Here is a 115,343-nt window from a genome sequence, read left to right on the forward strand (position 1 = left end):
GGCGGCTTTGGAAGCATAAGTAAAAACATACGAACAGAAAGGAGGCTGTCTCATAATTCGAGATAGCCTCTTTTTTTGTCAAAAATGCAAGTACCCTCCCACCGGAGCGTTTTCAAATATGCGATTCTCCGAGACTAGGTTTTACTTTTGAGACGGCCTCTTTTTTATTTAGGGGCCCCACGGCAAGCGTGGGCGCGCTGTCGGCAGTCGCTTTTTTTGCGAAGCCGCTTCGCTTTAGCTTGCAAAAAAGAGCTCCCACAACTGGCTTCGCCACTGCCTCCATCCCTGGCCCGTTAGCCCTTGCCAAAGTACGTGTGGTCATCAATCTGCAAGGAGGGGAGGCGACATTTTAGAGCAAAAAAAAGCCTCTCCGGAAATTCCGAAGAGGTTAAAAATTTTATTTTCAATCTGCTTATTTCGCGTATGCGACAGATCTCATTTCTCTGATTACCGTGACCTTGATCTGCCCCGGATACTGCATGTCTTTCTCGATTTTCTGAGAAATCTGGAAAGAAAGACCTCCAGCCTGCTCATCCGTAACCGACTCGGAATCTACCAATACACGCAACTCACGACCGGCTTGAATAGCAAAACATTTGTTGACACCTTCAAAGCTCATCGCTAATGCTTCCATATCCTTCAGGCGCTTGATGTAAGATTCCATCACTTCACGACGCGCGCCCGGTCTGGAACCGGAAACAGCATCACAAGCCTGAATGATTGGCGCGATCAAAGTAGTCATCTCCATTTCATCGTGGTGCGCTCCAATAGCATTTACCACGTCCGGATGTTCTTTGTATTTCTTAGCCAATTCCGCCCCTAAAATGGCGTGCGGTAATTCCGGCTCTTCCGGCCATACTTTACCAATATCGTGCAATAGACCTGCGCGCTTGGCCATCTTGGAATTTAATCCCAGCTCAGAGGCCAAAGTAGCACACAGTTTCGCTACTTCGCGAGAGTGCTGCAACAAGTTCTGTCCGTAAGAAGAACGGAATCGCATACGTCCCACCAATTTGATCAATTCCGGATGCAATCCGTGGATGCCCAAATCAATACAGGTACGCTCTCCAATCTCCACGATTTCCTCTTCAATGTTCTTCGTCGTTTTAGCAACCACTTCCTCAATGCGGGCAGGGTGAATACGACCGTCCGCAACCAAACGGTGTAAAGACAAACGTGCAACTTCACGACGAACAGGGTCAAATCCGGAAATGATAATCGCCTCAGGAGTATCATCCACGATGATTTCCACACCGGTAGCCGCTTCCAAAGTACGAATGTTACGTCCTTCACGACCGATAATTTTACCCTTGATATCATCAGACTCAATATTGAAAACCGATACACAGTTTTCAATCGCATGCTCAGTAGCCGTACGCTGAATCGTTTGGATGACGATTTTCTTCGCTTCCTTATTGGCGGTCATTTTCGCCTCGTCCACGATATCCTTTGCTCTTGCAGATGCGGCCGTTCTGGCTTCATCTTCAATCTGCTTCATTAATGCCGCTTTTGCGTCTTCGGCAGAAAGACTCGCAATTTGCTCCAATAGCTCAATCTGCTTGTTTCTCTCTGCTTCTACAACCGCTCTTTTCTCATCAATGGTCGCTAATTCACCATCCAGCTGCTTCTTGATACGATTTAACTCCGCATCTTTCTTCTTGGCGACTTCCAGTTGTTTATTCAGGTTCTGCTCTTTCTGCTTTGCCCGGTTCTCAACCGTATTCATTTGATTCTTGCGCTTGTTAATCTCCTTGTCACAATCCGCTTTCAATGAAAGGATCTTTTCCTTCGCCTCCAAAATTTTGGTATTCTTGATTGAATCTCCTTCAATCTTGGCGTCTTTTACGATGCGTTCTGCATTCTGATGCGCCTCACGCTCTTGCGCTTGGAACATTTTTAATAGCAAACTTCGCCCAACAAAAACACCGATACCTAGCGCCACAACCGCAGTGATTGCAACGTAAATGAATATTTCCATTTTCGTATCGTTTTAGCAGGAAACGATTCTCTAAGTGATGGACATTCGGCTTTGGTCTGAAAAAAATATATTTTAGGGTCTTCAGGTTATAGTTTCTACAGGCTGTTGTTCAATAAGTCATTTAGAAAGCTGACCTTTTGTTCAATAGCGTTTTCATGTTCATGGTTTTCTACCTGATTCACCATGGAATCAAAAAGAATCATGGCCAGTAGATCCTGACGATCATCACAACGATACCGCGAACGGTAATCCTTGATCTTATCATTGATCATTGCAGCTACTTGTCGGACTTTGTCCTCGTCCTCCATGGCGACCTTCATAGGGTACTCTCGGTCGGCAATTTTTAGTTTGATCGATAGGTCCCCCATAATTATTTGCTTAAATGCGTGACGCACTTATCAATTTCCGAAATATATTCATCTATCAGTACCTTAAGGCCACTGGTATCCAATACACCATCTTTAAGGTTACCTGCAATTGAACTTATATTTAACTGGTTTTTGAAATCGGAAATCTGCTCGTCTTTGGCTTGAAGGGCTTGTTGCAGCTGCTGATTTTCGGCACGCAAATTCTGCACCTCATGCTTGAGTTGTTGATGTTCTGCGAGAATGAGTCTCACCTTGCGTTCCAACGCATGTAAATCGTTATGGATTTGCTTGTTTTTCATAGGCTGATTGCCGATCAACACCTAGGACGGAAATTCCAGATCTAAATTTATTTATATGTAATAATCCAAAGATTAAATTTCTAATCTTCAAAATACAGAAACATATAAGCTAAATCAAAGCGGTAGGCTAAAAAAAACCTACCGCAATGGTTATTTTTATGCTTTTCTTACAATTATTGGCGGATCACCGCGCCTAATTGTTTCTCGAAACTCGACTGTAATTTGTTCATGGTTTTGTCGATCACCTTGTCATTCAGGGTTTTGTTTTTGTCCTGCAAGATGAATGATAGTGCATAGGCTTTTTTGCCCGCATCAATCTTATCTCCTTCATAAACGTCGAAACAGTTAATGTTGGTGATCAAATTATTGCTGCTTTTTTGGGCCACTTCCATGATTTGTGCAAAATCGATCGACTTATCGATAACCAAAGAAAGGTCGCGACGCACCTCAGGGAATTTTGATACCGCTTCAAATACGATGTCATTATTCACCAATGCCATGATGGCATCCCAATCCAAATCAGCAAAGAAGATTTCTTCTTTTAAGCCGAATTGTTTTGCCAATTCCGGTTGTACCAATCCTACATATCCGAGCTGTTGCTTTCTGGTACCAATCTGTAAGCCATAAGCGAAAATCTCATTGCTGATCTTCTCTGTTTTAAGCTTGCTGATTTTGAACACTTCGAAAACCTTCGAAAGCTGGGCGCTCAGGTCGTGGAAAGTTACCGGACGACTTGCGTTAATCCAGTTTTCTGCTTCAAAATTACCGGTGATGGCCATGGCCAGACGGCTGTTCTGGCGGTATCCGTTTTCTTCTTTGAAGTAAACATTTCCAAACTCATAAAGCTTCAGATCTCTCTGACGGCGGTTATGGTTGTGCGAAATTACCTCCAGGAAGTTGAATACCATTTGCTGGCGCATTACATCCAAATCTTCCGAAAGGAAGTTCAGGATTTTCACCTGCTCCTCTTCTTTCACCTCTGCCTTATAATTGGAGTTGGTGATGGAGTTGGTCATGATTTCATAGTAACCATTGGCAGTCAAAATTTCCGCTACCTTACGCTCATTGTTCTGAGGGTAGTTGGTAGGGAAGTCGGCCAAATAGTCGGTGCCAGATGCTTCCTCCAATGGAATGTTATCCAGTCCATAGATACGCAATACTTCTTCCACAATATCCGCCGGACGCGTAACATCTACTCGGTAAGGAGGAACAATGGCCGTGAAGCCTTCTTCTGAAATATCCTGAAGGGTGATGTCAAGATCTGTCAGAATCTGATTAATGCGCGCTTTTGGAATTTCGATACCGATCAACTTATTGATATAAGCGTAAGTCACCGGAATCACGAAATCTTCTACAGCAGTCGGGTAGATGTCGGTAATTTCCGAAGAAATCTGGCCACCCGCCACTGCCTGAATCAATAGGGCTGCACGTTTCAATGCATACACCGTAATGTTCGGATCTGTTCCTCTTTCAAAACGGAAAGAAGCATCTGTTTTTAAAGTATGGCGCTGAGAAGAACGTCGGATGCTGTCAGCGGAGAAATAAGCACTCTCCAAAAAGATTTTGGTGGTGCCTTCGGTAACTCCCGATTTTTCACCGCCGAAAACTCCTGCAATACACATTCCTTCTTCTGCATTACAGATCATTAAATCCTTATCCGAGAGTTTACGGGTCTCGCCATCCAAAGTGGTGAATGCTGTGCCTTCCGGCAATTGCTTCACGATGACTTGATTGCCAGTGATTTGGTCCGCATCGAAAGCGTGAAGTGGCTGTCCCAATTCATGTAAAACGAAGTTGGTTACATCCACTACATTATTAATAGGTGCCAGGCCAATAGATTTCAGGCGGTTCTGTAACCACTCCGGTGATTCTTTCACTTCTAAGCCGGAAATGGTCAGGCCACTGTATCTCGGACAGGCGGTCGTGTCTTCCACTGTTACCGCTATCGGCAAATCATGGTTATCTACTTTGAAGTCCTCTACGGAAGGCATTCTGAGCTTTTCACCCGTCAGCGCTACAATATCACGGGCAGTACCTACATGAGAAGCCGCATCAGCACGGTTCGGGGTCAGGCCAATTTCAAATACCTCCTCGTTTTTGATCTCGAAGTATTCGGCAGCCGGCGTACCGTTTGGCTTGTCGGTGTCCAATACCATGATGCCATCATGGGAAGTCCCCAGGCCTAATTCGTCCTCTGCGCAAATCATTCCCATGGAAACCTCTCCACGGATTTTTGCTTTTTTGATTTTGAAACCTTCGCCACCATCAGGGTAAAGCATGGTGCCCACCGTCGCGACCACCACTTTTTGTCCGGCTGCTACATTTGGCGCGCCACAAACAATCGGAACAATGTTGTCATTCCCCAAATCTACGGTAGTCTTGCTCAGCTTGTCGGCATCAGGGTGTTTTTCACAAGTCAAAACTTCCCCAATCACAACGCCTTCCAAACCTCCTTTGATGGACTCAATGGTTTCAAGACCTTCTACTTCCAAACCTCCAGCGGTTAGGGCATCCCCTAAAGCCTCTGTGGCCAGGTTTATATCAATATATTCTTTTAGCCAGTTAACTGAAATCTTCATAAGAAAATGCTATGCAAATCAATCTATTCTAAAAAACAAAATTAATAGATTCCCTCATTTAAAATAATGCAAATGCGCGTTTTTTATTGGATTGGAAAAAGATGTCTACCAATTTTTCTAAAAAGTTGAATGAGAGGCGATAATTCTGAGGGAATCTGTGCGGTGATTAGGTTAATGTGTTTTCTGGAAAGCCTTTTCTCCGGCAGTAACAGGAATGTTGAGATGGTTTTCCAAAGGAGGGATTGGACAGCTCCAGCCATCCGAATAGGCGCAGTAAGGGTTGAAAGCTTTGTTAAAATCCAAAGTAATCAGGTCCTCTTTCGGTAATGGAATTTCGATATAGCGTCCGGCACCATAGGTTTCATGTCCTGTGGTGTTGTCTGTGAAAGCAACCAAAAGCATATCGGGATGAGCGGTGGGCTGCAGGGCTAAAAGTTTAAAGGGTTGTTTTTGAATCTCAAACTCTAAGTGGGCATAGGGGAAGTAAGTCTTCGCTTTTCCGGAGGAAGTCTGTACCGCTATTGTTTCGTTAGAAAATGTGCGATTCACTTTTGCCTGTAGGCAGAAATCGGTCTGAGCAGGGAAATAATCTAAATGTTGGAATGATTTTTTCTGCTCCTCCGTTAGTGGGGATTGTTCGCTGTTTTTAAAAAAATCATTTTGCTTCGAGCGATGCTCACTGATGGAAGCAAGGTAGGTTTCCGGTTGGTTTTGCTTATCGTCGGTTTGAAAGGAGTAAACAATAATTCCAATGAAAATCACGGAAAATACAATCAAAGCTATTTTTTTGGCCATTATTTTAGAATATATGGTAAGATTTTTGTTGTTTAAATGTCAAATATAGTTCAACACTCATGAAACAAGGTAAACATATTGCTATAACTTTTCTATTGATTTTGCTCGCTGGTGTCGGTTTTGGGCAAGGGGTAGAGGAGTATCAGCGATATCACCAGGAGGGCCGTGAACTTGCCAAAGAAGAAAAATTTAAAGAGGCAATAGCGGCATTTTCCAAGGCGATTGACATTATGCCTTATTACTCCGCTATTCATCTTGATCGGGGAGCGACCAGGTTGCAAGTGGGTGATTTCGAGGGAGCTATTGAGGATTTGGATTATGTAGCAGAGCGCCAGCCTTATAAAAAAGAAGTGTTTTTTTTAAGAGGAATTGCTCATTATCACTTGGGAGATTATGGTTTGGCATCGGAGGATGTGGATCATTATTTGACAGAGTATCCCAATAACCAGGAGGCAAAATCCTATAAGAAAAAATTAGATACTATTAAGGCGGAAGAGCAGGCGGTTTTAGCGCAGCAGTTGCAGCAACAACAAAGCAAAAAAGCTCAAATGACAGCCCAAAGAAGGGCGAGAAATACTCAAATTGTTTTAGGGACGGTAGTGCCCCTGGCGATTTGGACGGCATTAGTGCTTTCCTGGTAAAAAAATAGTAATCGGGATAAAAAAAATCCGCAATGCTGATTCAGTATTGCGGATTTTTTTTGTGCTTTTTTTAGCCCGGGTTATTCATGATTTTGCGCCGTGCAAGTCCATAAGGTGGGGATTTGAAAGCGTATAGAAATAAAATGAAACACCTTTTAGTGTGCCTGCAGGTATTAAATCCTGCACGGAAAGGTTGGTCAGCCACCGTAAGCGAGTATTGCATAGTTGGTAGAAATGTCAGCATGAAGCGTATACAGCGAGTGCCAAAGGCGTATTTTTAGCCTCGAAATTTAATTCATCGTTGAAGCATTAACCTTATTCATAGTTGGTGCAACATCAATGTAGCAGTAATGACAAGTAGCATTGATTCGACCGGGGTCTTGGTTTACGTCAAAGGTACAATAGGCACGCATGGAAACACGGGAGAGCCTCCTGCCTCCACACGAAACAAGGGTCAATATGGAAATGCCCTACCGAAATATTTCCAAATCAGCATGGTCTATATGCTCACCATGTCTGATGCTAAGAATGAGAGCATATCGTAGTGGTATCAGTACCGAGGGAAACCGCAGGGAATGAGATGGGCAAAGGCAGTCTTAGCATCTCCATAGTACCGTTTGAAAGCTGGGAAATCTTTACCCAAGAAAGCCAGTAAGTAGGGAAGGGAAAACCTGGGCCTTGATTGGTCTGGGGGATGCCTTAAATTGGGGCGATAATTTAGAAACATTAAAACAAGCACCGGATGCAACTAAAAAGATGTCAACAGTAGAATTAGAGATAGCAGCACGAGCAAGAAAACACAAGAACACTGCATTGACGAATGTAAGTCAGTTCATAGACGAAAATATGCTAACAGATTGTTTTCACAGCCTGAACAAGAATAGTAGTCCGGGCGTGGATGGTAAATGTTGGTATCATTACAATCTTGAATCTGAAACTCGCATACCAGCACTATTAACCGAATTTAAAACGGGGAAGTATCGAGCTCCTTCTATACGCAGGGTTTATATCGACAAGGGGAAATCAGGGAAACGCCCATTGGGCATCCCGACCATTGAAGATAAGATACTTCAGGAAAGTGTGCGCCGCACCCTGAACCCCATCTATGAAGAGGAATTTAAGGCCTTTTCATTCGGATTCAGGAATGGATATTCTGCACATCAAGCGGTAGAATATATGTTTAGGGAAGTAAGCTTTAAAGGATTGCATTACATCATTGATGCTGACATAAAGAATTACTTTGGATGCATCAATCATGCACAACTTCGAGAGTTTCTTGACTTACGGGTCAAAGATGGCGTGATACGCAGAACGCTAAATAAATGGTTAAAAGCAGGTATACTGGAGGATGAGCAGTTGCAATATCCAACAGAGGGTACCCCTCAAGGAGGGATAGTATCTCCCTTGCTGAGTAATATTTATTTGCATCATGTGCTGGATGAATGGTTTTCCGAGCAAATACAGCCATTATTAAAGGGAAAAAGTACTATAGTCCGCTATGCCGATGATTTTGTATTGGGTTTTGATAATGCTTCGGACGCCGATCGGGTAATGAATGTCTTGCCAAAGCGATTTGAGAAATACAATCTTGAATTACACCCTGACAAGACAAAGATCATTAACCTAAAGAGCAAAAGAGGCGAAGGCGAAAGAGGTTTTGATTTTCTGGGATTTACACATTTTCTAAGCGCAGGTCGCAACGGAAAAATGATATTGAAAAGAAAAACAGCTAGCAAAAAGCTGAACCTCTCACTCGTTAAAATGCAAGACTGGATAAAGTCAAACCGGCATCGTAAGCTCGATGAAATCATCAATGAATTGAATTTGAAATTACGCGGATACTATAATTACTATGGAATCACCTTCAATAGCAGAAGTCTGCAGGGTTACTATCACCATGTTCGGCGTATGCTTCACAAATGGTTAAATCGCAGAGGTGGACGTCCTGCATGGAACTGGGAGCGGTACAATCGCTTAATTACAGAATGGAGGCCACTACTTAAACCAAAAATCTATCACAGCTTTCTGAAAGCGAAACCAATTTAGGAGGAACCGTATGCGGGAAATCCGCTCGTACGGGTCTGTGAGGGAGCGGGGAGGTAACAACCCGCTCTACTCGGAAAATCCTCGTTGAGCTGCAAGGCGGAGAAATAGAAGGAATAGCTTTCTATTTCGAGTTTTTCCAACGAAGCAGATGAATGAAGAGAAAGCAAGCTTATCGAAATTTGGATAATTATTAAATCAATGAATTTAACTGCAATGCCTTGATAGTGACCCTCTTGATGGGGCTTCCTGAATCTATCGGTGCATAATTTGCCTTAGAGCGTGTTAAAAAGCCAAAATTCGCAGCGAAAATTTGATTATGGCAGAAGCGATGCCCGATTATTTTGAGAGAATAGCATCACTATTGTTGAGAAATTATCCAAAATCGTTTTCAATAATTCGAATTTGCAACCGGATGGTGGGCTTTTAAACACGCTCTTATTCATCAGGCAAAAAAAAAGACCGTAACTGCTTTAGCCACGATCTTCTTAGTTATTCGCCTATTGATGTTCACTAATTCTAACGGGAACTATCAATTTCGGTTCCTTTTTTCATGAAAAATTAAAAGGGAAAGTAATCCGGTTTTAAATGTTACCATCGAATACCATCATCTTCTTCCACTTTGTTTCTATTCCAGCCTTTATTGTTTGGTCGATATATTTCAAACTCCACCCGACGGTTTAGCTCCCGGTCAGATTCCGTTTTTTCCTCTACCAGTGGCTGTTGAGCGCCATAACCAATAGCCTCAATACGGTCTTTACTAATTCCTCCAAAATACTCAATATAATCTTTAATGGCATCCGCCCGCTTTTGGGATAACTGAATATTGGCTTGTGGATTTCCTTTAGTATCGGTATGTCCCGAGATTTTGAGTTTAAAATCCGGATTATCGAGCAGGAAGTTCCCAATTTTGTCCAAATCGTAATACATGGCCGATTTTAATTCAAAGGAATTATTGTCAAATACCACAGATTCGAACTGCATTCGGGAGGAAATCGGACGCGTCTGATCATCGAAGTTAGTGTCTCCCTGCAGGGTGAAAATCTTCTCAATCCTGAAGAATTCATCTCCCTGAATCACCATTAAATATTGTCGGTTATCGATCAATTCAAATTGATAGGAACCATCTTCCCTCAAATACTTTGGCGCAATGGCAATCCCTTCTTCCATGTCAATGATGGAAACTATGCCGTCTGTAAAAGGGCTGTTGCTCAGGGAATCTGTCAGTGTACCGGTCAATTTCGTGGTCGCCAATGGCTGTGCGCCCATGGGCAGTGGGAAGGAATACAAATCCAGATTCTCCATATTGTTTTCTATGGATTTGGCATAGTATAGATTTTCAGACTCCTGGTCGATGGTAAAGTAGAACTCAGATCCCTTCCCATTGACCAGCGGGCCAATATTACTGGATTCGCCCCAGCGATTATTTTCTTCTAAATACGCTTTGTAAATATCAAATTCTCCAAAATTTATCAGCTGACCACTGGAGCTGAAATACAATACATTATGCTTTGGGTGAACGAAAGGGCTTACTTCACTTCCCCGGGTATTGATCACCGGCCCCATATTTTTTGCCGGGAGCCAGTTTCCGTTACGGTCTTTATGGGTGTAATAAAGATCCGACATCCCAAATCCTCCAATACGGTCAGAGGCAAAATAAAGCGTATCCTCTGAAGGAGAAAGACTGGGGTGAGAATCCCAGGCCGTAGAGTTTACGTTACGACCAAGGTTTTTGACCTCTCCCCAGGTGCTGTCCGCCTGAAGTTGTGCCACAAAAAGGTCACAATTACCGAAGGTCTCCGGGGTGTTGCAACGTGAGAAATAGATGGTGGTGCCATCTTTCGAAAGGTAAGGAGAGCCTTCATTGGCCTCGGTATTCAGTTCTTTTAAAGGAAGGGCCTCATCCCAATACCCGTCTCCCAAAGATTTAATAATGAATAGATCTTCATTGGGTACCGGATCAAAGTTGCGGCGAATACTATTGCGTTGGGAGGTGAAAATGATGGTGCTATTGTCCCAGCTGATAGAAGGGCCATAATCAGATTTATTGGAATTTACATAGAATCCCATATTCAGGTCAATCCCCTGCGGAGGCCTCAGCGTATCCAGTTTCTCTCTGAATTCCACCAGGTCATAATAATAATCTAAAGGAACGTAGTCTTCCGGTTTACGACCCGCCATTTTGTAATATTTGGATTGGACTTTCTGGAAATCCACCCCGGCATGATGATGTTTTAACACCAGTTTGTATAACCGTTGGGCATCATAAAATCGACCCTGTTCTTCTGTAATATTGGCCAATCGCCATAGCCAGTAGGTATCTCTTCTGAAATTATCAACACCAAATTTTGAAACGTAGTCCCATAGCAAAGGGTAAAGTGCATCGCTATCCTTGGCCTTGTCTAATTTGTTCAGCTTATTTAGTTCAGATTTATCGTAATAATACCTAATCTTATTTACATTGGGGAAAAGAAATAATTCCTGTAATTTATAATCATGGGGATTCTCAATAACATTTTTGTCTTTTTTTTGTCGTTTTTGTGCCAGCCCTTCTGAAAAAGGGTGTAAAATTGACATAAAAAAAAGCGCCCAAACCAAGGGGGTAAGCCTCAGGCTGACAATTTGTGTTTTATTTCTGCTCATAAAGTGCATATTGGCGCTCGAATAATACAATAATTAGCTATACTTTGCAAGATAGGGGTTTTGGCACATCCCTTGCCCAAATATAGTGACATCTTTATAATTTTTGCAGAATTTGCAATAACTGTCAATTTGACATATAAATATATCTATGGATTCAAAGAAAGACCTGTTCCAAAATGTGATTCTAGCGGAAATGCAGGAGACTGAAACCGGAGAATTCATTTCTATTAATGAGGAAATGGATGCCGCGGAGGTCAATAGTTCCGATATTCCGGATGAATTACCCATTCTTCCTATAAAAAATACTGTGCTCTTTCCGGGTGTGGTGATTCCGATCACCGTTGGACGCGCCAAATCCATTAAGTTGGTAAAAGAGGCTTATAAAGGCGACCGCATTATTGGTGTGGTGGCTCAAAAAAATAAAGACATTGAAGATCCTAAGGTACATGATTTTTATGCCATAGGAACCGTGGCCCGCATTGTGAAAATGCTGGTTTTGCCTGATGGAAACACCACCATCATCATTCAGGGGGTTCGTCGATTCCTTTTGCAGGACATCATTTCCGAGGACCCTTATTTTAAGGCCAGTATCCTGACCTTGGACGAGAGCTTCCCGGCGAAAGAATCGGAAGAAGCAGCGGCTTTGATTGAGACGCTGAAAGATTCCGCCAATAAAATTTTGAGGTTAAATCCGGATATGCCGCAAGAGGCACAATCTGCGATCGACAATATCGACTCCCCGGCATTTTTGACCCACTTTTTGGCTTCTAACCTTTCGGTGCCGCCAAAAGAAAAGCAAAGAATTTTGGAGACAGACTCCGGAGTGGAGCGTTCTACGCTGCTATTGGAGTATATGTTGAAGGAAATTCATATGCTGGAGCTGAAGAATGAAATCCAAAGCAAGGTGCATTCTGATTTGGATGCCCAGCAGCGTGATTATTTCCTCCGCCAGCAGATGAAGGTATTGCAGGATGAGTTGGGACAGGGTGGTCCTGAGTCTGAGGTCAGAACACTTCGCAAAAAAGGCGAAAAGAAAAAATGGCCTAAAGAAGTGAAAGATCACTTCCTGAAGGAGTTGGATAAATTGAGCCGGGTGAACCCTCAGGCGCCGGAATATGCGGTGAATTTGGGCTATGTAGAGTTCATGATAGACCTTCCATGGGAGGAGTTTACCGAGGATAATTTTGATCTGAAGCGAGCGCGTAAAATCCTGGATAAGGAGCATTACGGTTTGGAGAAGGTCAAAGAGCGGATCATTGAATACCTGGCGGTATTGAAGTTGAAGCGTGATTTGAAAGGCCCGATTTTGTGTTTATATGGCCCTCCGGGTGTGGGTAAAACTTCCCTGGGGCGTTCAATTGCCAACGCACTGGGGCGTGAATATGTACGGATGTCTTTGGGTGGATTGCATGATGAGTCGGAGATCCGAGGTCACCGTAAGACCTATATTGGCGCGATGGCGGGTAAGGTTTTACAGAACCTGAAGCGCTGTAAAACGGCCAATCCGGTATTTGTACTGGATGAAATTGATAAGGTAAGTTCTGATTTCCGTGGTGATCCATCTTCTGCATTATTGGAGGTATTGGATCCGGAGCAAAACAACAACTTCGTAGATAACTATTTGGAAATTGGCTTTGACCTTTCTAAAGTTCTTTTTATTGCCACTTCCAACTCATTGGAAACCATTCAGCCCGCTTTGCGTGACCGTATGGAGATTATTGAGCTGACTGGCTATACCCAGGAGGAAAAAGTAGAAATTTCTAAAAAGCACCTGATTCCTAAGCAACGCGAGGAGCATGGATTGAAGGCGGCGGATATTACCTTCAATAAAGCCGCCATTAAGTCGGTGATTGATGGCTACACCCGCGAATCCGGTGTTCGTAATCTGGAGCGTAAGCTTGGGGCAATTTGCCGTAATGTGGCTAAATCAGTGGCAATGGAGGAGGAGTACACCAAGTCCATTTCCAACGGCAGAGTGGAAGAGATTCTGGGGCCTCAGATTTTCGATAAGGAGCTGTATGAAAATAACCGTACCGCAGGTGTTGTGACTGGCCTGGCCTGGACACAAGCGGGTGGGGAGATCCTATTCATTGAGTCAGCTTTAAGTCGTGGTGCAGGTAAACTTACGCTTTCCGGCCAGTTGGGAGATGTCATGAAGGAATCCGCCATGGCAGCATTAACTTACCTGAAGGCCAATGCAGAAAGGTTGGGCATCGATTATCGTATATTTGACCGATATGATTTGCACATCCACGTACCGGCCGGGGCAGTGCCTAAAGATGGTCCTTCTGCCGGTATCACCATGCTGACCTCCCTGGCTTCGGTTTATACGCAGAAAAAAGTCCGCTCCAAACTGGCCATGACGGGAGAAATCACCCTTCGTGGACAAGTGTTGCCAGTTGGTGGGATTAAAGAGAAAATTTTGGCGGCGCGAAGAGCGGGAATCAAGGAGATTTTACTTTGTGAGAAAAACCGAAAAGATGTAGAGGAAATTGAGGCACAATACATCAGCGATCTGAACATTCAGTTCGTGAAAGATGCGCAAGAGGTATTGGATTTTGCCTTATTGAATGAGCAGGTCAGCGAGCCTGTGAACTTCATTTTGGAAGATAAAAAATCTGTAAAAGCATAATTAGAAAATTGGAGGAGCGAGCGCTTCTCCTCTTTTTTTGTTTTTTTGAATAATTCACGATCCTGATCGTCTATATGCTGCAAGGTTAAAAATAAAGGACGAGAAAGCCATTACTTCTAAAATTGGGACTATTCTTGTTTTAAGAAACGCCCTGGAGAGGGGCATTCGATATATTTTGAAACAAAAAAATATAGCAGTGAATTGTTCGGATTTAGGGAATTTTTACAAATTGACCCGATGCACCATTTATCCTTTAAATTGTTGAGAAATTTTTTTGGCTTACTGTTTATCATGCTGTTGTTTCAGCAACCTCTTCTGGCACAGTCCATCAAATCAAGTGCATTTGGTTTGTTGAACATGCCCTATTCAGCGCATTCCGCAGCAATGGGAGTAGTGATGCCAGCGGCTTATAAGCAGGATCCTTCAGTCTTTTTATCCAATCCGGCGGCGGCTCTGCCTGAATTTAATAATCATTTAGGTTTGCATTATGCAGGCCTGTATGCTGGCTTGAATCAAGGGGCGGTAAGCTATGTGTTGTCGAGTGAAAAGACGGGGAATTGGGGCTTCGGAGCCCAGTATTTGAACTATGGAGAAATGTTGGGCTATGATCCTTCCGGAAATCCGGAGGGGACTTTTACCGCCGCCGATTATGTAGTGTCAGTGACGAAGCAACATCAGGTGTCTCATTTTTCAGTAGGGCTGACTGCCAAATTCATTTCTTCCCGAATAGAAAGCTATGGTGCCAGTGCCATGCTGTTTGATGCCGGGATTTTGTTTATTCATCCCAAAACGGATTTTACAGCAGGTTTAGTGATTAAGAATTTTGGTTTTCGTACCAGTAATTTTGACAGCGAACCGGTCCCGATTCCTTTTGATGTGCAAATGGGGGTGAGCTTTAAGCCGGAACACATGCCTTTGCGCTTTTCAGCCTCGGCTTCCTATCTTCCCCATGATGCGGCTTACCTGGAGGAGGAAAGTGATCAGAATACGACCATACGGGATGTTTTTCGCTATTTCAATTTTGGAGCGGAACTCTTGTTTCATAAAAATGTAAACCTGCTGGTGGGCTATAATCAGCATATTCGGGCAGGTCTGGCGATGGAAGATAAAAAAGGTTTATCAGGCTTCGCCCTGGGCGGAAGAATTCTCGTAAAAAAACTGACAATGGAGTACACCTATGCTGCTTATCATGCGGCGGCGGGAGCCCATTATGTAACCCTCAGTACCAATCTATCCAACTGGAAAAAATAAAATCATAACCGTCTGTAGATTTTAATTACAGGTGTAAAGAAATAAAAATGCTAGAAGATAAAAATTATTTGACCCCACGCGAGATTGTCGTGGAACTGGATAAATATATTATCGGACAAGCGGATGCCAAACGTAATGTGGCGATCGCCCTGAGAAATCGTTGGCGTCGAATGAATGTCCGTTCTGAATTGCAGAGAGAGATTGTTCCGAATAATATTCTGATGATCGGGGCGACCGGGGTAGGGAAAACGGAAATTGCCCGCAGATTAGCTAAAATCGCCAAAGCCCCTTTCACCAAAGTGGAGGCTTCCAAATTTACCGAAGTGGGCTATGTTGGCCGCGATGTGGAAAGCATGGTGCGCGACCTGGTAGAGCAGTCCGTGAACCTGGTGAAAAAAGAGAAGGAAAAAGGCGTGAAAGAGCGTGCGACGGAAGCGGTGGAGAATATCATTTTGGATGCTTTGATTCCACCAGTAGCAGGTTCGCAAAGCGTATCTACTACCTCCGGAGAACCAAAATCAGATGCCGAGCTGAATCAGCAAACGCGTGAGCATTTCCGTCAGAAAATCCAGAGTGGAGAGATGGACGATCGCAAGATCGAGATCAATGTGAGTCAGCCTTCTACTTCCGGTATTGGTATGGTTGGTGGTGGAATGATGGATGAATCATCCATGATCAACCTGCAGGAAATGCTGGGCAATATGATGCCGAAGAAAAACAAGAAGCGTAAAGTCACGATCGGAGAAGCGAAGAAATTGCTTTTTGACGAAGAGGCCAGCAAGCTGATTGATATGGACGAGGTGAAAGAAGAGGCGATTCGTCGTGCCGAAAACACCGGTATGATCTTTATTGATGAGATTGATAAAATAGCTAAATCTTCCGGAAAAGGAGGGAGCGGTGGCCCAGATGTCAGCCGGGAAGGGGTGCAGCGTGATTTGTTACCTATAGTGGAGGGCTCTTCCGTCACTACCAAATATGGGGTCATCAATACCGAGCATATTCTTTTTATTGCTGCCGGAGCCTTTCATTTGTCCAAACCATCTGACCTTATCCCGGAATTGCAGGGGCGCTTCCCGATTCGCGTGGAGTTGCAGGATCTGACCAAAGAGGATTTCTATCAGATCATCAAAGAGCCCAAGAATGCATTGACCAAGCAGTATATGGCCTTGTTTGAGGCAGAGGAGGTGCGCCTGGAATTCAATGATGAGGCCTTGGATGAAATCGCACAAATCGCCTTTGACATCAACTCTGAAATTGAAAATATCGGAGCCCGCCGTTTACATACCGTGATGTCCCGCTTGTTGAATGATTTCTTATTCGATATTCCGGATGTGATCGGGCCAAATGCCCATGTGATGGTCACCCGTGAAATGGTAAAAGAGAAACTCGATGGAGCGGTAAAAAACAAAGACTTGAGTCAGTTTATTCTGTAAAACACCAAAATGAAATAAAAAAAAGAGGGTTTTTCGCCCTCTTTTTTTATTGCCTAAACGCTGAATTGCTTATCTTTTCAATGAATTCATTCACCAAATTTAAAGCAAATGCACTACTATATTATTACCGGAAGTAGCCGTGGGATTGGCCGCGCATTGGTAGAACAATTGATAAAGGAGGAGAATAATTTTGTGATCGGCATCTCCCGTAGCTATAGGGAAAGTAGCGATCGCTATCACCATATTGAATTTGACCTCGGTGATATTGCAGACTTGAAACAGCAGGTTTTTCATTTTTTTGAAAAAATTCAGGCGCCCCAAAAAGTGGTGCTCATCAATAATGCCGGTACCCTGGGGGAAATAGGTCACGTGGGTGGGCTTTCTTCAGATGGCCTGGAAAAAGTGATGAATTTAAATGTGACTGCGCCGACGATTCTGATGAATGAGTTTGTGAGACAGTTTGCCGGGATTTCCGCCGATAAAATCATCCTGAATATCAGTTCCGGAGCGGGTAAGTATCCGGTGGATGGCTGGTCGGCTTATTGTGCTTCAAAATCTGCACTGGACCTCTTTTCCAAAGTAGTGGCAGAAGAGTGCATTTTGAATGAAAATGGAATCAAGGTATTTTCGGTAGCGCCCGGAGTGGTGGATACGGAAATGCAATCTACCATTCGTAAGGCAGATCAGCAGGAGTTCAGAACACTGGGCAAATTCTTGAAATTGAAAGAGGATCAGCTCTTAAGTGCTCCGGAAGCGGTGGCGGATAAACTCCTTCAAATTATTAAAGAATCAGATAAATACGCAGAGGTATTATTGGATGTCCGGAAGCTCTAGTTCGGGGATCATGTCTTCTATCGCAGTTCTGGGGCTGGATAACCAACGAATTTTTCCTGTTCCTGCTTTTAGTGATTTCCAGTGGTCAACCGGAAGCTGAAGCCAGCAACTAGCTCCGGTGGGATAGTGCGATATGGAAATACCACTCAAGAGCTCTATGCAATGGGCAATTTCCGGATTGTGTCCGAAGACGATGAGCTTTTCAAATTGATCCGGTAGCATTTGAAACATTCGGATCATATCATGGGCATCACAGCCATAGAGTTCCTCTCTCAGGTCTGTCTTTAGCCACTGGAAGGGGAGGGGCTCAACCACTGCCAGGCAGGTGTCCATTGCGCGTGTGGCGGTGGAGCAAAGGATTTTGTCCGGATGATAAGGCAGTTGCTTCAGCTTTTGGCCGATCTCTAAGGCATTGGCTTTCCCTCTTTTATTCAGGGGGCGGAACTTATCGGATAATTCGGGGATTTTCCAGCTGGATTTGGCGTGACGGATGAACATGATGTTTTTCATAGGAAATAATTTCAAAAATAACTCACTGAATGTCAATCAGGAGGGCCTAAGAGTCAAAAATAATTTTCAAATTACCCAGAAAAAGGCCTGAATGGTTCGTTCAAATATTGCAGGCAAATTAACAAAGAACCAATTTTTACCCGGGGAAGAATCGTTATGACTATTCGTGATCTAAAGAAACTGGTGCGGCAGGGGGAAGGTCAGTTTGTGGAGTTTAAGAAAAAGGCAAACCATCCTGAAAAAATTGTTAAGGAAGTAGTGGCGTTTGCCAATGCTTCCGGTGGCAAGCTCATGATTGGAGTGGATGATTTCGGGGCTTTAGCGGGCTGTAAATATCCGGAAGAAGAGGCCTACGTTTTGGAGAAGGCTTTTAAGGAGATGATTTATCCCACCATTTCCATGGAAAAAGAGGAGGTGAAGCTCGATACCGGAAAAACCATATTGATTTATCATGTTCCGGAAGGTGATCGAAAGCCGTATCGCGTAAAATTTGAAGACAACAGCAAGGTTTATATTCGACGTGAAGACCGAAGTATTCAGGCCTCGGCACCGGTAAGGGAGATTATCCGACGTAGGCAAAACCCTAAAGATATTCGTTTTCAGGTAGGGGAGGTGGAGCAGAAGCTGCTGGCATATCTGGAGCAACATCGCTATATTACCGTAGCTCAACTCTCTCAGATGGTGAAGGTCAATAAAAAAATGGCTGCCAGGAAATTGATTATTTTGGTGTTGGCCAATGTGCTGGATATTCACCCTTTTGAAGAGGAAGATCGCTATTTTTTAAAAGCGCAATAATATGAAAATCATCGAGGTCACTGATCAGAATAAGGGAATCTACCTCCAGCTGTGCCAGGCTTATGAAGCAGAGTTTTCAGCCTTAACGGAAAAGCTGCCTGATGAATACGGGGTTTTTGCATTAGACACGCCCGTGGTTCCTCCTTATCTAGGCTTACTCTGGGTGCAGGAGGGAATTCCCATAGGCTTTGCTAATATCCGATTGGGAGCGGATTATAATAACAATACTCCGTAAAGAATTAGGCCGCAATACAGCCAAATCTCTCTATCTGGAGCATTTGCTCTGAATTATTGTACGGTTCGGGGGCAATCCCGAACCCTTTAAATATTCTTTGGATATAGTTTCGATTAAAATATAGCATCTTAATACTTGATAATGAGAAGGGTTCCTTTTCTTCGGTTTTATTATCAAAATAGTGAAGCGCCTTTGCCACGGACACCGCCGTTAGAGACATATTGATGTGATTATGTATCTTATTTTTACTCCTCGCCTGGCAGTGAGTCAGACCGGTGAATTGTTTGGCATCTCGAAATAGAAACTCAATTTGAAATCGAAGTCGATAACGCTCAATTATTGCGGAACCGCTTTGATTAATGTCTGTACTGAATAAAATTTCTCGTCTGGTTTTCCCATTGTCAAGCTCTGTAACGACGACCACACACTTGATCCATCGTTTAAGACTTTTACTATGAACCTCTGCTTCGAAAGCCTCCGTGTTTTCATTTTTGAAACATAGTGTAAAGTGTCTTTGGTCAAGATTATTAAATTTCACTTTTTCTCCATAGACCTTGGGTCGCCCTCTTTTTCCGGTAGGTGGTTCGGTATTTCTGTAACGAAGAAATGCGTTTTTAGCCAATTTACTAATGATAATAAACCCTTTTTCTACTATTGGATCGACGAATGGAAAGCGCGAAAAGTAAGCATCAACAACCACACTATCTGATACTTGCTTGTACAATTCAGCATTTGACAAAATCAAATTGGCATAAAAGGTCAGCAAATTAAATGACTCGTCCTCACTCTTAAAGGTTTGATGGGCCTCTAAATGCATTGCGGTTTTACTTTCGAGGCCAACACTTGCTATTCCTGTAATTTCCAGACCTCTTTTTGTTGAATTATCACAGCCTGACCAAAAGTACCCTAAACCTGGGGTGAGTTGACCACTTTTGGAAACATAACTTGGATCAAAGGCAATGATGCGCAATTCATCTTTAAGTGTCTTAATGAGCTCTATATTGAAGAAAAGGTAATTGAAATATTTCTCATACCATGATCTAATCGTGGCCTCATTGTACCGCAGATACCGACTCATGTTAGTGAAATTATTACGACCACGGAAAGACAGTAGTCCTTTTAAATTTTCTATCATGAAATCCCTCTCCCATTTGTTAATGTCTAACATTTTATGGAATATTTGCGCTAGGAGTGTTTCGATGCTCTTGATGGTGACTTAGTATGTTGGTGTTTGGCGATACAAATATACAGGTCACCATTTTTTTTACAATAGCTCAAAACTCTACGGAGTATTATAATAAAGTATGTGAGTTTTATGTAATTCCCGCAGTCAGGAAGAAAGGCTTTGGGAAAGCCTTGGCCTTTGAAATATTCCGGCGCTATCCGGGAAAGTGGGATGTCCGACAATTATTCGCAGCCAAGCGAGCGCAACTTTTTTGGAAGGCAACCATTGATGACTTTACCTCTGGAAATTATCAGGAGAGCCAGTTGAGTGATCCTGATTGGGGAGAGGTGATTTGTCAACGATTTCAATCCTGAATGGGGCATATAAAAACCGCAGAGCTTGAAAAACGCTGCGGTTATTATTTTGTCTGGTGCGGAGCATACTACCAGGTGGTAGATTTCACCAAAAGTGCTGCTTTCAGAATGTCTCGACGACTTACTAAACCCAACAACTTTCCGTTTTCCAGTACCGGGAATCGCTTGTATGGCGATCGGGTAAACATCTGGGCAACATCGAAAAGATCCATGTCCGAATTAACCGTGGTCAGGTCGGTAGTCATATAGTCTTTTACCAAATTGCCCCGAACGGGGTGGTTGTCGTAAGCTCTATCCAAAACCATTTTTAGAAAGTCTGATTCCGTGATGATTCCAATTAATTTGCCGGAATCATCCAGTACGGGAGCACCAGAAATTCGCTTTTCCAAAAGGAAGTCCATGGCATCAAAGGCATTCTCACTAGGGGAAATGGTGACCAACGATTTGTTCATGAATCGGGTAACCTTTTCATACTGATACCGATTAACCTCGGGCTCCTTTCTTGCAGGTTTAAAGTTCATAAGCGTAAAATTATAGTTTGGATCTTAAGAATATAATCAAAAACTTACTCAAAATCAAGTGGTTGAGGTGATGGGTGTGCTGTTTTGTTATGAAATTTGAAGGGAATTCCTGAAAAAAATGATGAATTTTATACTAAGGTAAGGTCCGGAGGTAAAGTGGCTTAAAATCCCGTGATTCTCAGACAAATTATAGCGCAGTTATTGAGTTTTTGAAGATTTTACTTACCTTTGCACGACTAAAACATGAGACGGCTACTAAGCCGTTTTTTGGTGTTTTGAGAATTTCATTACCCCTGCATGCAATTGGTTGACATTCGGGGGTTTTTCAGTTAATTGGCAACTCAATTAAAAGTATACTACTTTGGATATTACATTAGACAAAAGCTCGAACACGGAAGCTTCTATCAATATTAAATTGACCGAAGCTGACTACAGTGAGAAAGTTGAGAAAAAAATCAAGCAGTACGCTAAGCAGGCTGATATTAAAGGTTTCCGTAAAGGAAAAGTTCCTGCAGGTGTGATCCGTAGAATGTACGGTACTTCAATTTTGGTAGATGAAGTAAATCACATTTTGTCTCATGCAGTAGAGGACTACATCCGTGATAACAAATTGCAAATTATTGGTCAGCCGTTGCCGAACGTTGAGGAAAACGCCAACATTGACTGGGATAAGCAAAAAGAATTCGAGTTTTCGTACTCAGTAGGTTTGGTAGGTGATATCACTTACACTACGGATCTTACAATCGATTCTTATTCAATCAGCGTTGATGAGAAGCAATTGAATGAGACGATCGAGAACTTGTTGCAAAACGGTGGTGAGCAAACTTCTCCTGAAGTAGCGGAAGAAACTGATAAAGTAACAGGAGAATTGACCATCGAAGGTGAAGAGGAAGCGATTCATGTGATGGTTGATATTGCTGATTTGGCTACTAAAACAGGAAAAGAAATCTTTATCGGAGCTAAAGCAGAAGACGAAATTACTTTCGATATCCGCAAAGCTTACCGTTCAAATGAGAAAGTGGCGAATTTCTTGCACCGCGAGGAAGCGGATGTAAAAGAGATCAAAGGCGACGTTAAAATGGTCGTGAAGTCTATCTCTCGCATCGCTGAGGCAGAAATGAACCAAGAATTTTTCGATAAAATCTTAGGTCCGGGTAAAGCATCTAACGAAGATGAGTTCCGTGCTGAGGTTTCTAAAATCTTGGGTGAAAACTATGACAATCAGGTAGAGAACTACACTGCTCGTCAGATCCAGGATAAATTGGTAGATGGTACTGAAGTAGAATTGCCAGAAGCTTTCTTGAAGCGTTGGTTGGTTGCTACTCAGGAAGAATTGACTGCTGAGAAGGTTGAAGCTGAATTCGATAATTATAGAAAAGAATTCAAGTGGATGTTGTTGGCGGATAAAATCGCTGCTGATAACGAAATCAAAGTAGAAGATGCTGATATCAAGACAAAAGCTACTGAGATGTTCAAAGTTCAATTCGGTGCAATGACCGGTGGTGAGCAAAATGAGCAAATCGAGGAGATGTTGAAAGGTATCGTGGATAACTACCTGAAAGAGAACAACGGACAAAACTACATGAACTTGTACAATCAGGTTCGCTTCGATCGCATCATTAAATTGGTGGAAGAGAAAGCAACAGTAGTAGAGAAAGACGTTACTTTCGAAGAGTTTACTAAAGCAGTTTCTGCAGAGTAATATCCTTTGAATAATGATATTTTAGTCGGCATCTTTCAGGTGCCGACTTTTTTTATACTTTGGCAAACGTAAGCGGATCTCAATACGTATTTATAAAAGTATTATTCAAAACTAGGCGTATTTAACAAATTCCTGACAGGGAAAAGATCAAGTCCCCCTTTGTGATGGGTCTTTTTTTTTATCTTTGTTATTTACAACCTGAATTAACCTCCAACACCAATGATGTTTGACAAAGACGAATTCAGAAAATTTGCCACTAAACACCAGGGCATTTCCAGTAGCTTGTATGACAGCTACGCACACCATGTAGAAGGAATGACGCGTTCAGTGATTGAAGAGCGTCCGACTAATTTCCGTGAAATTGACGTGTTCAGCCGTTTGATGATGGACCGTATCATTTTCCTGGGTACACAGGTGGACGATCATATTGGAAATATCATTACGGCACAGTTGCTTTTCCTGGAGTCTGTAGACCCTAGCAAGGACATTTTGTTGTATGTGAACTCTCCTGGTGGTAGTGTTTATGCAGGTTTAGGTATTTATGACACCATGCAGTATGTGCGTCCTGATGTGGCGACCATCTGTACCGGTTTGGCTGCTTCTATGGGAGCCGTTTTACTTGCCGGTGGTGCTGAAAACAAGCGTTCTGCTTTACCTCATGCCCGCATCATGATTCACCAGCCTTTGGGTGGTGCACAAGGACAGGCTTCTGATATTGAAATCACAGCCCGTCAAATTTTAACATTGAAAAAGGAACTGTACGATATTTTGGTAAAACATTCCGGTAAATCCTTCGAAGAGGTGGAGCGCGATTCAGATCGTGATTACTGGATGAAGGCAGATGCCGCCAAAGAGTATGGCCTTATCGATGAAGTTTTAACGCGATAAGCATTTAAAGCATTCCGCAGCCAAGATGCGGAATGCTGTTAATTAAAATTAGTATGGCTCAAATTACTTGTTCGTTTTGCGGTAGACCTAAGAAGGATGTGGATTTGATGGTTTCGGGCATCAATGCGCACATTTGTAACTATTGTATCGATCAGGCATCTCAGATTTTACAGGAAGATGCCAAGTTACGTAAAGACAAAAAGGCGCCGCAATTCCAATTGAGTAAGCCGGCTGAAATTAAGGCTTATCTTGACCAGTATGTAGTGGGACAGGATGACGCCAAGAAAGTACTTTCAGTGGCAGTATATAACCATTACAAGCGTCTGATGCAAAAGACAGACCTGGATGATGGAATTAAGATTGAGAAATCCAATATCATTTTAGTAGGGGAAACCGGTACCGGTAAAACCTATTTGGCGCGTACTTTAGCGCAAATGTTGGAGGTTCCATTCTGTATTGCAGATGCGACGGTGCTGACCGAAGCCGGCTATGTAGGGGAAGATGTTGAAAGTATTTTAACCCGCCTGTTACAGGCTTCCAATTACGATGTGGAGGCTGCAGAAAGAGGAATCGTCTTCATTGACGAACTGGATAAAATTGCAAGAAAGTCGGATAATCCATCCATTACGCGTGATGTGAGTGGTGAAGGGGTGCAGCAGGCTTTGTTGAAATTATTGGAAGGTACCTCTGTAAATGTTCCGCCTCAGGGAGGTCGTAAGCACCCGGATCAAAAAATGATTCAGGTGAATACCGAGAATATTTTGTTTATCTGTGGTGGTGCTTTTGATGGCATCAAGAAGGATATTGCTAGAAGAATGGATACCCGTCCTTTGGGTTTTGCATCGAATGATGAGAACGTTCAGAAAGGGGAGGTAGACAAGGAAAATCTGTTGCAGTATATCACCGCGCAGGACTTGCGCAGTTTCGGATTGATTCCGGAGTTGATTGGTCGTTTGCCAGTATTGGCGCACCTGAATCCATTGGATGGTGAAACCCTGAAAATGATTTTGACGCAGCCTAAAAATGCCCTGACCAAACAGTATAAGAAGTTGTTCAAGATGGAAGAGATTGAATTGACCATCGAAAAAGAGGCTTTGGATTATATTGTGGAGAAGGCCGTTGAATTCAAGCTGGGCGCTCGTGGATTGCGTTCCATTTGTGAAGCCATCATGACGGATGCCATGTTTGAATTACCTGGTCAGGATATCAAAGAATTTGTGATTACCCGCGAATATGCACAAGAGAAGTTTGATAAGTCAAAAATCTCCCAATTGCGTGTAGCGTAATCAAAAAAATAAATGATTAAAAAAAGCCATCGATTGAATTGTCGATGGCTTTTTCTTTGAAGAAGTATTTTTAATCCGAATTATTCACTGCTAGTTTTAGGGTCTTCCACAAGAGCTTGTCTGTTAGTTTATTGTGGGTGGGTTTACTAAGTTTCTGATAGCTCAAATTTGGGTAAGCTTGCTTTCTCCTCCTTCATCTGTTTCCTTGGAAAAACTCGAAATAGAAAACTATTCCTTTATTTTTTCCGCCGGGCAGCCGAACGAGGATTTAAGTACGAATAACCCGGCTTCAGCATGAAAAATACGGGTTAATTGAGATAAGTCCACATTTTATCTGCCGCCCGGACAGAAGCCGGCTCCGTGCCCAGAATTTCTATATTCCTTTCATAGTCTGCCATAATCTCTTTTCGGCGGCTACTGTTTTCATCCAATAGCTGATCCAATTCCTGTGAAATATTTTCCACTGTCATTTTATCCTGAATCAATTCTTTGATTGCTTCTTTGTCCAGGATTAAGTTCATGAGGGCAATGTATTTGATCGTGGAGGAGATTTTAATGGCAAACTTCATGATATGGTAGGAAATCGGGTTAATGCGATAACATACCACCTGGGGAACCTTCCATAAAGCGGTTTCCAGCGTAGCGGTACCAGAAGTTACAAGGGCCGCTTTGGCATTTGCGTAAAGATCATAAGTTTGTCCGGTCACCAGCTTCACATTGGGTAAGGAAGAAATGGGCGTATATAATGCCGGATCCAGATTTTCCACAGCAGCCACCACAAACTGATGATTGTGGTATTTTTTGGCAATCTCGGCAAAGGTGGGCAGCATATTTTTTAACTCCATCTTCCGGCTGCCCGGCAGCAGGGCAATAATGTCCTGCTCCTCACTCAATCCGTTTTGTTTACGGAAGTCAGGGTTTACCTGATGTGCCTGCACCGCATCCACCACCGGATTTCCGACATAATCCACTTCCCAGTCAAATTTGGCGTAAAACTCCTTTTCAAAAGGCATTATGCAGAACATGCGATCCACATTTTTCTTCAGCTTCCAAGCACGTTTCGTATTCCAAGCCCAAACTTTCGGGGAGATATAATAATATACTTTTAGTCCCCTGCTTTTGGCAAATTCTGCGATTTTTAAATTGAAACCCGCGTAGTCAATCAGGATCAACACATCCGGCTGATATTCCATTACATCCGCCTTACATTTCTTTAAAAATCCCTGAATGGTCCGCAGATTGGCCAATACCTCGACCACGCCCATGAAAGCGGTGTCTCTATAGTGGGTTACCGGTTTTTCACCGGAAGCTTCTTCCATTTGGTCTCCGCCCCAAAAACGGAAAGTGGCATTGGCATCTTTATTTTTGATTGCCCGAATTAAATTTCCACCATGTAAGTCACCGGAACGCTCTCCGGCAATCAAATAGTATTTCATATGAATGGGTATTGGGTATAAAAAAAGCACCTGAAAAACAGGTGCCTGAAGTTATTTCTAATTTTACAGACCTAAAAGCATCCGTAAACATTATTCTCCATAGTATTCCGCAAAGCTGGTGCGGGTTTCATATAGCTTAAGCTTGTGCAATTGCGCATTACCCTCGCTGGCTTCCACAATTTTTGGAGCCAGTACTTCCCAGATGGCCTTGATGAAAACTTCTGCAGTAGTCATTTTTCCTTCCAGGAAATCAACATCGATATTCAGGTTTTTATGATCAACCTTCGCAATCAGTTCATCCTTAATGACTCTTTTAAGATCACGGAAATTCATCACCATACCGGTTTCCGGATGCGGCTCTCCCTTAACGGTAACCGTTAAATCATAATTATGGCCATGATAGTTTTCATGGGCGCATTTACCGAAGATTTCTTCGTTGACCTCTTTCGACCATTTGTCGTTGTAGAGTTTATGTGCAGAACAGAAGCTTACGTCTTTGCTTAAATATACCATATCACTTTTGAAAATAGCATGCGAATATAATTCATTATTGCGTGAAACAAAAACCATGTCAAAAAAGCTATCTGAATGATTTACAAGCCTTTTTTTGACAATGAAAGATCTTGGAATAATTAAAATTGAATCATATAAAGGAAGTTTTGATTTATCCTTTGATGCAGAAGTGAAAATTGAATGCCGATGTTTTCGCTTTTTTCATTTCAAATGGGATATTTGCAGCACAGAGAATAGTCGCATTTAAATTTACATCCTATGATCGTTGTTACGGGAGCTGCTGGATTTATCGCCAGTGCCTTAATTGCCAGATTGAATGAGTTGGGCTTCAAAGCCATAGTTGCAGTTGATGACTTTAAAAATGTCAATTCGGCAAAGGAGCGGAATCTTGAAGATAAGGCAATCCGGGAGCGGGTAGATTTAGAAGATTTCCATGCCTGGCTGGATGCCAATCAGGCAGAGGTGGAGTTTATTTTCCACAATGGCGCCTGTTCCGCTACCACGGTTTTTGATAAGTCGGTTTTCGATAAACTGAATTATAATTATACCAAAAAGCTTTGGGAGCAGTGTGTGGACTATCAGCTACCGCTGGTGTATGCTTCCTCCGCAGCGACTTATGGTGACGGCGCTCTGGGCTATGATGATGACCACAGCTTTCCTCCTAAATTAAAGCCGCTGAATTTATACGGGGAGTCCAAAAATAATTTTGATATCTGGGCTTTAGAGCAGGAAAAAGCTCCTTTCTTTTGGGCAGGTTTGAAGTATTTTAATGTGTATGGTCCGAATGAATATCATAAGGAAAGAATGGCCTCTGTGGTGCACCATGCCTATAATCAGATCAAAGAAAAAGGCGCGATGAAGTTGTTCCAAAGCCATCATCCGGATTTTGAAGATGGCGGGCAAATGCGTGACTTTGTCTATGTGAAAGATGTAGTGGAAGTGCAAATCTTCCTCATGAACAGCCGTAAGCATTCCGGTATTTACAATGTCGGGACGGGTAAGGCGCGTACGTTTAAAGATTTGGTGTTGGCCACCTTTGCAGCCATGGATAAGCCCGCAGACATTACTTACATTCCTACGCCGGAAGATATTCGAGATAAGTACCAATATTTTACCGAAGCGAAAATGGATAAGCTGAAGGCGGCCGGTTACAATAAAGCCTTCCATACGCTGGAAGAAGGGGTGAGCGATTATGTCAAAAATTATCTACTGAAGGAAAAGGCAATTTACTGATAAAGCAGATTTTTTTTCTTTTGGGGCAGCCCTCCTGACGTCGGTCGGGCTTTCGGGAGTCGCTTTTTTTGCGAGCCGCTACGCCTTAAGGCTGCAAAAAAGAGCTCCGACAATCCCTCTATCCCTCTGCCGGCAATGCTCGAGTACTACAGGAGCGAAGCTCCGCAGGGAAAGCGATGAAGCGGGTTTGTTTGAACCACAGGCGGGCGACAGGCCGAATGGGGTGAGCCGTGCGAGCGCGGTGCTGACGCCTGCGGCAGCATTCCCCCAAAAATATAACTTCCTATTTTAGGGTAAAAAGGACTTTCTGAGAGGGAAGTCCTTTTTTTATTCTCCGACACTGTTTAGTTTTAAAAGAAAAGCATGTCGATAAAAATAAGAAAGGCGGAGCGTGCGGATGCCCCATTGATATTTGATTTTATATATGGTTTGGCGGTATATGAAAAACTGGAGGATGAAATGGTGACTTCGGTCGCCGAGCTGGAAGAGAATATATTCGATAAGGGTTTTGCCGAAGTATTGATTGGCGAATATGAAGGTAAGCCAGCCGGTTTTGCCCTGTTTTTCCACAACTTTTCCACTTTTTTGGGTAAGCCAGGTATTTTTCTGGAGGATTTATTTGTGAAACCGGAGTTCAGAGGCAAAGGGGTGGGTAAAATGTTGATAACCGCTGTGGGAGAATTGGCCGTTGAGCGGAATTGTGGTCGCTTTGAGTGGTTTTGCCTGGACTGGAATCAGCCCTCCATTGAATTTTATGAAAGCCTTGGCGCACGCCCTCAGAAAGAATGGGTCCCATTTCGTTTAAGTGGGCGAGCGTTAGAGCAGATGGGAAAGGTTTAATCTTCCTTTACTTGCCAGCGGTAATTGCCAATTTTTTTACCGTTGGCAAAGCGTAAATCCATTTCCATGGCCACGGCTTTTTCCTGTAACATGATCTTCAGTCGATCAATATTGGTAATGGTGGATTTGTGTTTGTTTTCAAGCTTTTGGCGGATTTCTTCCCATTCTTCACAAGAGCCTTTGGCATTTTCTACATCGCAGAAGTTGTCCGGATCCACATTAACCATCTCAATGTTCATACGGCTTAATGCTTCCCCTAATTCGGCCATGGATTGGCCAAAGCCGGAAAAGAAATCCGCAATGCCCATATCTTCCGCATCTTCAAATCTTTTTCCGAAGCTTTCGCCCCACTCTTCAAAGAAGGCCTCTCCGTCAATTTCTTCCCCATTTTTATTGGTGATGGTAAAAGAAGTCAATGAATCGGCATCATTTATTTTAAGGTTTTGAGCCTGCACTTTTCCGCTCAGGAAATAGAGTAATACAATGGCAAAAAGTGTAATCTGATTTTTCATAGTGGTTCTGTTTGCCCTAGAAACTAGAAAGATTATGCCAAAAATAAAACTACTGTAAATGAGGGGTGTAGAGCATTTATAAATGCTTAAAGCTGTTCGCATTCGTACAACTTGTCCGTTAATGAACAAATATTGTCCGGATTTTAATAGCGACTTTTAGGCTGAAAACAAACCTTCAGGCAGAGCAGAAAAATCAGAAAAGTACCGATCAGTAAGGCGCCGGCTGAGGGGATAGCTAACCAATTTAAACTTTCCTTAGCAGCATGTGTGCTTCCTAAACCCGGTGCTTTCAGACCTGCCAATAGCCAAAAAATGGGATAAATCAGGGCCCCCAGACCAATGAGCCAACTGTTGAATAGCTTGGAGATATAGCTTACCGGCAAGGCGCCCAATAACAATAGAAGCGCAAGGGCTGCTGCTCCGATAGCTCCTGCATGTAGGTGAGCTCTTTTTAAATACGACCAGGATTTGGCGACAGTCTTGTTCATGGCGGCCTCATCGTTTTGATAGACGGTCGACAAAACTGCTTGTCCTTCGGTTTTAAGGTGATTTTTTAGTGCATCTTCATTGGCGCCAAATAAGCCTCCGATCAGGAACCCCAAAAAAATGGCCAATACGCTGAGGGTAAGTCCCCATCGACAAGGATAAAGCATTCGCTCAAAGAAATCCATAAGTAAAGGTTGAATTGATTAAAATATAAATCTATTGATTTTCATGAATAATGCATAAAAACTTACATGGCTAATTTGAGTGACCTAATCTCTTAAGTGCTTAAAAAGATAGAACATCTCGAGGCTGATTTGCTTGTTGAGTGCAAAATCATCCAACTCACCAAATTCGTTGTAGGGCAGGTAAACGGTGAGGTCGGAGCCTTTTAAAAGGGGGCTGCTTGCGTCCACAATAACAGTGCAGTAATCTTCCAGAGGAGTCCCTTTTTCCTGGGGGCGATAGGACTTCATTTTTAATGGTTGTTGTTGATAACCATAATGAAGCTGAAATTGGAGCCTTCCGTATTCATCATTGTAGGCGATGAAGCCCATTTTTTCCAAGGCCTTGATGGTGTTGGCTTGAATGGCTTCGCCACTACCACTAACTGCATAAAAGGAAACTTGATTCACTCCATAGTAAAAGGCTGCAACTGTGGCCCATGCCATGGTAAATTGGATGGTCTGAGCATTTTGATCCGCATAAAAAATGAAACGTGCAGGCTTTCCCGCTTTTTGTTGCGATCTGAAATAAAAAGCCATTTCCTTGAGCGCTTGAATTCTTGGGCTGCTTACAGTTGGGTATTCCTCTCTAAGTTCCTTGTATCGATTATAAATGATAGGATAAATTTTCTGCCCTTTCCTGTCGGTGAGTGAGAGGGTGTTATTGGCCTGCCCAAAAAGCTGGCCTGGCAAAAAGGTCAACATCAGCAGGAGCAGCATAAGGCCCGTCCCAAGCAAAGGATGTTTGGTCATGAATATGGGGTTGGAATGGTTGGGTGTCTAAAGACCTTCAATAAAGGATAAATTATTTAAATAAGAAATAACTGTTTTGACCATTTAGCTAAAATAATGACCGATTTAATACTTCAAGGCGGTGTTTTTTTGTAATAGGTCCTGAAATCTACGCCGAGATATTGAAGTGCGTCGTTTTCAGTGATATTGAATATTTCTTCTTTGAATCTTAAAAAAAGAAAGGATCACTCAACATTTTAAATTATTTCTAGTATTTAAAAATAGATATTATTTCTTATTAAACGATTTTTCCACTATGAACAAGGCAGGAACTGGAATATTTGCTTTTCTCACCGGCATCTCTTTGGGGATAGTAGCGGGCTTATTATTAGCACCGGAAGCCGGAAAAGACACGCAGGATAAGCTTAGTCAAAAAGCTAAAAAATGGGGAGGGGATTTAGAGCATCAGGCAGAAAGTGGCCGAAAGAAAATTAATGAAGTGGCAGAACAAATTGGTAAGAAAGCCAATGAGTTGATGTCTTAATTTCCCTATTAAGGATTTTGAAAAAACGACTGAGATCTATGACAGTCGTTTTTTTTTGCCCCATCCCCAAAGCTGATTGCCAAACCGAGGCATTTTCCATAAAATACGCGCAATTCAGTCTGTAAATAGGCTTGTGCTTTAGCCCAATTATTCACCACTAAATTCGGATAAGTGCGTCAAAGTTTTAAATATCAATCGTTTTGAGGGCTTTTAATAGTCCAGATTTCGGTTAGCTTGCTTTCTGCACAATCATCTGCTGCGCTCGGGAAATCTCGAAATGAGGAAACTATTTTTTCATTTTTCCGGCTTTACAGTTAAAGGAGGATAATTCAGGATAATAAAACGCCTTTGGATGAAATTATCGTTTTTTTTCAGTCCTCCATTTATATTTAGAAGGAAAGTATGAATAATCCGGGTTAGGTATTGAAAAGCCGAATGCTTATTTTTGTTGACAACATCAAATTATGAGGAAGTGATCAAAAATTGGGCTGCTCACAAGTGTCCGCAAGGGATTTTGTTTTTCCTGTTTTTATGCATCGGACTGTTTAGTCAGGTAAATGTAAGTGCTGAAACCGCACAAAATGAAAAGGCGAAGGTGAAATTTTCAACCAAAACGCCTAAGGCCACTATGGCTTCTCATTTGTATTTTTTGGAGAAAGCGCATTACCAACCATCGGTGGCTGCATACACCATTGCCGGGGATAGCTTGAGTTTACAAGTGAAAATAGGCATGGCACTGCAGTTGAAACAAATATTTGGTCGCTTGGGTGGAGTAGACTGGGATGAGGTGCCGGATAAGCGCAATTATAAGGATGGTTTGCTTGGTGGCGAAAAGAAATTTCAGCCCTTTGATGATTTCCCGGAAATCTATTTGGAAAAGATTGGGGCTAAATGGCTTTATTCTGAGCCAACGGCCAATGCTATTCCTATTCTTTATGACCGGCTTTTTCCATCATTAAACATACAGGATGAATTGGTGGTGCTACCGGATACGCTACCAGATGAGCCGGTGGAGGAATTTGTACCCGAGGATTCTTTAAATGTAAAACCCAGACCGGTAAAAAAGCCGGTGGTGGAAAATAAGGGGACGCCAAAAGAGTTTAGGTTAAAAACTCCACGGCAGACGCTTCAAACTATTTTCTATTTTTTAGCATCCGATCATTATCGACCTGATCTTTCAGCCCGAGCCATGGAAGGAGATGCAGAAACCGCAGAGAAAATTGAGGCGGCAATTAAGCTGAAAGAGATTTTTGATGGAATGGGAATAGCCATCAATTTTAGGGATTTATCAGATGATCCAAATTATACAGACACCCTGACTAATGAGCAACGCTTTGTGATTCACCGCAGGCTGCCGGAATTATATTTAGAGAAGGAAGGTAGTCAATGGCTCCTTTCCGAAGTAAGTGTGGCTATGTTGGATGATATTCATAGCGGAGTTTATTTATTTGGAAAAGAGCGGATAGATAATGTAGCTCAAAAAGTGCAACGCTGGGTGGGAGAAACCGCCCGGGATCCTATGTGGGGACTGGAACGCTGGCAGGTGGCCATGATTTTATTGACCATCATATTGGGAATTATCTTTTTTATTGTGCCAGTAACCGTATTCAATTTCTTGGTTCGGGCAATTTATGAGGATGAAGATGATAGGAAATATCCCATGATGATTTTCCCGCCATTGTTGGCTTCAGGAATATTTTTGGTGGTTTTTAATTTTATGCCAGCGGCGGAACTCCCGATTAATTTCTACTCCTATCTACGTTTCTTTACTAAAGTTTTCTTTCTGATTTTATTATCCTCCGGAGCTTTCAGAGTGCTGGACTGGTGGACGGACAGAAGTCATAAAAAGAAAACAGCTAAGAAGCGAGGTCTTTATCCCTTCCTGGCCATGGTGATGAAGATTGTCACTGTGATATTCGTAATTCTGATTCTGTTGTCAGAAGCCGGGGTGAATATGGGGAAATTGCTAACGGGGCTTTCAATAGGGGGTATTGCCCTGGCACTGGCGGCACAGGAAACGATCAAAAACTTCTTTGGTTCTGTCATGATTCTGTTAGACCAGCCTTTCACCGTTGGGCAGTGGATCAGCGTGGATAATTTTTCAGGATCGGTAGAGGAAATAGGATTGCGATCTACTCGCATTCGAACTTCGGATAATTCTGTGGTTTCCATTCCTAATAGTAAGATGGCCGATTTTACGGTCAACAATCTGGGGAGGAGGGAGTATCGTAAGTTTAGGACGGTATTACGAATTTCACAGAATTCTCCCTTACCCAAAATTAATGGTTATGTGAATGGCTTAAGAAAATATTTTGAGGAGCATGAACATATACGGGAGAATCCAAGGGTATATCTATATGACGTGACGGCCTATAGTTACGATGTGCTGGTGTATATTTACCTGAATGTGGCAGATTATAATGAGGAGCTGGCGCTAAGGCATGATTTGGTACATGAAATAATCCGATTAGCTGCAGAACTTGATATTCACCTGGCTTCCGGCAATAAGCTATCGCTTGCGGTGGATAACAACCCTCCGACAAACTTTATAGAGTAAATATTGATCCCTGGCTTTGGTCAGGGATTTTTTTTGAACGTTTGGTGAGGCAGGGAATCTCGGTTTGCTTTCAAACGCTTTTGGCATCTTAAGAAGATCATTTTTTTATTTTAGGGAAATTATTCAAGCCTGGCCTTCAAATTTGACCTTTTCTCGAATTGATACCCCTCAAATTCAATATCAATGCTTTTTTTTTGATAAATTCGCAAGCTAGATGTAATACTGTTTTTTTGCGAAATGCTTTGAGGCATTTAAAGGTGGAAATTTTGGCAATTCATTTTTCAACCATCTTTTTATCTTTTTGGGCTTAGGGGGCAATGAGCTGCAGAAAGCAGAGAACCAAACGAATTTTAGGAATCTTATAATTTTAAAAATGGAAAAAACAGTCGATAGGAGCTTCTTCGGGCATCCAATGGGATTGTCTACGCTGTTTGCGACAGAATTCTGGGAACGTTTCTCGTACTACGGGATGCGCGCAATTCTAACCTTATTTTTAACAGCGCAGCTGGTTGATGGTGGTTTTGGCTATACAGATGATCAGGCTCTGGCTTTGTACGGTATCTTTACCGCCTTGGTTTATGTAACTCCAATTATTGGCGGAATTTTGGCCGATAAAGTACTAGGCCAGCGCAAAACAATTTACATAGGTGGAATTGCTATGGCGATTGGTCAATTTATTTTGGCTTATTCAGCCATGCATGGCAATGATCCTACTGCACATCACCAATTCATGTTCAACCTTGGATTGGCGGTATTGATTTTGGGTAACGGTTTCTTCAAGCCGAATATCTCGACCATGGTTGGGAGCTTGTATGATGCCAATGATGATCGTCGTGACGGTGCCTTCACCCTTTTCTATATGGGGATTAATGCAGGTGCGTTCTTCGCACCATTGGTTGCCGGTGCTTTAGCGGAAGGTATTGCTTGGTACTATGGTTTCTTGTCTGCTGGTGTGGGCATGTTGATCGGTACGCTTTGGTTCTACTTCCGTGCCGAAACTTTGGGTAACGTTGGTTTGCCTCCAAAAGCGCCAAAAGACGCTTTGCGTATCGCCGCTTCAGATTGGAAAGACATCATTTTTTATGTAGCTGGAACCGTGCTTTTGGCTATTGGTGTAATGCTAGGTTGGGCTGCTTTGCCTGAAATCGGTCAGGATATTTTGGTTTACACCGTAGGTGGTGGTGGTATTCTTTACTTGTTATTCACAGTATTCAAAAATACGGAAGGTAAAACAGAGTGGAGCCGTGTAGGAGTTATCTTCCTTTTGACGATTTTCAACATCGTTTTCTGGTCAGGCTTTGAGCAAGCAGGGGGTACCTTTAACTTGTTTGCCCGTGATATGACAGAGCGTAGTCTTTTCGGAATGGAAATTCCTGCTTCTGCTTTCCAGGCGATCAACGCCATTGCTATCTTCATTTTTGCACCTGTATTTACCGTAATTTGGGATAAATTAAGCCGTGCCAAAGCAAATCCACGTACTCCGGTGAAGTTTGCAATAGGTTTATTCTTATTGTCAGCTGGTTTCTTTGTAATGGCCTTGGCTGATGAGGCTACAGGCGGTGGTTTAAACAAAGTTTCTCCACTTTGGTTGGTAATGGTTTATTTGCTACACACCTGGGGTGAGCTTTGTCTTTCACCAATTGGTCTGTCGATGATTACCAAGCTTTCTCCACCAAAAATCGTCTCTGTTATGATGGGGCTTTGGATGGGATCTATTGCCTTGGGTAACTTCCTGGCGGCTTCTATGAAAAGTATTGTGGAAAACTTTGACATTCCATTGTTCTATTTCATTGGTGCTGAAGCCGCGATTGCCGGGGTAATCCTTTTGGTATTGTCACCATTCATGATCAAAATGATGAAAGGTATTCACTAATCCTTTCTACATAAGAGCATGTTGAATCATGCTTTTACAAAACAAAAGGAGGTTGTCCACGGTGGATGACCTCCTTTTTTTTTGGAAATTATCCCGAATTATTCACCGCTATATTTTTAACCTTGCGCAAGTGGCTTATTTTCAATTCTTAAAACTTATTTTCTTTGAATTATAATAGCCCAAATTTGGGCAAGATTGCTTTCTCCTCATTCATCTTTTTCGTTGGAAAAAACTCGAAATAGGAGAAATTCCATCATTTTTTCCGCCTTACAGCTAAACGAGGATTTAAGTATAAATAATCCGGGTTATTGAACAATCACCTTTTGAGATTGAAGGCTGCCATGCTCCCGATATCGGAAAATGTAGAGTCCGGAAGGGATGTAGGCTTGCCCACTAGGGGCATTGGTTTTGAAAACGGTATTACCGTTCAGGTCGGTGATGTTGAGTAAGAAGTTGGGGTCAGAGCTGTCCCATTGGAGGTGTTGGGAGGAGGGGTTGGGGAAATGAAATGCAGAGGGAGTGGGGTTTTCGGAAATGGGCATTTGGCGGAGGTTGTTGTTCGGTTCTGAGGGGCTTACCAGATATTGCGGAATGACTTCTTTCGCAAAATCCGGGCCCTGCCAAGACAGGGTGGCATGCGCCCAGCTTCCGGAATTATAATATTCCACCTGAATCAGATGCGTGCCGGCACTCAGGTTGATCTGCGCCGTCCGCTCAGTTCTTTTTTGGTTGAACCAGGCATCCATGATTAAATTACCATCAATGAATATGCGACTTCCGTCATTGGCGTCCATGGTAAACAGGTAGTCGCCCTCCGTGCTAACTTCCACCGCTCCTGACCAGCGGGCGGAAAAAGCTTTTGGGGCAAAGCCTTCCGCAGGGGCGCTTTTTCTCCAATGGTTAAATATGGCACCGGAGATATCCACCTTAGGGGTTCCGCTGAAATCGCTGGTAGGAAATAATTCCAAATGCCATCCTTTTCCCTGATAATGATCTTCAGGAATAAAAGGGTTTAGGAATTCCATGCCAATGGGAAATTGTTGCTCGCCGTCCGGCAGGGTCCAGCCAATAGTAAGATGATCATTGGAGCCGGTCTCTTTTCTAAGGGCTTCGATATAGTATTTTTTTCCGGCTTCAAGGGAGACTGGCTCGGAGTTTTGTGCGGTTTGCTCATTAAAAGCATTATAGGTAGTTTTTTTGGTGAGATTGATAATTCGAACAGCATTATTCATCTGCTCATCGGTACTTAGCCAAAGCTCTACCTTATTGTCTGCGCTGGCATGGAAAGTATATAGCCCACTTTGGGGAGCCGTTAGCCAGCCCGAAATCCGATCTCCATAGTAATTTCCCTGATCCTGTGGTATGGTGAACTCACTGATTGCTTCCTGAAAAGTGGGGGCCTCCTCCAGTGGAATCTCGCTGATTTTGCCATTTGTCATATCGGTCCATACTTCCCGCCAAAGGCCTTGTGGCTGGCTGAGACGGGAACTTCCACCTTGATTCTCATAGGCGCCGGCATCGGCCATTGCGCCATAAATACGACTATTGCCTTCGAAATCAGTACTCACCGGGAACGGTAGATCAGTCCCCTTGTCGATGGCCGGGGAATCATCATTCAGGCGTAAGTCAAAAGCGGCGGAGTCCAAAAAAGAAGCAGTCAGGGCATATTCGTACCGTTCATTGGCCAGGGTGTCCATTGTAGGAGAAATGTGATCCGGCACCATGATGTAGGACTTAATTCTTTTTGCAAATTGGTATTCCTGTAATTTTCCCGGGCCTACGATGAGGTTGTTCCGAATGGAGGTCAATCCAATTTCGTAATTATAAGTGATGATGCCATGATGTCCGGGTTTGTATAAGGTGTTGTTGAAAATGTGAATGGCCCGATTGGCATCGGAGGTTCGGTTGGCAATGTAAATGGCGTCCTGAAACGCATTGATTACCACATTATTGTAAACTTGGGTGTCGTTGGCAGAAAAAAGGATAATGGAAACCCCGTAGCCATTTTCTACATAATTGTTCGAAATGACAGAGTTAATGGTGTTTTCTCCAAGAAAGATGCCTGAGGAATGATTTCGGATTTGTTCCTGAGAAAAGTCTTTCAGGCTATTGTGAGAAATGTTGACATCGCTAATGGCATTTACTACCTGTATGCCATCCCAGCCAGTGCGCTCGATTTGATTATGGGTGATGGTCACGTTTTGCATTTTCGCAGGACTGAGGCCTGTGCATGCTCCTTGGTTAACGGAGGTCCCAGTATGGCCTATGTATAAGGCCTCTCCCCCGGTATCATGAATAAATAGGTGACGCAGGCTAATATTTTGGATGGTGAAATTTTCCCCCCAGGTTTCCGGTTTATCACAAATGGGGTCACATTTGATCTGAACCCCGGCGAATCCGGTATTGGAAATTTCAATATGATCAAGCTGATAATCCGTCGATACGCCAGAAATCCCAAATCCTGTATTTTCCTGGTTGTTTATCCAGAAGCCATATTCAAAATTAGCATCTCCAGTACCGGTAAATATGAAATGCTTACTGTCTCTAAAGTTGATGCCATAATAATGCTGCAATTCACCAATTTTCACCTGACCGCCTTCATTAATGATGACCACAGGCTGTTCCGGGCTGCCGACAATCTCCACAAAACCAAGGAAGGGGTATTGCCCAGCCTGTACGGCCAAGGTGTCTCCGGGCTGAACCCCTAAATCAGGGCCTTTGACATAATTATTGGCAGGGCTAATGATATGCTTTTCTGCAAAAACCGAAAATGGCAAAATGAATAAAAGCAGGAGGAAAAGCAGGTTCGGGTGACTTTTAAGTGTAAAAATGCGAAACATTATTCTTTGGAGGTTTTATAGTTTTCTCCTCTCCTAACCTGCTTGAGTACCCCTCGTTTTTAAAGGTGAATAATTAGAGTTGTAAGTTTTTTAAGGAACCTGAATTATGTTTTTTATATCTCGTTAATCTAGATTAGAGTTTTATGATTAGTAATTAGTTTGTATTTATTTAAAGTACAATATATTAGTGGAATTATTAATGATTATTTTCGGTTGGGATTTTATGCCCCCCTTGTAGCCTTCGTCAGATGCGAAATACTCATGTAAGTTCCATCGGTTGATTTCGACAAACCGCCTCATTTTTTCGAAATCATTTAGGAATCGGCTGAACTTTAAAAATAAATGATGCAGCTTAATGGTATTATTTTTTGAGTCAAACTTTTATTTCCATTCCTATTTTTGGGGTGTACTCAAGTGAAATTTGATTGAAAATAAGTTTTAGTAGGGCTTTTTTAATAGATTTCTGCTAAGGGCTTATTTATTTTCTAATCCCTATTGTTTCTCAAATCAATTTTCGGATATTTAAACACGGAAAAAGTGTTTTCGTAATTCCCAATGACTTTCGAGGCCTTTAAAACGCTGGTACATAATGGTATATCAGCGCTTATTCGTGTGTCTAAGGTTTTGGAAGGGTTGGGCCAAATAATAAAAATATGAATATCAAAAAAGCGTATAGTTTCGATGATGTACTGATTGTACCAAAGTATAATACCATTAAGTCTCGTCGAGATGTATCCTTCCGCACGCGCGTAACCAAGAATCATTCTATCGATATTCCGATCCTGATTGCCAATATGGATACCGTATGTGAGGCAGATATGTGTATTGCTGTTGGAAAATTGGGTGGTTTGGGCGTATTGCACCGCTTTTTAACCATTGAAGAGCAGTCTTCAGAAGTCATGAAGATTAAGGCCGAAGGCTTGCTATGTGCTGCTGCTTTGGGGATTAAAGATTATGAGGAGCGTTTGGCCTCTTTGGCTGCTGCGGGGGTAGATATTATCGTTTTAGATATTGCTCACGGGCATTCGGAGATGGCTAAAGATACTTTATTGTTTATCAAGAAAGAATATCCAAACATTGATGTCATGGTAGGGAATATTGCCACTGCCGCTGCTGCTTTGGATTTTATGGAATGGGGAGCGGATGGCCTGAAAGTAGGGATTGGTCCCGGTTCCATGTGTACCACCCGCGTGATGACCGGTTGTGGTGTTCCGCAGCTTTCCGCCATTGATAATGTGTTTCAGGCTGTGGCAGGTAAAGTACCGATTTGTGGTGACGGTGGCATTAAGGTGCCTGGAGATGTGGTGAAGGCTATTGGTGCCGGATCGGATACGGTGATGGTGGGTTCTATTGTTTCCGGTACGGATGAAACCCCTGGTGAGGTAGTTTCCATGGACGGTAAGAAATACAAGACTTATCGTGGTATGGCCTCTTTCGATGCGGCGATCCAAAAATTGAAAAAGGACAATGTTAAATCCATGGAGGTAGTGTCTGTTGAGGGAGAAAAAACATTGGTAGATTATAAAGGTCCTGTAGAGCCGATCATTAAGAAATATTTGGGTGGATTGGCATCCGGTATGACTTATAATGGATCCAAGACCATTGGAGAAATGAAAGGTCAGGTAGAGTTCGTTGAAATATCTACACAGGGGATGAAAGAAAGCATTGCCCATGGGGTAAAGAAGATATAAGGATGTAAATCCTTTTTGATGGAGAGGAAGAGCGGCCAATGGCCGCTTTTTTTGTGCTTTTTGGTTTTTTTAAGCAATTTACTGGCTCATGTAAGGTGCATCGTAAAAAAGGTGATTCCTTATTCATGATTACCGGTAACATTCCATGTTAGAAAAGGAATGATTTTTTGTCGATTGCTCCAAAATTTTCGTAGAAGATTAAAGATTGTTTTGGCCCAAAAACCTATTGTATGAAAAAATATCTCCTGCCCCTGTTAATAGCCATGATCATCGGGGCCTGTCATGCTCCTCCGGAATTGCCTTCAATTCCTTTTATTGAATTTAAAAAAGTGGAGATTAAGTCTGGCGGAGAAACCACTGATTCTCTTAATATCTATCTTTATTTTGAAGACGGGGATGGGGATTTGGGCTTGGCCGTTTGGGATACCTTGCCGCCCTTCAATCCGATTAATTATCTGTTTGATGCGAGCGGAAACCCGATTACCTATGCGAATCGTCGTCCGGAAGATCCACCTTTTAACAGTCAAACCAATAATATTTACTGGCAAATATTGTCCTCAGGAAGCGGGGATAATTTTCGAGCGGACACTTTCCGGATTGAGTTAAACCCTAATCATAAAAATTTCTTTTTAAGAATTTATAGTAAACCCGCAGGAACAGATCAACCTTACGAAGAATTCGATCTTTTGGAAGAATTTGGTTTGTCACTGGATAGTCGTTTTCCTTACCTCAATACCACGGATAAAAATCGACCCTTACAAGGAGAGTTGAAATATGGGTTAAATACGAGAGGATTGAATAATACCGATTTAAGGTTTGATTCCGTTAAATTTGAAATCTGGATCCAGGATAGGGCTCTGAATGAAAGTAACAGAGTTTTTACACCACCATTTACCTTTAAAGATATAACAGTCGATTAAAGCATTACCAATCCTAAACTAAATTGATGATCAATGAGGAAAGTAATGTTATTTTTGGGGATACTGATTTACAGTAATGCCCTTTTCGCCCAAAACAACACCGCAATGAAAGAGCAGGATGATGCTTATTGGAAAGACAAACTCTCGGATCTGGAATATCATGTTTTGCGTGAGAAGGGAACAGAGCGTCCCTTTACAGGCGAGTATGATGACTTTTATGAGGTAGGTTTATATTCTTGTAAAGGTTGTGGGCAGGACTTATTCCTGTCGGATGCAAAATTTGCCTCTCATTGTGGATGGCCAAGTTTCTTTAAACCCATTAAGGAGGATGCGCTGACCGAGACCAGAGATGAGAGCCACGGCATGATTCGGACCGAGATTACCTGTTCTAATTGTGGCGGGCATTTGGGACACGTCTTCAAAGACGGGCCGCCGCCAACAGGCCTTCGGTATTGTATGAATTCGGTTTCTTTAAATTTTAAACCGCTATCAGAAGAAGAACAAAAATAATTTCAGGCTGCCTTTGGGTGGCCTTTTCTTTTAATATGATATCTAAACTATTTTTTATTGTGTAATTTACCGTTTTAAGAAACGCTATGAAAGTATATACCAAAACTGGAGACAAAGGAACGACCGCCCTGGTGAATGGAAAGCGTGTTCCCAAGTCGCATATTCGTCTGGAGGCTTACGGTACTACGGATGAGTTAAATTCCTATATCGGATTAATCCGTGATTTAACTACTGATGAGGAACGTCGTGCTTTATTTTTAGATATTCAGGATCGCCTGTTTACCATTGGCTCTCATCTGGCCTCAGAAGGAGATTCCAGAATCGTATTGCCGGCATTACATGAGTCGGATATTGAGCAATTGGAACAGGCGATTGATAAAATGCAGGAAACTGTTCCTCCCATGCGTTCGTTCGTGTTGCCGGGCGGACATCAGACCAGTTCATATTGTCATATCGCCAGATGTGTCTGTCGCAGGGCAGAAAGAAACGCTATTCGGGTGACGGAAGAAAGCGAAGTGCCTGAATTAGTGATTAAATATTTGAATCGCCTTTCGGATTATTTATTTGTCCTGGCCCGAATGGTTATTTATGAACAAAAGTTGGAAGAGATTCCATGGGTTCCAAAAAAATAAGCGAGAGGAAACTTTAATCTCTCAGAATTTCTCTACTTTTGAAGAGATTATAGACGAAATCGCTGTTTTTCGTTTTGAAACCAACAGAATTCGCCTTTATCACAATCATTTTGTTATCTTCAAGGCCGGTTTCTTATCAATTTGAGAATCCGTCTGGAATTTAATACCCTTTTTAAATATGGCAGAAACGCTCACAATCTCGGAAAATTTGGTGGCGGAGAGTCGCCTCCCACAAGTTGATTTTAATAACATTCCATTTGGTCGAGTCTATACCGATCATATGTTCGTCGCTGATTACGTCAATGGGGAGTGGACTGACTTGCGTATTGTGGAATACGGGAATATGTCGCTGAGCCCTGCTAATATGGCTTTGCATTACGGACAATCCATTTTTGAAGGAATGAAAGCTTTTAAAGATGCAGAAGGTAACGTGTTGATGTTCCGTCCGGAGGATAATGCGAAGCGTTTGAACCGTTCGGCGGTGAGAATGTGTATGCCGGAATTACCGGTGGATATTTTTATGTCCGGCCTGACCAGATTGTTGGAAATTGATCGTGGTTGGGTGCCGAATTTGCCCGGAACAGCTTTGTATATCCGTCCATACATGTTTGCGATGGATGAGTATGTAGGTTTGAAGCCTTCACAGAATTATCGCTTCATGATCTTTGCCTGCCCTGTGGGAGCTTATTATTCTGAACCAGTTTCAGTGAAAGTGGAGGAAGAATTTACCCGTGCGGCGGCTGGTGGAACCGGTGAGGCCAAAGCAGCAGGTAATTATGCTTCTTCATTGTATCCGGCGAAATTGGGTCAGCAGCAAGGATATGACCAGTTGATCTGGACGGATGGCATTGAGCATAAGTATATCGAAGAAGCAGGGACGATGAACCTGATGTTCGTCATCGATAATGAGCTTTATTCTCCAGCATTGTCCGGAACGATTCTTCCAGGAATTACGCGTGCATCGGTATTGCAAGTGGCGGAAGAATGGGGCGTAAAAGTTCATGTTGGTCGTTTGGCAGTAGAGACGGTGATCAATGCGCATCGAGAAGGTAAGCTTCAGGAGGTGTTTGGCGTCGGTACGGCTGTGACGGTGAGTTCTGTTTCTAAAATCGGATATCGCGGAGAGGATTTCGAGTTGGATATGGATAATCGTGCGTTGTCGCAGAAGATCGCGACTTATTTTGAAGAAATTCGTTATGGCAGAAAAGCAGATTCCCATGGTTGGGTGATCAAGCTTTGATGTTGAATTGATAATATTTAAAAGCCGTTTCATTTATTTGGAGCGGCTTTTTTTTGTGCCGTTGAATTGGGGATTGAGCCAGGGCATGCCCTGGCTGTACGGGAAGGGATTTTTCGTATGTGATATTTGAATGATGATTGCATTCATTTGCGGTAAAATTTGTCATTATTCCATTTTTCCGGGTTCCGGATGATGTAGTTGGAGATGTTTTCATAGGCGCGGCGGTCACGGATCACGATGTCGTAGTAGAGGCGTTGCCATTGGAATTCATAGTCGAGGCGGTTGCAGTGTTTGGTGACGGCGGATTTGTATCCGCCGATGATGGTGGAGATGGAGCTGGATCCGATATTTTGATAGCGGGATTGGGCAGGTTGTGGTGTATTGGGTAGAGACAGGGCATGCCCTGTCTGTACGGAATTGGAGTCCTCCTCCAGGATTTCGATGATGCCGTGGATGTGATTGGGCATCGCGATGAATTCGTGGAGTCGGGTGTTGGGGTTGTGATGCGGGATTTCGTGCCAGAGCACGTGTGCGATGGCGCCGATAGGGGAGAGGTGCATTTTTTTGGATTGGATGTATCCGAAGTAGTGGCGCATGTGCTGGGTGCAGATGGTGATAAAATACAGCGCAGGCCAACGGTAGTCCCAGGCAGGCCATCGGGCAGAGGGGATGCGGTATTTATTTTGGTATTTGAGGTTGGGCATGGGAGTTAGGATGGATGAGAGAAGAAAAGTGGGAGGAGGTTGTCTTTGTTTGCAGGGGCTGGAGTAGGTTTGTGGGGGAATTCCACTCCAACCGGCTTAGGGATGAAGGCATTGTGAGGCTCCTTTTTGCAGCCTTGACCCGAATTATGCACCGCTAAATTCAATTAATTGAAAGCACTCACTTTTAGGTTGTAATGTGTATTGTTCTTTGATTTATGATAGTCCGAATTAGGTCAAGCTTGCTTTCTCCTCATTCATCTGCTTCGTTGGAAAAAATTTGAAATAGGAAACTATTCCTTCATTTTTCCCGCCTTGCAGCTAAACGAGGATTTAAGCATGCATCATTCGGGTTAAGGCGTAGCGGCTCGCAAAAAGAGCGACTGCCGCGAGCCCGACCGACGTCAGGAGGGAAGCCCCTAAAAGTCATCGGAATAATTTTTTCGTATAGTTGGATAAAAAGCTTAGGTTTGTACTCAAATTGGAAACGGGTTGAATTCGTTTCTATTCAATAAATTATTTTCAACACAATATTTATCCATGACAGTAGATCAACTGAAGGATTTAAAGGCGCGCATCTCGGCCTTGAGGGGGTATCTTTGACTACGATCGTAAGGTAACTGAGATCGCAGAAGAGGAAACTATTACGGCACAACCGGAATTTTGGAATGATCCGAAGGAGGCTGAAAAGATTCTGAAGGGTATTCGCAATAAGAAGGTGTGGACGGATGCCTTTGCTATTTGCCAGACCGGTTTGGACGATTTGGAAACGCTCTATGAATTTTACCAGGAAGGTGAAGTGGAAATGGAGGAAGTGGACGTCGATTATGCCAAGGTGGTAAAGGATGTAGAGGAGCTGGAATTTAAAAAGATGTTGTCCGCTGAGGAGGATCAGTTGGGCGCGATGCTGGAAATTAACCCTGGAGCAGGGGGTACGGAGTCGCAGGATTGGTCTGAGATCCTGATGCGGATGTACATCATGTGGGGGGAGAAGAACGGCATGAAGGTAAAGCAGATTGACTATCAGGCGGGGGACGTGGCTGGACTGAAGCGCGCGACTTTGTCTTTTGAAGGAGAATTTGCTTACGGCTTGTTGAAATCGGAAAATGGGGTGCATCGTTTGGTGCGTATTTCTCCTTTTGATTCCGGTGGACGTCGCCACACTTCTTTCTCGTCGGTATATGTTTATCCGATGGTGGATGACACGATTGAGATTAATGTGAATCCGGCAGATATAAAATTTGATACTTTCCGTTCATCGGGTGCCGGTGGGCAGAACGTGAACAAGGTAGAGACGGCGGTTCGATTGCATCACGCGCCTTCGGGTATTGTGATTGAATGTCAGCAGGAGCGTTCGCAGTTGGGTAATAAGGAAATTGCGATGCAGATGCTGAAGTCGAAGCTATACCAAATTGAGGTGGACAAGCGTAATGCGGCACGTGCGGAGATTGAAGATTCCAAAATGGGCATTGATTTCGGTTCGCAGATCCGTAACTATGTTTTGCACCCTTACAAACTGATCAAGGATGCGCGTACCGGAGTGGAGCGTACGGATGTTCAGAATGTATTGGATGGCGATTTGGATGATTATATCAAAGCCTATCTGTTAGCCGCGCAAGGTGGAGGAGATAAGGAAGATTAATTCTTCCGGGAAGATTATAAAAATGAAAGGAAGCTTGATTAATTTCGGCTTCCTTTTTTTTATCACTATGGATATGGTTTCGAGAAATATGACTGCTCCGGCATTGGAAAATCAAAAAATATATAATACGCAGTTTTGGCTCTTGTGCATGAGTTCACTGCTGTTTTTTAGTAGTTTTAATATGCTGATTCCGGAGTTGCCTGCTTATTTGACGGCGATGGGTGGGGCGGATTACAAAGGCTTGATCATCGCATTATTTACTTTGACGGCAGGTTTGTCAAGACCATTTTCGGGGAAGTTGTCGGACCGGATTGGGCGGATTCCGGTGATGGTGTTTGGTGCCGTAGTCTGTTTTGTGATGGGCTTTTTGTACCCTTTGATGCATACAGTGGGAGGCTTTCTGACACTTCGCCTTTTTCATGGATTGTCTACAGGCTTTAAACCGACGGCGACTTCTGCTTATGTGGCGGATGTGGTGCCAGCGACGAGAAGGGGAGAGGCCATGGGGATCCATGGATTTTTCAGTTCTACCGGAATGGCCATCGGGCCTTATATGGGTTCTTTGATCGCGAATGAATTTGGGATAGATGCACTTTTCTATACTTCCTCTATGGTTTCCATTCTGTCGGTTTTGATTTTGTTGGGCATGCAGGAAACACTACCGAATAAAGAGCCTTTCCGTTGGAGCTTGTTGAATGTTGGGATGGAGGATTTCTTTGATCGTGGCGTGGTAGTGCCGGCCGTAGTGATGCTGTTTACGGTTTTTTCCTTCGGAGTGGTGCTCACGATTGTACCGGACTTGACGGTGCATTTAGGCTTTGAGAATAAGGGGATATTCTTCACCACCTTTACTTTGGCTTCCCTGAGTTGCCGGATATTTATGGGAAGGTTGTCGGATAAATACGGGCGTCGTCCGCTGTCGATTTTTGGTTTGGTGTTCCTGATTGCCGGGATGACTTATTTGGGCTTTGCGCATGATCTGTTTTCATTGCTTTCGGCAGCGCTTTTATTCGGCTTTGGCTTCGGAACGATGATCCCTTCCATTTATGCCTGGACAATTGATTTGGCAGAGGAAGGAAAGCGTGGAAGAGCCATTGCGACCATGTACATTTCCCTGGAATTGGGGATTGGTTTAGGAGCATTGATTTCGCAGTCGGTGTATCAGAATAAGGCGGCAAATTTTCCATTTACCTTTTGGTTGGCAGCGGCTTCCGGGGCTTGTGCGCTGGTTTATATTATGTGGGAGAGAGGAAAGTCGATAAAGGAGTAGGTATGTTGGGGGTGGTTTAATATACTTGTATAAATTTATTTTTTAATATTTATAAATCTATTTATGAAAGCCAATTGGTATGTAATTTTGTTATTTATCCCATTCTTAATTTCATGCGGAGAAGGAGAAGATGATTTGTCCTATGATAATCCTAATGATATTCCTGTAATTTGTGATTTGACAAAAATTACCTTAGAATATAATTATAATGAAAATCTATTTCAGTCTCAAACGATTTTCGATTATAAGCAGGGAAGAGTAGTCGCGATGTATGAACAGTATCAGGACAATGCAGTGGAACTCAGCATGCTTTATGATTATCTTCCTTCCGGGCAATTAGGCCGCCTTTATGATCAAAGTAATGAGATCTTATATAGTTACGACCCCTCAGGGAGATTGACCAGAATGGAGAGTTTATATTTGGGTTCAAGCTTAAGAAAGTCTTTTGGTGGAAAGATTAAGCGTAATTTTATGAATCGAAAGGCTAAAGCAGCAAGTAATTCATTGATTACCTGGGCCGATGAGCTGATTTACCCTGTGGCGAAGATGTATCCTTCTCAATGGGTGGAATACATCTATGATTTTGATGGCCAATTGGTGGATGAAATGACATATGACCTTCATTATGAAAATGGAAATATGGTTTCGGCCATTTCGAAAGTTACTTTGGTAGATGAGTATGGGTTTACTTTTGAGGAAAACGTTGAGGTTATTTTTGAATATGATCAGCAGCCATCTTTTGTTGCCTCATTGCCATTGGCGCAAGTTTGGCATGAAAACTTTTGGAGTAGGAATAATCCGACTAAGTTAATTTATAAAATAGGAAATCAGGTTCTTCAGGAGACATTAATCACCTATGTGTATGGTGAAAATGGCTTACCGGTAAGTAGCCTAGACAAATCGACCTATTGGGATGGAAATGGAGGAGAGGAATATGTCGAGGTGGATGAATATGAGATGGAGTATAATTGCCCCTGATTACAGGAAGTGGTATTTAATTTAAAGTCCAGAAGGCTACCTTATAGGGTAGCCTTTTTTTACGGGATTTATGCACAACTGGATTTTACCCGAATTATTCACCGTCGCACCCAGTAAACTACCCAAGTTATTTATTGTCGATTAGATGGTGGTGTTTTTTGCTGAGTTTTAATAGCCCAAATTGGGGTAAGTTTGAATCCTCTTATTCAATTGCCTCACTATTTCCGTCACGTAGCTAAACTGGCTTTGAAGCAAGTATAATACGGGTTAATTATTCAAGCATTGTTATTGATATTTTTCCTTCAATTTGACCGCCTTAATGGATCAAATTACCCGATGATTGAATTTCTAAAGGAGATTAGGGTATTGATGGAAAGAATGGGACGTAGAAGAAAATGAATGGCAGGCTTGTGCTCAAGGTTTGTCTTCCGTTAAATAAGCTTTCTTGTTAAAAGAAATTGCCGATTATTTTTTATTTTAATCTCCACTTTCTCAAAGGATTAATTTTTGACGATTATTTTCTTTAAAAAAAATGCGAGCAGCTATTTGCAAATATCATTTAGCTGCGTACTTTTGCAATCCCTTAAGGAAACAACAAGCCTACAGGCTTGGGACTTTCTGCGGAATCTTCAACGGAAGATCGGCAAGGGGCTTTTTAATGGATGAAGATATTCAACTGCGGGTGTGGCGAAATTGGTAGACGCACTAGATTTAGGATCTAGCGCCGCGAGGTGTGTGGGTTCGAGTCCCTCCACCCGCACACATTGGAATATCTTATCTGCGGATATGGCGAAATTGGTAGACGCACTAGACTTAGGATCTAGCGCCGCGAGGCGTGGGGGTTCGACTCCCTCTATCCGCACCAATCCATTAAAAAGGATTTATTTATAGCTTTTCGGAATACGACCTGCGGGCGTGGCGAAATTGGTAGACGCACTAGACTTAGGATCTAGCGCCGCGAGGTGTGTGGGTTCGAGTCCCTCCGCCCGCACAAAACCGAAAAGCAGCGGATATGGCGAAATTGGTAGACGCACTAGACTTAGGATCTAGCGCCGCGAGGCGTGGGGGTTCGACTCCCTCTATCCGCACTAGGAGTAGTTTTTGTACTCCTCACCAGGCCTTCGGGTATCAAATATATATCTTAAGCGGATGTGGCGAAATTGGTAGACGCACTAGACTTAGGATCTAGCGCCGCGAGGTGTGTGGGTTCGAGTCCCTCCATCCGCACAAGGGCAGTTCTTTTAGAGCTGTCCTTTTTGTTTTATAGCTGAATTATTTACCGCCGTATTTTTTGGGCCAACTTAAGTTGTTTACGCACGATTCATTACAGGAATTTTTTTGAGCATTAACCCGAATTATTCACCGCTAGATTTAGTTGGTCGATATAAAGGCTTAGTTACCAGATTGTTATTATTAATTTTATCAAATTATCAATAGCTCAAATTTGGGTATGCTTGCTTTCTCCTCATTCATCTGTTTCGTTGGAAAAAATTTAAAATAGGGAGCTATTCCCTCATTTTTCCCCTTTGCAGCTGAACGGGTGTTTAAGCATGGATAATTCGGGTTATTTCATAAGGAAGTGGGAGAGTGGTTGATCAGCTCCAAAAATCATCAATTGGATTTAGCATTACCGCTTCAATAAAAGTGGAGCATAGAAAAGCGCCCTGTTGAACAAGGCGCTTTTTGTTTTAGAGGAGATGGATTGCCCTTTTTCTTGCCGACAACAGGGCCGAAGGCCCGCAGGGGCAGGGATGAAGCGGGCTTGTTTGAACCACAGCGGCCCAAAAGGCCGATGAGGTGAGCCGCGCGAGCCCGGTGCTGACGTCTAAGCGGCAGCAGCCCCCCAAAACATCTCAACGGGCATATTACATTTTATACAGGCCGTCCATTTCTTCCAGCACTTTGCGGGAGATGACAATCCTCTGGATCTCGCTGGTGCCTTCATAGATCTGGGTGATTTTGGCGTCCCGCATCAGGCGTTCGACATGGTACTCCTTCACATAGCCATAGCCGCCGTGTACTTGTACGGCTTCGACGGAGGTTTTCATGGCGACTTCTGAAGCCATCAGCTTGCCCATGGCGGAGAATTTGGAGAAATCCCTTCCCTGATCTTTCTCAAAGGCAGATTTGAGTACCAATAACCTCGCTGCTTCGATCTCTGTGGCCATATCAGCCAGCTTGAAAGCGATGGCCTGGTGGCGGGCGATTTCCTTGCCAAAGGCTTTACGCTGCAGGCTGTAATTACGGGCTAATTCGAATGCACCCGAAGCAATGCCCAGGGCCTGTGCCGCGATGCCGATGCGTCCGCCATTGAGGGTATTCATGGCGAAGTTAAAGCCGAAGCCATCTTCCCCGATGCGGTTCTCCTTGGGGACTTTGACATCGGTAAAGCTCAACATATGGGTGTCGGAGCCACGGATGCCGAGTTTATCTTCTTTTTTACCGACCACGAATCCTTCCATGCCTTTTTCCACGATCAGGCAGTTGATGCCATGGTGGCCTTTTTCGCGGTTGGTTTGGGCAATGACGAGGTAAATGGAGGCATTGCCCCCATTGGTGATCCAGTTTTTGGTGCCGTTGAGCAGATAATGGTCGCCCATATCCAGGGCTTCGGTTTGCTGGCTGGTGGCATCACTTCCGGCTTCCGGTTCAGACAAGCAGAAGGCGCCGATGACTTCTCCTTTGGCGAGCGGAACGAGGTACTTTTGCTTCTGCTCTTCGGTGCCGTATTTTTCCAGTCCCCAGCAGACCAGGGAATTGTTTACGGACATGCATACCGAGGCGGAAGCATCCACTTTGGAGATTTCTTCCATGGCGAGCACGTAGGAGATCGTATCCATACCACCACCGCCGTATTGGGGGTCTACCATCATGCCCATAAAGCCCAGCTTGCCCATTTCTCGGATCTGGTCTTTGGGGAATCGTTGCTCGTTGTCTCGCTCAATAACGCCCGGCAAAAGTTCTGTTCGGGCAAACTCCCGGGCCGCGTCTCTGACGGCCAGTTGTTCTTCAGTTAAGTTAAAATTCATTTGGGTATTTATAGGGTTTAGTTGACAGGAATCATTAGGTACTATATAATTTAAAAATTATCAGATTGATTAAAAAGGAGAATGGAAGGAATGTCTGTTTGTTGATCAGGGTTTAGAAAGGCTATCAGAGTATCGAAATAAATCCTAAGCACCATTAAGGAAATTAATGTTGGAGATCATTTTTGTAAAATTTTAACCTTAAAGACAATATCATCTACCGAAAGCTTGATATTATAAGGGTTTGTTCTGTAGTCTTCTATATCCAATGTCGCTTTGTTTTATGTCAATATGGGTTGTAAATAAACGGAATGGGGTAGTTGAGTCTGGTTTTATGTTTGTAATTTTGAGGAAACATTTAGTTAACGTTAAAATAACATTCGGTTTGAAAAGATGGCTTGCCCTATGGGCCATGATTATATTAGGTTGGAATAACGCAAAAGCGCAAAGTTCAGATTTGGGTTCCTGGTATGTGTATAATGGCTTTTATGATTTAAGTCCGAAATTGGAATTGTTTTTAGAGAGTCAGGTTCGTACTTATTCAGTGATCACTGAACCGCAAAACTTTTTCTTCCGACCTTATATTTCCTACAATTTCAATTCTAATTTTCAGTTAGGTATAGGAAATGAATATCATTCAAGTTGGACTCAGGCGACAGATGAGTTTGAACCGGAGCAATCCTCAGAATATCGATTAACGGTACAGTCCATAATAAAGAATAAAATTGGCCGGGTTAATTTGCAACATCGACTTCGATATGAATTTCGCTTTTTTGAGGGGAGTAGCAGGGGGCAAAGAACACGCTACCGCCTGCAAGCTTCCATTCCCTTACAGGGAGAGCGTGTGGAGCAAGGTGAATTTTTCCTGACTGCTGGAAATGAGATTCTTTTAAATACGCAACCCTCTTTTGAGTTCAATCAAAATCGAATTTACGGAATGTTGGGCTATCAGCTGTCAAAAACCATTCACCTTCAGGCGGGCTATATGAATTTGCATTTTGGCAATAAGGTATCAGACCATCGTCTTCAATTCTTCTTTACCCACAAATTACCTTTCTACAAATAGAGGATGAGCGCGTTCCAAGAGCATGCAGCGCTCAGCATAGGAAAATTGCTGCTAATCAGAACATAATACTATTGGGCGTTGAGTTTTTCGATGCCCTTTTGTGTTTAGTAGGTGATGCATAGTCTTTTAACCCGAATGATTCACCGCTAAATGCATTGACCTACCACAATCCGGTCATTATCAAAAAAATACAGCTGTTTTTCTTTAATTTTTAATAGCCCAAATTTGGATAAGCTTGCTTTCTTCTCATTCATCTGCTCTTTTGGAAAAAACTCGAAATAGGGTACAATTCCTTTATTTTTCCGCTTTACAGCTAAACGAAGATTTAGGCAGGCATAATCCAGGTAATTTTTTACTTTTTGTTGAAGCTCATAAGTGAATCTCAACACATGGTAATATTAATGGAGATGTGTCGGGCGGAATATATGAGGATAACTCCCTAAGCTTAGAAGGCTATGGTTAGTTGCAATCCCAATAAACCCCTTTCACCGTGAGATCTGTTTCCGTGGGGGTAGTCAATAGATTCAGATTGTTGGCGCCATCACAAAGCTTCACATTTTCAAAGGAAATATGGATGGTCGGGCTTCCACTACCCGGTGCCATTTCAAAAAGTTTACTTATGCCGCCTACGTTAAAGGTGGTGTTTTTGATGGAGAAGTTACTGCATTCCATGCCATAAAAAACTAATAAACCATTATTGGGACCGGTAAAGGTTCCCCGACGATCTCAACATTTCGGATAGGATCTCTGAATTCAAAATAACGGTTACAAGACCCTCCGCCATCTACTATTGGGTTTTCAATATAAAGGTCATCTCCCCCAATGCCATCGAATTTATCCCATGTTCCTCCCTGTTGGGTATATTCTCCGATAAAGAAGGGCGCGTTGGTTCCTGTGCACGCTACAACAGGGTTAATAATCCGATTATTATCACTCCTGATTAGGAAACCCCCATTGCCATTTTTTACGGTGCAATTGATCCAGTCTATATCGGAGGCTGCTCCATGGGTACTAAATCCTGATCGCCAGTCCGTATCGGTTTCGCAGTTTTCAATTCTGATATTCCGACTTACAGGTACTTCATTATAACCGGATATCTCGAAGGAGTGCTTATTGTTATAACCCTTACAGTTTTTTATAAGACCGTCTTCAGCTCCGGAAATATAAAAGCCGTAACCGTGCGGATTGCTGGTAGAGCGCCCATGCAAAATTCCCTCGGCATAAAGGTCAGTATATTCAAAGCCGTAAACATTCATAATTCGGAAGCCCTGCCAACAGCCTTCCGTGGGGTCTATGAGGTTGATGTTTTTATAAAATACATTAGTGGCAAATTCCATGGACATGGCGATGGAATTGTTGGAAACCCGTAAGGTAAAGTCTTGCATACCTACATTGTCCACGAAATTATAGGTGGCAATTCTCGGTGTTGATTTATAGTCTAATTTGATTGGAGATTCGACGGTAATCGTCCCCCCACTGATGGACTTCACCACCGCTCCTTCGCCATTTTTGTAATAACCCCTCAGGCCGCAGTATAAATCCTGCGAGAAGATCAGGAATTTTTCTCCTACGGCTAATTCCGGATTTCCATTGACGGTAAAGGTGGTCGCACCTGCCGCAATGTTTCCACTAACATTAAAACGCCCCTGGTCTCCACGGCCTGTTTTTCGGCTACCTTTCAGGGTGATAGCTGTGCCCGTGGTGGAAATAATAGTGGTAGCATCTTTTCCTTTCCCCTGAAGGATATTGTTCCCTCCGGCGATGGTGCCATTGCAGCGGAAAGTACCAGAGGAAAGTTGCACCGTCTTACCTTGCTTAAATGCCTGGTTGATTTCATTTTGATCCGCATTTCCGTTACACTGAAAATCCGCTTCATTTTTTTCTGCCTGGGTAGCATCATTTGCCGCTACTTTGATTTGTGCAAAGAGAATGGAGGGGAGTAATAATAAGAATAATAAGCCGGTGAATTTCATTTGCATGATGGTTTTCTTTTTAAAACAGAATAAAAAGGAATTCCTCCCTCATTGGGGATAGAAAAAATGAAATAGGCCGATGTGAAAGGGTAAGTGGTGTTGATCAGGAATTTAGGAGCAACAAACCACAATGAAAACGGACAAGCTTCTTGAAAGTTGTGCCCCTATTGTAAAAGCAAAGCGGACTTTGGTCCGTATGGATAAAAGATATAATACGGGTTGAAAAATATGGAGATGGGGAAGATTTCATTATTAAGGGAAGGGAGCTTTTCTTTCTTGGGGAGGTGTTGTTTCCTTTTTTGTTTATAACCAGGGGTTTATGTTTTGGTGTTCATGCGTTGAGATAATTTTGTCTTGAATAAAAAAAGGATTATTCAGAGTGAAATTTTGCTGCTTTCGGTTGGTGAAGGTAGAGCTACTCTTAGGGTTATAATTTTTTTAGGGCAGTTTTTTTTCTTTGTTTATTAGTGACAAAAAAGCCACAGCTTCCCTAAGCTGATTTGTTGCTGCTTCAAAATCTGCATTAGCTGCAAGGCGGGAAAGCGGAAGGAATAGTTTCTTATTTTGAGTTTTTCCAGCGAAACAGCTGAATGCGGAGAGAGTAGCATTACTCAAATTCAGGCTGTAAATAAATCAGCCAAACCACTGACCAATACGCTGTTCTTTTAAGGTATCGGCTTGGTACCAGACAAATGGCTGTGAAATAGGAGTTAATCACAATTCCAATCTATTCCGCTGAATTGCAGATCTGTCGCTACGGGGGAAGTCAACAGGTCCTGAGGGGCACCGCCTCCGCAGAGCTGTACATTTTCAAAAGAGACCTGCAGGGTGGTGTTGTAAGTAGTTTCGCCTTTACCCGGCTGCATCTCGAATAGATGCTTTAACCCTTTTATATTGAAGTAACAGTTTTTGAGGGTGAAATTGCTGCATTCCATACCGTAGAAAATGAGTAGGCCATTCTTTGCCCCAGTAAAAGAGCCACCGACCACTTCCATATTCCGGATAGGGTCCCGGAATTCAAAGTAACAATTAGTGACGCCGGCGCCGTCTACGGTGGGGTTTTCGATATAGAGGTTGTCTCCCCCAATGCCATCAAATTTGTCCCAGGTGCCATTTTGCTGGGTGTACTCACCAATAAAAAAAGCGGAATTATAATCACGACATTCCACTACCGGGTTAATGATACGGTTATTGTCACTCCTAATCAGGAACCCACCATTGGCATTTTTGGCCGTGCAATTGATCCAGTCTATATCGCTGGCGGCACCGTGGGTACTAAATCCTGCCCGCCAGTCATTGTCGGTTTCACAATTCTCCAGGCGGATGTTACGGCTGACCGGTACTTCCAGATAGCCGGAAATTTCAAAGGAATGTTTGTTATTATACCCTTTGCAATTTTTGATGATGCCATCTTCGGCGCCGGAGATGTAAAAGCCATAGCCATGAGGTGTCGTGGTGGAACGTCCGTGTAGTATGCCTGAGGCGTACAGATTACTATATTCAAAGCCATAAACATTATTAACGCTGAAGCCCTGCCAACACTTCTCCGTAGGATCAATCAGGTCGATGTTTTTGTAAAAGGCATTGGTTGCATATTTGATCATCAGCGCAACTTCTCCATTTCTGGTTTCGAGCGTAAAGTTCTCCATCCCTACATTATCATGGAACTGGTAGGTCACGATGCGGGCATTCTTCTTGTAATCCAGTTTCAATGGTTGTTGTAGATTAATGGTTCCCCCGATGGCTGATTTCACCACAGCGCCTTCACCGTTCATATAATAGCCTCTCAGCCCGCAATACAGATCATCTGAGGCGATCAGAATAATATCTCCTGAACCGATATTGGGATTACCCCGGACATTGATGGCATTTGAGCCGGCATTTAACTCTCCTGTGGCATTAAATCGGGCAAGTAAACGACCTTCAAAATGAATTCCATTCTTAGCGGTGGTGATGATCTTGGTGGCGTTCTTTCCTTGTCCGCGAAGAATATTATTTCCTCCTTTGATTTCCCCATTGCAGTTAAAGGTTCCGGAGGAAAGCTCTACGATTTTACCCTGCTTGAGGGCGTCATTAATTTCTTTTTGATCAGCATTTCCATTGCACTTGAGATTTGCAGCATTGATTTCTGCGGCGGTGGCATCTTTGGCAGCAACTTTAATTTGGGCAATGGAAAGTAAAGGAAGGAAGCAAAGTGTCAATACGCTGATCAGTTGCATAAAAAGATTTTTCTTTTTTTAACCGATTTTAGAGCCAACCTTCCCGTAACATTGGAGAAAGTCCAGAATAGGTCAGATGAATAGCGGAATTATCTTATAGGAGGGCTAAAAAAAAAGAGGAAGCCTGCTAAGCTTCCTCTTCTTTTTTTATTCCTGAATAACTTTTTTCTGTTCTGCTTCCGGCCAATCCTTAAAGGGATAGTTTACCAATGAAGCATTATAGAATTTCGGATCTTCCGTTACTTCCTCAGCTATCCAGTCCGGTTTTTCAAATTCGGTATCTTCCGAAGGCAATTCAATCTCCGCTATGACCAGACCCTGGTTTTCGCCGTGAAATTCATCAATTTCCCAAATGAATCCCGCCCATGGAATTACATAGCGGTGCTTTTCAATGGTGGGACGAATGCAGAGCTCATTGAGCATTTCCTCGGCCTCATCCATCGGGATGTCATATTCAAACTCCGAACGGGTAGCGCCTTCTGTAATGCCTTTAATGGTCAGGAAGGCATCATCTCCTGCAATCCGTACTCTTACCGTCCGGTCTTTATCCGCATTCAAGTATCCCTGGTGGAAATAAGTACCGGAAGCCAGCGACTTATAAGCATCCGAGGACACTAAAAATTTGCGTTCAATTTCTTTAGCCATGTTGGTTCAAAAAGTGATTGGGCAACAAATTAAGTAAAAAACCCCTTCCGTCGCAAGGCGATTGTGCAAACATAAAAAAATCCCGCTGCCCTCCAGCCCGGGAGCGCATGCGGGATTAATTTTTTATTTCCGGTCTTGGATTATTCCGCGTCCATGAATGGGTAACGGTGATCTACCGGAGGAACAAAGGTCTCCTTGATGGTGCGTGGAGAAACCCAACGCAACAAGTTGATCATTGATCCCGCCTTATCGTTTGTACCGGAAGCACGGCCACCACCAAATGGTTGCTGTCCTACTACTGCACCGGTAGGCTTGTCATTGATATAGAAGTTACCTGCCGCATTACGCAAAGCTTTTGTAGCTAAAGAAGCTGCATAACGATCCTGAGAGAAGATCGCACCCGTCAAGGCGTAAGGTGAAGTTTGGTCTACAATTTCCAATGCCAAACCGAAGTCATTCGCATCGTAAACGTAAATGGTCAATACCGGACCAAAGATTTCCTCAACCATAGTGGTAGACTGAGGATCGTGTGACAACAATACGGTAGGCTCCACGAAATAACCTTTAGACTTGTCATAGTTACCACCAGCAATTACTTCCACCATATCGTTGGCTTTGGCACCATCGATATAACCTGCGATATTGTCGAAAGATTTCTCGTCGATTACTGCGTTCACGAAGTTGGTGAAATCCTCTACAGGGCCCATCTTCAATTCCGCAATCTTCGCGACCAACTTCTCTTTTACTTCCTCCCAAATGGTGTGTGGGATATAAGCGCGAGATGCAGCAGAACATTTCTGTCCCTGGAATTCGAATGCACCACGAACCATACCGATTACCAAGGCATCGATATTAGCCGATTCATGCGCTACAATGAAATCCTTACCACCTGTCTCGCCAACAATACGTGGGTATGATTTATATTTGTGGATGTTCTCGCCAATAGTTTTCCAGATGTGCTGGAATACACCAGTAGATCCGGTGAAGTGGATACCGGCAAATTCAGGGTGGTTGAAGATCACCTCACCAGCAACAGGACCGGAAACGTGTACCAGGTTAATTACCCCGTCAGGAACACCCGCCTCTTTGAATACTTCCATCAACACATTGGCAGAGTAAATCTGCGTGTTAGAAGCCTTCCAAACTACGGTGTTACCCATCATCGCAGCGGAAGTAGGCAAATTACCCGCAATAGCGGTGAAGTTGAATGGCGTTAAAGCAAATACGAAGCCTTCCAACGGACGCTGCTCCAAACGGTTCCAGATACCGTCTGCAGAGTTGGGCTGCTGCTCGTAAATCTCTTGCATATAAGCAACGTTGAAACGCAAGAAGTCGATGATCTCACAAGCAGAATCAATCTCTGCCTGATAAGCACTTTTCGACTGTCCCAACATCGTAGCTGCATTTAATTTAGCTCTGTATGGTCCGGCAATCAAATCTGCTGCTTTCAGGAAAATAGCCGCGCGGTGTTCCCAGCTCAAATCTTCCCAGTCTGCTTTTGCTGCCAGGGCTGCATCAATCGCTTGCTCTACGTGTGCTGCATCACCCTCATGGTAATGTCCAAGAATATGTTGATGATCGTGAGGAGGATTCATCGGCTTGGTGTTGCCGGTTCGTACTTCTTCACCACCGATAAACATCGGTACATCCACCGTAGTGGAACGTGCCGCCTCCAAAGCTGCTTTTAATGCCTCGCGCTCTTTAGATCCTGGTGCGTAATTCAACACAGGCTCGTTTTTAGGGGTCGGAACGTTAAATACTCCTTTTGCCATGATAGCAGTGTATTTTATTTGATTGATAATATTTATGCTTTCTGCTTCTCAGAAAAGCCAAGCCTTCAGAGAAGGCTCCTAAAGTTAAAAGAATCCGTGGAGAATAGAAAATTAAGATTCCCTCCAAATGCTATTCTCTAAAGCAGAATTAGAAGATGATTTAGTGCCAAAGTCAGGCCTGAGGCCAAATTTTCACCTGAAATTGTTTCCTTCTTCAAGGAGTGAAAAGAAAGGTGGCGGACTGACATTCTTTGTGAAAATGAAGTGATAGGCGTGTTTTTGGGGCAGTGCTTCGTATGCACTTCGCACCGGGCTATCAGCAGTCGCTCTTTTCCAGGGCCGCTACGCTTTTAGGCCGGGAAAAGGAGCTCCAACAATGCTTCTATCCCTCTGCCGGTTTGGGGCGGGTAGCTTTGCGGGCGATGAGCCCGCCCGGGGCAAGGATGAAGCGGGTTTGTTTAAACCACAGCGGCCCAAAAGGCCGATGGGGTGAGCCGCGCCAGCCTGATGCTGACGTCTAAGCGGCAGCAGCCCCCAAAAAAATACCGCTAGTGGTTAGCTGTTTTGATATTCCAATAGCGGTAAAATTTTAGGCCTTTAATTTGGGGTTGTTTTTATGCCGGTCGGCATCCCGGATATTTTTCTTTTCCAGGTTTTTACGAAGGGCATCGGTAAGGTCGATACCGGTCTGGTTGGCCAGGCAGATGAGCACCCACAGCACATCGGCCATTTCATCGCCCAGGTTTTTGGCCAGGTCCGATTTTTTAAACGACTGGTCGCCATAGGTGCGGGCCATGATGCGGGCCAGTTCACCCACTTCTTCGGTCAGTATGGCCATATTAGTGAGCTCACTGAAATAGCGAACGCCCACGGTTTTGATCCAGTGATCCACCATTTCCTGGGCTTGTCGGATGCTGATGTCTTCTTGTTTTTCCATGGTTTATGCTCTGTTTTTACTGTCGATCCAAATGGTCACCGGGCCATCATTGGTCAGGCTTACCTGCATGTCGGCACCAAATTCTCCGGTGAACACCGGCTTGCCCAGGGCTCCTTCCGTTTGCTTGATGAAAGTTTCATATAGGGGAATGGCCTGATCTGGCTTTGCCGCATTGATGAAGGAAGGACGGTTGCCTTTTTTAGTGGAAGCGTGCAGGGTGAACTGGCTCACCAGCATGATGTCGCCGCCTATATCCAAAACGCTGCGATTCATTTTTCCCTCTTCGTCTCCGAATATTCTCAGGTTGATGATTTTATTGACCAGCCATTGAATATCCTCTTGGCCGTCTTCATTCTCTATCCCTATGAAAACGACCAGCCCTTGTGCGAAGCCCCCTTTATCCACGCCATCAGCTGTGATGTGCGCATCTTTTGCTCTTTGAATTAATACCCGCATGATGATTATTTTATAGCCGTGAAATTACATTTTTCCGGCGAAGGAAAAAGCCGGAGCGGGATGCTTTATTTTTACTAAGCGTTTTTTCCGGATAGACTTATAGCAGGCCTGTACATCAAAATACCTGTAAAATTAAACCATTTCTTACGTCATTCGTTGTAATAAACATTGTTTTAAATGAATACTTTAAATACAAGATCAGGTGGAAGCAGAACCTTATAAAGTGCTTCATCATGACCTTGGTTATGTAGAGGCCGGATGTTCGGGATTTGTGGAGGAACAAAAGTTCAGGCAGTGGGGAGAGACAATTCTGAGGTTCGCTCAGCAGAAAGGGGTTAGCCGTTTGCTGATCGATCTACAGGATTTAAAAGTCCTTCGTCCAGGGAATCAAATTTTTATTAGGGAAGAATGGTTTCCGGAAGCGTTGGAGCGAGGCATTAGCCGCTTTGCGATTTTGGAGCCGACGAATTTTTTTGGTAACGCATCAGTGAAGCAAGCGGTGGATCTTGCGCCGGAATTATTCGAAAAAGTGGAATTTGAGTATTTTCTTCAGCGGGAGGCTGCTGAGGATTGGCTACTCGGAAAATAAATCAAAAGCCCGCTGATAATCGGCGGGCTTTTGTTATGAGCGAATTTTTCTGGTCCTCATTATGCTACCCAAAAGATCGGATGATTACACCATTTGGTCATTCAAAATAATGTTTTTCCCTTCTCCTGCTTCCTGAGCTTTTTGGTACATGGCCTGAGCGACTTGTAGCCCGGCTATGGGTTGGTATTTTTTTAATGGTCCCCGCAGGAGGAATTTCATAAGAGGGGCCAACGCTTTTCCAATATCCTCGGCTGTACGTTGCTCTTCTCTTTCCCCCATTAATAAGGAGGGGCGGAAGATGGAATAACGAGGAAAGTCGAGCTTCCCGATGGCTTGTTCCACTTCTCCCTTTACTTTGTTATAGAAGATAGAAGAATTGGCCTTTGCCCCCATGGCGGTTACTATTAAAAAGTGATGGGCTCCTTTTGCCTTGGCGGCCTTGGCAATGTCAATTGGAAACTGGTAATCCACCTGCCGGAAGGCGGCCTGACTACCGGCTTTTTTAATGGTGGTGCCGAGGCAACAGAAAACATCCCGCACATGGTCTGGTATCTCATGAGTCAAATGCAAAGGCGAAAAGTCGCTTCTGATGAAATGAATTTTCGGATGGCTGGAAGCCGGTGCCCGCCTTCCCAAAACGTACACCTGGTCATAATGAGGTGATTCCACCAGTAAATTCAGAAGATGCCCTCCGATCAGGCCGGTTGCCCCGACTAATACTGCAATTTTTGCCATGCTTATTGATTTAACAAAGCGATAAACTCTTCCTGAATAGTCTGCCCTTTATCCTTGGCGTACCATTTTTGAATAGCCACATTTTTTTCATCCGGATTGGTACTGCCGGAGGCTTTCCAGTCCAATACAATTTGCTGTGCCGGTGCCGGTCTTGGTCCCCAGGTGAAGAGTTCCGCTCCGCTTTCGGCATCTACTGCTATAAGTTTAGGAATGGACCTGCCACCATTGGTGAGGTATTTATCCATCACCTCAGGGTTTTCATCTCTTAAAAGAATTTTCAGTTTAATGTGATCATTCACTTCGGCCATTTTGGCGATGGCCGGAAGGTTGAGGGCGGCATCGCCACACCAGGCTTCAGAGAGTACCACCCAATAAATGGGGCGATCAATAGCCTGAAGGTGTTTTTCGGTCTCCTCATTGAGCTTAAAGACTTTTTCTGCTCGCTTCATGCGTTGTACATTAAGCTGCGTGTATTCGATCATGGCTTCGGACTGATTGTCTCCGGTGGTTTTACCTTCGGACAATAGTTGATCAGTGAGTGCACGGTATTCGGCATAGGAATAAGCCTGCTCTATTTTTTCAAAAGGAATGGCGATTGACATATTCTATAAAAATTATATTTCAGAAAAGCTAACGCAAAAAAAGGACTTCCCGCTCTGTTTATAAGGTCAGGTGGAAGACTTGCGGCTTATTCTATATGGTTTTTATCCGGTTCTTCCCGATCCAGTATGGTTTGTTCTTCATGCAGCTTCCAGTCTTTAAATTTGTCAATCTCATGTTTGAGGGAATTGTAAATCCACAAAATGACGGAAACATCATCGACCAATCCCGCTACCGGGATAAAGTCTGGTATGGCGTCTATCGGGCTAATGAAATAAACCAGTCCGGCAGTAATCATGGTGATGGAACTCCAGGGGATGCCGGTATATTTTCCTTTGGCATAGGCTACTACCATTTCTGCGAATAGTTTGATCTCCTCGGTTGCCTTACGTAATTGTCCATTCCGATTCGTTAAATGAAAATGGACATCCCCGTAGAGTTGGTCAATGCTTTTGTAATCAGCCAGCAGGGATGCGCCTCTTTGCAGGGCATAACGGAAAAAGCCGCTGTTAATCGCTCGGTTCAAAATTCTTTGTCTTTTGCTCATATCGAAAAAGAAAAATAAAAAAAGGCGAAGGAATTACCTCTCCTTCGCCTCATTCTTTTTTGTTTACGATTAAATCCCCTCGCTTGTTTGTCTTCCATAGCTCCTGTTTTGAGGTCACAGCTAACAGTTGTTTTGCTCTCAGGAGCTTAATGCCTGACATTCAAAAGAGAATGGGATGGAATGCTTCCTTATTATTTGATTCCGGCTTAAAACAAAGTCCGGATTTCTTTTTTGATTTCGGATAGTGCTCCGGAAATGAAATCTTCCTCCCTGCTCATGCGCTCAAAGATTACTTTCGCTAAATCCAATCCTTTGGCATCAGCGGGAAGCTTGCCTGCTTCCTCATTGATGAGGAGGATAAGGTTTTCTGAAGTGCCTTTGACCAGGTTCCAGGCATTATCACTCATATAGACCTGCTGGCTCAAGTTGTGATTCAGCTCTTCCCGGATTTCATGCGCCAATACGGACTTCAATTCTGTCGCACTCAGGCCCGGATGATTCACTCTTGGCAATAAATTATGCGGGGAAACGCGTTCCAGAAATAAGCATATGCGCTCATAAGCCTGCAGGCGGTTGGGAAGGATGACTTCTGAATTTTTGACCTTGAGCTCGATGAGTTTCTTTTCGAAATCTTTCTGTAAAAAGGACCGGATGGTTAAAAACATGGCGTACATCACCAGGGCCGCCGGTAAGATTAGTTTGGCGCTTTCCGCTAAAAATTCCATTTATTTGTTTTATCAATGTTGGCTTAAATCAATGCGATGGAGCCATTTATTAGAGAATAGCTCAAAAGCATTATATTTACGCAAATTTGGCTTAAAAATTGGAATTACAAATATATGGAACCGATAAAAATTACCGAGAAGGCGGTGGCCTTTATTAAGGAAGCTTTCGAGTCAAAAAAGGTACCCGAAGGTTATGTACTTCGAGTAGGAGCCAAAGGTGGTGGTTGTTCTGGCGTGAATACCTACCTGGGCTTTGATAAAATTAAAGAAGACGATAAGGAATTTGTCATTGAAGGGCTGCAGGTGGTGGTGCAGAAGAAGGAGATGATGTTCCTGATTGGCAAGAAGCTGGATTATGTGGAAGAAGGAGAAATGAAGGGTTTTGTTTTTGAATAAGGCCTTATCCGTTGAAGTAAGGCAAGAAAGCAGTCCGGTTGGGTTGCTTTTTTTTATGTCAATTTTTCAGCCTCAGTATTGTGAATTTTTAAGAATTAGGGAGCTGAATGTCATAGATTGCTGAGATAATAAGAAAATATGTCACATTTTGTGGGCATTGTATAAAGTTTGATTGGGGTGAAATAGACTGCATAGTTGAATTTTTTTGTTGAACCTTAAAAGAATCTCAGTTATGGAAACATCCTATTTAGATTATGCCAAAGAGGTGCTTTCAAAATTAACTTTCGATCCTTTACTGTTTGAAAAAGAGAAAATTAAAATGCAAGCTTGGTTGAGCCCTCAGGAGCGTCAGGCTCTTCAGGAGTGGCTGAGTGATTAACCTTAACCTTTGGCTTAATGATGAAGCAGTGGTTGTATAACCTATTATTATTGTTCCTTTCCTTTTTGTTAGCTCCTTATTTTGACTATGGCGAAAACGGATTCAGTTTGATGATCGTCACTTTGTTGATATTCTTTGTTCTGAAATCTTTATTTGTGTCTTTCCATAGTCTGTTGAAGGAGATTTTCTAGGTATTTTTTTAAGCCTGGATTCGGAGAGAGCGTCCGGGGTAACGGTAAATTTTGCAGCCTTATCGGCACCCTTTTAAATTGTGATTCACTTTCAAATTTTATTTTACTTAAAAAATGGAGGTAGTTATGATGACCAACGGAAAAATTTCCTCTTTACACGCTGATTTATTAAATCACCTGTTTTCTGAAGAGCAGAAAACCAATGATGAAGGCTATTCCTCGAAATTTCCACCAATGAATGTGGAAGAGGATGAGGACAGCTTTAAAGTGTACCTGGCAACGCCGGGATTGTCAAAAGATGATTTAAGAATCTCTCTGAAAGGGGATCTTTTAGTCATTAGTTCTGAAAAAAAGGAACATAAAGAACGAGAGAAAAAATCCCAATTTATTCATCGGGAATTCGGAATCCATCCCTTCGAGCGAAGCCTAAATCTGCCCAGAGAGGTAGACAAAGAGCAAACGACAGCTAGCTATGAACGAGGTATTCTAATGATATATTTGCCCAAGAGAGAGGATGCCAAAGCCAGATCCATTAAAATAATTGGGATAGCGTAATTTCCTTTTTTGTTTCCGGGGAGCGATTTTTTCCTGGTTGTTAAGCCGGGTTATTCATCCTTTAAGCCGGATTATTCATGCTAAAATCCTCGTTTAGCTGCTAGGCGGAAAAAATGAAGGAATAGTTTCCTGTTTCGAGTTTTTTCCAACGAAGCAGATAAATGAGGAGAAAGCAAGCCTAACTACCCAAATTGGGGCTACCAGAAATTTAGCGGATCCAATTATAATCAATTGATAAATAGGTTCTTTCGGTAGACTGTAAAACTAGCGGTGAATAATTCGGCTTAATCCCCGGTATCTTATCCGTGAAGAGCAATGGTTTCACCTAAAAATTGAATATCATGAAATATTTATTTGGAGTATTCGTTTTGAGTTTGTTGCTGATTGGTCTTGATTTAAAAAGATATCCTAATGGCCATATTTTATCAGTTTCGTCAGAGCAGGACAGTTTGTTGTACCAAGAAAGATCTTTCTCTGCTGAGGAAGGGCCTGCCGCTGAACCCTTGGATAGTATTATTCCATTAAAATCTCCGATTTCGGTGAATTCAAAAAAAAAATATCAATGGGATTACCTATTTCCGCCTTATAGGCAGCCGGAATCAAATCAGTAAGGAGAAATAGCCCGGATTATTCATGATTGAATGCTCGTTTAGCTGCAAGGGAGGAAAAATGAATGGTTTTCCTATTTCGAGTTTTTTTCCAAGGAAGCAGATGAACGAGGAGAAAGCAAGATTGCCCCATTTTGGGCTATCAAAAACCAAAGAAAACACACGTAAGAATTTAAGAGTAAGTGTCTTGATTTGGTTTTGTTAATTTAGCGGTGCATAATTCGGCTTAGGAAAACAAAAAAGGAGGCTGTTTGGCCTCCTTTTCAGTTAAGGGTGATTTCCCCTTATTTCAATTTCTTCAGAATGTCTTCAAACTCATGCAATGGCACCATATTCGGGCCATCCGAAAGTGCTTCTTCCGGCTTCTCATGCACTTCAAAGAAGAAGCCATCCACACCTACGGCCTTAGCCGCAGCAGCGATATAGGGGGCATACTCTCTGTTTCCTCCGGAAGCACCACCAAGTCCGCCGGGCTTTTGCGTAGAGTGGGTCACGTCCATCACGACCGGGAAGCCCAGGGCTTTCATATCTACCAGGTTGCGAATATCCACCACCAAATCACCATAGCCCATCAAAGTACCACGCTCAGTCAACATGACTTTTTTGTTGCCCGAATCAATGACTTTTTGTGCCGGATAAAGCATGTCTTTACCAGAAAGAAACTGTGCTTTTTTGATGTTTACAATCTTATCGGTCTTCGCACAAGCCACTAAAAGATCAGTCTGACGGCAAAGGAAGGCCGGGATTTGTAGGATATCACAAACCTCCGCTACCGGAGCAGCTTGGTTAGTCTCGTGAATATCAGTAGTGATGGGAAGGCTGAAATTATTTTTCACCTTTTCCAAAATGCGTAGGCCTTCTTCCAATCCCGGACCTCTGTATGAGGTGATGGAAGTACGGTTGGCTTTATCAAAAGAAGCCTTAAAGATATAGGTCAGTTCCTGACGCTCACACATGGCCGAAATGTTTTCTGCCAATCGCATGATCATGTCTTCGTTTTCAATCACACATGGTCCGGAAATGATAAACGAACCGGATTTAAGTTTATTATAAAGTTCCATTGAATGAAATACTATTGCGCTTTATTATAACAATACAAATTAATGAAATTGAAAGGAAATGTGGATAATCGCTGAAATTTATTCTGTTTCCGCTTCAATAATCGCCTTTACCTTTTCAAAATCCTCCAGCGTATCCACGCCAATAGGAGAGTGCTCGGTCTCAATCATTTTGATCTTGAACCCATTCTCCAGCGCGCGTAACTGCTCTAGCTTTTCCACCTGTTCCAGGTAGGAAGTGGGCATTTGCGCATATTGCAAAAGGAAATCCTTGCGGTACCCATAAATGCCCAGGTGCTTGAAATATTTTAGATCTTCGGGCACATAGCCGTTGGTTTGCATTTCTTCCACCCGGTCCCGGTAAAATGGAATCGGAGAGCGGGAGAAGTAAATGGCATGACCGCTATGGTCCGTAATCACCTTTACATTGTTGGGATTGTTCACCTCTTCGCAACGCTTGATTGGTGTTTTTACCGATGCCATTGGTAATGCTCCGTCCAATTTGAATTGGGCCGCCAACAGGCTGATGACTTCAGGATGGATTTGTGGTTCGTCTCCCTGCACATTAATGATCACGTCGGCCTCTAATTGAGCCGCTGCTTCTGCAATACGATCTGTTCCGGATTGGCAGGCCTCCGAGGTCATGAGAATGTTCTGAGTGAAGGTCTGGCATCGGTTACGGACTTCTTCTGCGTCGGTAGCAATGTAAACAGCATCAATGCCTTCAGCAGCGATTGCCTTTTCATAGACCCATTGCACGACCGGTTTTCCCTTAATCTCCAGTAAAACTTTTTCAGGCAGTCGGGTTGACTTTAATCGGGCGGGAATGACAACGATGGTTTTCAATGGGTTATTGGTTTAGGTCGTAAATCTGAATCACTCCCAGTAGCTGATCTTCTTCAGTCACTAAAAGAGAATTAATTTTATGCTGGTTCATCAGCTGGTCTGCTTCTCCTAATTTGGCATCTTTATGAATGCATTTGGGATGCGCACTCATCAGTTCCCGGGCTGTTTTCTCAAAGAAAGCGGCTTGCTGACTTTCCATTGCGCGGCGGATATCTCCATCGGTAATAATGCCTACAATTTTTTGCTCTTCCTGAACGATGGCAAGACCTAAACGACCTTCCGATACTTTTTGCACAACCAGCAAAGAGGAAGTGTCCGGTGCTACGATGGGTAATTGCTCCTTGCGCATCACCGTCTCTACATTGGTGAGCAGCATGCGTCCTAAACTTCCGCCAGGGTGGAAACGTGCAAAATCCTTTTCCTGAAAAGAACGCTTTTTCATTAAGGCCACTGCCAAAGCATCTCCCATGGCCAGAGTAGCTGTCGTGGAACTGGTGGGAGCCAGTTTCAATGCGCAGGCTTCCTTCTCTACGGCTACATTCAGGTGAAAATCTACATTTTTGGCCAAAATAGAATCCGGCTTGCCCGTCATTCCAATCAGCAAATTGCCATTGTCCTTGAAAAATGGAATCAGGTTCAGGACCTCATCGGTTTTGCCGGAATTACTGATCAGTAAAACGGAATCTTCCGGAGTTACCATGCCCAGGTCACCATGAAAAGCTTCTCCCGGATGTAGGAAAAAGCTGGGTGTTCCGGTGGAGGCCAAAGTGGCGGCAATTTTATTTCCAATATGGCCGGACTTGCCCATCCCGCAGACAATTAATTTTCCGGTACTTTTTAATACGGCTTCTATGGCTCCTACAAAATCTTCATCGATTTGCTGAGACAAATTTTTTACCGCTTGTGCTTCTATATCAAAAACTTCCTGCGCCAGTGCAAGAATTTCGTGTTTCCCCATGGGTTATGTTTCAAAAGGGTTTGAAATGCTGCAAAACTATAAAAATTCAATCAGGAATTCAGCTGATGTCCGGGATTTTGTCCGCATTAAAGAGAATAGAGGTCCGGGCTTTGGGGAAAATAAAAGGAATGAAGGGCGCTGGGAGTCCCCAGTAGAAATAGCATTCATTTGAATGTGTTGGAAACTGTAATTGGAGGAATTAAAGAAGATTGAGTGATGTGGGTAGTAAATGATGTAAGATAAGAAGGTTATAAATCTTTTTTTTGGAAACTTGAGTACTAAAGGTATAGCAAATCAATTTTTTACAGCGATGAAGGGAGGTTTACATGAAACAATTATTTACAGTTTTTATTTTTGTAGGGTTGATTGGTTGTACTTCTATCGCTGAAGAGGTTGATCCGGTTCCTGTTGCAGTGAACGCGCCCATCGAGCAATTTCCAAAATATTTTATTCAGCAGTTTGAGGAAGAACGAGACACGATCCTGTCTTTCAGGTACTCTTCTGCTAATCGCTACATTGAACTTGATTATTTAGGGCAATCTCAGTTTTTTTTCGCTTTTGATGAAAATGGTGAATTTTTGTCCTATACCTTACGTGCTCAGGGCGTGGATATTAAATCGCTAAAAGTTGTGGGGCGTGATCGACAAACGATTCGTTATGTGATGGAGCAAACGTCCTCTGAGACTCCTATTTACTTTTTTTACGGGCGAAAAAAATTATTGGATCCTGTTTTTGAAATAGAGGAACAGTTAAGCGGAAATGGACAGGTGGAGCGTGTTCAGTTTTATGAATTCGGTCAAGAAAAGATACTGACGGACGAAATCACTTTCTTACATGATGAAAAGGAAAATCTGAATCGACTGGAGTATTATCAATATACCGAGGCGGGAGGAAGTCCCCGGCTTTTTGTTGATTTTGAATATGATCAGCAGGCTTCTGTTTTTCATTTTTTGGAAGCGCTGCCTATGGTGGTAATCCTTGATATATTGGTGGAAACCCGCCTGAGTGCCTTCAGTGGTTTAAACAATGCCCGTAAAGTCTCCATTGAGGATTTTAATTTACTTAATACTTTTCGAGAGGAAAATGAGTATGTATATGCCTATAATAATTTGGGCTATCCAGGGCAAATAAGGTACATCACTAATCGCTTTGGAACTCAGGATAGTTTAAACTATTTAATAACCTATCGTTAGGAATCGGGGTAAAAAAATTATCGGCAGCAATCTAAAATGTTTAGCTGATTCAAACTAAAACCTTACCAATGAAACTATTTTCTAGAACATTAGCCTTATGCTTGTTGACTGTCGGTTTTTTCGCCTGTTCATCAGATGATGATGGGGTAGACCCCTCAATTGTTGCTACACCAACTGAGATTTCAGTGGATGATGATGGTGTACCTTTTACGTTTTACCGATTTGAGTATAATGATGACCAAAGTGTCAGCAATCTCTATATTGTGCCTATGGGACTTAGAGCTAATTTTACTTACAATTCAGAAGGGAAGTTAACCTCCTATATTTTTCAAAATGAGGATGGTAGTCAAAGTTATTGGGAATACCGGATAAGCTGGAACGATGGGCAGGTGGCGCAAATAGATTATTATCTGGACCTGGATCCGGTCCCTACAAGAGAGAGCCAGTCTAAGGGGGTAGATTTTGATGTCAAAATGCGACCCCCGGTATTTGGATTAGAAAATGCCCGTACAGGAGAATGGACTGTTGTGCAGACTTTTGTTCCCTTTAATGAAGATGGCCGGATGACAGAAGCAACGATTAATCAGGGCGAGTTCAATTTAGGAACTATGAGGTTCTCCTATGATGCTGCTGGTCAGATTGTCGCTATGGAAGAGGAATATAAATATAATGATGGGGGAGATGATGTTTATTTCAAAACCACCTATCAGTTTGCTTATGATGCACAGCCTTCTCCATTCAAAAGTTTCAATGGCTTTCCTGCTTTAATTAAGTATAAATTGACGGATTTATTATTTACAGGGCTTTTACAGTCCGGAGCATTTGACTTGTTACATTTTAGTAGTGTAAATAACCCGGTGTCCATTCAATATAATGTAACAAACGGGGAGGAGTCCGATGGCTTTACGCAACCCCTGAGTTATACCATAGGTGAAAATGGTTTTCCTGTACAATTAATTATCGATGGGGATACGCCGGAAAATAATTTTGTAAAGAATGTATCATATCCATAATACAGATCATTTTTGATGATCAAAACCGCTTCTCAGGAGGCGGTTTTTTTTTGCATTCTGAATCCTTAATTTTATTGCTTTATAAATTGAAACTACGATGGAATACAATATTAAAATGGTGGTGACCGATGTAGATGGCACCCTGACCGATGGCGGGATGTATTATACCGAAACTGGCGATGAATTCAAGAAGTTCAACGCCAAAGATGGCATGGGGATGAATATTTTGCGTAAGGCTGGTATTGAGGTGGGGATCATTAGTCATGGGAAGGCCCCCCATATGGTGTTGAACCGGGCGGAACGTTTGGGTTTAAAATATGTGTATGTGGGTTCGGAGCCTAAAATGCAGATTTTGGAGAAATGGTTGCAGGAGCTGGGCATTTCCAAATCCGAGGTCTGTTATATCGGAGATGATATTAATGATGAGGCTATTATGGAGGCCGTTGGACTTTCTGCCTGTCCCTCAGATGCGGTGAAGGTCATCCGGGAAACGGCCGATATAGTCCTGACGCGCGGAGGTGGGAATTGTGCTTTCCGGGAATTGGTGGATGAGCATTTAATCCCGGTGAAGAGCAAGCGGAAGGACAAGATTGGTTTTTAAATACCCCTTAGGGAAGGCTCTCGGATGTATTTCAACATTTGGATTAGAGCGTGTTTAAAAGCAGGGCATCCGGCTGCAAATTTGAATTATTGGAAGCGATTTTGGGTAATTTCTCAAAATTAGCGAAGCTATGCTCTCAAAATAATCGGGTATCACTTCAAGAATCATCTAATTTTCCCTGCGAATTTTGGCTGTTAAGCTCGCTCTTAGATAGGAGATCCTATAATCACATTATATGTCATTGTGATTATCATGAAAAAGGAAGAGATTGAATTAAACACAATATCTGTGCGTGGTTTTTGATTCTAAGGGGGATTGGTATTTTTGCATTCTGTAAGAAACAAAACGCTTTAAAGAAAGCTCATGAATATTAATAGTGCGATTAAAGAAGCCATCTCAAAGGCTTTTGAGGCTCAGTTCGGGGCCGCATTACCAGTAGAGGAAGTAAAATTGCAGCCATGCCGCAAAGATTTTGAAGGAACTCACACTTTTGTGACTTTCCCGTTTGCGCGCATCAGCAAGAAGAACCCTCAGGAGACCGCTCAGCTGATCGGGGAATATGTGAAGGAAAACAGTGAGGTAATCGCTGACTTCAATGTGGTAAAAGGCTTTTTGAATTTGGTATTGGATCGCACGGCATGGGTGAAAACTTTAGGCGCGATGGTAGCGGAAGAAAACTTCGGTTTTGCGGCGCCAAATGGCCAGAAGGTGATGGTAGAGTATTCTTCTCCTAACACCAACAAGCCATTGCACCTGGGCCACCTGAGAAATAACTTTCTGGGCTATTCGGTTTCTGAAATTTTGAAAGCTGCCGGATATGAAGTGCAGAAGGTGAACTTGGTGAATGACCGTGGTATCCACATTTGTAAGTCCATGTTGGCTTATGAAAAGTTTGGAGAAGGGGAGACACCGGAATCTGCGGGCATTAAAGGCGATAAGTTGGTAGGAAACTACTACGTGAAGTACGATCAGGAATATAAGAAGGAAATTGAAGCCTTGGTTGCTGATGGTATGGATGCGGAAGAAGCGAAGAAAGAAGCGCCATTGATGAAAGGTGCGCAAAAAATGTTGCGTGACTGGGAGCAGGGCGAGCCTGAAGTAGTAGCCCTTTGGGAGAAGATGAACGGCTGGGTGTATGATGGTTTCAATGCCACTTACAAGACGATGGGCGTGGACTTCGACCAGTTCTACTATGAATCCAATACTTATTTATTAGGTAAAGATATTGTAGATGAAGGCTTAGAGAAAGGTGTTTTCTTCAAGAAAGAGGATAATTCTGTCTGGGCGGATTTGAGTAAAGAAGGTCTTGATGAGAAATTAGTATTGCGCGGTGATGGTACTTCGGTTTACATTACGCAGGATATGGGTACTGCTGATTTGAAACATAAGGACTTTGCTTTTGATAAGTCAATTTATGTGGTAGGTAATGAGCAGGATTACCACTTTGATGTATTGTTCCGCATTTTGAAAAATGTTGGACGTGAGTACGCTGAGGGGATGTACCATTTGTCTTATGGAATGGTGGACTTACCTTCCGGTAAGATGAAATCTCGTGAAGGTACTGTAGTGGATGCGGATGATTTGATGCAGGAGATGTTTGATACTGCGGAATCACATACCAAGGAATTAGGTAAGATCGACGGCTTTACGCCAGAGCAGGCAACTGAGCTTTACCGTAAACTAGGCTTGGGAGCATTGAAATATTTCTTGCTAAAAGTAGATCCAAAGCGTCGCATGTTGTTTAATCCTGAGGAATCTATCCAGTTTCAGGGGAACACGGGGCCATTCATTCAGTACACGCATGCGCGTATTTCAGCCATTGCACGTAAGGCAGAGGAGCTTGGGATTGATACTTCTGCGGAGGTCATCAGTCAGGTGACAGCATTGGAGCCATCAGAAATTGAGGGGATCCGTTTGTTGACCACTTTCCCTGAGGTAGTTGCAGAAGCAGCAGCAAACTATTCGCCGGCAGTAATTGCCAACTACTGTTTTGAATTGGCAAAGGAGTACAACCGTTTCTACGCAGAGGTGTCGATCTTCAACGAGGAAGATGCCAATAAGCTGGCCTTCCGCGTGGCTTTCTCTCAGCAGGTAGCAGACGTGATTCGTCGTGCACTATTGTTGTTGGGTGTGGAAGCTCCGGAGCGTATGTAATAAAAAGATCTGATATAACATTTTTAAAAGTCCTTTCGTAATTACGGGAGGACTTTTGTTTTGGAAGCCTTTTTGGATTAATTTGCCCAATCCGGTATTTTTATACCAACCTTATTTTTTCGAAATCAAACCGAAATCAAACCGAAATCAATCAACGATAACCATACGACCATGAAAAATGTATTTATTGCCTTAGCGGCAGCGGCCATGATGGTCACGGCCTGTGGAGACGCAAAGGTAAAATCGAAACCCGTGACGGCGGCATCTGAAAAGGTAGAAACGGTGAAAGAAAACAAGAGTAAGCGTCCGGAAGGAGTTTCAGAGTTTTACACTTTTAAGATGAATGATATTGATGGGAATACCATTGATTTCGCTGAATTTAAAGGACAGAAAGTGCTATTGGTGAATGTAGCTTCCAAATGTGGTTATACGCCACAGTATGAAGGCTTACAAAAGCTACAGGAGAAATACGGAGACAAAGTAACTATATTAGGTTTTCCGGCGAATAATTTCGGTGGGCAGGAGCCGGGCTCCAATAAAGATATTAAATCCTTCTGTACCGGAAACTATGGCGTGACTTTCCAAATGTTTGAAAAAATTTCCGTAAAAGGAGATGATCAGCATCCACTTTACCAGTGGTTGTCAATGAAAGACAAAAATGGCTGGAATGATCAGGAACCTAACTGGAACTTTAATAAGTATCTGGTGAATGAAAATGGCGAGTTGGTTAAATACTTTGGGTCAAAAGTCAAACCAATGTCAGAGGAACTGGTAGCAGCTATTGTAGAATAATGTTATATTTGCATAAAGTATTAAAGTCAGGCTAAAGTCTGACTTTTGTTTTTTTCTGGCAGGTAATAGCATATAATGAAGGAGAATGATATGGTACTAGGAAAAGGGGCTAAAATTAAGGCCTGGATCACTGCATCCCGCTTGCGGACCTTACCGCTGGCTTTTTCCAGTATTTTTATGGGCAGTTTTATTGCGGCCTATTATGGGCATATGCGCTGGTCCGTGCTGGGCTTAGCAACGCTCACCACACTATTTTTACAGGTGCTTTCCAATCTGGCCAATGACTATGGGGATTCGGTGCATGGCGCCGACTCAGATCAGCGGCAAGGACCACAACGCGTGGTGCAGCAGGGTTTGATTAGTTTGCCTCAAATGAAAAGGGGAATGATTATCTGTGGACTGCTTTCGTTGTTGTCCGGCATTGCCCTGCTTTATGTGTCTTTTGGTGCTCAGTTAGAGCTCTTTCTCGCTTTCCTGTTATTAGGTTTGTTCGCCATTGGAGCCGCAGTGACCTACACCGCCGGCGTTCGGCCTTATGGCTATATGGGGCTGGGAGATATTTCGGTATTTTTATTTTTTGGGCCGGTAGGCGTATTGGGGGTATACTTTTTACATAGCGGAAATTTGGCGCCCGGCATTTGGTTGCCAGCGGCTGCATTGGGTTTTTTTAGTGCAGGGGTATTGAATGTAAATAATATCCGGGACATTGAGTCAGATCGTGAAGCCGGAAAATATTCGATACCTGTACGCCTGGGTCGTAAGAAAGCGGTAGTTTATCATGCCCTTTTATTGCTGGCCGGCTGGGCGGCTATTTTGGTTTATTCCATGTCAATAATAGACAAAAAATCCGTGTGGATTATTTTGTTAATGTTACCCTTGTTCCTGAAAAACTTTTGGGCGGTGAAAAATCGAACGCATCCCAGTGATTTAGACCCCTTTTTGAAGCAGTTGGCCATCAGTACGTTTTTGTTCGTTTTGGTGTATGGATTTGGGCTTTTAGTACCATTCTAAATAGTAGATTGTTTTCGTAATCTTGGGAAAATCATGTATTTAGCTGTATCTTTGACTAGTTGTTAATGGTCAAAATCCTGATGATTGTCATTGTATTTTTTCTGGATTCCTGACCTGTTTGGTTGTTTAAATTTAAGGCGGTAATTGTGGCAGTAAATAAAGTTCCAAAAAACACCTGTGATTCCTGTCCAAGGGTATCGCAGACACTTTTTGACGGCGTCAATTCTGAAGAATTGGTAAAAGTTTCAGAAAATAAATCCTGTATCCGATACAAAAAGGGACAGACTTTATATTATGAAGGGACACGTCCTTTGGGATTATTTTGTGTGAACGGCGGAAAAGTGAAAGTTTTTAAGATGAGTTCTGATGGTAAGGAGCATATTGTTCACTTAGCGAAGGATGGTGATTTTTTAGGGTATAAAGATTTGATCGGTGAGGAGTTTTATACAACTTCCGCTACGGTGCTGGAGGATTCTATCATCTGTTATATCCCGAAAACCAATTTCCTTTCCCTATTGCAGGGCAATCCGGTATTTTTTAATAAGGTCACCAAGGCGATCATCAAATCCCATGGTATCCTTGAAAATAAACTCTTGAACATTGCTCAGAAATCTGTGCGTGAGCGTTTGGCAGCAACTTTATTGATGCTGAAAGAAACTTACGGTATGGAAGGAAATGAGCAAGGAGTGTTACTGGACATTGCGCTTACTCGTGAGGACTTAGCCAATATTATTGGTACTGCAACCGAGACGGTAATCCGTTTATTATCCGAATTCAAATCGGAGGGAATGGTAGCCCTTCAAGGTAAGAAGATCCGAATTATTAATGAGGCGGCTTTAGTAAAAACAGCTGATTTTTACGAAGCGCTGAATTAACAATAAAGATTGACTTGAATAAGAAAAGTGAGTTTCGTTTCGGAGCTCACTTTTTCCATTTTTGTCCTATTACGATTTATTTTTTAAATAATTATAGGAGGTAGGGGTGAAATATTAATGATTTCACAGGTCTTGACTTTTTTCACGCCTCTTCATGATATTTGTCAGAATGGCTTTCTGTGAATTATGCTAATTTCATGTATACACTTGAATTTAGCCCCCCATGATCAAGAAAGTATTAGTTCCCACAGATTTTTCCCAACAGGCAAATTACGCCTTAACCCTCGCTATAGAGATTGCCAAGCGCGCAGATGCTGGCCTGACTTTAGTGCATGTAGTGGAGATGTCGGCTCCGAATGTTTCGGCATTAGGAGTCCCTTATATGGAATCCGGCGAACAAATAGAAGTCGCCCGCCAGCAGCATGATGCTGCTTTGGAAAAGATGAAAAAAATTGTGGAAAGCAAGCAGTCTGCAGATGTGGCCATTGAAATGGCGGTAGAGTATGGCAGTACTTTCTCCGATTTGTATACGCAGCTGGAAGGTTTCCATGCGGATATGATCGTAATGGGGAGTAAAGGCGCAGGCGGCTTGGAGGAAATCATCATTGGCTCAAATGCGGAGAAGGTGGTACGTAATGCAAAAGTACCGGTTTTGGTGGTGAAAAATGAAACACACCTCAGGGATATTCGCTCCATTATGCTGGCAAGAAAGTTCCATGACCATAAGGAAGATCATGCTATTGAAGCCTTAAAGGCGCTGCAGGAATTCACTGGGGCAGATTTACATCTGGTGAAGGTAAATACTCCAGCCAACTTTGAGGATGATCGAACCAATTATGCTCATATCAAGGCTTTTGCAGAGAAATATCAGTTGGAGCGTTACTATTCCAAGGTTTATAATGCCTTTACCGAAGAGGATGGTATTCTCTTTTATGCAAGAGACAATGAGATCGACCTGATCGCATTGGCAAGCAGCGGAGGCAGCATTATGCAGTCTATATTTGGGTCCGTAACCGGTGATGTAGTTAATCACGCTCAGCGACTGGTGTGGACTTGTAGGATTTAATCATAAGGAATTTTTTAGAGTTAGAATATAAATTAAAGCTATATGGCAAGAATTTTTGCAGCCTTGAAAGGGGATTTTTCCTCTCTGGATAATTTGAGAGAGATGGGAGCATCTATTGGGAATGATGAAGTGAGCTTTGATGTGGCCCTGTTAGGGATGGAAGGATGCGAGGACCAGCGAAAGAAGCAGGAGCGCGAAATTCAGGCTAAAGCTCAAGAGCTTAAAATCAATCTTCGGGTGCTCAAAACAGATCACCTTGGCGTGAAGGAAATTGTAGAGAAGACCCCTTTTTATGATATGGTGTTTTTCGATTATGCCTCTGCTTTCCATTTTGTGGATGGTGAGGACAATTCGGAGCAGCTGTTTAAAATATTGATCGGATCACGTTGTCCGGTGGTGATTATTCCATCCAATTACTCAGAAGTGAATAATCTGATTTTCACTTATGATGGAAAGGATGCCTCTATCTTTGCCATTAAAATGTTTGCTTTGCTTTTCGGAAAAAATTGCAAAGACATGGAGGTGACCATTTTGTCTGTGGTGCAGGAAGATGAGTCCATGTTTGGCTTTGAACGTCACCTCATGGATTTTGTGCAAAGTCATTTCAAAAATGTCGGGCTTAAGCACGTTTACGGAGAAGAGGTTTCTACCAATATCCATGATTTTTCACAGACATTAAGTGATTCTCTGGTCATCATGGGTGCTTATGATCGCGAAGCAGATACCTATAAGGAGCGTCCATCTGCCGCCAGAGGAATTATCTTCCAACAAGATACCCCGTTATTTATTGCGCATCACTAATAAGGCAAAAGGACGAGTTTCAGGAGTTAAAATAAAAGGATAATTAAAAAACCGCTGGAGGAAATCCCGCGGTTTTTTGCTTTAGGTAACTTTACTCTCAATAATTCGTGTGAATGGCTTTGGTAGTGGAGGAAAGCGGAACAAACCACTAAACGACATGAATACCCCCTAATTAGCGTTGCCGCTTTGAAGAGGTGATTTTTGCCACAGATTGCACAAATTATCACTGATTTTTGAAAGGGTCTGTTAGGGTGATTTTTGCCTTAAGCCGGATTATTCAAGCCTAAATCCTCGTTTAGCCGCATGGCGGAAAATGAAGGAGAAGTTCCCTGTTTCGAGTTGTTTCCAACGAAGCAGATGACTGAGAAGCAAGCAGGTTTGCTCAAATTTGGCTCATTAAAAATCAAAGAAAAGCGAATGCATCTAACTGGCTGTGAGTTGATTGAGTTGTGCTGGTAAATTCAGTGGTGAATCATGCGGCTTAAAAACCGCATGGAAATTCGTCTGAAACAATCTTGACTTAAAATAGTGGACCTTTATATTAACCCACACCATTCAGGCTGTAAAAGGCTCGCTTGGCAAAGGGTGCTCACCATCAAAAGCCTACATCCTATTTATCCTACGCCCACTGCTTCTTCAAAAACTTCTTCCATACCAGCTTAATGCTCGGGAAAGTGTTGCTCAGCGCCGCCTGTACTTCATAGTCGCTCATCCAGCGCACTTCATGAATATCTTCCTCTATCTGTGGACGCATATGTTTGTCCGAAAGGCAGGTCATTTCATACCAATACGTTTTCTTCAGCACATTTTTGCCCTTATACACATAGGTATGCCAGGTGTGACATATTTTATCTCCCAGCTTCGCCTTAATATTGCACTCTTCCTCTACTTCCCGCAAGCCCGCAGCAGCAGGCTTTTCTCCTTTATCCAGCTTGCCTTTAGGAAGATCCCATTTGCCCAAGCGGAAGATCATCAGCTTTTGGTCTTTGCCATTCGTCACCAGGCCACCCGCCGCTTCCACAATATTGAATTGCTCCTTAAAAAAGGTCTTGGCGCGCTCAAGGTCTTTGAACTGCATCGTCAGGGCCTTCCAGTTTCCCTGATCCTTCCTCCGGCTGATCTCAATACTTTGCGCCAAATGCACCAAATCCGCATTCTTAATCAGAACATTGCCCTCCAACTCTGGGCTAAGGTGCTCTTTCTTGCCATCCAGTCGGTGCTGATAACTACGATGGGAAACCTCTTTATCCCGATCTATCAGGCGGATCACCCGATCATTGATAAAAACTTTCATCTCAAATTATGGCCCTGTTAATTTTTTTCCAAAAGTGAACATTGAGATGCAAAATCACAATGCTTCCACCAAAATACTTTTTAAATTTGCGACATGAATATGGATCCTAAAGAAATTTCACAGAAAGTTGCTTCCCATTTGTTGGAAGTAGAAGCGATTAAATTAAGCCCGAGCAAGCCATTCACCTGGAGCTCAGGATGGAAATCACCGATCTATTGTGATAACCGCGTGGCACTGGCTTACCCTGCTGTTAGAACCTATATCAAAGAAGCTTTGGCAGCCATGATCAAGGCCAACTATCCTGAAGTGGAAGCGATCGCCGGTGTGGCTACTGCAGGTATTCCACAGGGCGCTTTGGTAGCAGATGCTTTAGGGGTACCATTTATGTATGTACGTTCTAAGCCTAAAGGTCACGGCATGGAAAACCTGATTGAAGGGGATCCAAAAGGGGGACAGAAGGTGGTCGTGTTGGAAGATTTGGTTTCAACCGGTGGAAGCTCATTAAAAGCAGTAGACGCATTGCGTCAGGCAGGTATTCAGGTATTGGGTATGGCTGCCATTTTTACTTACGGTTTCCAGATTGCGGATGATAATTTCGCTGCTTCCAATGTAGACTTGTCGGTATTATCAAACTATGCGGATATGATCGATACCGCTTTGGCTTCCGGTTATGTGAAAGAGGGAGAGGTAGAAGTATTGAAAGCCTGGAGAGTAGATCCATCTAACTGGGGAGGGTAATCTAATCCGGAAAAAAAATTGAAGGAAAGGGGGCGAAAGCCCCTTTTTTTGCTACTGTCCTTTTTCCTCAATACCAATGCCGAAGAGGGCAAAATCATATTTTACCGGATCCTCCGGATCAAAAGTTTTCAGGTTTTCCGTCAGTTCCAGGGCAGCCTGCCAGTCTGTTTGTTTTCGGCGCAAAAGGCCAAGCCTTCGGGCAATGCGATCCACATGCACATCACAAGGGCATATAAGTTGGGCAGGTTTAATTTTTTTCCATAAGCCAAAGTCCACACCGCCCTCCTCAGAGCGCACCATCCACCGCAAATACATATTCAGCCTTTTACAGGCTGATTTTCTCGCCGGCGTAGCGATATGTTTTTGCGTTCTGCGGGGAAAATGCTCCGCCGCACTGAAGTCCTTTTGAAAATACACCAGAGCCGATTCCATATCCCCATTTCCCAGCTCCATGCCCTTTACAAATACCTCTTCCAGACTTTCATGCCTCTGATACACCCTTTGCAGGTAGTCCACAAAATAAAGTAAATCCTCCTCATTAAAAGTACGGTGTTTAAAGCCCAGCAGCTTTTTCAAATCATCCGCCTGATGGTGGAGAATGAAATCATAAGGCGCATGATCCATCCGTTCCATCAGCTCCCGACATTTATTGATGATGGTCTTCCGCTGCCCCCAGGCCAGAATGCCCGCGAATAATCCCGCAATCTCAATGTCCTGCTTTTGGCTGAACATATGCGGAATCGTGATCGGGTCATGAGGAATGAAATCCGGTTGGTGAAATCTATGGTAATGCTGCTCCAGCAGTTCAAAAAGTGCTTGATTGTTTTGCATAGCCCAATTTAGGGAATCCACCATGGAATTTTGCTTTTAGCCTTATCGCAATTATTGATAGCCTGAAAAGAAGTTTTTTTTTGGGGACTGCTGCCGCTTAGACGTCAGCACCGGGCTGGCGCGGCTCACCCCATCGGCCTTTTGGGCCGCTGTGGTTTAAACAGACCCGCTTCATCCCTGTCCCGGCGGGCTCATCGCCCGCAAATGCCATCCGATTTAACAGCAGAAGCAAATGCCCCATTTTAGTAGTGACATTTACTTGCCTTCCAATCCTTTACAAAAATCAGTGATAATTGGTGAAATTTGTGGCAAAAAAAAATCACTTCAACTTTTCTCAAAAAATAGAGTTAAATCGTTCAATTAGTAGATTCACGCCCTCATATTTCAACCTCTTCCACTCCTTTATAAAATCAGAGATAATTTGTAAAATTTGTGGCAAAAAAATCCCCCTCAGCTTTTCTAATAAATTAGTGTAAATTCGTGCAATTAGTGGTTTCGCACCCTCATAGTTCAAGTCTTCTAGCCCACTACAAAAATAAGAGATATTTTGTGGCAAAAACACCTCCTCAACAGCATACCCCACAAAGCATAGGGCTACCCTAAAAGCTGTACTCAATAAATCTCCTTTGCGATTTTCTGATAGACCTTTAAATCATGATCGGAAAAACAGACGAAATAAATCTCCTCATAAACATGTGGATGCTTTGCCAGGTAAGCGTAGATCGTTTGCAAAGCAATCTTCGCCGCCCGCTCAAGGGGATAAGCGAAAGCTCCCGTGCTGATGGAGGGAAAAGCAATGCTTCGGGCAGCAATCTTCCGCCCCAGTCGGAGGCAGTTTTCATAACAAGAGCGTAATAGAGCCTCTTCGCCTTCCTGTCCGCCTTGCCAGACCGGCCCCACCGTATGGATAATATAATGGGCGGGGAGTCGGAAAGCTTGAGTGATCTTGGCCTGACCGGTGTCACATCCCCCAAGATTTCTGCAGACTTCCAGCAATTCCGGCCCGGCAGCATGATGTATTGCGCCGTCTACTCCGCCACCTCCTAGTAAAGTGTTGTTAGCCGCATTGACAATGGCATCCACCTTTAGGGTAGTGATGTCTCCTTTGATCATCTGGATTTCAGTCATAAGTCAGAGCTTGGTTAAGTACTTTTTGGTCTATATTTATAATACTTTATATGTCTGCTTTGGGTTAAGTTGAATTTTTTTCCTTTGATGCCGCCGATGGATATTAAGTGTAAGAAATCAAAGTGTTGTGATAAAAATCGAATTCAAAGTGAAGGCAGGGGAGTATCCCTTTAAAAAAGACTGTCCTTTATCCTGCTCTGTTTGAGTGGGTTGAGTTATTTTTGAAATCTTCTTCAAATCCGAAAAAGGCATAAATGAAGAGGTAGTGCTCAATAGCTTACTTAGGGCCGATGTAACATCCTTTCTGCAATCGTCTCAGACCGTTGAACACAGTCCTCTATGGAAAGTCCAAGGAAATAATTGCCAGTGAAATGCAGTCCATTCGCCTTGGATTGTTGGTCAATGGTTTTTACTAACTCATCTTGTCCCAGTCTTAGTGATGGCAGGATGTTCTCTTTTTTATATAATTTTTGAAAGTGGTCTTTTCGGATGCCAAGCACTTCGCAAATAATGTTTTCTTTCACCGCATCACTGCCTACATTGGGTTTGAAGTGAAAGACAAAGCCACGATAGCGCTCGTGTCCCACTACATCTCGTGATACCACTGAGAAGAAATCACTCCTGGGGGCAAAAATTCCCGCCACTTCAGGGAGCTTAAGATCTGATTTTTTCACTACCACGCCCATGGCTTCGCTATAGGCCACCGGGATCTTAGCCAACGCCATTGTCAGGTCTTCATTGATATCTTTCACCAGTCTTTGCGCCACATGTGGCGGAGTAGCGATGGCCAGTTGTTTGCCTTCAAAGGATTGTCCGTCGGTAAGGTGCGCCTTCTTGGCTTCTTCCAGCAATTCCACCTGATTTACCCTAGTATTGGTGATCACCTTAATATTGGGGTGGTGTGCCATCTTTTCAATCAGGGACTGAAGGCCGTTTTTCAGGGTGAAGCTCTTCAAAATATCTTTGCGTTTTTCCCGCTTTTTGAATAGCATGTCCGCCGGGAAATCATCTACTGACTGGCAGGGGACGGCGGCAAAAATATGTTTGAAGTAGCGCTCATAATTGTGGTTACCCAGTATTTTGGAATAATAGCTCTTCACCGTCTCTCCCTCTTTTTTCTGCCAGAATATTCGGGGAACAGAAAATAAGGCTTCCAGCTTATTTACCGGACTCACCACACTTTTCAGCTTTCCTTTTTTATAAATCTTATAGGGTACTTTTTCTCTTGGCATGAGCTCCTGTAGCCAGTCACAGGCTTCAATAAGCCGAATGAAAGCACCGTAAGAATTGTAGGTGGTGTGGGCGCCCATCTCAATCCAGAAATGATCCTGTGCTTCATCTTTGGCAGACTGAATGCATCCTCCAAGCTGTGGGGAAGCTTCCAGCACTAAAACTTTCTGATCTTTTTGGGCTAATTGGAAGGCAAGGCTAATGCCGCTGATTCCTGCGCCTACAATAATGGCATCGTACATAGGGGAAAATCTGTTATTGCTCCAAAAATAGCCGATGGGAAGGAATAAAAAAAATGCCCGCAATGGAGCAGGCTTGAACTGAATTATTCCTACTTAAACCGTCCTTTAACTACAATTTGAGCAAAATGAAGGGATAGTCCTTTATTTCAGGTTTTTTCCGATGCAGCAAATAAATGAGAAGCATGCAAACTCCTCTGAGTAGGAGTGAATAATATGTCAGGGAAGTTGTCTGTAAGGTGTTGAGCGTAGGGTTATTGACGAGGGGTATTGAATTTAGCAGGGCGAAATTCGGTTAATGTTTAATATCCGGACCAGCCATAAATATTTCCCTGGCGGTCGAGGGCGAAATAAGTAGACCCGTTTTCGTGTTCCAGCATGCCGGTAAATAATTGCCCCATCTCTAATTGCATGCTGATATGAGAAGAGTCCAACCACTGATGACAGTCTTTCTGGATGATTTCCTGTACCAAAGCATAGTCAACCGGCTTTAATTGCTCCTTGAGACGGATCAAATCCATATGCTGGTTAAGTCTGAACTGGAAGAATTCCCTGTTTTCTTTTGAGGTGTGCTTGGTAAAGTCCACTTTTTGAAGGGATAATATATTTTCTAGGGAATTTTGAGAGAGGGATTCTGCAAGTGTCTTGGTGGGCTCGGGCTGCTTTTCCACTTTTTTTTCTCCCTCAGCAAGGTACATCATGAAGGGAAATATCAATAATCCTAACGCCCAAATCTTCATTTTCTATTTTTAAGCTAACGATTTAAAAATAAGTTAATTGTAAAGGAGATGATTAACGGTTTAGCTTTGGGGAAAAAGTTCATTCCATTAAAAAATCTTACTCCTTAAATTTAAATTACAAATCCCTAAATGTAAAGGATTATTACTTGAAAAATCTTTAAAATTTTCGAATGTTTTTAAAATATAAAATAGAACCATGCTTAGATTGTAATTTTTGTAGTGGAAAATGCATGGTTTTTGGGTGGTTACATTGAATTTCCGGATTTATCCTACCTGCAATTTTGTATACTGTATTGGAAGGTTTTAAATTGGGGTGATCTAATAGAGATAGATGTTGATTTTTAATAGAACCAAATTCAAAAGTTTAAGATGAAGAACCGCGAGGTGAAAAGATCCCTTTTTTCAAAAGGATCCCGCTTATTGGTGTTTGCAGTTGCCTTTGGTGCTGCCGGCCTACAGTCTTGTAAGAAAAAACCTGCTACATCAGAACCTGTGGAAAGCGCCACAGAGGCAAATGAAAATATCAGTGCATTGCTGGAGCAAGCACAATATTTATTGGATAATGTAGAAAAAATGTCATCCAGCCATGTGAAGACAGAAATTGACCGATTACGTAAAGCTGCCGGCGGTAATGAAGAGGTGGAGGCGATCCTGAAACAGGTGGAAGCCAAGCTGGGTGCAAAGGAAAGTATTAATCAGGCCAAGATGTTGGTCGATAATTTTGAAAATTATGACCTGGACTATGTAAAGGAAGAAACGGAAAAATTACGTAACTCTTCTTATGCGGAGGTGCAGACTTATGTGAATCAGCTGGACAAAATGATCGCCGCCAGAGAGCAGCGTGCTGTGGATGCTCGTCCTCTAAAAGTACGTTTGAACGATTATATGCTGAGTATTGCCAATGCCGACTCTCCAGCAGCTGCAGATGGCTATGTAAATAAAGCCCTGGAGCTTTTTGCTTCTCCTTCCGTGGATGTGTTGATCATCATCGGCATTTTTGACGGGGAAAAAGATTTTGACAAACCTACGACGATCAGCCAGTATTTGGATTACCTGAAATTGCAAAAGAAAGCTCCTTACCGTATTGAAAATATTGAGCAGGATGCGAACGGGAAAATCCGCCTTTTGGAATTGAAAAAGTAAGTCGTTGATTTTTTAAATAAACAGAGATTCATGAAAAGATATATGTTAATGATGCTGTGCTTTTTTTTGGGAAGCATGGCCATGGCACAAAATAATGAACCGGATATCAGTCCGGAAAGAAAGCAGGCGATTGACTCTTTGGCCTTGGAGAAAGTTCGAGACCTGAGTAAATACATCACCATCATCGGGGATAAGAAAACCCGCGATGTGGATGCCAATGCCGCCATTGATCGCGCGGTGGAGCTTTTTGATGAGGGTGCCAAGATTGACGTTTCTTCCCTTAACCGACCGGATGATATTCGGGCCTATCCGGTGAAGGACTATTTGAAGCGGCTGAAGTTATTGAACTATGATCAAGTGAACATCGAATGGTTCCATATTCAATATATTTCGGATTTGGTGAAGCAGGCCGATGGTCGTTACGTCGGGGTGATCACCATTTATCAGCGATTCGAAGGAAAGCGAAAAGACGGGATGAAATATGTGGACACCACCAAGAAGGATATCACCGTGTATGTAGAGCGTAAGAAGACGGTCATTCAGGGTAGAACTATCGGCTTCTGGGATGTTTTACTGGGAGATATTCGGGTGACCAACACTTATAAATAATCTCAAACGAGACAGGCAGAATGATCAGCATTTTGCCTGTTTTTATATATTGACTATGCCACTGAAAAGAATTTTGTGTTTGCTCCCCTTTTGTTTGCTGGTTTTGCCGGTTTTCGGGCAGGTGGGCAATTATTTGGATGCGGAGGAATTTTATGCCCGTACCAAGCAGGTGAATCAGTTTATTCGTCGCTTCAATGGGGAGGAGGATCTGAAAGGAGTCCGAATCAACACCAAGGACAAGACCTACCGTTCTCAAAAGCTGCGAAAGAAATATTTACCTCAGCTGATAGATCAGCAGAATCAGGCGATAGTAGACCAATTGACTGCCTTCGGAGTCGAGGTGATCGAGGGGAAGCCGGCAGAATTTTTGGATTTTTACAGCCCTGATTGGTTTGCCGAAGTGCATGCGGACGTGCGCTTTGAAGGCAGGAACATGCCGATCACCTTTTTCCTGAAATTAGAAGAGGCCAATGGCGGCTGGAAGTGGGTGATTGATCATATTCAGTTTGCCCCATATCAGGGACTTTTTGATATGGAACGTACGCCAAAGGAATTTTTAAACCCGCTCAGCCATGAGCTGTACTTTATGCCTTTGAATGAAGCCATGCAGGATCCTGCCCGTTTGGAGGATTATGCCTCGAAAAATTATACGCCGGATGTATTGACCCTCTTTTTATATGATATGAAAAGGGGACGGCTGCAATTTAAGGGGGTGAACAATGTACACCTTCATTTCTTTCAATTAGAAGGCTGGTATTTTGAATTATCAGAATTTAATCGATCCGGAAAAAATGCCGGCTGGCTGATTTCTAATTTAGTGAAGGCCGAAACAGCGGATAAAGAAAAACTTAAAGCCTATATTTTGGCCCAATAGCAGGCCCCTGGACTACGAATAAGCTATGAAAATAATGAAATGGAATATCAAGAGCCTGTTGCTCCTGTTGCTGATAGTCGGACAGGGCGGATGGGCACATGCCCAGCAGGATCACTTTGAGGATTATAAAGAATCCGCAGAGCGACTGATTGGCTACTGGCAGATATATGTGAATATTCTCGGGGATTCCACAGAGATGATGGAGGATAAAGACCGCATCATTGAGGAGAGTTATCTACGGGTGGTGGACAACCCGAAAGTGCAGGTAGAAGATGATTTGGATGAAGAGCGCTTGGTCCCTTATTACAAAGATGTTCAGGCCTATCTGAAAGACATCACCTTTTTCTATCGGTTTGCGCAGTTCAATTATTCTATTGAAGCCGTCGAGCCTTTGGTAAATGAGGCCGGAGAGTACACCTTACTGGTGAAAACGCAGCGTAACCTGCAGGGTAAATTGATCAAAGGCGCCAAAATGGTGAACAACACCCAGGAGGTATTCTTTGAGATGTCCGTGAATGAGTCTGATAAATCGGTGAAGGTTATCAGTGTGTATGCGACCAAACTGAATGAGGACGAAGAATTGTATAAATGGTGGCTGGCTCTACCGGAAAACTGGAAAGGTATATTAGGGCAGGAAGTTTACCTGCCGGATTCCAGCACTTTGGCTTCCTGGGGGAAATGGGAACCGGCCCCGGTGGAAGCAACAGAAGAGACCGTAGCTGAGGAGGACAACCTGGCGCTTGCGGATAGCTTGGGAACCGATACGCTTTGGGTGATGAATAAAGCAGATTATATTCAGGCCATTAAGCAAGCGGTAGAGCTTGAAGAGCTGGATTTGTCGAATCGCATGGAGTTGTATGAGTTCGGTGCCCTGTCCAGACTGCGCAACCTGAAAGCGCTGGACATTTCCCATACTTTTATTGATACTTTAGGGGTTATTCGTAACCTGACTCATTTGGAAAAACTGAATTTGAGCTATACGCGCATTCGCGATTTGAATAACCTTCAGTTTTTATTGTCGCTGAAAGAATTATCGGTACAATTTACGCCCTTACATGAGGCCAGTACCCTGTCCCGATTGTCAGCCTTGCAGCGGCTGAATCTGAGCTATACACCATTTGATTCTTTGGCAATTCTCAAGTACAATAAGGCCCTGCAGGTGTTGGATATTTCCGGAACGGCGGTTCACGATCTGGATCCGATTAAACAAGTCACCGGGCTCAAGGAATTGCGCCTGGCAGAAGATTCTCTGGTGAACTATGACCTGCTATCCGAATTTTACCAGTTAGAAAAGCTGGACCTTACCGGTTCTACAATCAAGGATTTGAAACCTCTGGAAGAGTTGAGTAGCCTTCAGGTTGTGGTGGTGAAGAATACGCATGTAGAGGACTTAAGCCCTCTACAATATTTGTCTTCCCTGAAAACAGTTTACTGCGATAATTCTGGCGTTGGTATTGAGCAGGCGCAGGATTTCATGCGACAGAAGTCCGGCACGCTGGTAGTGGCAGATTCTGAAATGCTGCAGAAATGGTGGGAAACGCTGCCATCTGCCTGGTCGGAGTTGTTCTATGAAATGCTGCCCGATAGTCTGGAGGCACCAACCGGGGAATGGTTACACCAAACGGTTTTCGGGGTAGAAGAGCTGGATATGCATGGTCGGGACATTATGGACCTGGAACCTTTGCGAGTATTGCCGAATCTGAAGAAGCTGAATTTTTCTAATACAGGGGTTTATCGATTAGATCCGCTTGCGGATATGACCGGTTTGTTGAAGCTTGATTTTGCCAACACAAAAGTGAATGACCTTGCAGCCATCAAGCACCTGAGTCAGTTGGAGGAAATTGATTTTTCCGGTACGCAGGTGGGGCATTTAGATCAGTTTACAGGGCTGAAAAATCTGCACACCATTAAGGGTAATCAAACTGCAGTGGGGGATTTGAAAGCCCTGACAGATTTGCCCGAATTAAGAAGGGTGGAATTTGATAATAGTCGGGTGGAGGATGAGGACGTCCAATTATTTTTAGAAAATCACCCGGACTGTCTGGTGATCTATAAAGGAGAAGTTTTGGGCAAATGGTGGGCAGGCCTTTCCCGTTCCTGGAAACAAGCCTTGGAGAAGAATCTGCCTATGGGTACCGCTCCGGATGTCGATAAGTTGCATGAACTGATTTTGAGCAAAACCATTGATATTTCCAATCAGCCGGACGTGCAGCGTCTGGAGGCTTTGGATCCTTTTGTGAATTTACAAAAGCTGGTGGCTCGAAATATTCGACTAATGGATTTTAAACCTACACTCAAACACCAAAGCCTGAAATACCTGGATTTGTCCAACAACCCCTTAGAGGATATCGAAGGTATCGGCGAGTTGGCTAATCTGGAAGTCTTGTTGTTGGAAAATGCACAGATTCCATTGTTTGAGCCTATTCTGGATTTAAAGTCATTGAAAAAATTGAATATTTCCGGGACAAAGGTGAAGAGAATCAATGGGGTGGAAGATATGACTGCATTGGAAGATCTGGCCTTTTTCAATACCCGTATCAAAGGAATCAGCAGACTATCTGCGTGTAAGAATTTGAAGAAGCTTTCTTGTTACAACACTAAGGTGAAGGATTCCGATTTGAATAAATTGAAAGCAGCTTTACCGAAGCTGGAAGTGGATTTTTATTGATGTTGAAAATTTAAGTCCATCAAAATATCATCATTAGGGTAGTCATTTCGACTGCCCTTTTTTTTATGGAGATCAGCCGAATGTTGCAGTATTCAACAGACCTAATTAAAATTACCGATAAATTCATTGGTTCAATTCAAGCGGCTTGTTGGTAATCTATGGTGGGTGTTTTTTTTGATTATTAGCCCACATTTGGGGGAAGCTTGCTTTCTTCTCAATATCTGCTTCATTGGAAAAAATCCGAAAAAGGTAAAATTCCTTCATTTTTCCATTCATACCGCTAAACGAAGATTTATGCATACATAATTCGGGATAATTCATTTAACTTACCAGACATATAATTTTAAGATCAAATTTCAAGATAGTGGAAAAGGTTGTTTTGGTTACCGGCGGTTCTTCCGGTATTGGAAAAGCGATAGCAGTTCATTTAAAAGCAAATGGGTATCGGGTGTTTGGTGCCAGCCGAAGAGCAATTTCGGATGATCCTTCCGGATTGGAATACCTGCAGATGGATGTGAATGAGGAGGCTTCCGTTCAGTCGGGTATCAAGCAATTGCTGGAGATTACAGGTCGATTGGATGCGGTAGTGAATTCCGCAGGCTTAGGGACTATAGGCGCCGTGGAAGAAATGCCGGTGGATACTATTAAGGAAGTCTTTGAAACGAATTTTTACGGGGTATTGCGGGTATGTCAGGCCGTCTTACCTATTTTCAGAAAGCAACGCTCAGGTCATATCATCAATATTTCTTCCATTGCCGGAGAAGTGTCTCTGCCTTTCAGAGGGTTTTATTCCGCCAGTAAATTTGCCATGGAAGCTTTTACGGAGGCCATGCGAATGGAGGTGAAAGGCTTCGGGGTGAAAGTTGCTATTATTCAGCCGGGAGATTTCAATACCAATATTTCCAATTCCAGAAAGAATGCCGACTTAAAGTCAGATTCTCCCTATTCCAAGCTGATCAATGAAATGAATAAATTGATCGCCTCCGGAATGGATAGTGCTCCTACGCCGGAAGTGGTGGGAGAAGTGGCATTGAAGATTCTACAGGCGGATCAACCTAAACTCCGCTATCCGGTTGGGGCTTTTACGGAGAAGATTTCAACAAAATTGAGGAAGTTTTTACCGGTACGTCCTTTCGAACGCATTATTATGGGGCACTACAATATGTTGGATAAGGAAATGTATGAGGAGTAATTATTCCTCTTTGGCCCGGCTAAGTTGATGATGAATATATGCCTTAAGAGCGGGATTTTCGTTTAGTAAATCTTTCAGATGCTTAAGGCATTTACTCTTTTTATTTTTAAGCGATTGTTCGCTGGATAAGCCGCTGGAGCCCAGTAATTCGTCGTATTTTAATTGATGAAAGTAGTAATCTGTGAGTAATTCTTTACAGCCGGAGGGCAGTTGATCGAAGATTTTTTGAACTTCTTTTTTTCGGTCGATATTGAAAGTCAGGACCCGGTCTAATTCTTCTTCAATTTTTGGAGACTGATTAGCAATCATATGATCCCCGATTGCTTCATAATTCTTTATGCGACTATTTTTTTTGAGCGTTTGCAACCAGCGGTTTCTGGAAATGGCATACAAAATGGTGTTAAGGGTGGCGGCCTGCTTAAAGGTTTTTGCCTGAATCATGTCAATGAGAATCAGTACCGCATCCTGAAATATATCTTCCGCATCCTCTTCGATACCGTTATTGTAGCAAATCCATTTGCGAATAGCCGGATAGGAGCTTTTGTATAGGGCCAATACCGCCTTTCTCATATTTTTTCCACTCTGAATAATCTTAATGATTTCCTTATCTTGCATGCTTAGTCCAATTTTCACTGAAAGCATAACAAGAATAAGCAGAAAGAGTGATCTCAAAGTATGGAAGGGCCAGGTAGGGTTTTACTCAAATTTGATCCCAAATCACTGCTGTATCATTCTAAAGTTTGAAATAATAGCCCATAGTGAAGGTTACAGCACTATTCAGCAGGGCTTTGATGTTTTCGCGATTGCCGGTGACATCTGTAAGTCCAATGGTGTAATAGGAAGAAATAATGAAATTTGGTCTAAGCTCATACTCCAAGCCAATATTAGCAGAAATATCCAATGGATTAAGCAGGGAGGTAACATTTCGTTTTTTACCATCCTCTATTTCGGAAGCATGCATCAGCAAGCCAAACTGCGGCCCTCCGATCATGTTGAGATTCTTCTGGTTAATGGAGACCTTTCCCCAAATGGGAAGCTGTAGGTAGTGAATGTTCAGGTCAAATTCGCCTTCTTCCCCTTTAAAAGAGGCGCCATTTTGGGAATAAAAAAGGCCTACTTTTGAATGTACTTCATGGGTGAGTGGCATCACAAACATGGACCCAAAGCGAAATCCCATTAATCCTGAGCCGCCTTCCTGCCCAACACCGGACATGGAAGAATAATTCAGTCCCAATTGTGACTCCAAGCCAATATTGGAAAAGGTATCTTGAAATTTCCAGCCTCTGGCTTGTGCTGAAAAAGAAAAAAATAGCAAGGAAACAAAAAGGGCGATCTTATTGGTCATGGTAGCAAGCAAGAAAAATGCTGTAAGTTTTTATTTTGGCGGGGTAAAACTAAAAAATAATTAAAGCCTAATGAAGGAAATTTTTAAACATCCTTCATTAGTTGTTCAAAATCCTGACGGCTTCTGTCAATGGTGATTTTGGATCGGTAACAAACGCCACCTATCGGTGGGTTAAATTTGGAAATGTCCACCTTGCAATGGGTCACCGAAGGGATTTCTCGCATGATCTTCATCAAAATTCTTTGGGCAACATTTTCCAATAATTTGGCAGGAATGCCCATTTCTACCTTAATAATATTGTAAAGGTGTGTGTAGTCAACCGTTTTACTTAAATCATCATGAATGGCGGCATTGAGCAGGTTGGTTTTTACTTCTACATCCACGCCATATTTATTTCCTATTTTTTGCTCTTCCTTGTGGAATCCATGGTAAGCAAAAAATTCCATTCCCTCTAGCGTAACTTTCCCCATGGCTTATAAATCATCAAAAAATGAGGAATCCCCTCCCTGATTATGATCATCTTTCTTTGGAGCTTCCGGTTTTGTCTTCTTTTGTTCAATTTCAGGGACGCCGAAAGTGTCCGGTTGATCCGTAATTTTACTGTCCTCTTCCTTTTTTTCAGTAGCTTTCAGTTGCTCCATGGTAGGATCCTGCGCCAGTTTGCTTTGTATCTTTTCCATACCGGCAATAAGGAGTTCGTGCTTCTTTCGGATTTCCCGTTTTTTGAAGTCCATTTTTCCAATACGCAATTGAAGGTCTTCCAAATTGCCTTTGAGCTCACTTATAAAGTCTTCTCCCATTCCATCAATAGCACGGTAATGTTGCATCATGGATTTGATTTCTTCTTCCACATCTGTGCTGAACTGATGAGATTTCTGCTTCAGCTCATGGTTCATATTGGCTACCCTTTCCTCGGCCTCATTCACCATTCTAGAGGCTTCCATTTGTGCCTGACCGACAATTTTTCCCGCTTCCATCTGCGCTTCGCGAAGGATAATTTCGGCTTCTTTATTCGCCTGTTCTTTAATGTTGGCACCAGTATCTTCGGCCGTTTTCAAAGTCTTGAATAGCGAATTTTCTACCTCTCTAAGTTTTTCTACTTCCTTCTCCGCAGCAGCCAGCCTGAATTTTAGTTCTTTGCTTTCATCTATGACTTTTTCCCATTCCGAAGAAAGCGACCGCAAAAAGGCATCAACCTCTTCTTTGTCGTAACCACGAAAAACTTTTTCGAATGATTTTTGGCGAATTTCTAAGGGTGTTACTCTCATAGTTTTACTCAAAGGTGATGTTCCAAATGGAAATATTTCTATCGTCGCTGCCGGAAATTAGGAAGTTTTTTTCCGGTAACCAAGCTAATTTGTTCACAGAAGTGGCATGCCCGGCATGTCGGGATTTATCAACCACTTTTAATAGGCGAAAGTCCTGATATCGCCAAATTTTAATGGATTTGTCCATGCTGGCGGTGGCAAAATACTTGCCGGAAGGATCAAAGCAAATATGGTTAATGGCATACATATGCGCGATGATGTCTTCTTTCAATTGATAATCTTTCTCTACTTCCCATACTTTCAAATGGGCATCCCGACCAGCGGATAATAAATGCGTACCGGAAGGGCTGTATTGTAGGGTGAAAATAGAATTGGTGTGTGATGCTATGGTCTTCACCAGTGATTGATCCTCACTGTTGAAAATCCGAATTTTATGGTCGCTATAGCCAACGGCGAATTGCTTCCCGTCGGGAGAAAGAGCGATGGTTCGGGCGCTTTTTTCGGAAAGCTTAATTCTGTTCTTAACGATCAGCTGTTTCCGGTCCACCAGGGTGATATGACCATCAGACTCCGCCATAATGATCTGATCCCCTAAAACCTGTAAATCAAAAATACTGGCTTGTGTACATTTTAAGCTTGCGATTTCTTTTTTCTCTCCTACCCGAATAAAATGCAGACCCTCAAAGTTTTGCCCTACAATCAGTAAGTCTTCCTCCGGAATGTATTTTAACGCATAAATAGAATGGGGTACTTTAGCCAATAAGTCGCCCTGATCCGGTTGGTTCAGGTTCCAGGCTACCACCATGCCATCACCGGATCCACTAAAAAACTTATGACCTTCTTTTCCCTTTTCTAATGCATAGACGCAGTCGCGATGTCCTGAAAAGGTGAACTTTTTTTCTACTTTAACCAAAATCGTGATTTAAATTTCTCGATATAGCGCGGGATACTCCCAATATCCATGGATTTGTATAATTTTGACGGAAGAATCCATACAAAATCAAAAAATGCCAATCGCTAAGATAGAAAAATTAAAGGAAAACCTTTTTTATAGTTTGTGGGAAATTAGTGAGCAGGAGAGCCTGGATACCCGGCTATTTCCCGAACTGGAGCGCATCCGGCACGCTTCCCGTAGGCGGGAGTCTTTAGCGGCCAGAATGGCTCTATTGGCACTTTTGGAAGAAAAGAAAGTGGAATTCAGGGGGTTGGTCGTGAATGAAAACAGGAAGCCTTTCCTGAAAGGGGGGGCGGGCCACATCAGTTTGACGCATGGCGGACAATGGGCTGCATCTGCATTTTATAGCCAGGGACCTGTTGGGATGGATATTGAAAAAATTTCAGAAAAACCGGTTCGGGTGGCTGAAAGATTTTGTTCAGAGGCGGAATTGGAATACGCCGCCGGCAGGAAGGAGTATTTAACCACCCTTTGGACCATCAAAGAGGCGGTATATAAATGGTATGGTTTGGGTGGGGTGGATTTTCAAAAACACATTTTAGTCCCTGGCTTTCAATTTGAACCGACGGGTGGAGAATTAGATGTCATGTTGGACTTTAAGCAGCTCAAAATTCAATTGAAGATCTGCTACTTTCAGGTGGGAGATGCTATTTTAACCGTTTGCTATCAGGCATAAAAAAAGCGGATGATTGAGTTTCATCCGCTTTATTTTGCTTCAAGAGCTAGAAAAGATCCTGCCAGCTTCTTGTTCTGTTAATTTTCAGGTCTCTCAACAGAGAGGATTTGGCATTAATGGTAAGTACATAGGACTGGTAAGCGCCAAAAGGCACCCAGTTAAAAGACATTTGCCAGCAGTGCAAGTCCCGGTTAATACCAATATTGGTTTGGGTCAGGGCTCTGGCTTCAAAATCGAAACCGGAGCTGAAGTTAATTTTCCAGTGCTCGGTCAGGGTCAGGTCTCCGGAGAATCGCATGGCCTGGGTAATTCTCGGATCCTGAAATCCGGTTTTATTATAACCAAAGTCATAGTTAATTCTCAAACTCCATGGAATATCGAAGTCCACATAGGCCTGTGGGTTTCTGATTAACCATTCTTTATCTGCAATATCCAGATCAGAATCATCTACATCTTTCTGAAATTTACGGTCCTTTTCCCGTGCTTTCGGGTTAAGGTTGGTGCTCAGCGCCACTCTAAAGCTGGAAAGGTTTCCTATGCCATTGCCACTTTTCCAGGCGTATTCATTGATCCGGATCTGATCTACCGTTCGGTCTCCATTGGCATCTGTACCTTCATTCAGCAAAACATAGGTGTAGGGATCCACTGTGGCATTGACACTAATGTTCAGCTTTTTATTGAAAATGGCCGTACGCGCAGCAATATTGAAGTTCGATAAGTTAAAGGAGTCCGCTGCAAAATTGTAACTGGTACTGAAAGAGAAGTTGTCCAGTATGGGGACTTTCTTCGTTCCGACGCCCGTGGAATCCTTCTTGTCAAGGACTTTGGCCTCCAGGGTGTTGGATAGAGAGAAAGAGGCCGTGGCGGCATTACTCGCACTCGGCGTTCCGTAGGCAAATCCATCATATCGGGATAGTGTACGTTCCTCTCCGGGAGCTACCTGTACCGTTTGGTAGTAACCAAACTTGTCATCCGTAAAATCCGGAGAAGCACTAAAGCTCATAGAGGGCGTCATCACATGGCGAATGGCCTGAAGATTACCTCCCTTAAAGTATTTCGTACCGTACAAACGCGTGTTTACCGATACACTCATATTATAATCGTAAACATTATAAAAGCCCGGAATGGTGTCTACTTTTACGGCTTCCTCTTCAGGAATATAATTATAGTCCAATTGCTTGGTGTACTGTCGGATAGTAGAGTTAAAAGAAGGAGAAACCGTAAAGAACTTAAACAAATTGAAAGAAGTAGTCACCGGAATCTGGTGTCTGATACCAAACTGACCTCTGGCGATTAGATCCTCTAAACTGGCTGAGCTGATATCCAGAATGGAATCAGCCTGCACCGGTCTGTCCGAGACCTCATAGGAGGGATTGGAAAATGGCTTATTGGAAAGCTGATTAGTTAGCGTACCATTATAGTTCAGGTTAACCTTCTCGTACCACTTATCTCCACGAGAGTTTTTTCCACGAAAAGGGTAAATCCGGTTCATTAAGTTCCAGGACATATCCGGTAGGGTAATGTCCATTTGCCCGGTGTTTACATTCTGGTTGATCCTTCCCGAGGCACTGTAGTTAAAAACATTTCCCAGTGTTCCGCTGTACTGCACGCTGGAAGTAAAGTTCTGGCTCAGGTTGTTGTCCAGGCCACCTTGTCCGTAACCAGGGTTTATCTGGTTATAGTTGTTGGACATAAAGTTAACGTTAGCCGAGAAGCGTCCCTGACCCGGGCGGGATTTCGGCGCATGACGCCACTGTACCCGGAAGGTGTTGGAGCTACCGCTTTCATTTAAAATACTGTTCAGGCTGCTGTTGGACTGATATTCAATGTTAATACCCCCGTCATACTTGTAGCGGTCCCGGTAGGTGGACTCAGCGCGGAAGCCCCAGTCTCCGCGGGAGTAAACGGTACCATACAGGGTTAAATTGACATAGTCATTAATGTCAAAGAAATACCCTAAATCTCTTAAGAAAAAACCTCGGTTACGTTCTTCTCCAAAAGAGGGAATTAAAACCCCCGAAGAACGACGGTCGGGCATGGGGAACATTCCTAATGGGAAAATCGCCGGAACGGGAATATCCATTACGTACACCTGAAAAGGACCCGAAACTAATTTGTTATTCGGGATCATTTTGATCTTACTGGCTTCGATATGAAAGTGAGGATCCGGTAAGTCACAGGTAGTATAGCGGGCATGGTCTACCATTAACTCATCCTGTGGGTTTTTAACAATGGTGTCTCCATGAATATATCCATCCTGCTGCTGGGTGATTACTCCGGTAATCATGGCTTTTTTGGAATCAAAATTGTAAGCCATGTTTTCAGTTTGGTAGACTTGCCCATTATCACTGAATACCGGCTTTCCAATAACATTCCCCACGGTATCTTCCGTTCCCTCTGCCACCACCACATTGGTCGCATAGTTCAGCTGAATATGGTCCGCATCAAGCTCGATGGTACCATAAGTAACCTTGCCCTCTCCGTACATTTCAACATCCTGAGTGCGAAGGTTTAAGGTAAGGGAGTCTGCCGCCTGATAATCAATTTTAACTTTAATCGGGCCTTTAGGAACCCTTTTTAAGGAATCCTGAAGGGCTAATGAATCTAAAGCTAATGAGTCCAGCGCAAGAGAATCGGTTAATGTCGAGTCAACATCTGTTGAGTCACTACGTAAATATGGTACAGTAATCTGCTGGTTTTCTTTATGGTTTGCGGCGATATTTAGCCAGCCAATAAAAACCAGTAGACTTAGATATTGGATTTTATACACTCCTATTTTTCCGTTTTTAGAAAAATTCACAATTTTGTGTAAAGTTAATGTCTTTCTAGTATTCCAAGCATTAAAAAGGTGAAAAATCTTCCTATACTGTTACTATTGACCTTGGGCCTTTTGGTAATGTCCAATACCTCACTTGACAAGCACCGCTATCAGGTGAAAACTGTTGTAATTGATGCCGGCCATGGCGGAAAGGATAACGGTACTTCCGGTAATAAGTCCCGAGAAAAGGACGTTGCCTTAAAAATTGCCCTGAAATTGGGGGAAATCATCAACGAAAATATTCCGGATGTGAAGGTGATCTACACACGGAAGGAAGATAAATTTGTGGAATTGGCCGATCGGGCATTGATTGCCAATCAAAATCATGCAGATGTTTTCATCTCCATTCACTGTAATTCCACGCCTCATAGCCACAAAGTGAAAGGAACAGAAACCTACGTAATGGGTTTGCATACTAATGAAGGTAACCTGGATGTGGCCATGAGAGAAAACGAATCCTTGCTTATGGAGGACAACTATACGCAGACCTATGAAGGCTTTGATCCGAATTCTCCGGAATCTTATATTTTATTTAGCTTATATCAGAATGCATATTCCGACAATAGTCTTAATTTAGCTTCTAAAATTGAAAAGCAGTTTAAATCGAGGGTGGGGCGACATAGCCGAGGAGTGAAACAAGCAGGATTTGTAGTTTTGTGGAGAACCTCCATGCCAAGCGTATTAGTTGAAACCGGCTTTTTGAGTAATCAGGATGAGGAAAAGTTTTTATCCGATAAGTTAGGGCAAACCTATATTGCTTCCGGTATTTATCGGGCATTCAGAGATTATAAAAACGAGATAGAATCAATATAAACCATTTAGTTTTGAATACATTAAAAAGCAAGGAGCTTAAAGTGGGGGCCATGGTTTTGGTCGCCTTTTCTTTATTATATGTGGGATTAAGGTTTTTAAAAGGCATTAATTTCTTCTCCAGCTCCAATACTTATTATGCAGTCTACACGCATGTAGATGGGCTTATTCCTTCAAATCCCGTTTTGGTGAACGGACTGAATGTGGGAATGGTGACCGATATTGAAATCTTACAGGATCAGGGGAATCAATTAAAAGTAGAAATGCTGATTGATCGAAAGGTGAAGCTGGGACCTAAGACGGTGGCGGAATTAGCCAGTAATGGTTTGTTAGGGAGTAAGATTATTAAATTAAATGTAGAAACCAATATTAGCGAACCGCTGGAAAGTGGAGCCAAATTACTTTCTCAAGAGGAAAAGCCATTTACGGCAGTGGTGGCTGATCAGGCCGCACCTATAGTAGATAAGCTGGAAAAATTATTGACTGATTTTCAGGGAAGTGGGGCAGAAGCAAAGAATATGATGCATTCTTTAGCGCAGACTTCCGCCAGCGTGGATTCACTGGTATTGGCCAATCAGTATCGAATTGCATTGATGTTAAGTAATATTTCTCAAACTTCCGCTCAGTTGACTACCACCTTAGCGGCTTTGGATCCCACACTTAAAAATGTAGAGAAAATTACAGCGGATGTTGCTTCTACAGATCTCTCCGAAACCGTGGATCACTTAAATAATAACCTATTGGCTTTGCAGGATATTTTAGGCCAGGTCAATAATGGAGAAGGAAATATGGGGAAATTATTGAAGGATGAGGCACTGTATGAGAACATTAACCATACCGTGCAAAGCATGGACAGCCTGTTAATGGATCTTAAAGAACACCCAAAACGCTACGTTCATTTTTCTATGTTTGGTAAAAAGGATAAAGCCGAAAAAGAGAAAAAATAGCTTTTTTCTTACTTGTGTTAGTTCATTTGACAAAAAAAAGGTTTTTCATTACGAAAGACCTTTTTTTATTTCGCGGGAAATGGTCTTTGATGGAGAAGGTCTCTATCCGACTCAGGCGCAAAATATCTACTTGCCAATTTCATGATCAAAACTCGGGAGTTTAAAGCATTGGTGTCCTTATTGGATGATGAAGATCAAATGATTTCCAGTCATATCAATGAAAGAATCCTTTCTTTGGGGGTAAATGCGCTTCCGCTTTTGGAAAAGGCCTGGGAGGAATATACCTGGAATCCGGAGGTGCAGTTAAAGATAAGCGAGCTGATGCATCACCTTCAGTATCAAAAAGTGGTGGAAGGGCTTGAAAACTGGAGAGATGGTGATCAGAAAGATTTGATGGAAGCCCTGTATTGGATGGCCTGTTACAGCTATCCGGAGTTGCAAAGGGAGGAGTTGGACAATATGCTGGACGCGATTATTCGAAAGGTCAGACCAGGTTTTAACCCTGATGGGCATCCGGTGAAGCAGGTCAAGCATATTAATCAGGTGTTTTTTGATGAATTAGGCTTTGGACCTAATAGTCGCAATTTTCACAACCCGGCCAATTCGATGGTTAATCAGGTGATGTTGACCAAGAGAGGGAATCCAATATCCCTCTGTAGTGTATATTATTTAGTGGCCAAAAAGCTGGGCATGCCCATTACCGGGGTGAATTTGCCGAATTTATTCGTTTTAATGTATCCCCATGAGACGATGCCATTTTATATTAATGTCTTTAATAAAGGCCTCATTTTTTCAAGGGAAGATTTAAAAGAATACGTGCGCCATCTGCAACTCAAAATGGAGCCCGTATTTTTTGAGTCTTGTTCGCATTGGGATATTGTGGTGCGTTCTCTACGCAATTTACATTACTCTTTTGAACATCTGGGGGCTACAGACCGTGCCAAAGACATTCAGACGTTAATTGATATTTTCTCTAAATGAGGGGGTGTTTGTTGTTAATTACATATTGAATGCCTTTATTTTTTCAATTGTTAAAAAAATATTAGCTTCGGTTTGAATTTGGCTTCACTAGCTAATTCTTTGCATAAGATTGAATCGAAAAAGTTCCATAAACCAATAAAGGATATTCTTGTAGGAAATTTTAGACCTTTTTTGGCATATTTTATGCATAAGTGTGAAAGGAATCAACAAAAACCGATTATGAAGAATATCAATCCCACCTCGGCTAATCAAAGGGTAGCTGTTATTGATGCTTTGAGAGGCTTTGCCATTCTAGGTATTTTATTCGCTAATATTTTATCCTGGAGTGGTTATAAGTTTATCCCCTCTTCTACCTACGATAGCCTGCGCTGGTATGAGTTAGATTCCTACTTATCGACCTTTCTGAGTGTTTTTATTGACACAAAGTTCTATACTATTTTCTCCTTATTGTTTGGAGTAGGCTTTTATTTTCAGTTTAGAAAATACAAGGAAGATCAGGGGCCGTTTATCAAGACTTATAAGAGAAGATTATGGTTTCTTTTCTTATTTGGCTTTATCCATATGATCTTTTGGTCAGGTGATATCTTGATGCTGTATGCTTTGATGGGCTTTGTTTTTATTCAGTTTAGAAACTTATCCTCTGATAATATCCTGAAGTACAGTTTGATTTTACTCATGTCCTCTTTGGTAGTGGATGTGGTACTCTTATATGTGGCGCCAGGTTGGGGTGTTCCTGAAACACATCTGGCCAAAAAGACCTATATCGATATGAGCCCTGAAGCCGTGACGGCTGCTTTTCAGTCTGGAAGTTGGGTGGAGACCTTGAAAATGAACTGGCACAATGTGTTGTGGAGATGGTTTGATTTTATTCCTTCCGGTCGTCCAATGAAGGTGTTAGGTTTGTTTCTATTAGGATTCTTTTTAGCGGAGCAGAATTTCTTCACGACTTCTGCCTTAAAAATGAAGAATTTCTGGAAGTTCTTTATCCCGGGATTGGCTTTGACCCTTATTGGTAAATATGCGATTGGAGGAAGTATGGGAGAGGTTCCTTCACAGTGGAGTGATATTGCTTATAAAGCGGTGGAAGTGCCTGGTCAGGTGTTATTGTCCCTTTCATATGTTTGTATGATCTCGATTATTTTCGAATCTAAATTCGGACAGGCGGCGCTACAAGGATTAACAGATGTGGGAAGAATGTCATTTACGAATTATTTATCCCATACCATTTTTGGAATCATTTTCTTTTACGGCGTTGGTTTTGGTTATTTTGGAGCCTTTAGCTTGACAGAGATTTGGGTGATCGCGGTTATTTTCTACGTGGCCCAGATCGCTTTTAGTAAAATTTGGCAGAGAACGTTTGCCTTCGGTCCTTTGGAGTGGATTTGGAGATGTTTAACATACAAGAACATGTTCCCGATTAGAAGAAAGACCATTGCGGCACAAAAAGCAATGCGTGCGGCGCAAAAAGCCGCATAAAATTATCCTTTGATATATAAAAAAACCGCCTCCAAATCTATGGGGGCGGTTTTTTTTATTCAGCATTTTGTTGCAGCCATTCCAGGCGTCTTTCGTCCGGCAAGTGCTTTATTTTGAATGCTTCAAAAATTGCCTTGAAGCCATTCCCGTCAGGGCTGGCGGCCATCATGCCTACTTTTACGTCTTTATATTCCGGAAAATAGGCCGTATTGCTCATGGTGAATTTTTTACCATCCATGGAATAGAATATCTCAATAGCATCTCTTTTTCGGGTGGCCTTAATCCAGATGGAAGCAGGCTTTTCATTTAAGGGTACCACTGACCAGGAGCTTTTTTCAATTGTATGGACGGTGCTGAAATTGTATACTCCGTCTACGAACTCAATCCCTGTTTTAACCCAATGGTTTTCATCAATCTTGAACATTAGTCCCATTTGGTCGAAACGTGTTTCATATTCACCGGTAATTTTTAAGGTCACCTCGAACTCTCCGCCTCTTTCGGTGTAAAGAAAAGGACCGTCATTGACCATAAATCCATAGTGAGATTTGTTCCAGTAATCGCTTTGGCCTGTTACCTGCATGATCAGGCGACCATCTTCAATTTCCCATGTTTCAGGTTCATTCAGCCACTGCATGGACGTTAATTTTTGTGCCAGGCTCTCCAGAGGAGACAATAGTAGCAGACTCAAAATAATTGGAAGGTATTGCATAATAAATCGTTTGTTTTGATAAGGAAATTAATGCTTCGGATGGTGAAAAAAAAGGCCGTCTGATTAAAGACGACCTTTCGGTGATGGAAACTATAATTTTTTCAAGCCTTTAAGCGTACTGGTGTCAGTGACCTCCATAATGCTAATGGCGTATCCGCCTCCCGGGGCACAATATTGGTTAAGTTTGGATTTACTATTTACCTGATATTGCTTGATTTGGTAGGCTTTTGGGTTGTCCTTATAATGCGCATCTTTTTGGTCCGCATAAACGGTGGCAATGTATTTTTTGCCGGGTGTCAGGAAGTGGAAGTTGATTTTGGAGGTTCTTGCTTCTTCATCATTTGTTCTTCCCACGAACCAGTTTTCCGATGCTTTGTCTTTGCGGGCATAGGTGATGTAGTCTCCGGGTTCGGCCTCCAAAATGACTGTTTCCTGCCAGTCTACCGGAACGTCTTTGATGAACTGAAATGCGTCCATATACTTTTCGTAGGTCTGAGGGAGATCCGCCGCCATTTGTAAAGGACTGTACATCGTTACATATAGAGCCAGCTGACGCGCCAGCGTGCTGCGTACATAAGAAGTATTGTTCGGATTGTACTGGGAAATATCCGTTTCAAAAATTCCTGGGGTGTAATCCATTGGCCCACCAATTAATCGGGTGAAAGGCAGAATGGTAGTGTGGTCAGGATTGTTGCCACCAAAAGATTCATATTCCGTACCTCTGGCGGATTCATTCCCCACCAAATTGGGATACGTTCTGCTTAAACCTGTCGGGCGTACGGCCTCATGGGCATTGACCATGATTTTATAGTCCGCCGCTTTCGTTAAGGCATATTGATAATGATTGACCATCCATTGGCCGTAGTGTGTTTCTCCTCTTGGGATCATATTGCCTACATATCCACTTTTTACCGCATTATATCCATGGTCGACCATAAATTGATAGGCCTGATCCATATGGCGCTCATAATTTCTGGTTGAACCGGAGGTTTCATGGTGCATCATCAGTTTTACTCCTTTAGAATGGGCGTATTCATTCAGGGCTTCCACATCAAAGTCCGGGTATGGGGTAAGGAAGTCAAATACATAGTCTTTTGATTTCCCAAACCAGTCTTCCCAGCCTTCATTCCAGCCCTCTACCAGCACCTGATCAAAACCGTGTTCCGCCGCAAAGTCAATATAGCGTCTCACATTTTCATTGGTGGCACCATGAGTGCCATTAGGTTCCGTTTTATTGTAATCGGTTTCTCCCAACTTTACTGCAGGTAAATCGGTATAGGCCCAGGAGCTCATGCCGGAAATCATTTCCCACCAGACGCCAATGTATTTGACCGGTTTAATCCACTCCGTGTCCTCATAAGCGCAGGGCTCGTTCAAATTCAGGGTTAAGGTGGACTGTAAAATGTCCGCCGCCTGATCACTCGCGATTACGGTTCTCCATGGGCTTTGGGTGGGCGCTTGCATATAGGCCATATTGCCCAAAACATCCGGCGTTAGGTGAGATTGGAAAATGAAGTTTACATCATCCAGTTCTAAATGCATACAAGAGTAATCAATTAGTGCTGCTTCATGTAAATTAATGTAGAGATTGTTGTCCGTTTTCATCATCAGTGAAGTTTGCACACCCGTGGGGGAGAACTGGGTTTGTGAAGCATTGGGGGTAATGGCTTCTTGCATTAAACTTCTGATTTCAGAAAGCCTGGATTTATTGTAATTGTATTCCTGTGTATCAAAATCGCCCGGAATCCAGAAAGCAGTGTGGTCGCCAGCCATGGCGAATTGGGTGTTTTCAGATTGAATGATGAAGTATTGTAAGTTATCCTGTTGGGGGAATTCATAACGAAAGCCCAGTCCATCATCAAAAAGGCGAAATCGAATATTAATTTTTCTCTCTGTTCCTTTTTGGTTCAGGGCGACCAACAGCTCATTGTACTGATTTCGAATTTCACTTCGCTCCCCCCAGACTGGCTTCCAGCTTTCGTCAAAGGAATCGGTGGTTTCGGCAATCAACTCGAAGTTATCGAGTAAGTCCTGCGCTTTTACCAGTTCAAAACCCAGGGTAGAAGGTAAAATGATTGCTTGATTTTTATAGTCTAATTGATAAGTAGGCTTTCCATTTTCCAGGGAAAATTTAAGCTTAAAATTTCCATTTGGGGAATTTAGTTCGCCGGCTATGGCTTTATACGATAGCAGCAGGCATGTGAAAATATAAAGAAGCTTTCTCATGAATGTTTATTTTGGATGCTTGATGCTCAAATGTAGCATTCCCACCAAAACATTAATAGAGAAAGTAGATGGAAAGGAGGTGGTTAGTGGCTTAAATATGCATTCAGAGTTATATATAGGCATATTTAATAATTATAAAGTAGTAGAATAAGTAGTGGGTTACATTCAGGAAGTAATCATTTTTACCTGATTTTCGAATAAATCCCTTGGGCCGGCCGCTTTATTCCTGGCACTGGTGCGATAATTATAGATGGTAGTGGTGGAGTAACGAAGAAATTCTGCGATCTGTGGACTCTCATTTATGCCCAGACGGATCAAAGCAAAAATTCTTAATTCGGTATTGAGCAATTCTCCTTCTTTTAAATGCACCTGAGCATCCGGTTTAAGGAGGGCATTGAAATCCCGGACAAAGTTGGGGTAGAGATCCAGAAAAGCCTGATCAAAATCCCGGTAGAAAGCGAGTAATTCTTCCTCTATCCATTCTTTCGATTTTAATACTTTTAATAAGTCATCCATGCTCGAACTGCTCGCTTTGTTGCGAAGGCGATTTCTAAAATGATCCATCTTACCGATGTAGGAAGAGCATAGTTTGAGGTACTGGGCAATATAAGTTTCCCTTTGCTTGTTGGCGGCGGCTAATTGCTCATTTTTGGTTTGAATAAGCTGATTACTTTCTGCTAAACCCTTTACGGAAGACTTCAAACGAAGGTTAATTTCCTGATTTTCCTGATAAGCGGTTTGCAACTTTTTTCTTTGTCTGAGAAAGAAGAGAAAGGCGATTAAAATGAATAACATGAAGCCTCCTCCCAGCCAAAGGGACCAGAGGTAAATGCGCTTTCGGCGGTCACGGAGGTTAATATAGCTTTGATTGATCAATGGCAGAATTTGCCCGATTTCGAAAGTTCGTAATTTGGAGCCGCTGAAGGTGGCGTCTTCCAGGGCAATTTTGGTATAGTAAAAAGCGCTTTCGCTTTCGCCCTTTTTTTCCAGCAAAATAGCCAGCTCGCGCAGGGCGGCATGTTCCTTAATTCCATTTTCAATGTCAGACCGGGCCGATAGCGCCAAAGCCTGAATTTGCTTGTCTTCCTCACCCAAAAGGCCGTAGGCAGTAGCCAGCGTATAGGCAGTAAAAGCAAAGGGGCGGTCTGCGGGCTGAAATTTGGACAATGCCTCCTGCAGAATGGGGATGGTGGCGGCTATCTGCCCGTCAGCCATCATGTTTTCGGCAATAATCACGGGGTAAATCACATCAGTGGGCTTCAATTGACTAAGCAAGGAGTCCTGATATTGGTGATATAATTGCTGATAGTTGGCCAGTTGCGGAGACTTGCTAAGGTAAGCGCGTAAGTAATTGTATAAAGTGAGTCGGCTGGAATAATAAGCGGTTTTTTGCCCCTCATTCAGGGCTTGTTTTTCCAGCTGATCCAATAACAGCAGGGCCTCATGCGTCATACCGGCTAAAATATAGGCATGAGATAAGTTCAGGGCAGCATCCTTAAAATACCGATCATTTGGTAATTGGCTCCCAAGCGATTCATTTTGAAGGCAATAATATAATGCCGAATCAATGCGAAAGGTGCTGTATTCTTCCCATAGCTTTTGTTGCAAACGGAATCGCTCCTCTCCACCCGGGTTTTTATCCAATAATAAAGACCGGAGTGAGGAGATTTTACGATTTCTTTTTTGGGTAAATTCCGCTCTGCGCTGAAGCGTTTCTTCCAGTTGAATTAAAGCAGGATTGTCCGTATTCTCTGCCCGGGAGAAAAAGGGAAAACCTGCCAAAAGGGCGATCAACAAAAATTGGGGCATTGGTTTATGCTTTTTTTACTTTTAGCGTATTGCTTTCCTGGCTAATGACTTTAATTGCAGTGCCCGCATCAATAAAATCTCCACGGGTAAAAGCATCATGGATTTTTCCGTCAATCTCCACCTTGCCGCTCGGACGAAGCACGGTATAGGCGGCCCCTATTTTACCTACCAGCGATTCCTGATGGAAGTTTACCTGATAACCTTCACTGGATTCCTGGGTGGTGGTCAGGGCCAGGCGGTTGATGAAGGAGGATTTATGTAGTCGCATGGAGCCTACAATGACCAGAATTAAAGAAAGTGCAAATGAAATGGAGACTGCACCCATTGCGGAATAGATTTGATCCGTGGGTACACCGGAAAAGTCAAAGAAGTCATTGCCGAGCATAATCAGCGTTAGGGAGCCCAAAGTCAGGATTAATCCAGAGATACCTGCAATACCAAAGCCCGGAATTACGAATATTTCCAGGCCAATGAGCACCAGTCCGATAAAGAACAAAATGATTTCCCAATAGGCGGCCAGACCATGAAGGTAATGCGGAATCAGGTAAATGGTCAATGCGATTACCGCTGCTGCAATTGGAAAGCCTACTCCAGGCGTTTGAAGTTCAAAATAAATGCCGCCCAGGATAATCAGGATCAGAATGCCGCTAACAGCGGGATTTAGTACCAGGGCGATAATTTTTTCTAAGGCAGAGAGTTCAAATTCTGTTATCTCATAGTCATAAATCCCTGCATGTTCCAGCGCGTCCGTGACAGAAATTACCTCCGCGGTCGCAATTTCATATTTGATGGCCTCGGAAGTGGATAGCGTCAATACTTTTCCGGAATCTGAAATGCCCTCTATATAGATGCTTTCATCCACCATTGCTTCGGCGATTTCCGGATTACGTCCCTTGGCTTCGGCCGTGGATCTCATGATGGATCGCATATAAGATTGGTATTTATCCGGCGCGGCTTCTCCGGTTTGTACCACTACGGTGGCTGCCCCAATGCTTGCCCCGGGTGCCATATAAATGCTATCGCAGGCAAAAGAAATTAATGCACCGGCCGAGGCGGCGTCTTTATTGATGAAAACGTAGGTCGGGGTTTCTGTGTCCAGCAGAGCGGTGCGGATATCATCCGCATCATTTACGGCCCCGCCATAGGTGTCCATTTCAATCAGGATAATATCGGACTCCTGATTTTCGGCTTCCTCTAAGGCCAGTTTTACATAGCGATTCATTCGTGGGTCGATATTATCGTCTATGTGCATGTGAAAGACCCTGGTGCTTTGCGCCATCAATATAAATGGAAGGCAGATAAGCATCAAAGAGAGGCCCGGTTTCAGGAAAAATGGTTGATGACTTTGCATATTGAATTGATATTAAAAAAATCATTTCGAAATTGGCTTCGGACAAATGTCGGAAAGGCTACAGCAATTCACTTTTGATAATTTGCAGATCCATGCCGAAATCCTTCTATTTGTCCATCTGTATTTAATACGTCAAATTCGCCAATTTTGAACAAATTACAAACCATAGACCTGCCCGGAAGACTTTGGAAGCTGGAAATTGCAGAAAAAGGCAATGGACTGGGCTTTGAATTCCGCAATGAGGAAGAACTTCAAGCCACTTTTGCCTATTTGGATGACTCCCGGAAATTATGGGGTCCTTTTGAAATGCCTGAAAGCTGGTGGGTGACACTGGACGCAGTCGTGGAAGGTAAGCTATTGATTCGCTCCTATGAGGATCATACCAATCCCACTTCCCGTAAGCTTTGGTTATTGGAGGTCGTAAAAAATGAGATCTTATGGGAAGCGGAGAAATTTCTGCCCGCGGACATCATCGATGGGAAATTATATGGGGGATTTGTGGAGGATGGCGAGCGTAAGCCTGCCTTTATTGAGCTGGAAAGCGGAGAGGCCCAATGGCTGGGGGAGGAAATAAAAATTGACCCGAAGAATGGTGATAATCCCGTCAAAATTGCGCATTATGCGGAGGATTCGGAGTATTTTGAAAAAATCAGGGTTTTTATTGAAAAAAAAGCCGGAGATACCATCCAAAAAGGAGTGGATTATTTCCAATCTGATGCTCAAATAGTAATTTCTTACTATATTTACGAAGAAGAATGCTTGATCAATAAGCTTCATATTTATGATCGGAAAGGAGCGCTATTGCTAGAAAGTATTTTGGCGGAAAATTTGCCTAACATCACCCTGCAAAGCTTTTTTGTCGTTTCTGATCAGTTGATTTTTGTCAACCGTCATAACCAGTTATGTATCTATGACCTGTAAAAAAATCGCATTAGCCCTTACTGCATTGCTATTTTCATGGACTGTTGGAAATACCGATGTGGTAGCACAGTCGCATGCTTATCACACTATCGAAAAGGGACAAACCCTTTATTCGATTTCGAAGAAATATAAAACTACCGTGGCCAAATTGGAGGAAATGAATCCAGGGCTTTCGGAGAACCTCGGCGTGGGACAAAAAATTAAGGTGCCGGCCGCAGCAGGAGCAGTTGGTGAAAAAGCCACCAAATCTAAGTCCGGCTCAGAGATTGTTCACGTAGTCCAGGCGAAAGAAACCCTATATAGTATTTCTAAAAAATACAGTGTGAGCGCGAATCAGCTCATGCAGTACAATGGGATGTCCAATACTTCTCTTTCATTAGGGCAGAAAATTAAAATTCCTACAGATGGTACGGATGCGGTAAAATTTGCCAACCATATTGCAGATGCCAGTAACCTAAAGCATCAGGTAGCGAAAGGAGAAACCTTGTACGCTATTTCTTCTAAATATAAGGTGTCGGTAGACAATATTAAGAAATGGAATGGTTTGAACAGTAATAGCCTGAAAGAGGGCCAGTATCTGATTGTTGGCCTGGGTACGGGAAAACCGGAGAAGGAAGCCGAAGTTGTGAAAACATTGCCAGCCACCACAAATCCAAAACAGGTGAAGGAAGTGACGGCTAAAGCAGATAACCCAGAGGTGAAAGAAATTGCCTATTCCCGTGAGGAAATTGAAGATGGTACGGATTTCAAGAAAATTCGGGAAAGAGGAATGTCCGGCATCATGACGGGTTCGGAAGACACCAAGAAGTATCTGGCTTTACACCCTAGCGCTCCAGTTGGGACGATTATGCAAGTGAGGAATGATATGAATAACTATAGTGTGTTCGTTCGGGTGATTGGTAAATTGCCGCCAACCGGTGATAATGCCAATTTGGTGATTGCCTTAAGTAAGACGGCCTATGAGCGTTTGGGGGCTTTTGATCAGCGCTTCCCGGTGGAAGTGACCTATGTGCCTTAACCAGAATTATTCACCGCTAAATTTATCAGATTAGTGTAAGTAGTTTGTCTTCAGTTTATTAAACTTTAGTTTATAATAGTTCAAATTTGGGTAAGCTAGTTTTCTCCTCATTCATCTGTTTCGTTGGAAAAAACTCGAAATAGGAAAAATTCCTTCATTTTTTCCGCCTTACAGCTAAACGATGATTTAAGCATGAATAATCCGGGTTAAAAGTCTTCCTTCTAAATAGATAAAGAGCGTCTTGAGAAATCAGGACGCTTTTTTTGGGTTTGATGGTATTTTGCTACCTATTTCACCAATTATCACAGGTGACTGCTGAGAGGGTAAGGCAGATGATTATTGCTGCGACTGATTCAGCTGATATTTTTTAGGAAATTGGGATTAAGCCGAATTATGAATAATTAACTAAATTTGGGCTATTAAAATCCAAAGAGAAATATCTGTAATGGATTGAAAATAAATAATTTGTGGGCTGGTAAATCCAGCGGGGAATAATTTTCGCTGAATTAACGCGATTAGGAGTGGTTTGAAAATGAAATAAGCCTGAAATATCGGCTTACTGAATTTAGCGGCCTTTAGAAGCCAGAGCAAACAACAAAATGATTGAAAAATGGAAAATTCATTGGCGAAAATATTAATGATGGCCGGTGCAGGGCTATTTCTTATCGGGCTAATCATTTACCTTCTACAGGGAAAGGGATCCTGGTTTGGCCATCTTCCTGGTGACATCCGTGTGGAAAAAGAAAATTTCCAGCTTTACATTCCATGGGTCAGTATGATGCTGGTTTCGGTGATCCTTTCGGTGCTGTTTCATTTATTTAGAAGATTTTTTTAGAAAGGGAACTCCCGTTTTGATAGTTGGAAACTTAGTGTTTGCTTTAAGTTTTATTTTTTTATATTTTATTTAAACTGATTGAAAATCAAACATTCAATTTCATTTCTAATGAAGGAGTCTCAGCACTTGGTTTTAAATCATTTGTGAAAGCACTATCTTTGCAAAACTGGATATTATATTAATTAAATGAATCAAATGAACCCATTACGTTATTTTCTAATGGCCTTTGCATTATTGTTTTGCTTACAGGCCGAAGCGCAAAAAGAAGTTTCAGGAGTTAAATTAGCCGCTAATGTTACAGTTGAAGGGAAGAAACTGGACTTAGTTGGTGCAGGAACTCGTTCGAAATATTTTATGGATTTGTATGTGGGCGCATTGTACTTGGGGCAGGCATCAAATGATGGTATGGCCATTGTAAATGCTGACGAAATACAGTCCGTACAGTTAACCATTATCTCCGGAATGGTGACTCGTGATAAATTTACTTCCTCTACAATGGATGGCTTTAAAGCTTCTACGGGTGGGAATTTAGCCCCAATTCAGAAAGAGATTGACCAGTTCATGGGAGCATTCGCGGATGATATTGAAAAACAGGATACCTTCACTTTTAATTATGTTCCGGCAAAAGGAACCGAGGTACTGAAAAATGGTAAATTGATGACTACCATTGAGGGAGTAGCATTCAAAAAGGCATTGTACGGAATCTGGTTAGGGAATAAGCCAGCAGACAAAGCTTTGAAGGCGGGAATGTTAGGGAAATAAAAAAATCAGATAAAAGAAAAGGCTACTCATTTTGGGTAGCCTTTTTTTATATCGTATACCGTTTTACTCCCCATTGTCAAAGGGTTCATTCAGAAAAGCGTTTAAGGGAGCGATGCCTTCGAATATTTTTTTCGCTTTGGATACAATTTTGTCATCCATAAAATCTTCGTCCTTGAGGTAATGGATCGCCAGAAAGTCTTTCTTTCTTAAATACTCGATTAAAGGATCTGCCTTGTCATAACCTTTTGGGGCTGTTTTCAACTCATCCCCCTGTAGGTTTCCAAACATTTTTTTAAAGGCCGGAGCTTCTACGATGGATTTGAATTGCTCCCCATTATAACTGATTTCTTCCCGAATACTTTTTAATCTGGGGCTCTGCGGTTGCCAAACACCACCGGCAATCATGCATTTGCCCGGTTCCAAATGAATATAATATCCAGCACGATCTGATTTTGGGTTGCCACTTAACCAACCTCCAAAATGCTCCTTATAAGGTCGTTTGTCTTTGGAAAACCGAATATCCCGATAAATCCTGAAAACACTTTTCTTAGCTTCCTGCTGTCCGACAATTGGATCAAATTCAGAAGCAATGGCAATCATTTTCCCCATAAGGTCTACAAATTCCGCCAGCGCCTTTTGGTATTTGGGCTTATGTTCGTTGAACCACTCTCGGTTATTGTTGGTCTTTAGCTCATTTATAAAGTCAAAAGTACTTTGGCTTATCATTGCTTGGAGGTTTTAGAGTTGAAAAATGCTATTTAGGGATTGTAATTTAATATTTAATAGATTAATCGCCGGTGTTTTTTTTTGTTATTGATTTAAGCTGTTGGATGGTAGGTTTTTAGGGGGTTGATTTTGTTTCGCCTCTTTGGCTTTTGTATATAAATATTACAAGAGTTGCTGACTTTTTTTTAAACTTTTCTAATAAAAAATTTACATAATGTAGTTTTTATTACATCAAATTATTGCGGAAAGACCGAAACAGGGGTGTTAAAATTTGCGCTTAATTCACTTTCCGTTTGATTTTTAGAGAATTACCATGACAATAATTACATGATGCGCAATTTGGATAAAATATTAAATAAATTGGGAGTGTAATAATCAATTTAATTATGGTAATAATGATGTTTCTGTGGTCGGTATTGTTTCCTCCTCAAGAAACACTAACGGGTTTTTTGGTGGATCAAACGATTACGCCTCCCGGTCGTGAGTTTTTTTCTCAATTTGAAAAGCAATGGGTTTGGCCGAAATATTCTGAAGGCTTAACAGTAGAAGTGAAAGAGAAACGAGCGATGGGTAACTCCTCTGAAATCGTTATTACCGTCAATAATGAACAGGCCGGGGTTTTTATGATTAGTCCGCGTCCGGAAGTGATTGAAGCTTATTCTACTTATGCAGTAGGGCGGGTTCATGGCTTTATTCGGAATAATCAGGATTTACTGAAAGCATTTGATTTATTGGGAAACGGCATTTATTAATATGAAACAAAAAAGCTTAAAAATAGCCATGCTGATGGGGCTTTTATTCATGGTCACTTCCTGGGCCTCTGCGCAGGACTTCGTCTATCAGCCTATCAATACCTCCTTTGGGGGGTCTTATTTGAATTATTCCTCCATGCTCAATGCAGCTAATGCGCAAAATACCTACAAAGACCCCAAGGAGGATGCCATCAATAAATTGATAGAATCCGAGGATCCAAATCAAAAATGGAATGATTTACAGACCGGTTTGGAGAACCGATTGGTGGATGCCATAACAGAAAAAATCCTAAAAGAATACCTGGGCGAAGACGGTACCTTAAAGACCGGCAGTTTTTCCTTAGGTAATTTTGATGTGGATATTGAGGAAAGCCTTGGTGGTTTTAATATCAACATTGAAGATGTCAGGTCCGGTGGTTCCACACAAATAGATGTTCCTTTTTTCTGATGAAGCAATTTATTTTATTTTTTTTTGCGGCCTTGTTGCTCGCAGCCTGTAGTCCACACTATAATATGTTTCAGACTACTCCGGCGCGCCTGGGCACCAAGACACCTACTTCAAAAGCTTTTAATGAACTTCCTCCTCCGGAAAAGAAAATTATTGCTGCGGTATATAAATTCCGAGATCAGACTGGTCAATATAAGCCCTCCGCAGCAGGGACTTCCTGGTCTACGGCGGTTACGCAAGGGGCGACTTCAATTCTTCTTCGCTCTCTGGAGGAATCGGGTTGGTTTGTTCCTATTGAACGGGAAGGGCTTTCCAACTTATTAAATGAGCGGAAGATTATTCGTTCCAGTCAGGCGGCATATTTGGAGGATAATCAACAGTCAGAAGCAAAGCTCCCGCCACTATTGTTTGGGGATATTGTGTTGGAGGGAGGGATCATATCCTATGATGCCAATGTGGTCACCGGAGGTGCTGGTTTACAGTATTTTGGAACCGGAGGGAATGGGCAATACCGCGAGGATCGCGTGACCGTATATTTGCGTGCAGTATCCACGACCAATGGTAAAATATTGAAAACGGTCTATACCACGAAAACAGTGCTTTCGCAAATGATTGATTTTGGGGTTTTCCGATATGTGGCTTTTAAGCGGCTGCTAGAGGCTGAGGTGGGGACCACTTATAACGAACCCATGGAGTTGGCGGTGACGCAGGCGATAGAAAAGGCGGTACACACCATGGTGGTCGAAGGCATGCTGGAACAATTATGGTCTCCCGCACAGGGAACTGCGGAAGATCACCCCGCTGTGCAGGATTATTTAGTAGAAAAAGAATTGAATGCACAGCAAAACGATTGGGGGGAGTTGGATGAAAACCGCAGAGGGAAATTGAAGTTGGGATTAGGCGCTGGAGGAAGCTTATTTTACAGTGATATTTTAGAGGAAGGCGTTGGTCCATTTGGGCGGTTTACAGCCGGCTATATGATGCCCAAAGGCTTAGGTTTGAACTTAAATTTTGAGGCTGGAGGCCTTACCGCTACGGGTTTGGAAATGAATTATATGCAGTTGGGAGCAGATGTTCAATATTATCTCAGACCAAAGTCCATTTGGTCCCCATATTTTAAGTTTGGAGGGGGCTATGCACTCAGCAATGTCAATCTTGGTTTTCCTTATGAAAATACAGATTTAAGCAGTCATCAGAGTGCCTATTTTATGGCCGGAGCTGGGGTGGACGTTGCGCTTTCAAATCGGTTTTCCCTTTTTCTGGACATTGGCTGGCAATTATATGCCAATGACAAATTTGATGGCTTAAAGCGTGGCCGATATAATGATTATCATTTTAATGGCGCCCTGGGGGTTAGCTTCTATTTATTCTCCCATTAATTATTGAAACTATTCGTTGCTTAATCTACAATTATGAGCACAACATCAAGATATCGACTTTTACCTTTATTTCTTTTTTTTCTCTTTGTTTTAAATGCTTGCAGAGACGAGCCCGTTAGTCCTGATTTATTTGGGGATTTAGAAGGCGTTGTATTGGATGAGGAAATGAACCCTATTGCAGGGGTGAGTGTAAGTACAACTCCGGCAAGTTCGGCAACTATTACCGATGATTTGGGGATGTTTAGAATATCAAGCATTGCCGTTGGGGAATATGTGGTCTCTTTCTCCAAATCTGACCTGAAGGGCAGGGCCGTG

General features: G+C 42.8%; 109 protein-coding genes and 5 tRNA genes (2 of these 114 cut by a window edge). 67 read left to right on the plus strand and 47 right to left on the minus strand.

Annotation, left to right across the window (positions count from 1 at the left end):
* Positions 1-19 carry the end of a succinate--CoA ligase subunit alpha gene (sucD, locus tag NG22_RS00330; protein ID WP_053403886.1) on the plus strand. 866 nt of this gene lie to the left of the window's left edge, so only the last 19 of its 885 coding nucleotides appear in the window; the start codon falls outside the window, past its left edge; its stop codon occupies positions 17-19.
* Between the two features lie 393 nt (positions 20-412).
* On the opposite strand, the gene rny is transcribed toward sucD, so the two are convergent.
* The 5 genes from rny to NG22_RS00360 form a co-directional block, all read right to left on the minus strand.
* Positions 413-1,978 (minus strand): ribonuclease Y, encoded by a 1,566-nt coding sequence (rny, locus tag NG22_RS00340; protein ID WP_053403888.1) that lies wholly within the window; start codon positions 1,976-1,978, stop codon positions 413-415.
* 95 nt (positions 1,979-2,073) lie between these two features.
* Positions 2,074-2,346 carry a cell division protein ZapA gene (locus NG22_RS00345; protein ID WP_053403889.1) on the minus strand — a complete coding sequence of 91 codons (273 nt, stop codon included), beginning with the start codon at positions 2,344-2,346 and terminating at the stop codon, positions 2,074-2,076.
* A gap of 2 nt (positions 2,347-2,348) precedes the next feature.
* Positions 2,349-2,645 carry a hypothetical protein gene (locus NG22_RS00350; RefSeq protein WP_063790975.1) on the minus strand — a complete coding sequence of 99 codons (297 nt, stop codon included), beginning with the start codon at positions 2,643-2,645 and terminating at the stop codon, positions 2,349-2,351.
* Positions 2,646-2,818: 173 nt separating this feature from the next.
* Complete coding sequence (gene pheT, locus NG22_RS00355) at positions 2,819-5,224, minus strand: phenylalanine--tRNA ligase subunit beta (RefSeq protein ID WP_053403891.1); 2,406 nt, start codon at positions 5,222-5,224, stop codon at positions 2,819-2,821.
* Between the two features lie 171 nt (positions 5,225-5,395).
* Positions 5,396-6,019 (minus strand): DUF1684 domain-containing protein, encoded by a 624-nt coding sequence (locus tag NG22_RS00360; RefSeq protein WP_053403892.1) that lies wholly within the window; start codon positions 6,017-6,019, stop codon positions 5,396-5,398.
* Between the two features lie 59 nt (positions 6,020-6,078).
* Here NG22_RS00360 and NG22_RS00365 point away from each other — a divergent pair, with 59 nt between their 5' ends.
* The 3 genes from NG22_RS00365 (at position 6,079) to ltrA (ending at position 8,706) form a co-directional block, all read left to right on the plus strand.
* Entirely contained in the window at positions 6,079-6,660 is a 582-nt protein-coding gene (locus tag NG22_RS00365) for a tetratricopeptide repeat protein (RefSeq protein ID WP_053403893.1), read from the plus strand.
* Positions 6,661-7,010: 350 nt separating this feature from the next.
* Positions 7,011-7,205, plus strand: a complete 195-nt coding sequence (locus NG22_RS17690) for a hypothetical protein (RefSeq protein ID WP_157600787.1) — start codon at positions 7,011-7,013, stop codon at positions 7,203-7,205.
* Between the two features lie 133 nt (positions 7,206-7,338).
* Complete coding sequence (ltrA, locus tag NG22_RS00370; protein ID WP_216597577.1) at positions 7,339-8,706, plus strand: group II intron reverse transcriptase/maturase; 1,368 nt, start codon at positions 7,339-7,341, stop codon at positions 8,704-8,706.
* Between the two features lie 588 nt (positions 8,707-9,294).
* Here ltrA and NG22_RS00375 read toward each other — a convergent pair.
* Complete coding sequence (locus NG22_RS00375; RefSeq protein ID WP_253275633.1) at positions 9,295-11,346, minus strand: OmpA family protein; 2,052 nt, start codon at positions 11,344-11,346, stop codon at positions 9,295-9,297.
* Between the two features lie 148 nt (positions 11,347-11,494).
* Here NG22_RS00375 and lon point away from each other — a divergent pair, with 148 nt between their 5' ends.
* From lon to NG22_RS00395, 4 genes are all read left to right on the plus strand, one after another.
* Positions 11,495-13,978, plus strand: a complete 2,484-nt coding sequence (gene lon / locus NG22_RS00380; protein ID WP_053403895.1) for an endopeptidase La — start codon at positions 11,495-11,497, stop codon at positions 13,976-13,978.
* A gap of 261 nt (positions 13,979-14,239) precedes the next feature.
* Positions 14,240-15,229, plus strand: a complete 990-nt coding sequence (porQ, locus tag NG22_RS00385) for a type IX secretion system protein PorQ (protein ID WP_172674291.1) — start codon at positions 14,240-14,242, stop codon at positions 15,227-15,229.
* Positions 15,230-15,276: 47 nt separating this feature from the next.
* Positions 15,277-16,662: an ATP-dependent protease ATPase subunit HslU gene (gene hslU / locus NG22_RS00390; RefSeq protein ID WP_053403897.1), complete on the plus strand. Its 1,386-nt coding sequence runs from the start codon at positions 15,277-15,279 to the stop codon at positions 16,660-16,662.
* Positions 16,663-16,770: 108 nt separating this feature from the next.
* On the plus strand, positions 16,771-17,496 hold the full coding sequence (locus tag NG22_RS00395; RefSeq protein WP_053403898.1) for an SDR family NAD(P)-dependent oxidoreductase: 726 nt from the start codon (positions 16,771-16,773) through the stop codon (positions 17,494-17,496).
* Here NG22_RS00395 and NG22_RS00400 read toward each other — a convergent pair.
* Positions 17,473-18,006, minus strand: coding sequence for a histidine phosphatase family protein (locus NG22_RS00400; protein ID WP_053403899.1), 534 nt, complete (start codon positions 18,004-18,006; stop codon positions 17,473-17,475). The two genes, NG22_RS00395 and NG22_RS00400, sit on opposite strands and share 24 nt — an antisense overlap.
* Positions 18,007-18,162: 156 nt before the next feature.
* Here NG22_RS00400 and NG22_RS00405 point away from each other — a divergent pair, with 156 nt between their 5' ends.
* Both NG22_RS00405 and NG22_RS00410 read left to right on the plus strand, forming a co-directional pair.
* Positions 18,163-18,801 carry a helix-turn-helix domain-containing protein gene (locus NG22_RS00405; protein WP_053403900.1) on the plus strand — a complete coding sequence of 213 codons (639 nt, stop codon included), beginning with the start codon at positions 18,163-18,165 and terminating at the stop codon, positions 18,799-18,801.
* A gap of 1 nt (position 18,802) precedes the next feature.
* Entirely contained in the window at positions 18,803-19,036 is a 234-nt protein-coding gene (locus tag NG22_RS00410; protein ID WP_053403901.1) for a hypothetical protein, read from the plus strand.
* Positions 19,037-19,040: 4 nt separating this feature from the next.
* Here NG22_RS00410 and NG22_RS00415 read toward each other — a convergent pair whose 3' ends face one another.
* Positions 19,041-20,204, minus strand: a complete 1,164-nt coding sequence (locus NG22_RS00415; RefSeq protein WP_053403902.1) for a transposase — start codon at positions 20,202-20,204, stop codon at positions 19,041-19,043.
* A gap of 59 nt (positions 20,205-20,263) precedes the next feature.
* Between NG22_RS00415 and NG22_RS17960 the strand changes: the two genes are divergently transcribed.
* Complete coding sequence (locus NG22_RS17960; RefSeq protein WP_216597578.1) at positions 20,264-20,575, plus strand: hypothetical protein; 312 nt, start codon at positions 20,264-20,266, stop codon at positions 20,573-20,575.
* Positions 20,576-20,643: 68 nt separating this feature from the next.
* On the opposite strand, the gene NG22_RS00425 is transcribed toward NG22_RS17960, so the two are convergent.
* Entirely contained in the window at positions 20,644-21,096 is a 453-nt protein-coding gene (locus tag NG22_RS00425) for a CBS domain-containing protein (protein WP_053403904.1), read from the minus strand.
* A gap of 361 nt (positions 21,097-21,457) precedes the next feature.
* Between NG22_RS00425 and NG22_RS00430 the strand changes: the two genes are divergently transcribed.
* From NG22_RS00430 to clpX, 3 genes are all read left to right on the plus strand, one after another.
* A complete protein-coding gene (locus tag NG22_RS00430; RefSeq protein WP_053403905.1) occupies positions 21,458-22,798 on the plus strand; it encodes a trigger factor in 1,341 nt (446 codons plus the stop codon).
* A gap of 222 nt (positions 22,799-23,020) precedes the next feature.
* Positions 23,021-23,686 carry a ClpP family protease gene (locus NG22_RS00435; RefSeq protein ID WP_172674395.1) on the plus strand — a complete coding sequence of 222 codons (666 nt, stop codon included), beginning with the start codon at positions 23,021-23,023 and terminating at the stop codon, positions 23,684-23,686.
* 53 nt (positions 23,687-23,739) lie between these two features.
* Positions 23,740-24,972: an ATP-dependent Clp protease ATP-binding subunit ClpX gene (clpX, locus tag NG22_RS00440; protein WP_053406839.1), complete on the plus strand. Its 1,233-nt coding sequence runs from the start codon at positions 23,740-23,742 to the stop codon at positions 24,970-24,972.
* A gap of 308 nt (positions 24,973-25,280) precedes the next feature.
* On the opposite strand, the gene lpxB is transcribed toward clpX, so the two are convergent.
* Together lpxB and NG22_RS00450 are read right to left on the minus strand one after the other, a co-directional pair.
* On the minus strand, positions 25,281-26,408 hold the full coding sequence (gene lpxB, locus NG22_RS00445; RefSeq protein ID WP_053403907.1) for a lipid-A-disaccharide synthase: 1,128 nt from the start codon (positions 26,406-26,408) through the stop codon (positions 25,281-25,283).
* 90 nt (positions 26,409-26,498) lie between these two features.
* Complete coding sequence (locus tag NG22_RS00450; protein WP_053406840.1) at positions 26,499-26,921, minus strand: 6-carboxytetrahydropterin synthase; 423 nt, start codon at positions 26,919-26,921, stop codon at positions 26,499-26,501.
* Between the two features lie 258 nt (positions 26,922-27,179).
* On the opposite strand from NG22_RS00450, the gene rfaD reads away from it, so the two are divergent.
* Together rfaD and NG22_RS00460 are read left to right on the plus strand one after the other, a co-directional pair.
* On the plus strand, positions 27,180-28,154 hold the full coding sequence (gene rfaD / locus NG22_RS00455) for an ADP-glyceromanno-heptose 6-epimerase (protein ID WP_053403908.1): 975 nt from the start codon (positions 27,180-27,182) through the stop codon (positions 28,152-28,154).
* Positions 28,155-28,517: 363 nt separating this feature from the next.
* A complete protein-coding gene (locus NG22_RS00460; protein ID WP_053403909.1) occupies positions 28,518-28,994 on the plus strand; it encodes a GNAT family N-acetyltransferase in 477 nt (158 codons plus the stop codon).
* On the opposite strand, the gene NG22_RS00465 is transcribed toward NG22_RS00460, so the two are convergent.
* From NG22_RS00465 to NG22_RS00475, 3 genes are all read right to left on the minus strand, one after another.
* The gene (locus NG22_RS00465; RefSeq protein WP_053403910.1) at positions 28,991-29,506 is read right to left on the minus strand and encodes a hypothetical protein; all 516 of its coding nucleotides are present in this window, start codon (positions 29,504-29,506) and stop codon (positions 28,991-28,993) included. The genes NG22_RS00460 and NG22_RS00465 overlap by 4 nt on opposite strands.
* Before the next feature lie 143 nt (positions 29,507-29,649).
* Positions 29,650-30,177, minus strand: coding sequence for a hypothetical protein (locus NG22_RS00470; protein ID WP_053403911.1), 528 nt, complete (start codon positions 30,175-30,177; stop codon positions 29,650-29,652).
* Between the two features lie 84 nt (positions 30,178-30,261).
* A complete protein-coding gene (locus NG22_RS00475; RefSeq protein WP_053403912.1) occupies positions 30,262-30,966 on the minus strand; it encodes a hypothetical protein in 705 nt (234 codons plus the stop codon).
* A gap of 295 nt (positions 30,967-31,261) precedes the next feature.
* On the opposite strand from NG22_RS00475, the gene NG22_RS00480 reads away from it, so the two are divergent.
* From NG22_RS00480 to NG22_RS00490, 3 genes are all read left to right on the plus strand, one after another.
* Positions 31,262-31,489 (plus strand): YtxH domain-containing protein, encoded by a 228-nt coding sequence (locus tag NG22_RS00480; RefSeq protein ID WP_053403913.1) that lies wholly within the window; start codon positions 31,262-31,264, stop codon positions 31,487-31,489.
* A gap of 472 nt (positions 31,490-31,961) precedes the next feature.
* Complete coding sequence (locus NG22_RS00485) at positions 31,962-34,046, plus strand: mechanosensitive ion channel family protein (RefSeq protein ID WP_053403914.1); 2,085 nt, start codon at positions 31,962-31,964, stop codon at positions 34,044-34,046.
* 373 nt (positions 34,047-34,419) lie between these two features.
* On the plus strand, positions 34,420-35,919 hold the full coding sequence (locus tag NG22_RS00490; RefSeq protein WP_053406841.1) for a peptide MFS transporter: 1,500 nt from the start codon (positions 34,420-34,422) through the stop codon (positions 35,917-35,919).
* A 305-nt stretch (positions 35,920-36,224) separates the two neighbouring features.
* On the opposite strand, the gene NG22_RS00495 is transcribed toward NG22_RS00490, so the two are convergent.
* A complete protein-coding gene (locus tag NG22_RS00495) occupies positions 36,225-38,759 on the minus strand; it encodes a PA14 domain-containing protein (RefSeq protein ID WP_053403915.1) in 2,535 nt (844 codons plus the stop codon).
* 653 nt (positions 38,760-39,412) lie between these two features.
* On the opposite strand from NG22_RS00495, the gene NG22_RS00500 reads away from it, so the two are divergent.
* From NG22_RS00500 to NG22_RS00520, 5 genes are all read left to right on the plus strand, one after another.
* On the plus strand, positions 39,413-40,450 hold the full coding sequence (locus NG22_RS00500) for a guanosine monophosphate reductase (protein ID WP_053403916.1): 1,038 nt from the start codon (positions 39,413-39,415) through the stop codon (positions 40,448-40,450).
* Positions 40,451-40,680: 230 nt separating this feature from the next.
* A complete protein-coding gene (locus tag NG22_RS00505) occupies positions 40,681-41,370 on the plus strand; it encodes a hypothetical protein (RefSeq protein ID WP_053403917.1) in 690 nt (229 codons plus the stop codon).
* 33 nt (positions 41,371-41,403) lie between these two features.
* Positions 41,404-41,880: a peptide-methionine (R)-S-oxide reductase MsrB gene (msrB, locus tag NG22_RS00510; RefSeq protein WP_172674292.1), complete on the plus strand. Its 477-nt coding sequence runs from the start codon at positions 41,404-41,406 to the stop codon at positions 41,878-41,880.
* Positions 41,881-41,966: 86 nt separating this feature from the next.
* The gene (locus tag NG22_RS00515; protein ID WP_053403918.1) at positions 41,967-42,512 is read left to right on the plus strand and encodes a cob(I)yrinic acid a,c-diamide adenosyltransferase; all 546 of its coding nucleotides are present in this window, start codon (positions 41,967-41,969) and stop codon (positions 42,510-42,512) included.
* Between the two features lie 178 nt (positions 42,513-42,690).
* On the plus strand, positions 42,691-43,752 hold the full coding sequence (locus NG22_RS00520; protein WP_053403919.1) for a branched-chain amino acid aminotransferase: 1,062 nt from the start codon (positions 42,691-42,693) through the stop codon (positions 43,750-43,752).
* 143 nt (positions 43,753-43,895) lie between these two features.
* On the opposite strand, the gene NG22_RS17290 is transcribed toward NG22_RS00520, so the two are convergent.
* Entirely contained in the window at positions 43,896-44,456 is a 561-nt protein-coding gene (locus NG22_RS17290; RefSeq protein WP_072159011.1) for a transposase, read from the minus strand.
* 537 nt (positions 44,457-44,993) lie between these two features.
* Between NG22_RS17290 and prfB the strand changes: the two genes are divergently transcribed.
* From prfB to NG22_RS00570, 8 genes are all read left to right on the plus strand, one after another.
* Positions 44,994-46,095 (plus strand): peptide chain release factor 2 gene (gene prfB / locus NG22_RS00535; RefSeq protein ID WP_157600788.1). Its coding sequence is split into 2 segments (ribosomal slippage): positions 44,994-45,053 and positions 45,055-46,095, totalling 1,101 coding nucleotides; the frame shifts between segments, so codons are not numbered across the junction.
* A gap of 22 nt (positions 46,096-46,117) precedes the next feature.
* The gene (locus NG22_RS00540; protein ID WP_253275634.1) at positions 46,118-47,365 is read left to right on the plus strand and encodes an MFS transporter; all 1,248 of its coding nucleotides are present in this window, start codon (positions 46,118-46,120) and stop codon (positions 47,363-47,365) included.
* A gap of 63 nt (positions 47,366-47,428) precedes the next feature.
* Positions 47,429-48,343 (plus strand): hypothetical protein, encoded by a 915-nt coding sequence (locus tag NG22_RS00545; protein ID WP_053403923.1) that lies wholly within the window; start codon positions 47,429-47,431, stop codon positions 48,341-48,343.
* Between the two features lie 678 nt (positions 48,344-49,021).
* Positions 49,022-49,103: transfer RNA gene (locus tag NG22_RS00550), tRNA-Leu, on the plus strand.
* A gap of 20 nt (positions 49,104-49,123) precedes the next feature.
* A tRNA-Leu gene (locus NG22_RS00555) sits at positions 49,124-49,208 on the plus strand.
* Between the two features lie 44 nt (positions 49,209-49,252).
* Positions 49,253-49,334, plus strand: a tRNA-Leu gene (locus NG22_RS00560).
* A gap of 15 nt (positions 49,335-49,349) precedes the next feature.
* A tRNA-Leu gene (locus NG22_RS00565) sits at positions 49,350-49,431 on the plus strand.
* A gap of 57 nt (positions 49,432-49,488) precedes the next feature.
* A tRNA-Leu gene (locus tag NG22_RS00570) sits at positions 49,489-49,570 on the plus strand.
* A gap of 638 nt (positions 49,571-50,208) precedes the next feature.
* On the opposite strand, the gene NG22_RS00575 is transcribed toward NG22_RS00570, so the two are convergent.
* Complete coding sequence (locus NG22_RS00575) at positions 50,209-51,372, minus strand: acyl-CoA dehydrogenase (RefSeq protein WP_053403924.1); 1,164 nt, start codon at positions 51,370-51,372, stop codon at positions 50,209-50,211.
* A gap of 382 nt (positions 51,373-51,754) precedes the next feature.
* On the opposite strand from NG22_RS00575, the gene NG22_RS00580 reads away from it, so the two are divergent.
* Positions 51,755-52,435 (plus strand): DUF2490 domain-containing protein, encoded by a 681-nt coding sequence (locus NG22_RS00580; RefSeq protein WP_053403925.1) that lies wholly within the window; start codon positions 51,755-51,757, stop codon positions 52,433-52,435.
* Between the two features lie 459 nt (positions 52,436-52,894).
* Here the strand turns inward: NG22_RS00580 and NG22_RS00590 are convergent, their stop codons facing one another.
* The 7 genes from NG22_RS00590 to dtd all read right to left on the minus strand — a co-directional run bounded on the left by NG22_RS00590 (position 52,895) and on the right by dtd (position 60,437).
* Positions 52,895-53,107, minus strand: coding sequence for a hypothetical protein (locus NG22_RS00590; protein ID WP_053403927.1), 213 nt, complete (start codon positions 53,105-53,107; stop codon positions 52,895-52,897).
* A gap of 11 nt (positions 53,108-53,118) precedes the next feature.
* Entirely contained in the window at positions 53,119-54,414 is a 1,296-nt protein-coding gene (locus NG22_RS00595; protein WP_053403928.1) for a hypothetical protein, read from the minus strand.
* Positions 54,415-55,118: 704 nt separating this feature from the next.
* Complete coding sequence (locus tag NG22_RS00600; RefSeq protein ID WP_053403929.1) at positions 55,119-56,627, minus strand: hypothetical protein; 1,509 nt, start codon at positions 56,625-56,627, stop codon at positions 55,119-55,121.
* Positions 56,628-56,774: 147 nt separating this feature from the next.
* The gene (locus tag NG22_RS00605; RefSeq protein WP_053403930.1) at positions 56,775-57,272 is read right to left on the minus strand and encodes a CYTH domain-containing protein; all 498 of its coding nucleotides are present in this window, start codon (positions 57,270-57,272) and stop codon (positions 56,775-56,777) included.
* Between the two features lie 140 nt (positions 57,273-57,412).
* Complete coding sequence (gene pruA, locus NG22_RS00610; protein ID WP_053403931.1) at positions 57,413-59,044, minus strand: L-glutamate gamma-semialdehyde dehydrogenase; 1,632 nt, start codon at positions 59,042-59,044, stop codon at positions 57,413-57,415.
* Positions 59,045-59,633: 589 nt separating this feature from the next.
* Complete coding sequence (locus NG22_RS00620; RefSeq protein WP_053406844.1) at positions 59,634-59,963, minus strand: nucleotide pyrophosphohydrolase; 330 nt, start codon at positions 59,961-59,963, stop codon at positions 59,634-59,636.
* 21 nt (positions 59,964-59,984) lie between these two features.
* The gene (gene dtd, locus NG22_RS00625) at positions 59,985-60,437 is read right to left on the minus strand and encodes a D-aminoacyl-tRNA deacylase (protein ID WP_053403933.1); all 453 of its coding nucleotides are present in this window, start codon (positions 60,435-60,437) and stop codon (positions 59,985-59,987) included.
* Positions 60,438-60,639: 202 nt separating this feature from the next.
* Here dtd and NG22_RS00630 point away from each other — a divergent pair, with 202 nt between their 5' ends.
* Entirely contained in the window at positions 60,640-61,026 is a 387-nt protein-coding gene (locus tag NG22_RS00630) for a hypothetical protein (RefSeq protein ID WP_053403934.1), read from the plus strand.
* Between the two features lie 84 nt (positions 61,027-61,110).
* Here NG22_RS00630 and NG22_RS00635 read toward each other — a convergent pair whose 3' ends face one another.
* The 4 genes from NG22_RS00635 to NG22_RS00650 all read right to left on the minus strand — a co-directional run bounded on the left by NG22_RS00635 (position 61,111) and on the right by NG22_RS00650 (position 63,633).
* Complete coding sequence (locus NG22_RS00635) at positions 61,111-61,761, minus strand: NAD(P)H-binding protein (RefSeq protein ID WP_053403935.1); 651 nt, start codon at positions 61,759-61,761, stop codon at positions 61,111-61,113.
* A gap of 2 nt (positions 61,762-61,763) precedes the next feature.
* A complete protein-coding gene (locus tag NG22_RS00640; protein WP_053403936.1) occupies positions 61,764-62,363 on the minus strand; it encodes a thioredoxin family protein in 600 nt (199 codons plus the stop codon).
* 86 nt (positions 62,364-62,449) lie between these two features.
* Entirely contained in the window at positions 62,450-62,908 is a 459-nt protein-coding gene (locus NG22_RS00645) for a YkvA family protein (protein ID WP_053403937.1), read from the minus strand.
* A 206-nt stretch (positions 62,909-63,114) separates the two neighbouring features.
* Positions 63,115-63,633, minus strand: a complete 519-nt coding sequence (locus NG22_RS00650) for a hypothetical protein (protein ID WP_053403938.1) — start codon at positions 63,631-63,633, stop codon at positions 63,115-63,117.
* 114 nt (positions 63,634-63,747) lie between these two features.
* Here NG22_RS00650 and NG22_RS00655 point away from each other — a divergent pair, with 114 nt between their 5' ends.
* The 5 genes from NG22_RS00655 to NG22_RS00665 all read left to right on the plus strand — a co-directional run bounded on the left by NG22_RS00655 (position 63,748) and on the right by NG22_RS00665 (position 65,765).
* Positions 63,748-64,029, plus strand: coding sequence for an iron-sulfur cluster assembly accessory protein (locus NG22_RS00655; RefSeq protein WP_053403939.1), 282 nt, complete (start codon positions 63,748-63,750; stop codon positions 64,027-64,029).
* 232 nt (positions 64,030-64,261) lie between these two features.
* Positions 64,262-64,408, plus strand: coding sequence for a hypothetical protein (locus NG22_RS17910; RefSeq protein ID WP_172674293.1), 147 nt, complete (start codon positions 64,262-64,264; stop codon positions 64,406-64,408).
* Positions 64,409-64,425: 17 nt separating this feature from the next.
* Positions 64,426-64,599, plus strand: coding sequence for a hypothetical protein (locus NG22_RS17695; protein ID WP_157600789.1), 174 nt, complete (start codon positions 64,426-64,428; stop codon positions 64,597-64,599).
* 114 nt (positions 64,600-64,713) lie between these two features.
* Positions 64,714-65,154 (plus strand): Hsp20/alpha crystallin family protein, encoded by a 441-nt coding sequence (locus NG22_RS00660; protein ID WP_053403940.1) that lies wholly within the window; start codon positions 64,714-64,716, stop codon positions 65,152-65,154.
* Positions 65,155-65,495: 341 nt separating this feature from the next.
* Entirely contained in the window at positions 65,496-65,765 is a 270-nt protein-coding gene (locus NG22_RS00665) for a hypothetical protein (RefSeq protein WP_053403941.1), read from the plus strand.
* A 281-nt stretch (positions 65,766-66,046) separates the two neighbouring features.
* On the opposite strand, the gene kdsA is transcribed toward NG22_RS00665, so the two are convergent.
* The 3 genes from kdsA to NG22_RS00680 form a co-directional block, all read right to left on the minus strand.
* Complete coding sequence (gene kdsA, locus NG22_RS00670; protein WP_053403942.1) at positions 66,047-66,823, minus strand: 3-deoxy-8-phosphooctulonate synthase; 777 nt, start codon at positions 66,821-66,823, stop codon at positions 66,047-66,049.
* A 78-nt stretch (positions 66,824-66,901) separates the two neighbouring features.
* Positions 66,902-67,666 carry a 3-deoxy-manno-octulosonate cytidylyltransferase gene (gene kdsB / locus NG22_RS00675; RefSeq protein ID WP_053403943.1) on the minus strand — a complete coding sequence of 255 codons (765 nt, stop codon included), beginning with the start codon at positions 67,664-67,666 and terminating at the stop codon, positions 66,902-66,904.
* 4 nt (positions 67,667-67,670) lie between these two features.
* Positions 67,671-68,624 carry an SIS domain-containing protein gene (locus NG22_RS00680; protein ID WP_053403944.1) on the minus strand — a complete coding sequence of 318 codons (954 nt, stop codon included), beginning with the start codon at positions 68,622-68,624 and terminating at the stop codon, positions 67,671-67,673.
* A 326-nt stretch (positions 68,625-68,950) separates the two neighbouring features.
* Here NG22_RS00680 and NG22_RS00685 point away from each other — a divergent pair, with 326 nt between their 5' ends.
* The 9 genes from NG22_RS00685 to NG22_RS00725 all read left to right on the plus strand — a co-directional run bounded on the left by NG22_RS00685 (position 68,951) and on the right by NG22_RS00725 (position 78,130).
* A complete protein-coding gene (locus NG22_RS00685; protein ID WP_053403945.1) occupies positions 68,951-69,817 on the plus strand; it encodes a hypothetical protein in 867 nt (288 codons plus the stop codon).
* A 68-nt stretch (positions 69,818-69,885) separates the two neighbouring features.
* The gene (locus NG22_RS00690) at positions 69,886-70,830 is read left to right on the plus strand and encodes a hypothetical protein (RefSeq protein WP_157600790.1); all 945 of its coding nucleotides are present in this window, start codon (positions 69,886-69,888) and stop codon (positions 70,828-70,830) included.
* 97 nt (positions 70,831-70,927) lie between these two features.
* The gene (locus NG22_RS00695; protein ID WP_053403947.1) at positions 70,928-71,431 is read left to right on the plus strand and encodes an HAD family hydrolase; all 504 of its coding nucleotides are present in this window, start codon (positions 70,928-70,930) and stop codon (positions 71,429-71,431) included.
* Positions 71,432-71,794: 363 nt separating this feature from the next.
* Complete coding sequence (gene argS, locus NG22_RS00700; protein ID WP_053403948.1) at positions 71,795-73,585, plus strand: arginine--tRNA ligase; 1,791 nt, start codon at positions 71,795-71,797, stop codon at positions 73,583-73,585.
* Between the two features lie 171 nt (positions 73,586-73,756).
* Complete coding sequence (locus tag NG22_RS00705) at positions 73,757-74,377, plus strand: glutathione peroxidase (protein ID WP_053403949.1); 621 nt, start codon at positions 73,757-73,759, stop codon at positions 74,375-74,377.
* Positions 74,378-74,452: 75 nt separating this feature from the next.
* A complete protein-coding gene (locus NG22_RS00710) occupies positions 74,453-75,388 on the plus strand; it encodes a 1,4-dihydroxy-2-naphthoate polyprenyltransferase (RefSeq protein ID WP_253275635.1) in 936 nt (311 codons plus the stop codon).
* 146 nt (positions 75,389-75,534) lie between these two features.
* The gene (locus NG22_RS00715; RefSeq protein WP_053406846.1) at positions 75,535-76,263 is read left to right on the plus strand and encodes a Crp/Fnr family transcriptional regulator; all 729 of its coding nucleotides are present in this window, start codon (positions 75,535-75,537) and stop codon (positions 76,261-76,263) included.
* A gap of 223 nt (positions 76,264-76,486) precedes the next feature.
* The gene (locus tag NG22_RS00720) at positions 76,487-77,329 is read left to right on the plus strand and encodes a universal stress protein (protein ID WP_053403950.1); all 843 of its coding nucleotides are present in this window, start codon (positions 76,487-76,489) and stop codon (positions 77,327-77,329) included.
* 42 nt (positions 77,330-77,371) lie between these two features.
* Positions 77,372-78,130 carry a hypothetical protein gene (locus NG22_RS00725; protein ID WP_053403951.1) on the plus strand — a complete coding sequence of 253 codons (759 nt, stop codon included), beginning with the start codon at positions 77,372-77,374 and terminating at the stop codon, positions 78,128-78,130.
* A 619-nt stretch (positions 78,131-78,749) separates the two neighbouring features.
* On the opposite strand, the gene NG22_RS00730 is transcribed toward NG22_RS00725, so the two are convergent.
* On the minus strand, positions 78,750-79,424 hold the full coding sequence (locus NG22_RS00730) for an NUDIX hydrolase (protein WP_053403952.1): 675 nt from the start codon (positions 79,422-79,424) through the stop codon (positions 78,750-78,752).
* A gap of 99 nt (positions 79,425-79,523) precedes the next feature.
* On the opposite strand from NG22_RS00730, the gene pyrE reads away from it, so the two are divergent.
* On the plus strand, positions 79,524-80,162 hold the full coding sequence (gene pyrE, locus NG22_RS00735) for an orotate phosphoribosyltransferase (RefSeq protein ID WP_053406847.1): 639 nt from the start codon (positions 79,524-79,526) through the stop codon (positions 80,160-80,162).
* A gap of 51 nt (positions 80,163-80,213) precedes the next feature.
* Here pyrE and NG22_RS00740 read toward each other — a convergent pair whose 3' ends face one another.
* From NG22_RS00740 to NG22_RS00760, 4 genes are all read right to left on the minus strand, one after another.
* Positions 80,214-80,993: a TIGR02757 family protein gene (locus NG22_RS00740; RefSeq protein ID WP_053406848.1), complete on the minus strand. Its 780-nt coding sequence runs from the start codon at positions 80,991-80,993 to the stop codon at positions 80,214-80,216.
* A 612-nt stretch (positions 80,994-81,605) separates the two neighbouring features.
* Entirely contained in the window at positions 81,606-82,121 is a 516-nt protein-coding gene (locus NG22_RS00750; RefSeq protein ID WP_053403954.1) for an O-acetyl-ADP-ribose deacetylase, read from the minus strand.
* A 281-nt stretch (positions 82,122-82,402) separates the two neighbouring features.
* Positions 82,403-83,593: an NAD(P)/FAD-dependent oxidoreductase gene (locus NG22_RS00755; RefSeq protein ID WP_053403955.1), complete on the minus strand. Its 1,191-nt coding sequence runs from the start codon at positions 83,591-83,593 to the stop codon at positions 82,403-82,405.
* 299 nt (positions 83,594-83,892) lie between these two features.
* Positions 83,893-84,330, minus strand: coding sequence for a hypothetical protein (locus NG22_RS00760; RefSeq protein ID WP_053403956.1), 438 nt, complete (start codon positions 84,328-84,330; stop codon positions 83,893-83,895).
* Between the two features lie 369 nt (positions 84,331-84,699).
* On the opposite strand from NG22_RS00760, the gene NG22_RS00765 reads away from it, so the two are divergent.
* The 5 genes from NG22_RS00765 (at position 84,700) to NG22_RS00785 (ending at position 90,816) form a co-directional block, all read left to right on the plus strand.
* Positions 84,700-85,473 (plus strand): hypothetical protein, encoded by a 774-nt coding sequence (locus NG22_RS00765; protein ID WP_053403957.1) that lies wholly within the window; start codon positions 84,700-84,702, stop codon positions 85,471-85,473.
* Positions 85,474-85,503: 30 nt separating this feature from the next.
* On the plus strand, positions 85,504-86,082 hold the full coding sequence (locus tag NG22_RS00770) for a hypothetical protein (RefSeq protein WP_053403958.1): 579 nt from the start codon (positions 85,504-85,506) through the stop codon (positions 86,080-86,082).
* Positions 86,083-86,137: 55 nt separating this feature from the next.
* Positions 86,138-86,956, plus strand: a complete 819-nt coding sequence (locus NG22_RS00775) for a hypothetical protein (RefSeq protein WP_053403959.1) — start codon at positions 86,138-86,140, stop codon at positions 86,954-86,956.
* 34 nt (positions 86,957-86,990) lie between these two features.
* Positions 86,991-89,624 carry a leucine-rich repeat domain-containing protein gene (locus tag NG22_RS00780; RefSeq protein ID WP_157600792.1) on the plus strand — a complete coding sequence of 878 codons (2,634 nt, stop codon included), beginning with the start codon at positions 86,991-86,993 and terminating at the stop codon, positions 89,622-89,624.
* Between the two features lie 364 nt (positions 89,625-89,988).
* Positions 89,989-90,816, plus strand: coding sequence for an SDR family oxidoreductase (locus NG22_RS00785; protein ID WP_053403961.1), 828 nt, complete (start codon positions 89,989-89,991; stop codon positions 90,814-90,816).
* Here NG22_RS00785 and NG22_RS00790 read toward each other — a convergent pair whose 3' ends face one another.
* From NG22_RS00790 to NG22_RS00810, 5 genes are all read right to left on the minus strand, one after another.
* Positions 90,817-91,431 (minus strand): RNA polymerase sigma factor, encoded by a 615-nt coding sequence (locus NG22_RS00790; RefSeq protein WP_172674294.1) that lies wholly within the window; start codon positions 91,429-91,431, stop codon positions 90,817-90,819.
* Between the two features lie 118 nt (positions 91,432-91,549).
* Positions 91,550-92,161 carry an outer membrane beta-barrel protein gene (locus NG22_RS00795; RefSeq protein WP_053403963.1) on the minus strand — a complete coding sequence of 204 codons (612 nt, stop codon included), beginning with the start codon at positions 92,159-92,161 and terminating at the stop codon, positions 91,550-91,552.
* Between the two features lie 83 nt (positions 92,162-92,244).
* Positions 92,245-92,631, minus strand: coding sequence for a dihydroneopterin aldolase (gene folB / locus NG22_RS00800; protein ID WP_053403964.1), 387 nt, complete (start codon positions 92,629-92,631; stop codon positions 92,245-92,247).
* Positions 92,632-92,634: 3 nt separating this feature from the next.
* Positions 92,635-93,429: a DivIVA domain-containing protein gene (locus NG22_RS00805; protein ID WP_053403965.1), complete on the minus strand. Its 795-nt coding sequence runs from the start codon at positions 93,427-93,429 to the stop codon at positions 92,635-92,637.
* Between the two features lie 4 nt (positions 93,430-93,433).
* Positions 93,434-94,342, minus strand: coding sequence for a WD40 repeat domain-containing protein (locus NG22_RS00810; RefSeq protein WP_053403966.1), 909 nt, complete (start codon positions 94,340-94,342; stop codon positions 93,434-93,436).
* 94 nt (positions 94,343-94,436) lie between these two features.
* Between NG22_RS00810 and NG22_RS00815 the strand changes: the two genes are divergently transcribed.
* A complete protein-coding gene (locus NG22_RS00815; RefSeq protein WP_053403967.1) occupies positions 94,437-95,060 on the plus strand; it encodes a 4'-phosphopantetheinyl transferase superfamily protein in 624 nt (207 codons plus the stop codon).
* A 46-nt stretch (positions 95,061-95,106) separates the two neighbouring features.
* Here the strand turns inward: NG22_RS00815 and NG22_RS00820 are convergent, their stop codons facing one another.
* Positions 95,107-97,860: a putative LPS assembly protein LptD gene (locus NG22_RS00820; RefSeq protein ID WP_157600794.1), complete on the minus strand. Its 2,754-nt coding sequence runs from the start codon at positions 97,858-97,860 to the stop codon at positions 95,107-95,109.
* 48 nt (positions 97,861-97,908) lie between these two features.
* Here NG22_RS00820 and NG22_RS00825 point away from each other — a divergent pair, with 48 nt between their 5' ends.
* The 4 genes from NG22_RS00825 to NG22_RS00840 all read left to right on the plus strand — a co-directional run bounded on the left by NG22_RS00825 (position 97,909) and on the right by NG22_RS00840 (position 102,092).
* On the plus strand, positions 97,909-98,691 hold the full coding sequence (locus tag NG22_RS00825; protein WP_053403969.1) for an N-acetylmuramoyl-L-alanine amidase: 783 nt from the start codon (positions 97,909-97,911) through the stop codon (positions 98,689-98,691).
* 11 nt (positions 98,692-98,702) lie between these two features.
* Positions 98,703-99,635, plus strand: a complete 933-nt coding sequence (locus NG22_RS00830; RefSeq protein WP_053403970.1) for an MlaD family protein — start codon at positions 98,703-98,705, stop codon at positions 99,633-99,635.
* 141 nt (positions 99,636-99,776) lie between these two features.
* On the plus strand, positions 99,777-100,616 hold the full coding sequence (locus NG22_RS00835) for a transglutaminase-like domain-containing protein (protein WP_053403971.1): 840 nt from the start codon (positions 99,777-99,779) through the stop codon (positions 100,614-100,616).
* Positions 100,617-100,835: 219 nt separating this feature from the next.
* A complete protein-coding gene (locus NG22_RS00840; protein ID WP_172674295.1) occupies positions 100,836-102,092 on the plus strand; it encodes a DUF418 domain-containing protein in 1,257 nt (418 codons plus the stop codon).
* Between the two features lie 55 nt (positions 102,093-102,147).
* On the opposite strand, the gene NG22_RS00845 is transcribed toward NG22_RS00840, so the two are convergent.
* The 4 genes from NG22_RS00845 to NG22_RS00860 all read right to left on the minus strand — a co-directional run bounded on the left by NG22_RS00845 (position 102,148) and on the right by NG22_RS00860 (position 108,058).
* On the minus strand, positions 102,148-102,801 hold the full coding sequence (locus NG22_RS00845) for a DUF1349 domain-containing protein (RefSeq protein WP_053403973.1): 654 nt from the start codon (positions 102,799-102,801) through the stop codon (positions 102,148-102,150).
* Between the two features lie 90 nt (positions 102,802-102,891).
* The gene (locus NG22_RS00850) at positions 102,892-105,027 is read right to left on the minus strand and encodes a glycoside hydrolase family 97 protein (RefSeq protein ID WP_053403974.1); all 2,136 of its coding nucleotides are present in this window, start codon (positions 105,025-105,027) and stop codon (positions 102,892-102,894) included.
* Positions 105,028-105,192: 165 nt separating this feature from the next.
* Positions 105,193-106,836 (minus strand): DUF6377 domain-containing protein, encoded by a 1,644-nt coding sequence (locus NG22_RS00855; RefSeq protein ID WP_157600796.1) that lies wholly within the window; start codon positions 106,834-106,836, stop codon positions 105,193-105,195.
* Between the two features lie 4 nt (positions 106,837-106,840).
* Entirely contained in the window at positions 106,841-108,058 is a 1,218-nt protein-coding gene (locus NG22_RS00860) for a nodulation protein NfeD (protein ID WP_253275636.1), read from the minus strand.
* A gap of 276 nt (positions 108,059-108,334) precedes the next feature.
* On the opposite strand from NG22_RS00860, the gene NG22_RS00865 reads away from it, so the two are divergent.
* The 4 genes from NG22_RS00865 to NG22_RS00885 all read left to right on the plus strand — a co-directional run bounded on the left by NG22_RS00865 (position 108,335) and on the right by NG22_RS00885 (position 111,723).
* Complete coding sequence (locus NG22_RS00865) at positions 108,335-109,108, plus strand: DUF4905 domain-containing protein (RefSeq protein ID WP_053403977.1); 774 nt, start codon at positions 108,335-108,337, stop codon at positions 109,106-109,108.
* Positions 109,098-110,126: a LysM peptidoglycan-binding domain-containing protein gene (locus NG22_RS00870; protein ID WP_053403978.1), complete on the plus strand. Its 1,029-nt coding sequence runs from the start codon at positions 109,098-109,100 to the stop codon at positions 110,124-110,126. The genes NG22_RS00865 and NG22_RS00870 overlap by 11 nt, the downstream gene beginning before the upstream one ends.
* A gap of 610 nt (positions 110,127-110,736) precedes the next feature.
* Positions 110,737-110,961 carry a DUF2905 domain-containing protein gene (locus NG22_RS00880; RefSeq protein ID WP_053403980.1) on the plus strand — a complete coding sequence of 75 codons (225 nt, stop codon included), beginning with the start codon at positions 110,737-110,739 and terminating at the stop codon, positions 110,959-110,961.
* Between the two features lie 195 nt (positions 110,962-111,156).
* On the plus strand, positions 111,157-111,723 hold the full coding sequence (locus NG22_RS00885; protein WP_053406849.1) for a chalcone isomerase family protein: 567 nt from the start codon (positions 111,157-111,159) through the stop codon (positions 111,721-111,723).
* A 63-nt stretch (positions 111,724-111,786) separates the two neighbouring features.
* Here NG22_RS00885 and NG22_RS00890 read toward each other — a convergent pair whose 3' ends face one another.
* Positions 111,787-112,449, minus strand: coding sequence for a DUF2461 domain-containing protein (locus NG22_RS00890; RefSeq protein WP_053403981.1), 663 nt, complete (start codon positions 112,447-112,449; stop codon positions 111,787-111,789).
* Positions 112,450-112,844: 395 nt separating this feature from the next.
* Here NG22_RS00890 and NG22_RS00895 point away from each other — a divergent pair, with 395 nt between their 5' ends.
* The 4 genes in view from NG22_RS00895 to NG22_RS00910 are tightly spaced (at most 33 nt apart) and all read left to right on the plus strand, a layout consistent with a single transcriptional unit that may run on beyond the window.
* Positions 112,845-113,201, plus strand: a complete 357-nt coding sequence (locus NG22_RS00895; protein ID WP_172674296.1) for a CsgE family curli-type amyloid fiber assembly protein — start codon at positions 112,845-112,847, stop codon at positions 113,199-113,201.
* Between the two features lies 1 nt (position 113,202).
* On the plus strand, positions 113,203-113,649 hold the full coding sequence (locus tag NG22_RS00900; protein WP_053403983.1) for a curli assembly protein CsgF: 447 nt from the start codon (positions 113,203-113,205) through the stop codon (positions 113,647-113,649).
* Positions 113,649-115,028, plus strand: a complete 1,380-nt coding sequence (locus NG22_RS00905; protein WP_053403984.1) for a CsgG/HfaB family protein — start codon at positions 113,649-113,651, stop codon at positions 115,026-115,028. The genes NG22_RS00900 and NG22_RS00905 overlap by 1 nt, the downstream gene beginning before the upstream one ends.
* 33 nt (positions 115,029-115,061) lie before the next feature.
* On the plus strand, positions 115,062-115,343 hold the 5' portion of the coding sequence (locus tag NG22_RS00910; RefSeq protein WP_082304953.1) for a carboxypeptidase-like regulatory domain-containing protein. Its footprint extends 1,227 nt past the window's final position; 282 of the gene's 1,509 nt are visible here — the first part of the coding sequence; its start codon is at positions 115,062-115,064; the stop codon falls past the right edge of the window.

This window comes from Persicobacter sp. CCB-QB2 (assembly GCF_001274635.1).
GTDB classification, from domain to species: domain Bacteria; phylum Bacteroidota; class Bacteroidia; order Cytophagales; family Cyclobacteriaceae; genus Persicobacter; species Persicobacter diffluens.

Bases quoted from the DNA above. Each gene is read 5' to 3' on its own strand.
- rny (WP_053403888.1), bottom strand. From the start codon at position 1,978: ATGGAAATATTCATTTACGTTGCAATCACTGCGGTTGTGGCGCTAGGT.
- NG22_RS00345 (WP_053403889.1), bottom strand. From the start codon at position 2,346: ATGGGGGACCTATCGATCAAACTAAAAATTGCCGACCGAGAGTACCCT.
- NG22_RS00350 (WP_063790975.1), bottom strand. From the start codon at position 2,645: ATGAAAAACAAGCAAATCCATAACGATTTACATGCGTTGGAACGCAAG.
- pheT (WP_053403891.1), bottom strand. From the start codon at position 5,224: ATGAAGATTTCAGTTAACTGGCTAAAAGAATATATTGATATAAACCTG.
- NG22_RS00360 (WP_053403892.1), bottom strand. From the start codon at position 6,019: ATGGCCAAAAAAATAGCTTTGATTGTATTTTCCGTGATTTTCATTGGA.
- NG22_RS00365 (WP_053403893.1), top strand. From the start codon at position 6,079: ATGAAACAAGGTAAACATATTGCTATAACTTTTCTATTGATTTTGCTC.
- NG22_RS17690 (WP_157600787.1), top strand. From the start codon at position 7,011: ATGACAAGTAGCATTGATTCGACCGGGGTCTTGGTTTACGTCAAAGGT.
- NG22_RS00375 (WP_253275633.1), bottom strand. From the start codon at position 11,346: ATGAGCAGAAATAAAACACAAATTGTCAGCCTGAGGCTTACCCCCTTG.
- lon (WP_053403895.1), top strand. From the start codon at position 11,495: ATGGATTCAAAGAAAGACCTGTTCCAAAATGTGATTCTAGCGGAAATG.
- hslU (WP_053403897.1), top strand. From the start codon at position 15,277: ATGCTAGAAGATAAAAATTATTTGACCCCACGCGAGATTGTCGTGGAA.
- NG22_RS00395 (WP_053403898.1), top strand. From the start codon at position 16,771: ATGCACTACTATATTATTACCGGAAGTAGCCGTGGGATTGGCCGCGCA.
- NG22_RS00400 (WP_053403899.1), bottom strand. From the start codon at position 18,006: ATGAAAAACATCATGTTCATCCGTCACGCCAAATCCAGCTGGAAAATC.
- NG22_RS00405 (WP_053403900.1), top strand. From the start codon at position 18,163: ATGACTATTCGTGATCTAAAGAAACTGGTGCGGCAGGGGGAAGGTCAG.
- NG22_RS00410 (WP_053403901.1), top strand. From the start codon at position 18,803: ATGAAAATCATCGAGGTCACTGATCAGAATAAGGGAATCTACCTCCAG.
- NG22_RS00415 (WP_053403902.1), bottom strand. From the start codon at position 20,204: ATGTTAGACATTAACAAATGGGAGAGGGATTTCATGATAGAAAATTTA.
- NG22_RS00425 (WP_053403904.1), bottom strand. From the start codon at position 21,096: ATGAACTTTAAACCTGCAAGAAAGGAGCCCGAGGTTAATCGGTATCAG.
- NG22_RS00435 (WP_172674395.1), top strand. From the start codon at position 23,021: ATGTTTGACAAAGACGAATTCAGAAAATTTGCCACTAAACACCAGGGC.
- clpX (WP_053406839.1), top strand. From the start codon at position 23,740: ATGGCTCAAATTACTTGTTCGTTTTGCGGTAGACCTAAGAAGGATGTG.
- lpxB (WP_053403907.1), bottom strand. From the start codon at position 26,408: ATGAAATACTATTTGATTGCCGGAGAGCGTTCCGGTGACTTACATGGT.
- NG22_RS00450 (WP_053406840.1), bottom strand. From the start codon at position 26,921: ATGGTATATTTAAGCAAAGACGTAAGCTTCTGTTCTGCACATAAACTC.
- rfaD (WP_053403908.1), top strand. From the start codon at position 27,180: ATGATCGTTGTTACGGGAGCTGCTGGATTTATCGCCAGTGCCTTAATT.
- NG22_RS00460 (WP_053403909.1), top strand. From the start codon at position 28,518: ATGTCGATAAAAATAAGAAAGGCGGAGCGTGCGGATGCCCCATTGATA.
- NG22_RS00465 (WP_053403910.1), bottom strand. From the start codon at position 29,506: ATGAAAAATCAGATTACACTTTTTGCCATTGTATTACTCTATTTCCTG.
- NG22_RS00470 (WP_053403911.1), bottom strand. From the start codon at position 30,177: ATGGATTTCTTTGAGCGAATGCTTTATCCTTGTCGATGGGGACTTACC.
- NG22_RS00475 (WP_053403912.1), bottom strand. From the start codon at position 30,966: ATGACCAAACATCCTTTGCTTGGGACGGGCCTTATGCTGCTCCTGCTG.
- NG22_RS00480 (WP_053403913.1), top strand. From the start codon at position 31,262: ATGAACAAGGCAGGAACTGGAATATTTGCTTTTCTCACCGGCATCTCT.
- NG22_RS00490 (WP_053406841.1), top strand. From the start codon at position 34,420: ATGGAAAAAACAGTCGATAGGAGCTTCTTCGGGCATCCAATGGGATTG.
- NG22_RS00495 (WP_053403915.1), bottom strand. From the start codon at position 38,759: ATGTTTCGCATTTTTACACTTAAAAGTCACCCGAACCTGCTTTTCCTC.
- NG22_RS00500 (WP_053403916.1), top strand. From the start codon at position 39,413: ATGAATATCAAAAAAGCGTATAGTTTCGATGATGTACTGATTGTACCA.
- NG22_RS00505 (WP_053403917.1), top strand. From the start codon at position 40,681: ATGAAAAAATATCTCCTGCCCCTGTTAATAGCCATGATCATCGGGGCC.
- msrB (WP_172674292.1), top strand. From the start codon at position 41,404: ATGAGGAAAGTAATGTTATTTTTGGGGATACTGATTTACAGTAATGCC.
- NG22_RS00515 (WP_053403918.1), top strand. From the start codon at position 41,967: ATGAAAGTATATACCAAAACTGGAGACAAAGGAACGACCGCCCTGGTG.
- NG22_RS00520 (WP_053403919.1), top strand. From the start codon at position 42,691: ATGGCAGAAACGCTCACAATCTCGGAAAATTTGGTGGCGGAGAGTCGC.
- NG22_RS17290 (WP_072159011.1), bottom strand. From the start codon at position 44,456: ATGCCCAACCTCAAATACCAAAATAAATACCGCATCCCCTCTGCCCGA.
- NG22_RS00540 (WP_253275634.1), top strand. From the start codon at position 46,118: ATGAAAGGAAGCTTGATTAATTTCGGCTTCCTTTTTTTTATCACTATG.
- NG22_RS00545 (WP_053403923.1), top strand. From the start codon at position 47,429: ATGAAAGCCAATTGGTATGTAATTTTGTTATTTATCCCATTCTTAATT.
- NG22_RS00575 (WP_053403924.1), bottom strand. From the start codon at position 51,372: ATGAATTTTAACTTAACTGAAGAACAACTGGCCGTCAGAGACGCGGCC.
- NG22_RS00590 (WP_053403927.1), bottom strand. From the start codon at position 53,107: ATGGAATGCAGTAACTTCTCCATCAAAAACACCACCTTTAACGTAGGC.
- NG22_RS00595 (WP_053403928.1), bottom strand. From the start codon at position 54,414: ATGCAAATGAAATTCACCGGCTTATTATTCTTATTATTACTCCCCTCC.
- NG22_RS00600 (WP_053403929.1), bottom strand. From the start codon at position 56,627: ATGCAACTGATCAGCGTATTGACACTTTGCTTCCTTCCTTTACTTTCC.
- NG22_RS00605 (WP_053403930.1), bottom strand. From the start codon at position 57,272: ATGGCTAAAGAAATTGAACGCAAATTTTTAGTGTCCTCGGATGCTTAT.
- pruA (WP_053403931.1), bottom strand. From the start codon at position 59,044: ATGGCAAAAGGAGTATTTAACGTTCCGACCCCTAAAAACGAGCCTGTG.
- dtd (WP_053403933.1), bottom strand. From the start codon at position 60,437: ATGCGGGTATTAATTCAAAGAGCAAAAGATGCGCACATCACAGCTGAT.
- NG22_RS00635 (WP_053403935.1), bottom strand. From the start codon at position 61,761: ATGGCAAAAATTGCAGTATTAGTCGGGGCAACCGGCCTGATCGGAGGG.
- NG22_RS00640 (WP_053403936.1), bottom strand. From the start codon at position 62,363: ATGTCAATCGCCATTCCTTTTGAAAAAATAGAGCAGGCTTATTCCTAT.
- NG22_RS00645 (WP_053403937.1), bottom strand. From the start codon at position 62,908: ATGAGCAAAAGACAAAGAATTTTGAACCGAGCGATTAACAGCGGCTTT.
- NG22_RS00650 (WP_053403938.1), bottom strand. From the start codon at position 63,633: ATGGAATTTTTAGCGGAAAGCGCCAAACTAATCTTACCGGCGGCCCTG.
- NG22_RS00655 (WP_053403939.1), top strand. From the start codon at position 63,748: ATGGAACCGATAAAAATTACCGAGAAGGCGGTGGCCTTTATTAAGGAA.
- NG22_RS17910 (WP_172674293.1), top strand. From the start codon at position 64,262: ATGGAAACATCCTATTTAGATTATGCCAAAGAGGTGCTTTCAAAATTA.
- NG22_RS17695 (WP_157600789.1), top strand. From the start codon at position 64,426: ATGATGAAGCAGTGGTTGTATAACCTATTATTATTGTTCCTTTCCTTT.
- NG22_RS00660 (WP_053403940.1), top strand. From the start codon at position 64,714: ATGGAGGTAGTTATGATGACCAACGGAAAAATTTCCTCTTTACACGCT.
- NG22_RS00665 (WP_053403941.1), top strand. From the start codon at position 65,496: ATGAAATATTTATTTGGAGTATTCGTTTTGAGTTTGTTGCTGATTGGT.
- kdsA (WP_053403942.1), bottom strand. From the start codon at position 66,823: ATGGAACTTTATAATAAACTTAAATCCGGTTCGTTTATCATTTCCGGA.
- NG22_RS00680 (WP_053403944.1), bottom strand. From the start codon at position 68,624: ATGGGGAAACACGAAATTCTTGCACTGGCGCAGGAAGTTTTTGATATA.
- NG22_RS00685 (WP_053403945.1), top strand. From the start codon at position 68,951: ATGAAACAATTATTTACAGTTTTTATTTTTGTAGGGTTGATTGGTTGT.
- NG22_RS00690 (WP_157600790.1), top strand. From the start codon at position 69,886: ATGAAACTATTTTCTAGAACATTAGCCTTATGCTTGTTGACTGTCGGT.
- NG22_RS00695 (WP_053403947.1), top strand. From the start codon at position 70,928: ATGGAATACAATATTAAAATGGTGGTGACCGATGTAGATGGCACCCTG.
- argS (WP_053403948.1), top strand. From the start codon at position 71,795: ATGAATATTAATAGTGCGATTAAAGAAGCCATCTCAAAGGCTTTTGAG.
- NG22_RS00705 (WP_053403949.1), top strand. From the start codon at position 73,757: ATGAAAAATGTATTTATTGCCTTAGCGGCAGCGGCCATGATGGTCACG.
- NG22_RS00710 (WP_253275635.1), top strand. From the start codon at position 74,453: ATGAAGGAGAATGATATGGTACTAGGAAAAGGGGCTAAAATTAAGGCC.
- NG22_RS00720 (WP_053403950.1), top strand. From the start codon at position 76,487: ATGATCAAGAAAGTATTAGTTCCCACAGATTTTTCCCAACAGGCAAAT.
- NG22_RS00725 (WP_053403951.1), top strand. From the start codon at position 77,372: ATGGCAAGAATTTTTGCAGCCTTGAAAGGGGATTTTTCCTCTCTGGAT.
- NG22_RS00730 (WP_053403952.1), bottom strand. From the start codon at position 79,424: ATGAAAGTTTTTATCAATGATCGGGTGATCCGCCTGATAGATCGGGAT.
- pyrE (WP_053406847.1), top strand. From the start codon at position 79,524: ATGGATCCTAAAGAAATTTCACAGAAAGTTGCTTCCCATTTGTTGGAA.
- NG22_RS00740 (WP_053406848.1), bottom strand. From the start codon at position 80,993: ATGCAAAACAATCAAGCACTTTTTGAACTGCTGGAGCAGCATTACCAT.
- NG22_RS00750 (WP_053403954.1), bottom strand. From the start codon at position 82,121: ATGACTGAAATCCAGATGATCAAAGGAGACATCACTACCCTAAAGGTG.
- NG22_RS00755 (WP_053403955.1), bottom strand. From the start codon at position 83,593: ATGTACGATGCCATTATTGTAGGCGCAGGAATCAGCGGCATTAGCCTT.
- NG22_RS00760 (WP_053403956.1), bottom strand. From the start codon at position 84,330: ATGAAGATTTGGGCGTTAGGATTATTGATATTTCCCTTCATGATGTAC.
- NG22_RS00765 (WP_053403957.1), top strand. From the start codon at position 84,700: ATGAAGAACCGCGAGGTGAAAAGATCCCTTTTTTCAAAAGGATCCCGC.
- NG22_RS00770 (WP_053403958.1), top strand. From the start codon at position 85,504: ATGAAAAGATATATGTTAATGATGCTGTGCTTTTTTTTGGGAAGCATG.
- NG22_RS00775 (WP_053403959.1), top strand. From the start codon at position 86,138: ATGCCACTGAAAAGAATTTTGTGTTTGCTCCCCTTTTGTTTGCTGGTT.
- NG22_RS00780 (WP_157600792.1), top strand. From the start codon at position 86,991: ATGAAATGGAATATCAAGAGCCTGTTGCTCCTGTTGCTGATAGTCGGA.
- NG22_RS00790 (WP_172674294.1), bottom strand. From the start codon at position 91,431: ATGCAAGATAAGGAAATCATTAAGATTATTCAGAGTGGAAAAAATATG.
- NG22_RS00795 (WP_053403963.1), bottom strand. From the start codon at position 92,161: ATGACCAATAAGATCGCCCTTTTTGTTTCCTTGCTATTTTTTTCTTTT.
- folB (WP_053403964.1), bottom strand. From the start codon at position 92,631: ATGGGGAAAGTTACGCTAGAGGGAATGGAATTTTTTGCTTACCATGGA.
- NG22_RS00805 (WP_053403965.1), bottom strand. From the start codon at position 93,429: ATGAGAGTAACACCCTTAGAAATTCGCCAAAAATCATTCGAAAAAGTT.
- NG22_RS00815 (WP_053403967.1), top strand. From the start codon at position 94,437: ATGCCAATCGCTAAGATAGAAAAATTAAAGGAAAACCTTTTTTATAGT.
- NG22_RS00835 (WP_053403971.1), top strand. From the start codon at position 99,777: ATGATCAAAACTCGGGAGTTTAAAGCATTGGTGTCCTTATTGGATGAT.
- NG22_RS00840 (WP_172674295.1), top strand. From the start codon at position 100,836: ATGAAGAATATCAATCCCACCTCGGCTAATCAAAGGGTAGCTGTTATT.
- NG22_RS00845 (WP_053403973.1), bottom strand. From the start codon at position 102,801: ATGCAATACCTTCCAATTATTTTGAGTCTGCTACTATTGTCTCCTCTG.
- NG22_RS00850 (WP_053403974.1), bottom strand. From the start codon at position 105,027: ATGAGAAAGCTTCTTTATATTTTCACATGCCTGCTGCTATCGTATAAA.
- NG22_RS00855 (WP_157600796.1), bottom strand. From the start codon at position 106,836: ATGCCCCAATTTTTGTTGATCGCCCTTTTGGCAGGTTTTCCCTTTTTC.
- NG22_RS00860 (WP_253275636.1), bottom strand. From the start codon at position 108,058: ATGAATCGCTATGTAAAACTGGCCTTAGAGGAAGCCGAAAATCAGGAG.
- NG22_RS00870 (WP_053403978.1), top strand. From the start codon at position 109,098: ATGACCTGTAAAAAAATCGCATTAGCCCTTACTGCATTGCTATTTTCA.
- NG22_RS00880 (WP_053403980.1), top strand. From the start codon at position 110,737: ATGGAAAATTCATTGGCGAAAATATTAATGATGGCCGGTGCAGGGCTA.
- NG22_RS00885 (WP_053406849.1), top strand. From the start codon at position 111,157: ATGAACCCATTACGTTATTTTCTAATGGCCTTTGCATTATTGTTTTGC.
- NG22_RS00890 (WP_053403981.1), bottom strand. From the start codon at position 112,449: ATGATAAGCCAAAGTACTTTTGACTTTATAAATGAGCTAAAGACCAAC.
- NG22_RS00895 (WP_172674296.1), top strand. From the start codon at position 112,845: ATGATGTTTCTGTGGTCGGTATTGTTTCCTCCTCAAGAAACACTAACG.
- NG22_RS00900 (WP_053403983.1), top strand. From the start codon at position 113,203: ATGAAACAAAAAAGCTTAAAAATAGCCATGCTGATGGGGCTTTTATTC.
- NG22_RS00905 (WP_053403984.1), top strand. From the start codon at position 113,649: ATGAAGCAATTTATTTTATTTTTTTTTGCGGCCTTGTTGCTCGCAGCC.